The 115,343-nt window shown below is 35.1% G+C and carries 68 protein-coding genes and 2 pseudogenes (1 of these 70 cut by a window edge); 48 read left to right on the top strand and 22 right to left on the bottom strand.

Going from position 1 to position 115,343, the window contains the following annotated elements:
* From GXM16_RS05985 to GXM16_RS05970, 4 genes are all read left to right on the top strand, one after another.
* Positions 1–1,006 carry the 3' portion of a glycogen synthase gene (locus GXM16_RS05985; RefSeq protein WP_163393493.1) on the top strand. The gene continues 422 nt to the left of window position 1, outside the view, so 1,006 of the gene's 1,428 nt are visible here — the last part of the coding sequence; the start codon falls outside the window, past its left edge; its stop codon occupies positions 1,004–1,006.
* Positions 996–2,276, top strand: coding sequence for a glucose-1-phosphate adenylyltransferase (locus GXM16_RS05980; protein ID WP_163393492.1), 1,281 nt, complete (start codon positions 996–998; stop codon positions 2,274–2,276). Before GXM16_RS05985 ends, GXM16_RS05980 begins: the two co-directional genes overlap by 11 nt.
* Before the next feature lie 270 nt (positions 2,277–2,546).
* Positions 2,547–4,451 (top strand): 1,4-alpha-glucan branching protein GlgB, encoded by a 1,905-nt coding sequence (glgB, locus tag GXM16_RS05975; protein ID WP_163393491.1) that lies wholly within the window; start codon positions 2,547–2,549, stop codon positions 4,449–4,451.
* A gap of 196 nt (positions 4,452–4,647) precedes the next feature.
* Positions 4,648–7,047 carry a glycoside hydrolase family 31 protein gene (locus tag GXM16_RS05970; RefSeq protein ID WP_163393490.1) on the top strand — a complete coding sequence of 800 codons (2,400 nt, stop codon included), beginning with the start codon at positions 4,648–4,650 and terminating at the stop codon, positions 7,045–7,047.
* A gap of 572 nt (positions 7,048–7,619) precedes the next feature.
* On the opposite strand, the pseudogene GXM16_RS05965 reads toward GXM16_RS05970, so the two are convergent.
* The 7 genes and pseudogenes from GXM16_RS05965 to GXM16_RS05935 all read right to left on the bottom strand — a co-directional run.
* Positions 7,620–8,303 (bottom strand): annotated as a pseudogene (locus GXM16_RS05965) (IS982 family transposase); the annotation flags it as partial.
* A 3-nt stretch (positions 8,304–8,306) separates the two neighbouring features.
* Positions 8,307–8,681 carry a hypothetical protein gene (locus GXM16_RS05960; protein WP_163393489.1) on the bottom strand — a complete coding sequence of 125 codons (375 nt, stop codon included), beginning with the start codon at positions 8,679–8,681 and terminating at the stop codon, positions 8,307–8,309.
* Positions 8,678–10,129 carry a hypothetical protein gene (locus GXM16_RS05955; protein ID WP_163393488.1) on the bottom strand — a complete coding sequence of 484 codons (1,452 nt, stop codon included), beginning with the start codon at positions 10,127–10,129 and terminating at the stop codon, positions 8,678–8,680. The genes GXM16_RS05960 and GXM16_RS05955 overlap by 4 nt, the downstream gene beginning before the upstream one ends.
* 4 nt (positions 10,130–10,133) lie before the next feature.
* Complete coding sequence (locus tag GXM16_RS05950; protein WP_163393487.1) at positions 10,134–11,942, bottom strand: type VI secretion system Vgr family protein; 1,809 nt, start codon at positions 11,940–11,942, stop codon at positions 10,134–10,136.
* Between the two features lie 195 nt (positions 11,943–12,137).
* The gene (locus GXM16_RS05945) at positions 12,138–13,919 is read right to left on the bottom strand and encodes a prolyl oligopeptidase family serine peptidase (RefSeq protein WP_163393486.1); all 1,782 of its coding nucleotides are present in this window, start codon (positions 13,917–13,919) and stop codon (positions 12,138–12,140) included.
* On the bottom strand, positions 13,919–15,043 hold the full coding sequence (locus tag GXM16_RS05940; protein ID WP_163393485.1) for a glycoside hydrolase family 88/105 protein: 1,125 nt from the start codon (positions 15,041–15,043) through the stop codon (positions 13,919–13,921). The genes GXM16_RS05945 and GXM16_RS05940 overlap by 1 nt, the downstream gene beginning before the upstream one ends.
* A gap of 20 nt (positions 15,044–15,063) precedes the next feature.
* A complete protein-coding gene (locus GXM16_RS05935; protein WP_163393484.1) occupies positions 15,064–17,862 on the bottom strand; it encodes a glycosyl hydrolase in 2,799 nt (932 codons plus the stop codon).
* Positions 17,863–18,276: 414 nt separating this feature from the next.
* On the opposite strand from GXM16_RS05935, the gene GXM16_RS22805 reads away from it, so the two are divergent.
* The 18 genes and pseudogenes from GXM16_RS22805 (at position 18,277) to GXM16_RS05850 (ending at position 49,650) form a co-directional block, all read left to right on the top strand.
* A complete protein-coding gene (locus tag GXM16_RS22805; protein ID WP_229684233.1) occupies positions 18,277–19,335 on the top strand; it encodes a TonB-dependent receptor plug domain-containing protein in 1,059 nt (352 codons plus the stop codon).
* 21 nt (positions 19,336–19,356) lie between these two features.
* Positions 19,357–21,456, top strand: a pseudogene (locus GXM16_RS22800) (SusC/RagA family TonB-linked outer membrane protein); the annotation flags it as partial.
* 1 nt (position 21,457) lies between these two features.
* Positions 21,458–22,999, top strand: coding sequence for a RagB/SusD family nutrient uptake outer membrane protein (locus GXM16_RS05925; protein WP_163393483.1), 1,542 nt, complete (start codon positions 21,458–21,460; stop codon positions 22,997–22,999).
* 431 nt (positions 23,000–23,430) lie between these two features.
* Entirely contained in the window at positions 23,431–26,628 is a 3,198-nt protein-coding gene (locus tag GXM16_RS05920; RefSeq protein WP_163393482.1) for a SusC/RagA family TonB-linked outer membrane protein, read from the top strand.
* A gap of 44 nt (positions 26,629–26,672) precedes the next feature.
* Positions 26,673–28,775 (top strand): RagB/SusD family nutrient uptake outer membrane protein, encoded by a 2,103-nt coding sequence (locus GXM16_RS05915; protein WP_163393481.1) that lies wholly within the window; start codon positions 26,673–26,675, stop codon positions 28,773–28,775.
* Positions 28,776–29,239: 464 nt separating this feature from the next.
* On the top strand, positions 29,240–32,362 hold the full coding sequence (locus GXM16_RS05910; protein WP_163393480.1) for a SusC/RagA family TonB-linked outer membrane protein: 3,123 nt from the start codon (positions 29,240–29,242) through the stop codon (positions 32,360–32,362).
* Positions 32,363–32,385: 23 nt separating this feature from the next.
* Positions 32,386–34,326: a RagB/SusD family nutrient uptake outer membrane protein gene (locus GXM16_RS05905; protein ID WP_163393479.1), complete on the top strand. Its 1,941-nt coding sequence runs from the start codon at positions 32,386–32,388 to the stop codon at positions 34,324–34,326.
* A gap of 306 nt (positions 34,327–34,632) precedes the next feature.
* Complete coding sequence (locus tag GXM16_RS05900; RefSeq protein ID WP_163393478.1) at positions 34,633–36,141, top strand: sialate O-acetylesterase; 1,509 nt, start codon at positions 34,633–34,635, stop codon at positions 36,139–36,141.
* A gap of 310 nt (positions 36,142–36,451) precedes the next feature.
* Complete coding sequence (locus GXM16_RS05895) at positions 36,452–40,081, top strand: rhamnogalacturonan lyase family protein (RefSeq protein ID WP_163393477.1); 3,630 nt, start codon at positions 36,452–36,454, stop codon at positions 40,079–40,081.
* 135 nt (positions 40,082–40,216) lie between these two features.
* Entirely contained in the window at positions 40,217–41,224 is a 1,008-nt protein-coding gene (locus GXM16_RS05890) for a family 43 glycosylhydrolase (protein WP_163393476.1), read from the top strand.
* 45 nt (positions 41,225–41,269) lie between these two features.
* On the top strand, positions 41,270–42,340 hold the full coding sequence (locus GXM16_RS05885) for a glycoside hydrolase family protein (protein ID WP_163393475.1): 1,071 nt from the start codon (positions 41,270–41,272) through the stop codon (positions 42,338–42,340).
* 40 nt (positions 42,341–42,380) lie between these two features.
* Positions 42,381–42,695 (top strand): L-rhamnose mutarotase, encoded by a 315-nt coding sequence (gene rhaM, locus GXM16_RS05880; RefSeq protein ID WP_163393474.1) that lies wholly within the window; start codon positions 42,381–42,383, stop codon positions 42,693–42,695.
* Positions 42,696–42,761: 66 nt separating this feature from the next.
* Positions 42,762–43,844 carry a PKD domain-containing protein gene (locus GXM16_RS05875; RefSeq protein WP_163393473.1) on the top strand — a complete coding sequence of 361 codons (1,083 nt, stop codon included), beginning with the start codon at positions 42,762–42,764 and terminating at the stop codon, positions 43,842–43,844.
* 21 nt (positions 43,845–43,865) lie between these two features.
* The gene (locus tag GXM16_RS05870) at positions 43,866–45,149 is read left to right on the top strand and encodes a DUF4861 domain-containing protein (RefSeq protein WP_163393472.1); all 1,284 of its coding nucleotides are present in this window, start codon (positions 43,866–43,868) and stop codon (positions 45,147–45,149) included.
* A 29-nt stretch (positions 45,150–45,178) separates the two neighbouring features.
* Positions 45,179–46,531, top strand: coding sequence for a glycoside hydrolase family 88/105 protein (locus tag GXM16_RS05865; protein ID WP_163393471.1), 1,353 nt, complete (start codon positions 45,179–45,181; stop codon positions 46,529–46,531).
* 285 nt (positions 46,532–46,816) lie between these two features.
* Positions 46,817–48,163 (top strand): hypothetical protein, encoded by a 1,347-nt coding sequence (locus tag GXM16_RS05860; RefSeq protein WP_163393470.1) that lies wholly within the window; start codon positions 46,817–46,819, stop codon positions 48,161–48,163.
* A 243-nt stretch (positions 48,164–48,406) separates the two neighbouring features.
* The gene (locus GXM16_RS05855) at positions 48,407–48,862 is read left to right on the top strand and encodes a hypothetical protein (protein WP_163393469.1); all 456 of its coding nucleotides are present in this window, start codon (positions 48,407–48,409) and stop codon (positions 48,860–48,862) included.
* Positions 48,859–49,650: a hypothetical protein gene (locus tag GXM16_RS05850; RefSeq protein WP_163393468.1), complete on the top strand. Its 792-nt coding sequence runs from the start codon at positions 48,859–48,861 to the stop codon at positions 49,648–49,650. The genes GXM16_RS05855 and GXM16_RS05850 overlap by 4 nt, the downstream gene beginning before the upstream one ends.
* Positions 49,651–49,811: 161 nt before the next feature.
* Here the strand turns inward: GXM16_RS05850 and GXM16_RS05845 are convergent, their stop codons facing one another.
* Complete coding sequence (locus GXM16_RS05845; protein ID WP_163393467.1) at positions 49,812–52,712, bottom strand: exo-beta-1,4-galactosidase; 2,901 nt, start codon at positions 52,710–52,712, stop codon at positions 49,812–49,814.
* Between the two features lie 204 nt (positions 52,713–52,916).
* Here GXM16_RS05845 and GXM16_RS05840 point away from each other — a divergent pair, with 204 nt between their 5' ends.
* The 5 genes from GXM16_RS05840 to GXM16_RS05820 all read left to right on the top strand — a co-directional run bounded on the left by GXM16_RS05840 (position 52,917) and on the right by GXM16_RS05820 (position 60,093).
* Positions 52,917–54,302 carry a family 43 glycosylhydrolase gene (locus GXM16_RS05840; RefSeq protein ID WP_244307516.1) on the top strand — a complete coding sequence of 462 codons (1,386 nt, stop codon included), beginning with the start codon at positions 52,917–52,919 and terminating at the stop codon, positions 54,300–54,302.
* A 16-nt stretch (positions 54,303–54,318) separates the two neighbouring features.
* A complete protein-coding gene (locus tag GXM16_RS05835; RefSeq protein WP_163393465.1) occupies positions 54,319–55,647 on the top strand; it encodes a rhamnogalacturonidase in 1,329 nt (442 codons plus the stop codon).
* A gap of 99 nt (positions 55,648–55,746) precedes the next feature.
* Positions 55,747–58,194, top strand: a complete 2,448-nt coding sequence (locus GXM16_RS05830; RefSeq protein ID WP_163393464.1) for a glycosyl hydrolase 115 family protein — start codon at positions 55,747–55,749, stop codon at positions 58,192–58,194.
* Between the two features lie 156 nt (positions 58,195–58,350).
* The gene (locus GXM16_RS05825) at positions 58,351–59,718 is read left to right on the top strand and encodes a sulfatase-like hydrolase/transferase (protein WP_229684235.1); all 1,368 of its coding nucleotides are present in this window, start codon (positions 58,351–58,353) and stop codon (positions 59,716–59,718) included.
* Positions 59,719–59,916: 198 nt separating this feature from the next.
* The gene (locus GXM16_RS05820) at positions 59,917–60,093 is read left to right on the top strand and encodes a histone H1 (protein WP_031453507.1); all 177 of its coding nucleotides are present in this window, start codon (positions 59,917–59,919) and stop codon (positions 60,091–60,093) included.
* Positions 60,094–60,176: 83 nt separating this feature from the next.
* On the opposite strand, the gene GXM16_RS05815 is transcribed toward GXM16_RS05820, so the two are convergent.
* The 4 genes from GXM16_RS05815 to GXM16_RS05800 all read right to left on the bottom strand — a co-directional run bounded on the left by GXM16_RS05815 (position 60,177) and on the right by GXM16_RS05800 (position 67,571).
* Complete coding sequence (locus tag GXM16_RS05815; protein WP_163393462.1) at positions 60,177–61,454, bottom strand: family 43 glycosylhydrolase; 1,278 nt, start codon at positions 61,452–61,454, stop codon at positions 60,177–60,179.
* Positions 61,455–61,579: 125 nt separating this feature from the next.
* Positions 61,580–63,085 carry a rhamnogalacturonan acetylesterase gene (locus GXM16_RS05810; RefSeq protein WP_163393461.1) on the bottom strand — a complete coding sequence of 502 codons (1,506 nt, stop codon included), beginning with the start codon at positions 63,083–63,085 and terminating at the stop codon, positions 61,580–61,582.
* A gap of 264 nt (positions 63,086–63,349) precedes the next feature.
* Complete coding sequence (locus GXM16_RS05805) at positions 63,350–66,205, bottom strand: glycoside hydrolase family 2 protein (RefSeq protein WP_188726534.1); 2,856 nt, start codon at positions 66,203–66,205, stop codon at positions 63,350–63,352.
* Between the two features lie 22 nt (positions 66,206–66,227).
* Complete coding sequence (locus tag GXM16_RS05800; RefSeq protein ID WP_163393460.1) at positions 66,228–67,571, bottom strand: rhamnogalacturonan acetylesterase; 1,344 nt, start codon at positions 67,569–67,571, stop codon at positions 66,228–66,230.
* 225 nt (positions 67,572–67,796) lie between these two features.
* Here GXM16_RS05800 and GXM16_RS05795 point away from each other — a divergent pair, with 225 nt between their 5' ends.
* The 3 genes from GXM16_RS05795 to GXM16_RS05785 all read left to right on the top strand — a co-directional run bounded on the left by GXM16_RS05795 (position 67,797) and on the right by GXM16_RS05785 (position 75,861).
* A complete protein-coding gene (locus tag GXM16_RS05795) occupies positions 67,797–71,417 on the top strand; it encodes a DUF4450 domain-containing protein (RefSeq protein ID WP_163393459.1) in 3,621 nt (1,206 codons plus the stop codon).
* Between the two features lie 91 nt (positions 71,418–71,508).
* Positions 71,509–73,704 carry a hypothetical protein gene (locus GXM16_RS05790; protein ID WP_163393458.1) on the top strand — a complete coding sequence of 732 codons (2,196 nt, stop codon included), beginning with the start codon at positions 71,509–71,511 and terminating at the stop codon, positions 73,702–73,704.
* Between the two features lie 306 nt (positions 73,705–74,010).
* Entirely contained in the window at positions 74,011–75,861 is a 1,851-nt protein-coding gene (locus GXM16_RS05785; protein WP_163393457.1) for a rhamnogalacturonan lyase, read from the top strand.
* Between the two features lie 207 nt (positions 75,862–76,068).
* Here GXM16_RS05785 and GXM16_RS05780 read toward each other — a convergent pair whose 3' ends face one another.
* The 8 genes from GXM16_RS05780 to GXM16_RS05745 form a co-directional block, all read right to left on the bottom strand.
* Positions 76,069–77,640, bottom strand: a complete 1,572-nt coding sequence (locus GXM16_RS05780) for an ELWxxDGT repeat protein (RefSeq protein ID WP_163393456.1) — start codon at positions 77,638–77,640, stop codon at positions 76,069–76,071.
* Positions 77,641–77,953: 313 nt separating this feature from the next.
* Positions 77,954–79,105 (bottom strand): cytochrome-c peroxidase, encoded by a 1,152-nt coding sequence (locus tag GXM16_RS05775; protein ID WP_163393455.1) that lies wholly within the window; start codon positions 79,103–79,105, stop codon positions 77,954–77,956.
* 4 nt (positions 79,106–79,109) lie between these two features.
* Positions 79,110–80,588: a hypothetical protein gene (locus GXM16_RS05770; protein WP_163393454.1), complete on the bottom strand. Its 1,479-nt coding sequence runs from the start codon at positions 80,586–80,588 to the stop codon at positions 79,110–79,112.
* Positions 80,575–82,053: a RagB/SusD family nutrient uptake outer membrane protein gene (locus GXM16_RS05765; protein WP_163393453.1), complete on the bottom strand. Its 1,479-nt coding sequence runs from the start codon at positions 82,051–82,053 to the stop codon at positions 80,575–80,577. The genes GXM16_RS05770 and GXM16_RS05765 overlap by 14 nt, the downstream gene beginning before the upstream one ends.
* Before the next feature lie 5 nt (positions 82,054–82,058).
* Complete coding sequence (locus GXM16_RS05760; RefSeq protein WP_163393452.1) at positions 82,059–85,409, bottom strand: SusC/RagA family TonB-linked outer membrane protein; 3,351 nt, start codon at positions 85,407–85,409, stop codon at positions 82,059–82,061.
* 12 nt (positions 85,410–85,421) lie between these two features.
* Entirely contained in the window at positions 85,422–86,525 is a 1,104-nt protein-coding gene (locus GXM16_RS05755; protein ID WP_163393451.1) for a FecR family protein, read from the bottom strand.
* A gap of 66 nt (positions 86,526–86,591) precedes the next feature.
* Positions 86,592–87,191, bottom strand: coding sequence for an RNA polymerase sigma-70 factor (locus GXM16_RS05750; protein ID WP_163393450.1), 600 nt, complete (start codon positions 87,189–87,191; stop codon positions 86,592–86,594).
* Between the two features lie 158 nt (positions 87,192–87,349).
* Positions 87,350–88,390, bottom strand: coding sequence for a GntR family transcriptional regulator (locus GXM16_RS05745; RefSeq protein WP_163393449.1), 1,041 nt, complete (start codon positions 88,388–88,390; stop codon positions 87,350–87,352).
* Between the two features lie 284 nt (positions 88,391–88,674).
* Between GXM16_RS05745 and rhaT the strand changes: the two genes are divergently transcribed.
* From rhaT to galA, 16 genes are all read left to right on the top strand, one after another.
* Entirely contained in the window at positions 88,675–89,745 is a 1,071-nt protein-coding gene (gene rhaT, locus GXM16_RS05740; RefSeq protein ID WP_163393448.1) for an L-rhamnose/proton symporter RhaT, read from the top strand.
* Positions 89,746–89,771: 26 nt separating this feature from the next.
* Complete coding sequence (locus tag GXM16_RS05735; RefSeq protein WP_163393447.1) at positions 89,772–91,913, top strand: bifunctional aldolase/short-chain dehydrogenase; 2,142 nt, start codon at positions 89,772–89,774, stop codon at positions 91,911–91,913.
* 217 nt (positions 91,914–92,130) lie between these two features.
* The gene (locus GXM16_RS05730; protein WP_163393446.1) at positions 92,131–93,405 is read left to right on the top strand and encodes a sugar isomerase; all 1,275 of its coding nucleotides are present in this window, start codon (positions 92,131–92,133) and stop codon (positions 93,403–93,405) included.
* 105 nt (positions 93,406–93,510) lie between these two features.
* Entirely contained in the window at positions 93,511–94,872 is a 1,362-nt protein-coding gene (locus GXM16_RS05725) for an FGGY-family carbohydrate kinase (RefSeq protein WP_163393445.1), read from the top strand.
* A 183-nt stretch (positions 94,873–95,055) separates the two neighbouring features.
* The gene (locus GXM16_RS05720; RefSeq protein ID WP_163393444.1) at positions 95,056–95,802 is read left to right on the top strand and encodes a (Fe-S)-binding protein; all 747 of its coding nucleotides are present in this window, start codon (positions 95,056–95,058) and stop codon (positions 95,800–95,802) included.
* Between the two features lie 37 nt (positions 95,803–95,839).
* A complete protein-coding gene (locus GXM16_RS05715; protein ID WP_163393443.1) occupies positions 95,840–97,210 on the top strand; it encodes a glycoside hydrolase family 28 protein in 1,371 nt (456 codons plus the stop codon).
* A gap of 42 nt (positions 97,211–97,252) precedes the next feature.
* Entirely contained in the window at positions 97,253–98,653 is a 1,401-nt protein-coding gene (locus GXM16_RS05710; protein ID WP_163393442.1) for a lactate utilization protein B, read from the top strand.
* Complete coding sequence (locus GXM16_RS05705) at positions 98,646–99,233, top strand: LutC/YkgG family protein (protein WP_163393441.1); 588 nt, start codon at positions 98,646–98,648, stop codon at positions 99,231–99,233. The genes GXM16_RS05710 and GXM16_RS05705 overlap by 8 nt, the downstream gene beginning before the upstream one ends.
* Before the next feature lie 19 nt (positions 99,234–99,252).
* Positions 99,253–100,071, top strand: coding sequence for an SDR family oxidoreductase (locus tag GXM16_RS05700; protein ID WP_163393440.1), 819 nt, complete (start codon positions 99,253–99,255; stop codon positions 100,069–100,071).
* 30 nt (positions 100,072–100,101) lie between these two features.
* Complete coding sequence (gene uxuA / locus GXM16_RS05695) at positions 100,102–101,256, top strand: mannonate dehydratase (protein ID WP_208797374.1); 1,155 nt, start codon at positions 100,102–100,104, stop codon at positions 101,254–101,256.
* A 353-nt stretch (positions 101,257–101,609) separates the two neighbouring features.
* Positions 101,610–102,590, top strand: a complete 981-nt coding sequence (locus tag GXM16_RS23060) for a contractile injection system protein, VgrG/Pvc8 family (protein WP_308422528.1) — start codon at positions 101,610–101,612, stop codon at positions 102,588–102,590.
* Entirely contained in the window at positions 102,587–103,330 is a 744-nt protein-coding gene (locus GXM16_RS23055; protein WP_308422529.1) for a phage baseplate assembly protein V, read from the top strand. Before GXM16_RS23060 ends, GXM16_RS23055 begins: the two co-directional genes overlap by 4 nt.
* A gap of 201 nt (positions 103,331–103,531) precedes the next feature.
* A complete protein-coding gene (locus GXM16_RS05685) occupies positions 103,532–105,250 on the top strand; it encodes a T6SS phospholipase effector Tle1-like catalytic domain-containing protein (RefSeq protein WP_163393438.1) in 1,719 nt (572 codons plus the stop codon).
* Positions 105,237–106,412 (top strand): DUF2931 family protein, encoded by a 1,176-nt coding sequence (locus GXM16_RS05680; RefSeq protein ID WP_163393437.1) that lies wholly within the window; start codon positions 105,237–105,239, stop codon positions 106,410–106,412. The genes GXM16_RS05685 and GXM16_RS05680 overlap by 14 nt, the downstream gene beginning before the upstream one ends.
* Before the next feature lie 137 nt (positions 106,413–106,549).
* A complete protein-coding gene (locus tag GXM16_RS05675; RefSeq protein ID WP_163393436.1) occupies positions 106,550–108,145 on the top strand; it encodes a family 43 glycosylhydrolase in 1,596 nt (531 codons plus the stop codon).
* Positions 108,146–108,485: 340 nt separating this feature from the next.
* Entirely contained in the window at positions 108,486–111,305 is a 2,820-nt protein-coding gene (gene galA, locus GXM16_RS05670; protein WP_163393435.1) for a beta-galactosidase GalA, read from the top strand.
* A 68-nt stretch (positions 111,306–111,373) separates the two neighbouring features.
* Here the strand turns inward: galA and GXM16_RS05665 are convergent, their stop codons facing one another.
* Positions 111,374–112,354: an SMP-30/gluconolactonase/LRE family protein gene (locus tag GXM16_RS05665; protein ID WP_163393434.1), complete on the bottom strand. Its 981-nt coding sequence runs from the start codon at positions 112,352–112,354 to the stop codon at positions 111,374–111,376.
* Between the two features lie 100 nt (positions 112,355–112,454).
* On the bottom strand, positions 112,455–113,042 hold the full coding sequence (locus GXM16_RS05660) for a Crp/Fnr family transcriptional regulator (protein WP_163393433.1): 588 nt from the start codon (positions 113,040–113,042) through the stop codon (positions 112,455–112,457).
* Between the two features lie 157 nt (positions 113,043–113,199).
* Between GXM16_RS05660 and GXM16_RS05655 the strand changes: the two genes are divergently transcribed.
* Together GXM16_RS05655 and GXM16_RS05650 are read left to right on the top strand one after the other, a co-directional pair.
* Positions 113,200–114,072, top strand: coding sequence for a helix-turn-helix domain-containing protein (locus GXM16_RS05655; RefSeq protein ID WP_163393432.1), 873 nt, complete (start codon positions 113,200–113,202; stop codon positions 114,070–114,072).
* A gap of 232 nt (positions 114,073–114,304) precedes the next feature.
* A complete protein-coding gene (locus tag GXM16_RS05650; protein ID WP_163393431.1) occupies positions 114,305–114,709 on the top strand; it encodes a cupin domain-containing protein in 405 nt (134 codons plus the stop codon).
* Positions 114,710–115,343 lie beyond the last annotated feature (634 nt).

Here is a 115,343-nt window from a genome sequence, read left to right as displayed (position 1 = left end):
GTTTATGCTTCAGTTTAGTTATAAATATGAAGTTTTAAGTAAGGTAAGAACCGTTATCACGATTCATAACGGGCTGTATCAGGGATGGTTTGGTCATGATAAAATGCATTATATACCGGAGTTTGATGTGCGACATGCCGGTTTTCTGGAATGGGGTAATTCTTTGAATTCACTGGCTGTAGCGGTTAAATGTGCTGATGCTGTGACCACAGTTTCTCCGAGTTATCTGGATGAAATTAATGTTTCGGCTAATGGATTAGAATCATTGTTCAATAAAGTGCGGAGCAAATCAAAAGGGATTTTAAACGGAATAGATATTGAAGTATGGAATCCTTTGACAGATAAAATGCTTGAATCCCATTATTCAATTGATAATTTTGACTTTGGAAAACAAAAAAACAAGGAAAGGCTATGTGAAAGATTTGACTTAGATCCTTCAAAACCTTTGTTTAGTTTTATTGGAAGATTATTCGATGAAAAGGGCGGAGATCTTTTGCCTCAGGCTTCGGCAATAGCGTTGTCTGAAAATTTTGAAAATATTAATATCCTGATTTTAGGATCCGGAAACCCTGATATAGAAACACAGTTGTTACAATTACGTAATGACTACAACGGAAACTACAATGTTTTTATCGGATATAATGAAGAACTGGCTCATTTGATTTATGCAGGTTCTGATTTTATATTAATGCCTTCAAGAGTAGAGCCCTGCGGATTAAACCAAATGTATGCACTGCGTTACGGCACAGTTCCGATTGTAAGGAGAACTGGAGGTTTAAGGGATACCGTAATTGATTTTGGAGATAGCGGAAACGGAATCTGCCATGATCAGGCTTCGGTTGGAGATGTCTGTTATTCGATTAATCGTGCTGTAAACCTGTATGAGAATAAAGCGGATTTTAATACAATAAGAATAAAAGGAATGGCCACAGACCATTCCTGGGAAAGAGTTTGCCAAGAATACATCGAAACATATAACCAAATAATTCAGAAAAATGAAAGTTAACAAAAAGGGAGTCGTTGCTATTATTTTAGGAGGTGGTCAGGGATCACGTTTGTATCCACTAACTGAAACAAGGTCAAAACCTGCTGTTCCGATTGGTGGAAAATACAGATTAGTAGATATTCCGATATCCAATTGTATCAATTCGGATATTTTTAAAATATTTGTATTGACCCAATTTAATTCAGCTTCTTTGAATGCACACATTAAAAATACTTTTAATTTCAGCATTTTCAGCCAGTCATTTGTTGATATTTTAGCAGCCGAGCAAACTCCGGACAACCCAACCTGGTTTCAGGGAACTGCTGATGCGGTACGTCAGTGTATGTCGCATTTCTTAAAACATGATTTTGAATATGCTTTAATACTTTCCGGAGATCAGTTGTACCAAATGGATTTTAACGAAATGCTGGAAGCTCACATTAAGGCTGATGCTGCTATTTCTATTGCTACTTTACCTGTAAATGCTAAAGATGCACCTGAATTTGGGATTCTTAAAACCAATCATGAAAGTTTTATTGAAGCTTTTATTGAGAAACCTAATGCTTCGCTTTTGCCGGAATGGGAATCTGAAGTGAGTGAACAAATGCAGGAAAAAGGTAAAAAATACCTGGCTTCAATGGGTATTTATATTTTTAACCGTCAATTACTGGAAGATTTGATGGCAGATCCGGAGACCAAGGATTTCGGAAAAGAAATTATTCCACAGGCTGTTGGAAAGCATAAAATATTAAGCTACCAATACGAAGGATACTGGACAGATATTGGAAACATTGATTCCTTTTTTGAAGCAAATATTGGTCTGACTGCTGATATACCGGAATTTAATTTGTTTGATGATGAGAATAAAATCTTTACCCGCCCGAGGTTACTGCCTCCTTCAAAATTTAGAAATTCGAATATTAACCAATCCTTAATTTCAGAAGGCTGTATTATTAATGCCAATGAAATTAAAAATTCAGTAATTGGTATACGTTCCAGAATTGGCGACGGCACTGTGATTCAGCATTCGTATGTAATGGGGAATGATTTTTACCAGGATATTGATGAAATGAATAAAGATACTGCTAACAACAAAATACATGTTGGAATCGGTGAAAACTGTTATATAAAAAATGCTTTAGTTGATAAAAACGTCCGAATCGGAAATAACGTTCATATTAACGGAGGTAAACATTTAGAAAATTTTACGAACGAATTGTACAGTATCAAAGATGGCATTGTTGTCATTAAAAAAGGAGCAATTCTTCCGGATAATTTCAGGATAGATTAATGTTTAGCTCTAAGTAATTAGTCCCTAGTCCTTAGTTTTTAATAATCAATGATTGGATTGAGGATTAATTCTGTATTATTTTTTTAAATTATTAAAGTATTTTAATAAAGTATGCAATTGAATGTTAAGACTATGTTATGATGATTAAATACTATTATAAATAACTAATTATTAGGTATTAATAACAAAATACCCAAGCGCTACAACAAATTACTAAAACTAATCACAGGTACTAAGGACTAACAACTAAGTACTAATTACTAAAAATATATGTCCAACGTTATTACGCATTCTCTATTTACTGATTTTGATATTGATTTATTCAAGGCGGGAAAACACTTCAAATTATACGAAAAACTGGGGGCACACCTGATTGAAGTTAATGGGGTAAAAGGCGTGTATTTTGCTGTCTGGGCTCCAACTGCCCAATCTGTATCGGTTGTAGGTGATTTTAATTACTGGACTCAGGGAGAACATTTGCTGCAGGTACGTTGGGATTCATCAGGTATTTGGGAAGGCTTTATTCCGAATTTAGATAAAGGAGCACTTTATAAATATAAAATACAGTCTCATATTGACGGAATTGTAACTGAAAAAGCAGACCCTTTTTCTTTATACTGTGAGAAACCACCACATACAGCTTCTGTAGTCTGGGATTTAGATTATAACTGGAAAGATGAAAACTGGATGCAGTCGCGTCACGAACATAATGCACTAGACAAACCTTATTCGGTTTACGAAGTACATTTAGGTTCCTGGAGGCGAGGTAATGACAACAAGTTTTTAACCTATCTCGAACTGGCTGACGATTTGGTTGCTTATGTTAAAGAAACAGGTTTTACACATGTAGAATTTATGCCAGTTATGGAGTACCCTTATGATCCTTCATGGGGTTATCAGCTTGTGGGTTATTTTGCCCCAACATCCCGTTTTGGCAAGCCACAGGATTTTATGGTTTTGGTTGATAAACTGCATCAGGCAGGAATTGGTGTAATTCTGGACTGGGTTCCGTCACATTTTCCGGATGATGCACACGGTTTAGGTTTTTTTGATGGTTCACATCTTTATGAACATCCGGATCGCAGAAAAGGGTATCATCCTGACTGGAAAAGTCTTGTTTTTAATTACGGGCGTAATGAAGTTCGTGCTTTTTTAATCAGTAACGCCGTTTTCTGGCTTCAAAATTATCATGTTGATGGCTTGCGTGTTGATGCTGTAGCTTCAATGCTATACTTAGATTATTCCAGAAACGACGGTGAATGGGAACCGAACATTTATGGAGGAAATGAAAATTTAGAAACCATAAGTTTCCTGAAAGAATTTAATGAAGTTATTTACGCTAATTTCAGCGGGGTTCAAACCATTGCAGAAGAAAGCACTTCATTTCCAATGGTTTCCAGGCCTGCTTTTACCGGAGGATTAGGCTTCGGAATGAAATGGATGATGGGATGGATGCATGACACTTTAAAATATTTTCAGAAAGAAACGGTTTATCGAAAATACCATCAAAACGATTTGACTTTTTCGATGACGTATGCCTTTACCGAAAATTTTATGCTGCCTTTTTCACATGATGAAGTGGTGTATGGTAAACAATCTATTATATATAAAATGCCGGGTGATGAATGGCAGAAATTTGCCAATTTAAGGTTGCTTTATGGGTATATGTTTACACATCCCGGAACCAAATTGTTATTTATGGGTTCTGAATTTGGCCAAACTTCGGAATGGAATTTTGAAAACAGTCTGGACTGGCATTTATTGAAATATGATTATCATTCAGGGGTAAAAGACCTGATTACAGATTTGAACCAGTTGTATAAATCGAGTCCGGCTTTGTATGAAAAACAATTTAGTGGAGAAGGTTTCGAATGGATTAATTATTCAGATCATCAAAATGCTGTTATATCCTATATCCGAAAAGGAAATAATCCTGATGAAGATTTAGTAATTGTCTGCAATCTTACGCAGGTTGTACGGGAAAATTACAGAATCGGAATTACGCGAAAAGGGAATCTGAAAGAAATTTTTAATAGTGATTCTAAACTTTACGGAGGAAGCGGGGTTGCAAATTCAGGATTGTTAAAAATAGAATCTTCTCCTTATGACGGAAGAAATTTTTCGGTTGAATTAATTTTGCCGCCTTTAAGTGTCACGGTTTATTCTTTTGCATAAATGAATGTTTTTGTACGCTGTGATTTTATTATTTTTTAGATTATAAATTACTGAATTAATTTTTTTTGGGCAAATAAATTATTACCCAGTCAGAAAAAACGTTTTCGTTAATAAACCTTTTATTCATAGGCGATTACTAAGTTTTTTTGTAAGTTTGAAATTAAAGACAAGCATCCTAAATTAATTCATTAGCCATATGATTACAAATACCGCACTAGAATACAAAGGCAATTTATTTCCATCAAAAGTCGTTTCGTATGAGCATGAAGGAGATTCGATTTCTTTTTATACAGACAATAACGTAATTTTAAAAGTTACCATTCTCAGAGACAGTTTAATTCGTTTTCGTTTTACCACAAAAGGTTATTTTAGTAATGATTTTTCTTATGCAATTGATAAAAGTCAGCTGCATGGTTATAATTTTCTAACAGTTACCGAAGAAGAAAATTATTTTGAAATCAGGACAAGTAAAGTAAAATGTAAAATTAAAAAGGCGGATCTCCGTTTGTCGATTTATGATTTAAATGACTTTTTGATTCTTGAAGATGAACTTGGTTTTCATTGGGAAGAAAGTTATGAATATGGCGGAAATATTGTCAAAATGAGTAAATCGTCAAAAGACGGAGAATGTTTTTACGGTCTTGGTGACAAAGCCACTCAAATGAATTTAAAAGGCAAAAGAGTAGAGAATTTTGCAACTGACCAATATGCTTATCATAAAGATCAGGAGCCTTTGTATAAAGTGGTTCCATTCTATATTGGTCTTCATAATAAACAATCTTACGGTATTTTCTTTGATAATACATTCCGTACTTTTTTTGACTTCTGTCAGGAAAGAAGAAACGTTACGAGTTTCTGGAGTGAAGGTGGAGAAATGAATTATTATTTCGTTTACGGTCCGCAAATGCAGGATGTGGTTACAACATATACCGACTTGACAGGTAAACCTGAATTACCGCCGCTTTGGGTTTTAGGATATCATCAGTGTAAGTGGAGTTATTATCCGGAGAGCAAAGTAAAAGAAATCACATCAAAATTCAGGGAACTTAAAATTCCTTGTGATGCCATATACCTGGATATCGATTATATGGACGGTTTTCGATGTTTTACATGGAATAAGGATTATTTTCCGGATCCAAAGAAAATGGTTGCTGAATTAGCCGAAGATGGCTTTAAAACGATAGTAATCATTGATCCGGGAATCAAAATAGATAAAAATTACTGGGTTTATAAAGAAGGTCTTGAAAAAGATTATTTCTGTAAAAGAGCAGACGGACCTTATATGAAGGGTAAAGTATGGCCAGGCGAATGTAATTTTCCGGATTACACTAATCCTGTAGTAAGAGAATGGTGGGCAGGATTATTCAAAGAATTAATTTCTGACATTGGTGTAAAAGGAGTGTGGAATGATATGAATGAACCTGCTGTTATGGAGGTCCCAAACAAAACTTTTCCTATGGATGTGCGTCACGTTTATGACGGAAACCCTTGTAGTCATAGAAAAGCTCATAATATCTATGGGACTCAAATGGCAAGGGCGACTTATCATGGTGTGAAACGCTTTGTTTATCCAAAACGCCCATTCGTAATTACAAGATCAGCTTATTCGGGAGCACAGCGTTATACCTCTTCCTGGACTGGTGATAACGTAGCTACATGGGAGCATTTGTGGATTGCTAATATTCAGGTACAGCGTATGAGCATTTCCGGAATGGGCTTTACAGGTTCTGATATTGGAGGATTTGCTGAACAGCCAACAGGCGAATTGTACGCACGTTGGATTCAGTTAGGTGTTTTCCATCCTTTTTGCAGAACACATTCTTCAGGAGATCATGGAAATCAGGAGCCATGGGCTTTTGATGAAGAAGTAATCAATATTACCCGAAAGTTTGTAAGTCTTCGTTATCAGTTATTACCTTACTTATATACTATGTTCTGGCAATATATCGAAGAAGGTATCCCAATGCTGAAACCTTTGGTGTATTACGATCAGGATGATACGCAGACGCATTATAGAAACGATGAATTCATCTTCGGAAATCATATTTTAGTTTGCCCAATTCTGGAACCTAATGCTGTAGGAAGACGTATGTATATCCCAAGAGGTGAGTGGTATAACTATTGGACAAATGAATTTGCAACAGGAGGACGCGAAGTCTGGGTTGATTCTAAATTTGATGAAATTCCGGTTTTCGTAAAAGCAGGATCTGTAATTCCGAAATATCCGGTTCAGCAATATGTTGGAGAGTTAGAGTTTGATGAACTTACATTAGATGTTTACTATAAAAATGGTAAAGAGAAATCAGAAGTTTATGAAGATGCTCAGGATGGTTATGATTACAAAAAAGGGCGTTTCAGCTTTTTATCCTTTAGAACTATCGGAAAAGAAAAAGAAGTAATTATACAATTGCACAAAGAAGGAAAGTATGAAACTCCTTACGGGAAATACAAGATTAACTTTATAGGACTGCCTTTTAAAGTAAGCGAAATTGAAATCGATAATGAAAAAATTGAATTTAATGCTGCTGATTTTGAAGCAAACCATTTCTTAATCGTCGATAAAGAATTTAATGAGCTTCATATTATTGGAGAATAATATTGTTGGGTAATAATTTTTAAAAATTAAGGGTTTAGCTTTTAATTAAAGCTAAACCCTTTTTTAAAGGTATGGCTTGCTATTTATTTAATATTATGCCTTTTTTCTCAAGATTTATGTATAGAGTATCTTTTTTATTTTCTATAAACGAATATTCTATTCTTTCACCATGCTGACTCCATACAGTTACTAATGTGTCAATTGGTTTATCATCGTAAAAGACTATTAAATTATTTATGGATGTTTCGTTTTTTTTCAATCTGAAAAAACCTTCCGAATCTGTTTTAATGCAGTTGTCTATATTTTGTTAGCAAATTTTAATATTGGCTAGAGGCTTTTTATTATTGTCATATATATGCCCTTGATAATATTTAGGTACATTACTGCAGGAGAATATAAAAAAACCGATTATACTTAAAATACTTATTCTCATTGCTTATTTAATTTTAATTTTTGTTAACCAAATTAGTCCGAGTACATCTTTTTCTGAAGCAATTGGAACTTCTGCCTGAATCGCTGAGGGTAGACTGTAATTTTTGCGTTAAATTAATACCTTAACCCGTTGGGTGAAATTAAATTAGTTGATTTTTAATATTGTTTATAGGTCTGTCAAATATGAATTTATTAATGTATTGAATTAAGGTCATAGCCGTTATTTTTGCTAAAATTCTTGTTTTGAAACCAGTAAAAGATTTAGCATAATTTCTTCGAATCAAAAACTGGTCGCATAGTTGTGAAAATAAAGTTTCAATTCTTTGTCTGGATTTTCTAAAAATATATGGCTGTGGCTTATAGTCTTTTTGATTGATTCTTTTTGTAGTTTCTAATTTAATTTTGACTGTTTGAAACAGGTCTAATTGAACACTCTGGGAAAGATAACCTCTATCCCCAAGAATAACACAATCAGACATTTGGTTTTTAATATTATTTGAAAAATGAACATCATGAACTTCTGCTTTTGTAATATCTAAAGAATGAAAAACTCCAGATACAGAACAAACACCATGAAGCTTATAGCCATAAAACCAACTGTTTTGTGAAGCACAAAAACCTTTAGAAGGGGCTGTCTGAAATTCATCTTTACAGATTTTAATTCTGCTGTGACGAGAAAATTTACAGATTTCCAACGGCATACTGTCAACAATAAAATAGTTTTCAAACTCCAAGAACCGTTTGGCTAATTTGGTACTGACTTCTTCAGAAAACAAAAACAGTTTTCTTCTTCTTTTATTGAATTGACTACGTTCAATTAAGTTAGATTACTGTAGTGGAATTAATTTAACATTGTAAAAAATTGTATCGCCTGAAAAGCCATATTTACTATTCTCTTTAATAGTTTTTATTCTATATTTAATATCATGAATTTTTAAATCAAATATTTGACTGGGTGCTTCTACTCCAAATGATAAATCATTATAATCAATTTTTGATAAATAAAATTCTCCATTTTTATTGGTTGCTGTTTCTGAAACATATTTTCCTGATTTTTCATCCCATGTTTCTATACCTACATTTTCTAATGGAAGATTAGTAATAGAATCCCTAACTATACCTTTTACTGGAGGTCTGGCTATTCGTTTTGAACAGCTTAATAAAGTTGCAACTATAAAAAATACTAAAATTATTTTTTTCATGATATTTTAATTTTTGTTAACCATAATATACTTAATACATCTTTTTCTGCTGCAATCCCTCTAATATTATAGTCCATAGGATATGGGTGCATTTTGTCGTCGACATAATAAATCATCAAATCTATTTCTCCCCTTTGTGGATACAAATAATCTCCTAAAGGCGATTGGGTCACAATAGTTGAACTTCCTTTGTGACTCTTTGAGTACGTATGCCCTCCATAAGCCAATAAAATTTCGTGCCCAATTTCATGCCCAGAAGTATGTTTGAAATCACTATCACTTTGTATGTCATTAACAAAATACCATCTCTTAGAATATTTTAAATACCCTACATTATAATATAATATTCTTGATAATTCCCAATTACGTGATCTACCTGGACTTTCATTTGTTAAATATTTTATACTAGGAGATTTGATTGCATTATTTTCAACATTTATAGAATTTACATAAACTTCAAAAAGTTCTCCATTAACACTTATGCTTTTACCAACTGCATGATTTTTATTCCTACTCCAATGATAATTTAATCCTTCAATTGCCAACTTCTCTAAATCTGAGAAACTCTTAGTTCTAGATTTAATAATAGGCTTTCCTGGCATTATTTCGGAAACTGGTATTTTATCCCAATCACAAATTTCACTTTTTGTATGGGGCGGATTAAAATTACGTGTATTGGGCCAGCAACTCAGTCCTTCTGATCCACCATCTTTAAGATTTACTCTTAGGGTAACATCAATTCGTTTTGTCTTTTTATCAATTTTCACATCCGCCCAGTCTACTTCACTGTATTTTGTAGAAAATTCAACTATTAAACTTTTTTGTCTACCCCCTTTGGTTGCAATAATTTTTGCTTTTAGGTTTTTTCCGTTAAATCTGGTACTATCGTAAATATCATTATCATCAAAACCATCCCAATGTATAAGATATTCGCCTTCATTTGTATAATCAGAAGGTTCAGATAATGCATATTGATTGTATATTTTTTGAAAATCCCAGACTTTAGATAAAAGTGGTCCTTGAGTTGGTTTTTTGGCTTCAAAAAGTACTTCAGTTTTTTTTGAAGCTTTTACTATTACTGCTTTTAAAGAGGTCATCTGGTAAATAACAGCATCATTCTCATCCATTATTTGAAAACTTAAAGAATCAATTTTCGATTTACTTAATTTGTATTTGAAACAAAAAAATGGATTTTCAGGATTTTCCTTAAAATCTAAAACTCCAAATGGAACTATTGTATTTTCACTTTTATCTAATTCAAAAGTAATATCAAAGTCTTGGCTTTTTCTCTCGGGAATACCTTTCGGCTCCCCATAAGTTATACCAACATCACTTGTTTCTGTAACAGTTTTACCAGAATTGTATACAATATTGCCTTCGGAATATATATTGTGGTTACCCCCGGTAGTTTTTGTGATAGTCCCTCCTACAAATCTTATTCTGCTCATATATTTAGAAGGATTTAGATTTTTCGGCGCTATTAATCTGCATTTCTTTTTTAGAATGCTTATTTATTCCACCTTCACTACTATTATCAATTCCTTTAACTCCAACTTCTTGTCTTTCTTTAGCCGTATGTGATTCCAGATTCCCTTCAATGTTTTCCATAAAATTACCTGTCACATTCAACATGTTATCACCGCCAACAAAAGTATTTAATATAGCACCTACAGTTAGAGTTTTATCAACTCCGGCACTTTCAGTAATATTCATTCCTGCAGTGGTCGTAATATTTTCAGAAGCATTCATAATAATATTAGAGGCATTCATGGTGATGGTTTTTGGTGCCGTGATATTGATATTTCCATCAATCGTATCAAACTGAATTTCATTACCAATTTTATCGGTTATTATAATACTTTCGTCTTCAGTAAATTTTAAAATATGTCCACTTCTGGTATGAATCGCTTTTACATTGTTTTGTCCATCGGCATAGCCACTGGATTCATTGCCATTGTAGTGCGTTCCTAATACATAAGGATTCTGTGCATTGTCCCCTTCAAAACCTACCAAAACTTCTTCACCAATTTCCGGAATAAAGTAAAAGCCTTTTCCGCTTCCCGAATGTGGCTGAATCATGCGGATCCAGTCGCTATTGGTGCTTCCTCCTGCCCAGTTGAATTCTACTTTTATCCTTCCTAACCCTTGAGGATCGTTGTTGTCTTTTACTTTGGCAGGCTGAGTTTCTGCCTTTGCAAAAACATGTACATCTGTATAATGCGGTGCCGCAACATCTGCAGGAATTGCCTTGAATCGGCAAGAATAATTGCCGTGTAGCTGAGAGATGTGTTCGACTTCGATTACAATGAGTTCGTGTTCAACCGTTTGATTGACGATGCTAAAAACTTGTCCGAGTCCTAATGGAAAATACGAAATACCACCATAGTAAACGCTATTGGCATCGCTCCCTGCGGTCTGCAGTTTTACCATTTCCTGTATTTCATCACTGGTTTGGGCATTGGCCGTGTAAGCTCCAACACTTAAATCGCCCTGGGCAACCGTTCCCTGATTGTGACCTACGATTGCAGAAAAACTGTCTTTGCTTCCCATACTAGTTTTGGCAGCAGAATTCCGAATATTATTTGCGGAATTGTAATCATATCCTGCAAGAGAAATTTTGTGGGCAGCCATATTGGCCTGTATCTTAAAACCATGCAGCGAAGAGCCGTTCACGAGTTTTACCTGACTGGTTTTGGTCTGCCCAAACTGCATTCGCATGCCGTCGAAGTAAAACCATTGTCCATAGCGTTTGGCCAGGCGTTTTAAAAATTCAAAACTGGTTTCATTGTATTGCGCCATGTATTTGAATTCCTGAAGATAAGTCGATTTTATAGCTTCACGCTGGTAAAATTCTCCCGGGCCTTCAGCCAAAATTCCCAGTACAATGTCGTCCATTCCCCTTTCCTGAAAAGTCCTTGATTTTTTCATATCGTCCAGCACTATGGTATGGCTTATTCCTTTTACAAGAAGACCTACAGCACTTCCGTGAAGTTCTACAGAGGAAAGTTCTGTAATGATGCCTTTGCTCATCACTTTGATTCCGGTAAGACTCTTGAAAGTAAAAATCACTTCATCCCCCAGGTAGCTTCTTATAGCTTTTGACTGAACTGACGGGTCTATTACAGCCAGGCCTGTATATTGCCAGACAAATGAAAAATGGTGATGGTCTGCCATCTTTTGCGATAACTCTAAATCATGATAGACAACATTTTGGGTAAAACTTCCAATACTTATATGAACCTGTTCTGAAAAATTTGACATACTATTTATATTAATTATTAAGTAGGATTTTTTTTGTAAAAATAGAATTTAAAATTACTTTCACAAAAATATTTAAATATTATATGTATTTATTTTACTACAAAAAAAACGAAGACATTGTATTTGATTACAATGTCTTCGTTTAATGAGTTATAATGGTTATTTATAGCCCTTTATTATCGGTCTATTTTTAACTTATTCCTTTTTTAAAGCATTAATTTCAGCCGCAGATACTTTAATTACAGTTCCATGCCTTGTTCCCGGAGGAAAACTAACTTGTTCTGAAATATCTTCCCAGCCTTTTGAAGTTTGTTTTACCGCTCCATATTTTTTCTGGGTATATTTATCAAAATAAACAATCCATTCATTATTTATCTGAATCGCTGTAGGTCCTTCTGCCCAATAATTACCTGTTATTGGCTGACTTGCTTTTGTGTATGGACCTTCTAATTTTTTGCTGGTTGCTATTTTTAAATTTTTCTGAACCGGTACTTTCGTTTCATCTTTTAAGTACATGGTATAACCTTCATTTGTTTTTACAATAGTAGCATCAATGACATTAAAACCAGGTTCATAAAGCAATTTGGTTTTAGAAAATTTTTTAAAGTCTTTAGTAGTAGTGTAATAAATCCTGTGATTGTATCCTTTTTCTTCTTCCGATTTAGTTTCCAAAAACTTTCCGTCAATTGTAGAAGCCCAGTAAATCATGTATGTTTTAGATTTTTCATCATACGTAATTTCAGGAGCCCAGGTGTTTCTTGTCTTTTCTTCATATGTCATGACCGGAATAAATTCCTGTTTTGACCAGTGAATCAAATCTTTTGACGATGCATAACCAATTCCTTTATCTGTCCAGCTAACCGTCCAGACCATGTGATACAAACCGTCTCTGCCTTTAATTACGCAGGGATCACGCATAAGTTTATCTTTTCCGACTTCAGGCGTTAAAAATGATGTGTCATTTTTTAAGGTGTTCCATTTGTAGCCGTCTTCGCTGTAAGCCAAATGCAGACCGTCTTCGCCATTTCCTTTAAAATAGGTAAATACATAACCGTCGCCTTTTAATGTATAATCGTTAACAGTCAGCCATTTTTCAAAGGCTTTAGGCCATGATGCATTGGTGCCTTTTATACCGAGACCAAAGCCATGACCTCCGTCTTCATATAAATGCATTTCTGAAGAGACTTTTTCTTTTTTTAAAGCTAAATAATAATTAATACTATTTTCTACAGGTACAGCTTTGTCATCAGTAGCATGAACTAAAAAAGTTTTTGGGGTTGAAGCCGTTATTTGTTTTTCATTCGAATATTTTTCGACGATTTCTCCCTGAGCATTTTTTCCTAATAAATTATCTTTTGATCCCTGATGTGTGACTCCTTCCTGCATGGATATTACAGGGTAAATTAAAACTGAAAAGTTGGGTTTGGCACTTGTTGTATCAGTAGGCGTATATACTTTATTATCATAATGAGTAGATAAAGTAGACGCTAAATGCCCACCAGCTGAAAACCCCATAATACCAATTTTATTAGGATTAAGTTTCCACTTAACTGCATTTCTTCTAAGCAGTCGAATGGCTTCCTGTGCATCCTGGAGGGGAGCAACAGTTTTGTTTTTCATAATCTCATCGCTCGGCAATCTGTATTTTAAAACAAAAGCATGAATGCCTAATGTATTAAACCATTCTGCTACTTTATAGCCTTCTTTGTTGATAGCCAGCATTCCGTAGGCTCCACCCGGACAAATTATAACAGCTGTTCCGTTTGATTTTTTTTCATCTGCAAAAAATGGGGTAAGGGTAGGTAAGGTTACTTTACGAACATCTTCGGCAATACCGTTTTTGGCTACTATTTTTTCAACGTATTCTCTAGATTCAATGGCGTCAGGAACTTTATCCCACAACGGAATTTCCTTTTTTTGAGAGAATACAGAAAGACTTATTCCCAGAGAAATAAAATAGAAAAATGCTTTTTTCATTATTTCATTTTATAAATTTCAGATCCGGCTAGTAAAAAACAACCTAATCCGTAATCTTCGAAATCAGGGATTTTATCGTATGATAATGGCTGTCCGTCTTTTGGCTCTTTTCCTGTTGACTGTAAATAGCCTAAAAATCCGGTATCATGCAAAGCATCTTTTGTGATTGCGTTCCATGCTTTTTCGATTACAGGCAAATACGTTTCCTTTTTTAGAATTCCGTTGTTGATGCCGTATGCTATTCCGTAAACAAATAAGGCAGTTCCCGATGTTTCTTTTTCTCCAAAATTTGTAGGGTCATGTAAACTTACATTCCAGAATCCGTCAGGTCTTTGAATTGGAACTAAAGCTGCTGCCATTGCTTTCAAATCTTTTACATACTGCTCTCTGTGAGGGGCATTTTGAGGAATTATAGTCAATACTTTTGCCAAAGCACCAATCACCCATCCATTACCACGGCTCCAGTAGCAGTCTTCGCCATTTGGCTCTTTATATGGAGGATCAAAATCAGCATCACGCCACCACAAACCATCCTTTGGATTGAAAAGCCCATTATCACCATGCTTGTTTCTGGAATACATATACATTTGATACATTTTTTCGAAATAGCGGTTGTCTTTTTCTAATACTCCCAGCTTAGCAAAAACCGGCATTCCCATTTGAATAGCATCAATCCATGACCAGTCGTCTTGTTGAGGCGTATTCAGCAGCATATTGATGTTGGCTTTAGTATTTTTTAGCTTTTTTGCATCCGGCTCCAGATTGTACAAATCAATATAGGTCTGAGCTGCACAATAATTGTCTGCGTTACGGGTAACATTTCCACCGTTAAATCCCCATTTATGAAATTCTGCCCAGTCATAAGCATATTTATAATAGGCTTCTTTTGGAAAAATTTCATGTAAAGCCATTAATCCTTCATAATAAACACCACGTGTCCAGATATTACTCGGACGTTCTTTGTTGGTTATAATAGTCTTGCCAGTTTCAGGCCATTTTTGCATAAAATAATCATTTGCTAAAATCATTTGTTTTAGTACTAATTTTTTATCAAATGGCTGTTGTGCGTTTGTAGAATTCGCATATAAAAAGCATATAGCGAAGATTAAAAGTAGCTTTTTCATTTTATTCTTTTATTAGGGAATTAATTTTGTTGTTTTAAGGGTGTAATGGTTATCGGACCTAATAATCCGGAAGGCATAAGACTCCATTTTGTTGCGTCAAATTTTTTATAATCTTTGTCTACCATATTGATTTCGTAGAAAATTTTCCATTCTTCGCCTTTTAGTTCTTTATCACGAATTCGGTTGGCAGAAAGATTGGTAACCTGAATTTTTAAAATGTTTTTTCCTTGTTTTAATTTTCCAATATTTAGCTTATAAGGAACTGACCAGGCTGTACCAATAAATTCATCGTTTAACCAGACTTTTGCACTTTCGCGAACATCGCCTAAATTTAAATTCCACGATTCAGTTTTAGCATTCGGATTGTTGAATTCTAAAGTGTAAGTCGCAGATCCTGAAAATGCTTCCGCTTCAGGACCAAGTTTTGTCCAGGACTCTAAATTTGTGACTGAGGCAGTTGGAGGTAATTTTGGTCCGCCTTTATCAAAATTTATTTTCCAGTTTCCTTTTAATGCAATTGCTTCGGCAGTGGATTCGTAGTAATTCCATTTTTTTTGTGTCGCAGTATTTTCTGTTTTTAAGAAAAAGGATTGTCCCGGTTCGATTTTTATTTTAACCAAAGTGTTTTTGGCTGTTTTTTGAACCATTGCATTTCCGAAGTTTCTATTTAACGGATCAAAGATTACGACTTCTTTATTACCAATTTCCAACGGAATAAATCCATCAATTGTTTTTGCGGTATGATTTACCAGATAATAGATTTTTTCTCCGTCAACATTTCTTCTGATAAATTTTAAACCTGTGTTTACTAATGTTTCAGGATATATCTGAGCATTTTCCAGTGTTTGAAAAATATCCGAAACTGGTTTTACAGCTTCTTTATTTTCAGCCAAAACAGACTGAAGTTTTGTTTCCTGATTTTTATAATCATGAAAACCAGGAACAGATTCCGGTAATCCCTGAAATATTACTTTTGCACCGGCTTTTTGCAGTTCAATTAATTTTTGCAAAGTGGCTAAAGGCATTTTTTTGCAGGCCGGAATAATTAATGATTTGAAAATCCCACCTGGAAGACTGATGTTTCCATTTACGACTTTTGCCTCAGCAATAAAATTATCAGAGATAAAATCGACTCCGTAGCCTTTTTTCATTAGGGCTTTTGTGGTGTCATAAAACGGAGTTCCGTGAAGCCACTCGTCTAAAGAATGTATTTTGTATTCAACAAATAAACTACCTTTTTTATATTTATCCCAGTTGTCAAAAATGGGCCAGTAAAGCAGTATTTCATTGTCTGGTTTTCCCTGCTGTAACATGGACTGGCAGTTTGCAATGTAAGAGAACAGGGCAGGAGCGTCTTCCCAAATGCTGTTGGTTGCATTAAAATTTACAGAAGCATAAAATTTCCATCCTGGCCATACTGCTCTGTCTGGTGAATATGTTGAACCATGAAGAAAAATATGATTTACACCGTTTAGCATTAAATCTTCGGCTTCCGGCTTACATTGTGACAAGGCAGTTTTAAAATGTTCTCTTAACCAGGTAAAAGTTTCAGATGAAACCAGATTTTTTCCTGAAATGTGTGCTGCTGACGAAGAGAATTTAAGCATTACAGGATCAGCATCGCCTTCACGTATATCTTCTTTGTCACGTCTGAAACCCGGAATATCAAATGGCATAGAACCAAAAGTTTCACATTCAGGGATATCAGCAGAGGCATATAAATCAATTAAATTACCGGGTGATCCATGTGCCTGAAGTTTTGTTTTAAAATTTTTTGAATGTGCCCATTGTGTCCACGGCTTGTCAAATTTATTCAATAATAAGTCGGCTATGGTTTGTCTGTAATCACTTCTTATTCGGTTTGCAATTTCGTTATCAGTTTCACTTAATATTAGAGGCAATTGTTTTTTAAGATCGTAACCTCTTCGGTTTTGAAATTCTTCAAAGAAATTAGGAGTAAAATCAGTTCCGTATACTTCATAACTATCATTAAAAACAGCTCTGATTTTTCCTTCACGTCCTTTTAAAGCGTCATTAAACGGAACAATATAAGCATTCAGTGCCTCTTCTGAGTAATGGTCTAATGTATAGCCTTTCCCTCCAGGAGCAGATCTTTTTACCTGCTGTCCGGTTTTACCGCTAAAAACAGCATATAAGGTATAATCAGTTTTTTTTGCTTTCCATTTTAATTTGTTTGCTTCCAGTGTTTTAGGTAGGGTTACTAAAGCCCCTTCGATTCCTTTATCATTTACCTTAGAGGTTCTGTTTTTTAGCTGATTTGTCAGGTTGATATAACTTCCGTCATTGCCGTAAGCTACTACATATAAAAGTTCTGCAGGTGTTTTTTCTTTAGTGTTTTCCAGTTTTATAGAGCGATCAATAATTTCGTTCTTTTTGACCTGATATTTTTCTACAATTAATTTTGTGGCTGCATGTGGTAAGGTAACATGAGAACCGCCATAAGGCCATCCTGTTCCCAAGACCATATCAACCTGCATATGAAGACTGTCGGAAACATGAATAGTATAATCTAGCATTTCCATCCATTTTGGGGAGAGATAATCTATAAAATTGTTTTCTTCGCCTTTTACGCCGTATATAGGAGTAATTTCTACACCGCCAACTCCGGCCTTATGAAAATCTACAAGACTCTTTTTTAAGTTTGGTTTATCTACGGCACTTCCCATCCACCACCAACGAGTCCATGGCTGATTGATATTGGTAGATTTTGGCCATGGTGAATTTGTGTCCTGAGAAAATGAATTAATTATAAAGCAAAGAATAAATAAGAAAGAAAGGCAGTTTTTGGTATGTTTCATTATTAAGGATGTATTCAATGGTTGAAATTATTTTCCTAATGCTAATAAATCAGCATTATGTATATGCTAATCGAGTAAAAATATATAGGTTTTATGAAATTGCTATCCTGTAGCATCCTGTTGGTATATTATTCTTAATGATTTAGTATTTTTTTTAGAAGTCTGCTTTTTAATATTATATTTTTTTAGATAAATAGTATAGATTTCTACAAATAATTTAGTTAAAGTTTGATTTTGATATTTTAACTTTTCTGTTGTGTTAGGTTGTTAATCAGTTAGTTGTATATTTCCTGTTAAATAAAATTTAATGGATACCTTTAATATGTTGAAAGCTAGCAGGATACTGCAGGATGGTACGGGCTACTAATCTCTATAAATTTGATAGAACTAATATTAATTAAAAAATATGGTTTTATGGAAAATAAATTTAATCTTCTGTTGATTATAACTGTTTTTGCATTATTGCAAACATCCGGTTATGCACAGAAAAAAGAGATTACCGGTATAGTTACTGATCCGGACAAGCTCTCTCTGCCGGGAGTGAACGTTTTAGTTAAAGGAACGAATCGGGGAACCAGTACTGATTTTGATGGTAGATATAAAATAGCTGCATCATCCGGCGAAACTTTAGTATTCTCTTATGTAGGAGTTATTTCAAAAGAGCAAAAAATTGGCGAATCTAATACATATAATATTTTTTTAGAATCAGAAAGTTCAAATTTAAATGAAGTTGTGGTTATAGGTTACGGTACACAAAAGAAAAAATTAACGACAGGTGCAATATCCGGAATTAAAACAGAGAATTTTACAGAGAGGCCTATTTCAAGAGTTGATCAGGGGCTAATTGGTCAGGTGGCCGGTGTAAGAGTTAAGCAAACGACAGGTTTGCCCGGACAGCCTTTTAGTATTGAAATCCGTGGTGCAGGATCTATTACTGCAGGTAACGAGCCTTTGTATGTAATTGACGGGTTTCCTCTTTCTACAGAAGGATCAAATGCTATTGGGGGATTTTCAAGCGGAAGCCCTTTGGATAATATGAATCCGAATGATATTGCTTCTATTGAGGTGTTAAAAGATGCTGCGGCATCCTCTATTTATGGTTCCAGAGCGGCTAATGGTGTTGTTTTAATTACTACTAAAAAAGGATCAAAAGGCAAAACGAAATTTACTTTTAATACTTATGGCGGTATAAATAAAGAGGTTAACAGAGTTGATATGTTATCATCGGAAGGATGGATTAAAAGAGCTAAAATGATGATTGATTCACAATGGGTAGGTTCTGGTATAGCGGGGGCTTCTGCAAGTCAGACAACTGCTGAACGTATTGCTACTTATAATGCAGCAAATCCATCAGCACCGCTTACAACAAGTAATAACAGATATTTTACATATTTATATGATGACAGGTGGGATATCCCGGGACATCCTGGATTAGATTATATTGACTGGCAGGATAAAGTTTTTCGTACCTGAGAGTTTAGTAATTATCAATTATCTGCCTCAGGAGCGACTGATGTAGTTAATTATTATGTTTCGGCAAATTATCAAAAAAATACAGGATATATTTTAGGCACAGATTATACTTTGTTTTCAGCAAGGGCCAATATTGATTTCAAATTATCTGAGAGCTTTAAAATAGGTATTAACTTTTCTCCTTCTTACTCTGAGAGAAATGACCCGGGTGTTGAAGGAAAAGATAATACCTTATTTAAGGCTTTAACAGCAACTCCTGTTTTTGAAAGCGCTACTAATGCAGCAGGGGAAAAATATACAACCCGATATGCATGGGGAAGCAGCACAACAAATATGCTTAATGCATTAGCAAAAACAGGTAAAAATTCGATGTATAGAAATATTATATCTACATATGCTGATTATAAATTTGCAAATGCCTTCATATGGAAAACTACTATAAACTTTGATAATTCTGACAACACTTTTGAAAGTTATACACCAAATGATGTTCAGGCAAGTATCAGGGGTGCATTTAATACTTACAGAAGGTTGAATATTGTAAATGAAAACACTTTAAATTATAATAAATCAATAGGAGATCATGGTTTTAATGTTCTTTTAGGAGAATCATTCAGTTCTTATAAAATTACGCGGTCAAATCTTTCTTCAGGCGGACTTTATAATAGTTCAACAATAGAAACTCTTCCAACAGGCTCTTTGGGGTTCACTAATGCTGAAAAAAATACGTTATTATCTTTTTTTACTAGATTTCAATATGATTTTAAAGAAAAATATATGCTTTCTGCCAGTGTGAGAAGTGATGGTTCTTCTAAATTTGGAAAAGATAACAGATGGGGAACGTTTTATTCACTTTCATTAGGATGGAGAGTCAAACAGGAGTCTTTTTTAGAAAATGTAGATTGGTTGGCTGATTTAAAATTGAGAGCAAGTACAGGAACTAACGGTAGTAATAACATTGGCAGTTATTCATCATATTCAACTTTAGCATCATTTAATTACTCAGTGGGAGGAGCTAATGGAATTGGGCAAGGAGTGAATTCTATTGGAAATCCATCATTACATTGGGAACAATCTAAAAGTGTTGATTTTGGATTGGATTTGTCGATTTTAAAAAACAGAATTTCTGCCACGTTCGATGTCTATAGAAAAAAGAATACAGATTTATTGCTTAGACTTCCGGTACCTGCAGCATCAGGATTTACAAGTTATCTTACCAATGTTGGAGCAGTGCAAAATCAGGGTTGGGAATTTGAATTGAATACTGTAAACGTAAAGAATACTAATTTTGAATGGAAAACATCGGCAAATCTAAGCCATAACGAAAACAAAGTATTGGCATTAGGACCTGATCAGACTAAAATTGAAATTAACAACGATTTTGCTGCAGGTGTTCCATTTATAAAATTAGAAGTTGGGAAACCAATGTACACAATATTTGGTTTACAACAAAATGGTGTGATAACTCAGGCAGATCTTGATAAAGCCATAGCCGTAACCGCAGCTGATCCTTCTGTTCCTCTACCTACTACAATTGGTGGTAATAAATGGGTTTTAGGTGATCCGAGATATATTGATCAGAATGGTGATGGAAAAATTAATACGGAAGATCGTGTCGATTTAGGAAATCCAACTCCAAAGTACACCTGGGGTATTACCAATAATTTTAAATACAAAAATTTAGATTTAAGTGTATTAGTGCAAGGTCAAAACGGTGGAACTGTTTATGGTTTAACAGGAAGAGCAATTAATCGTACCGGAATGGGTTCTGTAGAAAACGCATTAAATGTTGATCCTGCCATAAGAGGTAACTGGAAAACTTCTTTTGGATATCAGGCAAATTCTGACTGGATGTATAAATCAGATTATGTTAGTATCAGAAGTATATCACTAGGTTATAGTTTGAAAGAAGCTGTTAAAAGCTTAAAAAGAATTGATAACGCAAGATTGTATGTAACGGGTGAAAACTGGTTCTATTGGAATAAGTATCATGGAGGCTTCAATCCTGAAGCTGTAAATACTTCCGGAAGCTCAAATAGTGATTTTGCTGTTCCGGTAGATTATGGAGGGGCACCTCTGGCAAAGTCGATTGTGTTAGGTCTTAACGTTAATTTTAATTAAAATGAAAAAATATATTTATTTATTAGCAGCAAATTTAATTTTGTTAGGAACGGTGTCCTGTACTGAGGAACTTACGCAAATTCCGTTATCACAAGGAACTGAAGAGAATTTTTATGCTACGCAGGGTGATTTTGTTCAGGCAAGAAATGCGGTTTACTCAGTTGCTTTTCATGGCACGAGTTCTTATGGTTATGCCAATAGAGTATTGAATTTAAGTGAAACAAGATCTGATAATTTATTAGCATTAACAACAGCTTCAAGAGATTGGGAAGGAATTAATAGTTTTTATGCTTCTATAAGTTCTAATAGTTATGTAAGAGAGGCTTACGTAACTAATTTTAATGCCATTAATAAAGCCAATCAATTATTGGAAAAAATTGCTGAAAAAGGTGATCAGATTTTTACAAATCCTGCGGATAAGAGCTCAATGACTGCTGAAGCACGTTTTTTAAGGGCTTTTTGTTATTTTGATTTGATCAGATGGTTTGGAAGGGTTCCGTTAATTACTAAAACAATGACAGCACAAGAAGCCGCAAAGATTGGCAGAAGTCAGGTTGTGGATGTATATAATCTGATTATTTCGGATCTGGAATTGGCTATTCCTGATCTTAATCCATCTTATGATGCGGCTAATTTTGGACGGGTTTCTAAATATGGCGCAAAAGCATTATTAGGCCTCGTTTACATGACACGTTCAAGTCCAGCTTATGGAATTGATGGGGCTATGCTTGGTCTTAATGAGTGGGATAAGGCATATCAACAACTAAATGATATTAAAACAAGTGGTTTGTACGTATTTGGTACAGATTACGCCAAAATCTTTAAAGAAGAAGGAATTGCTAATAAAGAAAATGTTCTTACCATTCCTTACACCCAAAGTTTAACCGGTTCTGTTGGAGGAAATTTCATGGTTGAAGTGGGTCACGAACCTTATTTTGCTTCGGTAGGAATAACATCAAATCAAGGCTCACTGGAAGGCAGACCTGTTTCAGCAAGTTTGCTAAATTCTTTTGCTGCAAATGACAGTAGAAAAGCTATTGGTATTGCCACTAATTATACAGTAGCTTCAGGTAATTATAAAGGAAGCTATACATTTCCGGTTTTTAAAAAATACATTGATGCATCCAGATATGGAACTGCCGGTCGGGAAGATTGGGGAGTTGATTTTATGGTAATTCGCTATACAGATGTGCTGATGATGATGGCTGAGTGTACACTTCATGGTGGCGGCGGCGCTCAGGCAGATGTAGATGGAATTGTAAATCAGGTTAGAACCAGGGCAGGTGTTGCTGCAAATGCTGCAAACATAACTTTGGATCAATTATTTGAAGAAAGAAGAAAAGAATTCTTTTCTGAAGGAACAAGATGGTTTGATTTGATAAGATCAGGAAATGCAATAACAATTATGAATGCATGGAAAGCAGCGGAAGATACCGGCAATAAAATTAGAACGATTGACAAGAATTCATTATTGTATCCAATTCCTTTATCAGAAATGTTGGCCGTTCCGGGACTTTATGATCAGAATCCTGACTATGATTAATAAAATAATTTATCCTAATTTATTTGTTTTTATAAAAAAAGAGCCGTTTCAAAGTAAAATTTGAGACGGTTTTTTTTATTGTATATAAATGTTTAAAAAAATCATCCAAGTTCTTGTGTAAGACATTATTTTCAAATGAATAATAATCAGTTATTTTTTAAAAAATTATATTATTAATTATTTTTAATTATAAAAAAAACATATTAAATATAAAACTTTACTTATTATTTGAAAAATGATTTTTATCATTTTGTAAATAATAAATAATATTCTTTAGTGTTGTCAATCAGGAAGTTGATTGTGCTTTGTTAATGAAAGTATAAATGAAAAACATAATATACTGAGGGTTAACAGGATACTACAGGATGCTGTCGAAGGTACTTCTGGATAAATTTGGTTAAACTAATTTAATTAACCCAAAAACAATTTTTATGAAAAACAAATTTAGTCTTTTGCTGATTTTGGCCATGTTTGCTTTACTGCATACATCTGGTTATTCGCAAAACAAAGCGGTTAAAGGAACAATCACTGATGCGTCGGGATTGCCGATACCAGGGGCGAATGTTCTCTTAAAAGGAACAAAGACAGGTACCAGCACTGATTTTGATGGGAAGTACTCAATAAATGCTGCGCCTGGTCAGGTATTGGTTTTTTCTTCTACTGGCTCAAAAACGGTAGAAATAACAGTTGCTCAGAATTCAGAGATCAATGTAAAATTGGTAGAAGAAGCAGCACAGCTTAATGAGATTGTTGTTGTTGGTTATGGAACTCAAAAGAAAGCTGATTTGACAGGATCGATTGCAACTGTAAATGCTCAGCAATTAATGAACCGACCTGTACCTAATGCTGTGGAAGCATTGCAGGGAAAGGTTGCAGGGGTTGATATCAAGACCGCTGAACGTCCTGGGACTGTTGGTGACGTAAGAATTCGCGGTAATCGTTCTCTTGAAGCAGGTAATGATCCTTTGTATGTAGTTGATGGTGTGCCATTAATGTCAAGATCAGCTATTGAAACTTTAAACCCTAGAGATATTGAATCAATGGATATTCTTAAAGATGCTTCTGCTACAGCTATTTATGGATCACGTGGTGCTAACGGAGTAATTATTGTAACCACCAAGCAAGGTAAATCAGGCAGATTCGTTTTGAATTATTCAGGGACTCTTACTACTTCAGAAATCGTTGACAGGGCACCTTCAATGAGTGCTTCTGATTTTATAACTTTCAAACGCTGGGCTGCTTATAATAGTCCTGAACGTACTGGTGCGGGAGGTGTTAAAATTCCATGGGCTCATCCTGATTCCCCTACACAAGCAAATGATCAATTTCTTTTTTCCAGTGGTTTAGATGGTAATACCACATGGAATAATGTATTAAAAGGATGGGAAAGTGGTACTTGGGATGCTTCTAAGGTAACCAATACTAACTGGACCGATATAGTAAGTCAGGGAGCGGTTACTACAGAACACGTTTTAAGTGCAAGCGGAGGTTCAGAAAAAGTAAATACCTATGCTTCTTTAGGATATTTAGATAATCAGGGAACTCAAAAAGGACAGTGGTACAAACGTTACACAGCAAAACTAACGTCAAACATTACTCCGGTTTCATGGTTTAAAATGAATGCTTCCTTTAACGTATCATGGAGCGAGCAGGATTACGGAATGTCAACTTTAGGTGCAAGAAGCGGTACTGCGCCAGACGCTATATATGGTGCCGCAAAAGGGATTTATAATGTTGCAGTACCATATGATGCAAATGGTAATGTAGTGATTAATCCAGGAGGTGAATCAGGTATTTATACTATAATTGATGAATGGGAAAAAAGCACACAGCAGTCACAAACACTACGTGCATTAGGTAATTTCTCCGCTACTTTTGATTTTGGTAAAATATGGAAACCGGTTGAAGGACTTAGTTATAAAATAAATTTTGGACCTGATTTTCGTCATTGGAGAGATGGATCTTATATAGATGGAACATCGTCACTTAAAGTAAATTCGACGGGTACTTCAGGTATAAACTATGCCCGCCTTAGAAATCGTCGCGATTTGTCATGGACTCTTGATAATATGATAAGCTACGATCGTACTTTTGCGGCCAAGCACAAAGTAGGCGCTACTTTACTTCAGAGTGCATCTTCGTGGAACTTTGAAGAATCAGAAATGAGTGGAAATAATATAGAGATACCAAAATCTTTATGGAATGGTATGGGTTTAATAGATATTACAAATCCATTAAATGGTGCACGTATGAGTTCAAATATTACAGAGCGTCAGCTGAGTTCTTATATGGCTCGTTTCAATTATGGTTATGATAACCGTTACCTATTGACAGTATCAGGACGCTGGGATGGAGCTTCAGTATTGGCTGAAGGAAATCAGTGGGAGTTTTTTCCTTCTGCAGCATTAGCCTGGCGTATCAATAATGAGAGTTTCTTAAAGGATGTTAGTTGGATTGAAAATCTTAAATTTCGTTTAGGTTTTGGTAGTACAGGTAATTCTTCAGTTGATCCTTACAGTACATTAGGACCTGTTACTCAATATTATCTTCCTTTTAACGGAATGACAAATCAGGTAGGCTTTAATACTAATGAGCCTTATTACACAGCTCCTGATAATATGGTAGGGCTGGCAAATAAAAATTTGAAATGGGAAAGAACAACGCAATATAATCTTGGTCTTGATTTCAGCTTTTTGAATAACAGAATTAGTGGTACTATTGATGCATATAAGTCGTACACTAGTGATTTACTATTGCCAGCAACACTTCCTACAGTAACCGGTTACCCATTTATAATAGCAAACATAGGTAAAACACAAAATAAAGGAGTAGAACTAACACTTAATCTTATTCCTGTTCAAACTACGGATGGTTTTACATGGGAGACAAGTTTAAACGGTGCATGGCAAAAAGATGAAATAGTAGAGTTATCCAATGGCAGAAATGATATGATAGCTGATGAATGGTTTATTGGTCAGCAAATCAATTCTTTTTACGGGTGGCAAAATCTAGGCTTGTGGCAAGATACCCCCGAAGATCAGGCTGAAATGGCGAAATGGAATGCTAAGCAGTCTAATGTTTTACTACACTTTTCTCCAGGAAATGTTCGTCCGAAAGACCAGAATGGGGATTATATTATGGATGATAAAGATCGTGTAATTTTAGGAAACGAAGATCCTAACTGGACTATGGGGTGGAACAATAACTTTAGCTATAAAGGCTTTGAATTAGGAATAAATCTTTACGGGCGTATGGGTTATACGGCTAATGTTGGAGGTCAGGCAATGACAGCTACTTCTAATCAGATTCAGATTGATTACTGGAGACCGGATAATACTGATGCCGAATTCCAAAAACCGATATTGGGACAGGCTTCTGCAGGTTCAAGAGACGCCTATTCAGGAACACTTGGATATAAAAAAGCTTCATTTGTAAAAATTCGTAATATTTCTTTAGGGTATAATTTGCCTAAAGAACTTACAAGCAAAATTGGATTGGCAAACATGAAGGTTTACGCACAAGCAGTGAATCCGGGAAGTATTTACCAATCTTTAGACTGGTATGACTTTGATACTAACAGGACTTATTTCAATCGCAGTTTTGTAATGGGTATTGATGTTGGATTCTAATTATATTGTCACGAATTGAAGTATAACAATAAAAGTAAAAAAAAATGAATAATATAAAAAATATAGGAATCGGTCTTCTATTAATGGCGGGGCTGGCATTTACTTCGTGTTCAAAAGATTTTCTGGACGAGGATTTGACAAATCGGTACTCAACAGCTTATTTTGATACACCTGAAGGTCTTGAGGCTCTAACAATAGCCCTTTATGGTAATATCAGATGGCATTTTGGTTTTGAATGGTCATATGGAAATACATTATATGGTACTGATGAATTTACGAACGCAAATGACCTGACCAATGAAATGTGGAATACCTATGATAACCGTTTGGGACCACTTGGTGCAACTCAGGCTACCGGAGCTGCTAATGGAAATGCAACTCCACCACAGGCACTTTGGGATCAAATGTATTATGGAATTGCATCTGCAAATACGATTATTGCAAAAGCAGAAAAAGTTATTCCAGATTTGAAAATCAGAAATCGCTGTTTGGCACATGCTTATTTTTTAAGAGGTTATAATTATTACAGACTGACTGCACAATATGGTGGTGTTCTCCTTCAAACTACACCAGTAGAAACTGTTGTTCGTAGTTTTACACGCTCTACAGAAGAGCAATGCTGGGAGCAGGTTATTTCTGATTTTCGTAATGCCTACAACCTTTTTGATGGTGAAACTTTTACTTATGGTAAAGGAATTACCTGGACCAAAGCAACTGCTGCTCACTTCCTTGCAAAAGCGTTATTATTTCGTGCTTCAGAACGTAATGATGCCTGGAACAGTTCTTACAAAGAAAAGGATCTTAAAGATGCGATTGACGCCTGTACTTATGCTATTAGTGCACGTGGAGCTTTAACCCCTAATTATAGTGACCTTTATGCTAACTGGACAGGGATTGATTGCCCAAATGAGCAACTTAATGAGATTTTAATGGCAGCAGGTCATAATGGTGATGAAAAAACTAAGGGGCGATATGGTAATCGTACATATAATTATTTTGCACCTCAATTTTCTAATTTTTCAGGAGGCTGGGTTAGACGTGGTGTTTGGATTGGTTCAATGGACTTTCAGCGTTGCCGTCCTACTGAATATAGTTATGCTGTTTTCAACCATATAAATGATGCACGTATGTGGAAAACTTTTAAGACAGTTTACGGAGCTAATACAGTGGTGAATAACACTGTTGGTGTAAAGTTGGGAGATCCTGCAATTGTAATGATATTAAACAGTAAAAATGATAACACTTATAATGGATACAAATTTGGTTCAACAAGTCAGGCACCAAACTGGAAAGATGATGCCGGACGTTTACCTGAATGGGCTGTAGGAAGCAGACAAACTCCAACAGCGGGATCTTTGACAAGTAAAGTTGGGCAATTTGTGCCAAACTCATTGGTTTTGTATCAAAATGGTAATTATGTAGCTCCTACATTTGGAAGCCAGGCTATTTGTAATTTCTTTGCAGGAATCAATAAAACAGAATGTGGTACGCGTACTGCTGAAAGAGGAGATTCGCACCGTGATGTCATCATGGCACGTCTAGGTGAAACTTACTTGCTGCGTGCTGAATGTTATGTCCGTCAGGGAGACTATGGTAATGCGATGAAAGATATAAATGTTGTAAGAGCAAGAGCACAATGGAAAAACGGTGAAAACAGATCTTTTTACAGTGACGGCTCTCAGGCATTTAAGACAAATTCATTGAATACAGGAACTAATGCTACTAACTATATTAATTCAAATTTAGACATGACTACATATTATTTGTCTAACCCAGGGCTTGCTGTTACAACTGCTGCTTCAAATTTGCAATTAACAACATTTCCTGCTAATTTGCCTGTTGAAGATGAAGAAGTCCTTACCAAAGTAGGAGCGGCCAGTGATTATCAGCGTGCCTTACATTTTATCCTTAATGAACGTACACGCGAATTATTAGGTGAGTTCCAACGTTGGGAAACGCTTTCAAGAACTGGAACATTAATTTCCAGAGCAAAAGCATTTAATCCGCAAGCTGTAGCAGGAATTAAAGTGAACAAACATGAGCTCCGTCCAATTCCTCAAACATTTATTGATGTATTGCAGAATCCAGACGGTTCTAATTTATCTGCTGCTCAAAAAGCTGAATGGCAGAATCCTGGATATAAATAATATTGCCCCGAATCTATAAAATTCTTTTTTAGGCCGCCTCAATACTTGAGGCGGTTTTTTTTGTTTTATTTTGTAAGATATTTGTAAAATTCATTTAAATTGTAATGTTATCGATTACATTTTTTATGATTTTTTTTTCGTTTTTTATAGTTTTTATAAAGAATGATTTAATAATGATATGTGTTATTTATGCATTTGTTTATAATTTCACATAATTTTAACTCATTTTTTTTGTTATAAAAAAAAATAATACATTTGTGTAATCGATTACATAATTGCAATTATTTTCTTAGTAATTTTATTTAATAGTTTATTTATGATTAATTAGTATTTGTAGGAACTAATAAGTTTATTAGATAAAGTTCAAATCTGGCATATAAGGTAAATTGTATAATAAAATATGTATGAAGAGAAATTGTAAGAATGTTGATTAACTAACTAAATAATTAACCAAAATTGACTTTATGAAAAACAAATTTAGCATTCTGTTGGCTATGGCGGTATTTACATTGCTACATGTATCCGGGTATGCGCAGAATACAACGGTAAAAGGAGTTATTAAAGACGCTTCGGGGCTTCCTGTACCGGGCGTGAATGTTCTTATTAAAGGAACCCAAAAAGGGACCAGCTCTGATTTGGATGGTAGCTATACTATTAATGTTAGCTCAGGTACAACACTTGTTTTTAGCTTTATAGGTTTTAAGACAGAAGAGAAGGTTATTACTCAGTCCGGAGTGTACAATATTGAACTGAAGGAGTTAGATAATTCCCTTGAAGAGGTTGTTGTTGTAGGATATGGGGTAAAGAAGAAAAAAGATCTTACGGGTTCAATTGTGAGCGTAAGTTCTGAGGTAATAAATTCCAGGCCAGTCCAAAATGCGGTTCAGGCTATGCAGGGAAAAGCAGCGGGGATCGATATTACATCAAATGAACGTCCTGGTACTGTAGGTAAGGTGACCATACGTGGCGCGCGGTCAATTTCTGCTTCAAACTCTCCTCTCTACGTAGTTGACGGAGTACCAATCAATAATTCTAAACCATTGGCGGGGGCATTGGGTAAATCCGTGAGTGATGTCAGTGATTCAAATGCTGGAGGTATCGACTTTTTAAATCCTACGGATATTGAGTCAATTGATGTATTAAAAGATGCATCCGCAACTGCAATTTATGGTTCGCGTGGAGCAAATGGTGTTATCATTGTAACGACAAAAAAAGGGAAAAATGGTAGATTTTCATTAAATTACAACACTGCAGTTACTACAGAAGAAATTCATGAAAATGCTCCGATGATGTCTGCAGGTGAATATATTGATTTTCGTAGATGGGCAAGATATTATTCAAATCCATCGGCTTTCCCAAAAGGTGATGCACCAACCATTGCTAATGATGAATTGATTTTCTTAAAATCGGCAGATCCTTCTGCCTGGGCAAACATCGCAAAAGGATGGGAAGGTGGTACATGGGATGGTTCCAAAGTGGCAACAACAGACTGGGCAAAGTTTGTCACCCGCACAGGAGTTACCCAACAGCATACCTTAGCTGTAAGCGGAGGAACTGAAAAAATGAAAGCATATGGGTCATTTGGTTATACCGGAAGTACAGGAGTACTAAAAGGGCAAGGGTATAAACGTTACAATGGGGTAGCCAATGTTGATATTACAGCAACAGATTGGTTTTCAATGGGAGCTAATCTAAATACGAGTTATAGCATAAATGAATATGGGCAATCCAACATAGGGAGATCAGCTGTAAGTTCTACTACTGGAATATATAATTCAGCACGTCTTAATCTTCCCTATGCAGTTCCTTATGATAGTAACGGTATCAGAATTGATAATCCTGGAGGAGATAATACTATTAGAACAGTTATTGATGAGGATAAATACTCTCAGGATCAACGTGTAACATTACGAGCTTTTGGTAGTTTATATGCTCAAGTAGATTTAGGAAAACTTATTCCTGTTCTGGGAGGATTAAAATATAGGTTAAATTTTGGTCCAGATATTACTTCCTATCGTAATGGAGTGTTTTTAGATGCAAGATCAGCCGCACGCTCAGGAACAAGTTATGCTTCACTGATAAAGGCACAGACAATATCGTATACGTTAGATAATCTTCTTTACTATAATAAAACAATTGGTAAACACGATTTAGGCCTTACTTTTTTACAAAGTAAAACAGGATATGAATATGAAGATAGTATGATGGCTGCGAATGATGTTAAAAATCCTGAAAATAAATGGAATGCTTTGAATCCAGCAAACGTAACACTTAGTAACTATTCCAGTAATTTAATTGAATCTGGTTTGTTGTCGTACATGGGAAGAGTAACTTATGGTTATGACAATAAATATTTGCTAACGGCATCGGGGCGTTATGATGGAGCATCGCAATTGGCAGATGGTAATAAATGGGATTTCTTTCCGAGTGCTTCATTAGCCTGGAACATGAATCAGGAGAGTTTTTTAAGTGATGTTTCCTGGATAGATCAGTTGAAGCTTAGGGTAGGTTTTGGAGTTACCGGTAACGCTGCTGTTGATCCTTATTCTACACAGCCACCATTAACTGGTGTTGTTTATCCTAATGGTTCTGGTATAGTGAATAATGCAACTTTAGGAAACCCAGCTTTAGGATGGGAAAAAACAAAACAGATTAACTATGGTATTGACTTTTCTTTTGTGAATAGTAGAATATCAGGAACTCTGGAATATTACACCAGTGATACAACAGATTTATTATTAAAAAGAAGTGTGCCTACACCTACAGGGTATAGAGACACATTTGAGAATGTTGGTGAGACAGAAGGTGAAGGTGTAGAGCTTACATTAAATACTATAAATGTGAAAGCAAAGGATTTTGAATGGAGTTCAAATTTGAGCGCTTCTTATCAGCAAAGCAGAATTGTAACTTTAGCGAATGGAAAATTCAATGATATCAATAATAATTTATTTATAGGACAGCCGCAAAATGTAATTTACGGATATGCTTCTAATGGAATATGGAAACCCGAAGATGCAACTGAAATGGCTAAATTTAATGCTAATGGAGCCGGATTTTCATTTGGTAATGCAAGACCTGTAGATCAAAATGGTGATTACAAAATCGATGCTAATAACGACCGAGTTATAATTGGTAGTGCAGATCCTAAATACATTGCGGGTTTAACTAATACATTTAGATATAAAAATGTAGAATTGTCATTCTTTGTTTATGGACGAATGGGATATCTTTATAATACAGGTGGTGAAAATGAAGGCGCGAAAGGCAGTCAGAGATCTATTGATTATTATACTGATAACAATACTAACGCTGAATATCAAAAACCAATTTACTCTGCGGGTACAGGAGATTCTTTTTTTCCAACTTTAGGTTATCGTGACGGAGCGTTCTTAAAAGTTCGTAATATATCTTTAGGATATAATTTTACAAATGAGATGGCTGAAAAAGCCGGAGTTTCAAAGTTGAGACTTTACATTCAGGTTATGAACCCGGGAATGCTTTATACTAAAGTAAAATGGATGGATTTAGATACACAGTCAACTGCTTCTAACAGGGGATTTACTTTAGGTTTAAATGTTGAGCTATAAAATTAAATTTAATAATTATCATTATGAAAAAATATAAAACACTATATATTAATTTATTATTAGTAGCTGCATTAGGTCTTAGTAGTTCTTGCAGCGATGATTTTCTGGACGAAAAGCTGGAGACAGGTTATACTAAAGACTACTACAAAACCGAAGCTGGTATACAGGCTTTAGCAGTTGGAACCTATTATCAGTCATTTGCATTAGAGTTTGCATTAGAAGTACCACTAACAGCTACTCAGTCTGGTACTGATGAGTTTCATGCAGGAGGTGATCCTTCAAATCATATTTGGAATTCATATGCATCAGGATTGAACTCTTTTGTTACAGTTTCTAATGCAAATACTGTTGCAGCCAATACCAATTGGGATAACCTGTATGTTGCAATAGGAAATGCGAATCAATTAATTGAATCGGCTACAGCAATCGTTTCTACAAATGCGGCTATCAAAAAAAGAGCTTTAGGTGAAGGTTATTTTTTAAGAGCTTTCAATTATTTTAAATTAGTTAGTCAGTATGGAGGTGTGCCAATAAAATTAAATTTAAGTACTACTGTGGAAGTTGAGTTTACAAGAGCCACAGCTGAACAGGTATTTACCCAAATTATAGATGATTTTACAAAAGCTTATGATTTGCTTGATAATGCAGGTGGATCTGCTAAAATTACAAAAGATGCCGTTGCGCATTATTTGGCAAAAGCTTATTTGTCACGTGCCAGTGAAATAAATGATACCTGGAATTCAGCAACAAAAACAGCTGATTTACAAAAAGTAGTTACGCTGGCAGATGAAGTTATTGCTCATCACCCTTTAGCACCCAACTATGTAGATTTATGGAATTTTACAGCACCTGATGGAGCAAATGAAAAATTGTCAGAAATAATTTTAGCAGGTCAGTTTAATTCAAGTCAGTTAAATACCGGATCAAATTGGCAGCATTTATATTTTCTTTCGACTTACGATCAATTACCTCAGATGAGACGTAATTTAGCTGGAGGAAGGCCATTTAGCCGTCTTGCACCAACATATTACACTTATGATGTATATGATAAAGTGAATGATTCCCGTTTTTGGAAAAGCTTTCAGACAAAAAGTATCGTTAATAACCAGTCAGGAACTACTTATGTAAATGGTGATTTAGGGATTGTCTATATAATGAATGCTCCATCGGATAATCGTTTTACTAAAACTAAAAATACAGATTTTCTTATCCCAGGAGCTGCAAAAAAAGTTCCTAGTGTTTATGTACAATATGCAGCAGATAATGTAGGGCTTATGGCTGATGTTAGATTTCCTTCTTTGAGTAAATATATGGATGGATCAAGAATTGATTTAACAAGTCAAAGAGGATCAAGGGATATTATTTTAGCACGTTCTGCAGATACATACTTATTAGCTGCTGAAGCAAAAATACGTTTAGCAAAACAAGGTGCTGCCTCATTTACTGATGCTTTGCCATACATAAATGCTGTCAGAAACCGTGGTGCGTATAAGGCTGGTGAAGACCGTTCAGCATATGCAGACGGATCTGCAGCATGGACAGCTGCTGCTCAGGCCGGTATTCCAATCTCATATATTCCTAAAAATTCATATTATGAGTCTAATAATATTGCAGTTACAACGTCATCAACCTCTCTTAATATTACCAGTACAAGTGCCTTGCCGGCAGAAGATATGGCTGTAATTACAAAATTAGGATATGCAAGCGATTACGACCGAATGTTATGTTTAGTACTGAATGAACGTACAAGAGAGCTTTGCGGAGAATTCCACCGTTGGCAGGATTTGAGCAGAACAAAAACTTTGGTTACACGAGCCAAAGCGTATAATATAGAAGCTGCACCAAATGTTCAGGACTATCATACATTACGTCCTATTCCTCAAACATTCCTGGACGGAATATATTCAAACGGTAGACCGTTAACAGCAGCAGAAAAAGATGCAATGCAAAATCCAGGTTATTAATTATAATTTATAATTTTTTATTTTCTAAACTGTCTCATTTTTTGGGACAGTTTTTTAGTTGATAAGCAGGGTACAACAGGATTGTTATCAGTAATACAATGAGTAAATTTGAATATTAAATCTTTCAAAAAATAGTTTGGGAATTTAATGGTAATTGATAAAAAAATTAAGTGGTTTTAATTTTAAAGGGCATAACATAGTTGTGCCCTTTTTTTGTTTCTGATTTTTAATAAACAGGAAAGCACAGGATAGGGATAACATCTTACTCATTTATCTTTAAAAGGTAAAGTTTAAATTCTAATACTTATGATTTACATAAAAAAACAGTTTTTGTTTTTAATTATTTTAATGTTGCAATTTTCCATAAAAGCTCAGGTTAAATTGCCAGCTTTGGTAAGTGATAACATGGTTTTACAGCAAAATGCAAAAGTCAACTTATGGGGATGGGCATCTCCAAACGAAAAAATAAACATTGAGTTGGGCTGGCAAAACAATTCAATAGAAATTATTGCAGATTTGGCAGGAAACTGGAAAGTAGGCGTAGATACTCCCCAAGGAAGCGAAAAAGCATATTCCATAACAATTAATGCTTCAAACAAAATTGTACTCAATAATATCCTTATTGGTGAGGTTTGGATTTGTTCAGGCCAGTCTAATATGTATTTTCCTGTTGGAAAGGAGGAAGGAACATGGAAAACCGGGGTTAAAAATTATGAAGAAGAAATCGTAAAAGCGAATTTTCCTAATATCAGATTATTCACAGTTTTGACAAATGCTTCTCCGAAACCGCTTGATGATGTCACGGGAAGATGGGCTTTATGTTCGCCTGAGTCTATAAAAACGTTTTCTGCAGTTGCTTATTTTTATGGGAGGGATTTACATCAGAAATTAAATGTTCCAATTGGTTTGATTTCAACTTCATGGGGCGGAACAAAAGCAGAGGCCTGGACTTCCCAAAATGTTCTGGAAGGAAATCCGGATTTTTTAACCATTTTGGAAGAAGATGCCAAAAATGAAAAAGTATATCAAGAAAAATTGGAAGCCTATTATTTAAACTTAAAAAATGAACAATTGGCGAATAACGGTTTAAAAACAGAACTTAAGAAACCTAAAAAAGAAGCCAACAAAACGTCGTATGTTCTTTATAATGCGATGTTGCATCCATTAATTAATTACACAATGAAAGGTGTAATCTGGTATCAGGGAGAAAGCAATTCTGGCAAAGCACAGTTATACCAGACCTTATTTCCTGCTATGGTAAAAAACTGGAGAGAAGACTGGAAACAAGGAGATTTCCCTTTTTATTATGTACAGATTACTCCTCATAAAGGACAAACTCCGGAGATTAGGGAAGCACAATTATTGTCGTTAAAACTAATATCCAATAGCGGAATGGCAGTTACAACTGATGTTGGTGATATAAATAACATTCACCCAATAGACAAACAAACAGTAGGGCACAGACTGGCATTAATAGCTTTGGCGAAAACATATAACGAAGATAAATTGGTATATTCAGGACCTATTTATGATCACATGAAAATCAAAAAAAATAAAATTCAGTTGTTTTTCAATTATGCAGAATCAGGTTTCAAAAAGACAAATGAAAATTTGAAAGAATTTGAAATTGCCGGCGATGATAAAACTTATTATCCTGCTGTTGCTAAAATTGATGGAAAGACAATCGTAGTTTCTTCTGACAAAGTAAAAAATCCTAAATCAGTTCGGTTTGCATGGAAAGCAGTGCCTGAACCTAATTTATTTAATGGTGAAAACTTACCGGCATCTCCTTTCCGCACTGATCTTAGTAATTAATTTGAGTCTGCATTATACTTGAAATCATTTGATTCCCGGTTAATTTTCAATAGAGAATAAGCCGGGAATTTATTTTATAAAAAACTGTATGTCAATTGGTAATAAATTAAAATTAAATAAATAATAATTAGGTTTATAACAAAATAATGTGTAAAATTTATTTTATTGATTTTCAGGTAATTGGTTTTATTTTACTGTAGATAATGGTTTGTAAAAATCTAATATACAGAAAATTAGCAGGGTAGGACAGGATACTATTAAATAATTATCCCGATAATTTTAATAACACTAACCTTTTAACCAACCATTTATGAAAAAACAAGTACTTTTTGAATTTAAACCAATCCATTTTAGGAAGCGACTACTTGAAACTATTTTTATTGCACTTTTTAGCTTTTTGAACGTTCATGATTTATTTGCTCAAAATTGGAATATTTTAGGTAATGAATCACAGGTATCTTCTGTTGCGTCTAGTTATACTTCTATTGCTGTTTTGAATGACGTTCCTTATGTAGTTCTCAGGGAAGGAACAGGACCTGTTGTCAAAGTAAAAAAAAGAAATACTGCCACAGGAAACTGGGAACAAGTCGGTAATGATATTGGAGGTAATCTGAACTTTTCCAGAATTATACTGGACAAAACAAACCGATTTTTCGTAACTTATGTAGATGCAGCGAATGGAAATAAATTAGCTGTAAAAATGTATAATGATGTAACTGATTCATGGGAACCATTGAATAATTTGGAAAATAATCTTTACGTTTCAACTGGCTCTGTTACTAATTCTGTTTCCCAATACGGTTCAACTCCAAGATGTTCCTTAGCTTTTGATTCAGATAACAATCCTTATATCGCTTTTGGAGAAGGTGCTTCTTTAACTCCGACTGTCAAAAAATTTGATGGGGCTTCATGGGTTACAATAGGTACAATTCCTTTAAATACTACAACAAATGCAGCACAAATAGCTGTTGGAGTAAGCCTTGCAATAGACGAAGCCGATGTGCCCTGGCTGGTGTTTTGTAGTTTAGCAACTGCTACCAGTTCCACCGGAACTATGGCTTTTTATAAGTTTAGTTCGGGAACATGGAATTATATCACTTCAACTGTTACGGCCAGTATTCGTCATACCAGTATGGTAGTTAATTCTACAGGAAATCCTGTCATTGCTTATTTTAACACAGCGGATAGCAATAGAGCTACTGCTATTGAATATAATAAAACAACCTCAGTATGGAGTGCTGCAACCAGAATAGCTTCCAGAGATTCACCAAGTTTAAGCTTAATAAAAGATATATCGGGTAATCTGTATTGTTCTTTTATTGATAATGTAAGCAGCACTCCTACTTATTCGGCACGTGTATTTAAGCAGGCTGCGGGCGCAACTGCCTGGACAGAGATGAAAGATCCTACAGTAACTAGAGGTATTGATGAACCGGCTGGTAACTTAACAATCGCTGCAGGTAGTTTGTATCCTTATGTCGTTTATACAAAAACAAATACAGGAGGTATTGTAACTCCTATTGTGAGAACTTATGTTCCCGCTCCGCCGCCTGCAGTTTTAACGACAAACGAAGTCACAAATCTTACTTCTACAACGGCCGAATCAGGAGGAAATATTACTTCTGACGGAGGAACGGCAATTACAGAAAGAGGAATAGTTTACAGTACGAGTATCAATCCAACTGTAGCCAATAATAAAATTGCAGCCGGTACTGCCGGAACGGGCAATTTTTCGGTAAGTATTTCCGGACTTTCGCCTGCGACGTTGTATTATGTGAGAGCTTATGCGATTAATGGAGGTACTACTTATGGAGAAAATATTAGGATCAATACATCAGCATTACCTGATGCAGTAGTAAATACTCCAAAACAAGTAGAATTTTTAAACAGAGGTGTTGTTGCTTTGCGAAAATCAGCTAATGAGGTTTTTATTAGCTGGCGATTGTTAGGGAATGATCCTTCTGGTATTGCTTTTAATGTATACAGGGATAATGTAAAAATCAATGCAACTGCTATCACGGCCTCTACAAATTTTATTGATAATATTTCAACTAATAGCAGTTATACCATAAAACCGATTATCAACGGTACGGAAGGAAGCACCACAGTTCCTGTTTCGGTATGGGCTAATAACCAGTTATCGATTCCATTACAAATTCCGCCGGGAGGTACAATTCCGGATGGAACAGCATATACTTATACAGCAAATGATGCCAGTGTTGGGGATGTTGATGGTGACGGCGAATATGAAATCTTCTTAAAATGGGATCCTACTATATTAAATCATAACGGAGGAGGTTTTTCAGGAGATCAGATTTTCGACTGTTATAAAATGAATGGAACTTTGCTTTGGCGCATCAACTTAGGCAAAAATGTAAATGCAGGTCCGCACTTTAATCCGTTTATGGTGTATGACTTTGATGGTGACGGAAAAGCTGAAATCATCTTAAAAACGTCAGATGGTACAATTGATGGTGTGGGAACTGTTATTGGTAACTCAACTATTGATCATCGAAATTCAGGTGGATGGGTACAACAAGGACCGGAATTTTTGACCGTTTTTAATGGTTTGACCGGAGCAGCAATGGCAACGGTTGCATATCAGCCGGCAAGAGCAAATACTGCAGACTGGGGTGATACCTATGGTAACCGTCAGGATCGTTTTGTTTCTGCTGTAGCATATTTAGATGGTGCCCGTCCGAGTCTGATTGTAGGACGCGGATACTATGATAAACTAATGCGTGCTGCTTACGACTGGCGTGACGGACAATTAACGCTTCGATGGATTTTCGACAGTAAAGACGCAAGCGATCCTGCAAATAATGCGCTTTCAAGTCAAGGAAATCATCAAATGACAATTGGTGACGTAGATGGTGATGGAAAAGACGAAATTATCAACGGTTCAAGTGCTATTAATGATGATGGAAAACGCTTATGGACTTATGGTCAGGGCCATGGAGATGCGCTTCACATGTCAGATATGGATCCCGATCGTCCCGGTCAGGAAATTTGGCAGTGTCTGGAATCAGAGAGTCAATACAGTCCTTACGGAATCAGGCTTAATGATGCAAAAACCGGAAAAATGATCTTTGGAGCTGTTACCACAGGAGATGTTGGACGTGCCTTAGCAGCAGATATTGATCCAAACCACAGAGGGTATGAAATGTGGAGTTCTTCCGGAAACTTGTATAACGTTCAGGATGGTCAGATTGGAACGAGCAGACCGACCAACGGAAGTCAGGCTGTAAATGGTGCTGTTTGGTGGGATGGAGATTTAGGCCGTGAATTGCTTGACGGAACTATTATGGATAAATGGAATCCGGTAACGCAGTCATTAAACCGCTTGTTTACCATTTATCAGGCAGCTCCGGTTTCTTCCAATAATGATTCTAAAAAAAATCCGGCACTTACGGGTGATATCTTAGGTGACTGGAGAGAAGAGATTATCCTTCGCCGCTCGGATAATACGGCTTTGATTCTTTTTACAACTAATATTGCTACAGATTACCGAATTCCTACTTTGATGCACGATCCTCAATACCGTACAGCCGTGGCGTGGCAAAATTCAGGTTACAATCAGCCTCCGCATCCAGGTTATTTTCTGGGTTATGATATGGCTCCCGTTCCTGCATCGAATATTGTTATAAAAGATAATTCGAATTTAGGAGTTAAAAAATCAAAAGGTTCAGTAGCAGAAGTTCAGGTTTATCCAAATCCTTCTTCAGGACAATTTAATGTTCGTTTTAGTGGCTTTAAATCATCTAAGGCAACCATTGTAATTTCAGATATTACAGGCCAGGTTATTGTGAAAAAAGATGTTGAACTTACCGGAAATGATCAAAATGCAGCATTTAGTATGCCTAACCGTAATCACGGAGTTTATCTTCTAAAAGTAATTAGTGAAGAAGGAACTAAAACGCTTAAAATTTTAACAGAATAACAATGTAAGTATTTGAAAAAATGAGGTTTGCATTTTTGCAGGCCTCTTTTTTTATGCTTCAAAATTACAGTATAGCACAGGATACTATCCGGAGAATAAATAAATATATTTGGAACAACCACCTTATTGTACTTCATGAAACTTTACCTCAAAAACTTCAAAAAAATAATTTTTTCACACCTCTTATTTTGCCTTTCTGCTTTTGCTCAGGAAGTAAATAATCAAATAGCAGATAAACCTTTATATCGTGATCCTATTTTTGATGGTGCTGCAGATCCAACTATCATCTGGAGCAAAAAAGATAAAAAATGGCTGATGTTTTACACTAATCGCAGAGCCAATATTGACGGAAACGGAGTGAGCTGGGTACATGGAACTCCCATTGGCATTGCAGAATCTTCAGATGGTGCGCATTGGAAATACAAAACCAACTGTAATATCGATTATATCATTAAAGATGTGACCTATTGGGCTCCGGAAGTCATTAAGTATAAAAACAAATACCATATGTACCTGACAATTGTTCCGGGTATTTTTGAAGATTGGAAACATCCCCGCTATATAATCCATTTAACAAGTAAAAATCTAATCGACTGGAAATTTGAGTCGCAATTGAAACTTGCCTCAGAACGTTGTATTGATGCATCTGTTTTTCAACTGCCCGACGGAAACTGGCGTATGTACTACAACAATGAAAACGACGGAAAATCCATTTATTATGCCGATAGTAAAGATTTGTACCATTGGACAGACAGTGGAAAAAAAGTGGTAAAAGACAGGGGAGAAGGCCCGAAAATTTTTAGCTGGAAAGGAAAAAACTGGATGATTACAGATCCGTGGAAAGGCTTGGCTGTTTTCTCTTCGGATGATTTTATAAACTGGAAAAGGCAGGAAAATAACATTCTTCAGATTCCGGGAACGGGAGAAGACGATAAAGTAATCGGAGGACATGCAGATGTAATTGTAAATGGCGATAAAGCTTATATTTTCTACTTTACGCATCCGGGAAGAACTCCTGAAAATAAAGGAATCGACAATTTCGATACCAGAAGAAGTTCGATACAGGTAGCCGAATTAGAATATGATAATGGAGAGATATTCTGTGATCGGGACAAACCAGTACAAATTAATCTAAAACATTAATTGATTACTTTTAAAATGCTTATTTGATTTTTATCTAAATTTAAAATGAACAGAAGAAAATTCATAATTGGAAATTCGCTTGCTCTTATGGGGCTTTGTCTTCCGTTTCCAGTCAGAAGCAATATTTTTCAAATGGATCCAAAACTTTCCGATTTTGAAAAAAGACTTAAACCTATAGGTCGTGCATTGGAATTTGAAGATTACTATGTATGGTGCAACAGTCCAATTGAGGGACCTGATGGTAAAATCCATGTCTTTTTTTCGCGCTGGAAAAAGTCTAAATCAATGAGCGGCTGGATCAATAGTTCTGAAATTGCTCATGCCGTTGCTGATAAACCGGAAGGACCTTATGAGTATGTGAGTACCGTTTTAGCTCCGCGAGGAGAAGGTTTTTGGGATGCTACAACCTGTCATAATCCCAGTATTCATTTTGTTGATGGAAAATATGCGCTGTTTTTTATGGGAAATTCCAATGGTAAAATGAATACCAAACGGATTGGATTAGCTACTTCAGATTCTCTTTATGGTCCATGGAAAAGACCTGATGAACCTTTGCTGCTTCCGGGAAATGAAGGTTCCTGGGATGATCTTTTGACTACAAATCCTTCTTTTTTAAAACATCCAAATGGAGAATACTGGCTGTATTATAAATCATTGGAAACAGAAAATTATGTACATCCAAAATTTCCAGTTAAAGGAAACAGAAAATACGGATTGGCAGTTGCTAAATCTTTAGAAGGTCCTTACAAAAAGTACGAAGGAAATCCGGTTGTTGATTTTTCTAAATTAGGAGATAATAAACAATGTGAAGATGCTTTTGTATGGTATGAAGCCAAAAAGTTCAAAATGCTTGCAAGGGATTTAGGCGTTTTCGGTCAGGATTACGGATTGTATATGGATTCGGATGATGGAGTTCACTGGTCTGATCCTTCAATATCCTATCAACCGTTGAATAAGTACATCAATCAGCCGGAAGCACCAAAACATCTCAATCGATATGGTCGTGCAGAACGGCCTCAGCTATTATTTCAAAACGGAAAAGCGACTTATTTATTTACGGCTTCACAAGGCGGAAAATTTGAAACGGCTTCTTCGTTTATTTTCAAAATAATGTAAATATCTTTAGAAAAAAAATACTCTTTAAAAAATAAAAACTATGATTAGAAATGCTTTTAAAATGAAATTAAAACCGGGCTTCGAAGCTGAATACAAAAAGCGTCATGACGAAATCTGGCCTGAACTGGCAAGTTTGCTTTCAGAAACCGGTATACAGGATTACAGTATTTTTCTGGATGAAGAAACACTAATACTTTTTGCCGTTCAGAAAATAAGTGCTGATTTTGACTTTGATTTATTACCAAACCATCCGATTGTAAAAAAATGGTGGGCATATATGGGCGATATTATGGAAACCAATCCTGATAATTCTCCTGTTGCTATTGGTCTGAAGGAAGTTTTTCATTTAGATTAATTATTTTTGTGATTCGCCATATTTAAGATATTGAAACTGGGAAAGGAAAATTTTTAAAATACACTTATGAAACTTCATACAAAAAATACATTTTTAGGAACGATACTATTTTGCATGTTGTTTCAATGCTGGTCACAAGACACCAGAACTTTTAAGGTTTTTCAGTTTCCGTCTAATAAAATCCCGACTATTGATGGAAAAGCAGATGACTGGAAAATGGTTCCGGAAAATTATACTGTAGGAATGGATCAGTTATGGGAAGACAGCGGAAAGCACTCAAAAGCAAATCCTAAAAACTTAGATGTAAGCGTAAAAGTGGCTTGGGTAAAAGGACTGAATCGCCTGTATTTTTTATACGAAGCTTATGATGATTACTGGGATTTTTCCCTTCCGGGACTGCATAATGATACTTTTGAAGTGATCGTAGATGCCGACCAGTCAGGCGGACCATTTATAGACCGGTTTCATCCCAATCCGGCATTGACTAATACAATGGATGCCTATTTTTCGTATCACGGTGTTCATGCGCAAAACTATCATATTTTCACTCCCGCAGAAGGAAAAGACTGGACATTAGTCTGGGGAAGCCAGCCCTGGATAAAGGAATTACCGTATGCAAATGCTGCTACACATTATAATTTTAAAGCAGGTGAATCGGGAAAACTGACATTAGAGTTTTGGATTACCCCTTTTGATTATGCCGGGAATGATCCTTCAAGAGCAGTTGAATCTATTTTGGAAGAAAATAAAAACATTGGACTTTGCTGGGCAATCATTGATTATGATGATGTGAATAATGAAAAAAATAATGGATTTTGGAATCTATCCAAAGAACATACCATGTATGGAAATGCTTCTTATAGCCTTCCGTTTAAGTTAATGCCTTTGGAAAAACAATTTCAAAAGGAAATCAATGCAAAATGGACCTTCAATGTAATTGATAAAAACAAAAGAACGGTAGCCTTTATCAATCATTCAGAAGGTGAAATTGAATCGTATAAATGGAATTTCGGTGATGGGAATTTTTCATCAGAAAAAAATCCGGTTCATGAATATAAAGAGGCCGGAAAATATATCGTAGTTTTAGACATTTCAGGTCCAAAAGGAAAATCGAGATTATCAAAAATCTGGGATGTTGCCGTAAAATAAGTAGTAAATAAAATCACAATAATGAAAACTAAACTCTGTCTTTCAATCGCTTTATCGACTATGATTTTTATCAGTTGTAAAGCACAAAAATCACAATCGTCTAAAATTGTTTTAACCAATGATTCTGATTTGGAATTATCCCAAAAAGCAGTTTCAATAAAAAGAAGTGCGCTTAAAGTAAAAGGTGCGGAAAAATCTTTTCCAGTCATCTTGAAGAATTCAGATACGATTCCGGCTCAGGTAAATGATCTGGATGGTGACGGAAAATGGGATGAATTGTTTTTTGTAGCTGATTTTTCGGCAAAAGAAAAGAAAACAGTAGAACTGAAATGGTCAGACACAGATCCTAAATATACAGTAAAAACCAGTGCCCGATTCGGAAAGAGAGAAGCTGAGAATTTACCGGTACAGCCGGCAACTGAAGAAGTTTTGTTAGCGAATCAGGTATATAAAAAATTAGGTTTTCAAAAATATCAAACCGACGGTCCAACCTGGGAAAATGATAAAGTAGGTTTCAGGCATTATCTGGACGGAAGAAATTGTAAAGACGTTTTTGGAAAGCGAACTTCCGGAATCACACCTGAAGATGTAGGTATCAACAGTAAAGGAGCAGTAGAAGATAATTACCACCAGATGCACGACTGGGGAAGGGATATTTTCCCTGTTGGAACTTCAGCCGGATTAGGCGGATACGGATTGCTTGTGGGTGATGAAATTAACAGACTTGGTATTCTGATCAACGATACGATAAACAATGTTGAAAAAACAACTTTTAAAATTGTAAGTGAAGGTCCGGTAAATTCGGTTTTAAGTTATAAATTTCAAAACTGGCAGGTTTCGGGTAATAAATATCAGGTACAGGAAACGGCTTCAATCTGGCCGGGAATGTACGGATATAAAAACACAGTTAGTCTGAACGGAATTAAAGGAAACGAAACGCTGGCTATTGCATTTTCGAATATCAACAATCAGAATCCGTTACAGGTTGTTGATGCGGGTGACTACGTTTGTTTTATTCTTCATGATAAATTAACCTATGAACGTCAATGGATACTGGGAACGGCTATAATTGTTCCAAAAGAGATTTACAAAGGCTATATTGAAGCTCCAAAAACAGGTAAATTAACCAATTCCTATTTGATAAAAGTGAGTACAAAAAATAATCAGCCAATTAGTTATTATCCTGTTGCAGGCTGGGAACTAAGTGTAGATTCAAACTTCAAAGACTCAGCTTATTTCGGTAATTATGTAACGACTCTAGCCAAGCAACTTTCGGCCAAAATAAAGGTTGAAATAAGCAAATAATAAATTTTACTAACTAAAAAGATCTGACCATGAACTATAAATCAACCAAAATTATCGCCTTATTTGTTTTTGGTGTCTGCAGTTTTGCAAATGCCCAGACAAATGATGCTACAACACCTTTGCATTTAATGCAGCCTGATTATCCAACACCTTATGTTATTCCGCAAAAAGAAAACATAAAAGCAGTTTTGGACAGGGTCTATAATTTTTTAGATAAAAATTCGGCTTCAAAAATTGTTAATGCTGCTACAAAGGCTGACATTACAGATTATAAAAAAAATAAAGAAGATGTAATTTTTGAACCAGGAGCTTTTAGACTTACGAGTTACGAATGGGGTGTTACCTATGCCGGAATGCTGTTGGCTTCTAAAGCTACAGGTGAAAAATATTTTGCGGATTATTCGAATAAAAGAATACAGTTAATCGCTGATGTTGCCGAAAATATTCAGGAAAAAAACATCAAAGACAAAGACATGCTCAAAACGCTTCATCCCGAAGCATTGGATTTTGCCGGAGCCCTTTGTGCAGCCTTTATTAAGGCAAAAAAAGACGGTTTAAAAGCCAATATTGATCCTTTGGTTAATAATTATATCCACTTTATCAGTAAGGAACAATTTCGATTAAAAGACGGAACTTTGGCCAGAAACAGGCCTCAGGATAATACACTTTGGTTAGACGATATGTTTATGAGTGTACCGGCTTTAGCGCAAATGGGAGCTTACAAAGGTGAAATAAAATATTTTGACGATGCCGTAAAACAGGTTAATCAGTTTTCAAAAAGAATGTTTAACGAGCAAAAAGGAATCTACATGCACGGCTGGGTTGAATCTATGGAAGTGCATCCGCAGTTTCATTGGGCAAGGGCAAATGGCTGGGCAATAATGACTATGGTAGAATTATTGGAAGTTTTACCTAAAAACCATCCAGGATATCCACAAGTGTTAACACAACTACAGAAACACATCGCAGGCTTAGTACAATATCAGCACGGAACAGGTTTCTGGCATCAGTTGCTGGATAAAAATGATTCGTATCTGGAAACTTCTGCAACAGCCATTTATACGTATTCTATTGCCAGAGCTATCAATCGTGGATATGTAGATAAAATGACCTATGGCCCTGCGGTTTTACTTGGTTGGAATGCAGTTGCGTCAAAAGTTAATGACAAAGGTCAGGTTGAAGGAACTTGTGTAGGAACAGGCATGGGCTTTGATCCTGCGTTTTATTATTATCGTCCGATAAATGTTTTTGCCGCTCACGGTTATGGTCCGGTTCTATTGGCTGGAGCCGAAGTGATTTTGTTGTTAAAAGACAATCAGTTTCAGATAAACGACAGTGCTATACAATTGAAAGTTGAGGGTAAAAACAATCTGCATAAATAAGTTATAAGTAAAATGTTATTTGTGAGAAGTCAGAAGTTTTGAATTTTAGTATGATAATGATTTTATAAAAAATATTCTAAAGTCAAAAAACATAAATTTTATTGAGATTTATTAGCCTCCGGCTTTTAGCTGGAGGTTAAAATTGTCATACATTATAGGCTTTAGCCAAATTCTGTTACTTCGAAATAAATAAAGTTAGCGTCTCTGTGTTTTGCGAGATTAATCCAGACCATAAATAAAAGACTTTTTTATTCTATAGCCGTCGATTCCTAAAATGAATATAAGATGAAATTAAAATCCACAATAAATATATTTTTTCTGCTATTTTCCCTAATGACTTTCAGTCAGATTGGTAAACGGTTTCCATCAGAAAAAAAGATAATCAAAGATCCTGTTACAGGCCAGGAACTGATTTTTTTAACCACGAAATCAGCCGGAGATTCAAAAACATATCCGACACATCCGCAATGGACTGCTGATGGAGAATGGCTGATATTCAGAACCAAAAGAGCAAATGGCGAAGCGGTGGCGGTGAATGAAAAATCAGGTGTAATGGTTCAGGTTACAGAAGGTGGTTACACAGGGACTTTGTGTATGGCTCAAAAAAGCATGAAATTATACTTCATGCGAAAAGGTGAAGGCGATAAAATGCAAATTATAGAGGTAAATCTGGAAGCCGTTTTTAAAGACAGTCAGGCTGGAAAAATGAAACCAGTCTCTGCTTACGAAAGAATTTGCGGTGTAACAAATCCTGAGATGGGTGCTTCAGGCGATATGGCGCTGGATGCTGATGAAGAACGGATTTATTTCAGAATTGGAAAAGAGGAAGCGGGAAGACATCTCGATCCGAATGTTAAAATAGAAAAAAGTATCGGTCCGAGGAATATGGGTGCAGGACCGGGCGGAATCAGCAGTATGAATTTAAAAACAGGTGAATTTAAACATGTTGTTTCAGTATCATTTCAGGTTGGTCATATCCAGTCCAATATCTGGAATCCGGGAGAATTGGTTTTTTGTTGGGAAACAGGAGGGAAGTCACCTCAAAGAACCTGGACGGTTATGGCAGACGGAACAGGTCTAAGACCTTTGTATCCCGAATCTGATTTTGAATGGGTCACACATGAAGCGGTAATTTCTAAAGATGAAGTGGCAATAGCTATCATGGGACATCGAAAAATAGATATTCAGAAAGAAGCTCCCGTAGCAATTGCTGAAAATGGCGAAATCAGAAATCCGGTTAATCCCGGACAGGAAAGCAATTGGGGAAACACCGGAACCCGTGAAAAACCAACAGGCCTAGGAATTGTAAATCTTAGAACCAGAGAGATGATTATTGCCGGACAAACCAAAAGCGGCAGCGGATTATGGCATGTACACGGTTCTGCTGATGGACGTTGGGCAGTTGGTGATGACTTTTCCAGAAGTTTATATTTAATTGACCGAAATACAAACGAAATGATGCTGCTGACAACAGGGCATAAAACAACAGCAGCTGACCACGTTCATCCTACTTTTAATCGGGACGGAACGAAAATCCAGATCCAGTCGGCAATGCTTTCTGAGGATAATCGCACAATGAATATCTGCATTATAAACGTTCCAAAAGAGTGGCTGAAAAGGAAAATTAAATAATTAAGAGGTTGTTTTATAGAAGGAATAAAATCCTACTATTATATTTGAATACAACATTTACATAAATAACAGTGACTATAATTTATATTGATTCTAAATAAAAACCGATGAACGGTAAATTATAATGACTTATTTTGTATTTTAATATATATTTCGGCTAAATAGGAGAAGTTAATCTAATTTCTATGCTATTTGCTTTATGTTATTTGTTTGGAACTTATATTAAATCTAAATCAATTTATTATGGAATGCGTTACTGCTAAAGTTCAAATCACTCAAACTTTCAATGAAGTCAGAAATTTTTCTTACAAGAGAAAGAATGAACATGAAATTGTAAATTCTTTTCTAGATAAAATATTAGAACTTCAAGGAAAAATTACTGAGGATACAAATTTTGTTTTTTCGTTAGTTGAACGTTTTGAAAAGCTAAGCTGGATAGATGCTTCTAATCTTGACGAAGAGACTTTAATAGTACTTAATGATATAATATCTATTTCAAGAGACATACATCGTACTATGATAATGCGGTTTGTTTTTCTTAATAAAAATATGAGAGATATGGCATCATTGCATATCAAAGAATTTAAAATGTCAATAGATGATCTTAAGGAATCTATTAATGATTTAGAATACATACATTTCAGAATGCCTTATGATTCAAGATTTCAGGAAATAAACGAACGAATTCAATCACTATGATTGTATTCGCTACTCCCGAATTCAGAAAGGAATACGATAAACTTATTAAAAACAACTCTTATAAAGATTTTACTCAAGATATAATAAATTCTTATTTTGGAAAAGAATTTGATGTTTGTCTATCTGGAACCAGATTAAATGGTAATTCAATAAATCCTTTTATTAAAAAACGCATAAACGGATCAGGAGGCGGACGTCTTTATCTTCTGGCGGTTATTTCAAAGGAATCAATCTATTTTACTTTTTTAAGCCCTAAATCTGGTAGTCACGGAAGTGATAACCTTACGGATGAAAAAATAGCAGAACTTTTGGAAACTGTATATGATTGTATTAAAAAATCAGATTTGTTCACTGTAACTACTTCAGAAAATAATAGAGACCTAATTTTTACACCTTTTGTTGAGGAAGAAAATGTTTCTAAAAAGTTTATCGCAGAAGAAATCCGTTATTATTATGAATACGAACTTGAATGCATTTGGTGTCAGACAGCTGATAATGATCCTTGTATTGAAATCGGGGAATTGTTAAGCAAAGTAGGTACCACTCTTAAGGATGTTTATCCAAAAAAAGATTTTACATTTGATGTTTATTACAAAGAAGAGAATATTTCCAATACATCAACTTTTATTGTCGAAAACAAGATGATTAATGAAGATGCATATTCACAAATAAACATTGATCATTGTATTATGTCCTTACAAAATAATCTCTATAAAATAGAGCATGAATGGGAAGACGAAATTTTTAATAAAAAATACTTCGTGCTTGAATATAAAGAAAGTAATTAACAGTATAATTTAAAATAAACTCCGGCTTAATGAGCCGGAGTTTGCTTTAATAACACCTACTCGAGGTGTTATTAAATTCAAAGGTTTCCACAAACTGCGTAAGTTAAAAAGTTATATTTGTGTTTGTTATTTAATGATTTAAGTATATATATAGTGAATATCTATTTCACTTTATTTTGATTCGAATTAGGCTTTAATTCATCAGGACTGTCTTTAGTAAAAGTTTTAAATTGCTCTTTTGAAGGGTTCATAAAAATGTCGTTCAATACTTCAATACTTAAATTTTCTTTTGGATCAAAAGCATCAGAATTCATGTATTCCTGCAGTGAAATAAACAATTGTTTCGCAGCAGGTTTATTCACAACATCAGGTGCTAAATCAGCGCTGCTCACTATAATTTTTCCTTTTCCAACCTTGGCTTCAAAAACCAATGCTAATCTGCGGTTCATGAACCAGGTATCAATAGGCTGAACTAATGGACGGAAATCTGTCGGAAAATCTTCAAGGTTCATCACTTGTGAACGATTTTGAATTTCCCACCACTGCAAGTCACTATGAAAGCTGGTAGGGAAACTGCCAAAAGCAGGACTTTTATCCTGTATCAGCATTCCGGTAACATGTGGCGGACGCATTTTAAACCAGGAGGTATTCCAGAAAACAGGAAGAAAATGCATTTCTACTTCTTTTCCTTTTACTACTTTGCCGGATGCATTCAAAAATACTTTTCCACCGTTCTGCAAAACTTCTTTTGCTTTATCGTCTAAAGCAGTTGTGTAATATATTGGGGAAGTAATTTCCGAATTGCTTACCGGATAAATCCAAAAGTCCCAATCATTGATAAAAAGGGTATTATTGACTTTTACTTCAAGATTTAATTTAGACGCTTGTTTAATTTTATTTAATTCGAAAGTAAGGTTTCCAACGAAGATTCCGTTTCCGTTTTCGAAAGTTTTAGCATCGAAATTTCCTTCAGCAAGAAGAATTCCTTTTTCATTTTTGATAGTCCAGCTAATCACAGCATTTTCTAAAGAAGTTTTCCCGGAGTGAAAAAGTGCTATTTCGGCCTTTAAAATTTCGGTATTGGTGTAAACAAATTTCGGAACTTTCAACAACGGAACTGTTTCGTTGCAAAAACGTTTATATTCCTGTGCTGACGTATATCCTTTTTCCTGAAAAAAAGCATCTAAAACGCCCACTAAAGCCGTTCCCTGACCCGGAAAATCCTGTAATCCTAACGCCTGAAATCCTGCATATCCGGGAGTTCTCAACATTTTTTCAATTTCGTTTTTATAACACAGCACCTGAAGTTTTCCGGAAGCATTCAAAAAGTCTTTTGCCTGATCAGCCATATGGTGATCTTCAAGATCCTGTTTGAACATCTCGAAATTTTTAGCTCTGTAAACACCTTTGTATTTTGGAATTTCTTCAAAATTCGGGAAAACACAATACTGACCGATTTCATGCGCAACGAACGGCACTTTAAAAGGAGCAATTCCGGTACTGAAATCGGATTCTGTTTCAGGCATTTTATTCCAGTTTAAACCTCGTACACCACCACGCGACTGATATTCCGCATTTGGAACTACAGGCCAGCTTCCGCCAACGGACATTCCTGTATAAACTCTTCTTTCGTCTTTAGCTTTCCAGAAATCTACAAAGGCATTCAGATACTCTACCTGTTTACCTGCCGGCTCATTCCCGGCAGATAGCATCGTAAACGAAGCATAATTACCGTACTCTTTTGCCATTCTTGTAGTTTCATCATACAAAAACTGATCAATAGGCTGACCCAGTCCTATTTTTGGACCGTGGTTTGGCCAGCTCGGTCCTTCGGGCTGTAAATAGATTCCAGCCTTGTCAGCAGCAATAAAAGCGGCTTCAGGAGGACACCACGAATGAAAACGAACATGATTCAGACCATAAGACTTGATGGTTTTAAAAATTTTGTCCCATGCTTCTACAGTGGTTGCAGGATAACCAGTTAATGGAAATTCGCAGTTATGCACCGTTCCTCGGAGAAACACCGGAATATCGTTGATCAAAAACTGATTTCCTTTTATCTTGAATTCACGCATTCCAAACTGAACCTTTTTTTCTGATTTTATCCCTTTAGCATCTAGTTTTACTTCCAGGTGATACAATGCAGGATCAAATTCGTCCCAGGTAAGCATTCCTTTTCCAAAGGGAACCTCTACTTCTATGGTTTTGCTGTTAGAATTATTAACAGTTATTTTGGTGAAAACTTCTTTAGTCTGGTGAGATTTTAAAGTATTATAACTTTTTGCGAATAATGATAATTTTCCATCAAACTCATTTGTCGCACTATTATTTATAGTAACTTTTACACGTGCTTTTCTATTTTTTACATCTGGATAAATCTGAACATTATCAATATAAACCGGCGAAAATGACTCTAATGCTATTTTGCCAATAATTCCATTCCAGTTTCCCTGTGTATGATCCGTAATACTATGGGAGTCTGGACCTACATTTATTTTAGTGGTTCGGTTATCAATCCGAATAGAAATACGTTGTTTACCTGTAAGGAGAAAAGTACTTAAATCATAAACATGAGGAGCTACCAGCGAATTTTGCAGACCGACTTCTTTATCGTTTATCCAGACTCTTGTTTCTATATGTGCTCTTTCTAAGTGAAGAAGAATTCGTTTGCCTTTCCAGTTTGCAGGAACATCGACTTCCTTTTGATACCATGCAGCACCAACATAATGTTTTGCGGGTGTAAGCCAAAACGGGATGTGTATATTTCCAGGTTGACGGTATTTTTCTAATCTCGGAATAAAATAAAAAGAACTATCGTAGATAGAGCCTGTCCATTTTGTTTTGAGCGTGATATCATCTCCTTTCAGAAATTCGGCCATAGAACCTGGAAGTTTTATAACATCTTTGAGATTTCGGTTATACCACTTTTGGGTAATTCCTTCATCGTTTCGGTCAATTTCAAAATGCCAGTTGCCTTCCAGATTGATTTCATCATTTTTAAAACTGCTTAAAGTGAATAAAATAGTCAGTAATAAACAGATATAGCTGTATTTCTTTGTCATAAAAAGAATTTTATAAAAGTAAAAATAGCCTAATGGTCTAAAATTGTTATCCTGCAGCATCCTGTGTTTTTATTTAACAGTTATAACAGATAGTACAGGATACAAAAAAAATAAGAATAGAATAAATTTGATACATTCTGAATTAGAATCGTAAAAATGAATCGAAATAATTATTCTATTTTTAAATATTTAAGAAAAGAGATAATGACCATCGCACTATTGATGGTCATTGCCGTTTCATTTGCCCAACAGCCGGGAAAAATGGATGCAATCTATTCCGGAACTCCATGGTTTGATCAAAACGGAAAAATTGTAAGTGCTCATGGTGCGAATATTATAAAAGAAAAAAATACATTTTATTTGTTTGGAGAAATTCATACCGATACCAGCAATGCTTTTGCCGGTTTTAACTGTTATTCCTCCAAAGATTTGTATAACTGGAAATTTGAAAGCATTGCACTTCCATTGCAAAAATCAGGTAAACTGGGGCCAAATCGAGTTGGCGAAAGGGTGAAAGTGATGAAATGCCCTAAAACCGGAGAATTTATAATGTATATGCACGCTGATACTTTAACATATAAAGATCAGTTTGTTGGGTATGCAGTTTCCAAAAAGATAAAAGGTCCATATCAGTTTAAAGGTCCAGTTTTGTTTCAGGGCAGACCAATTAAAAAATGGGATATGGGAACTTTTCAGGATACGGATGGTTCAGGATATATTTTGGTTCACGGTGGGGAAATTTATAAGCTGAGTGATGATTATAAATCGGTTGTGGAGAAAATAAACGAAAATATTACATCCGGATTTGAGTCGCCTACCATGCTTAAAAAAGACGGTCTTTATTATTTTATCGGTTCACATTTAACGAGTTGGGAGAAAAACGATAATTATTATTACACAGCAAATTCGTTAAAAGGGCCGTGGCAATCCCAGGGATTAATCGCTCCCGAAGGGACATTGACCTGGAATTCACAATCTACTTTTGTTTTGCCAATTGATGGTTCGAAAGGGACAACCTATATGTTTATGGGAGACCGATGGTCATTTCCTAAACAGGCTTCATCGGCTACGTACGTTTGGCAGCCGCTAACAATTTCCAGAAGTTCATTATCGATTCCTGAGTACAAAGATAGCTGGCAGATTGATACCGTTACGGGACTTTCATCTATAGCAAAAAGTAATGAGGAAATTATTATAAATACTGATAAGCAGATTCAGTATAAAGGCAATTGGAAACAAACAGCGTTAGAAAGCAGATCTGATGAAAAAGATGCTTCGTTTACTATTAATTTTACCGGAGAGCAAATTGCTTTATATAGCGTAGTGGGTTCCGAAAATGGCTATGCAAAAGTGGTTTTGACCAATGAAAAAGGCAAGGTAATTGTAACAGCCCTTGTGGATATGTACAGTAAATTTTCAACAACAACACAAGTATTCAGATCTCCGATGCTGAAAAAAGGCAATTATAATTTAACCGTTTCTGTTACAGGAGAAAGACCAAACTGGTCGGATAAAAGAAAATCAAATTACGGAAGCACAGGATATTATATCTCTGTTAGCCAAATTAAGATAAAACCTCATAACATTTAAAAACCAAAAAGATACAATGAAAAGATTATTGACACTTGCAATCTGCATTTTGGGAATTTCCCCGTCTGCATTTTCTCAAAACTATAAAAACGATACATTTCCTGACGGAAGTGAAATAACCCCCTGGTTTAAGGATTATACCAAAATTCAACTGAAGGATTTAGGGAAACAGTACACAATTACAGATTTTGGCGTTGTAAAGGACAGTACCAAAATTCAGACAGTTGCGATTCAAAAAGTAATTGATAAAGCGGCAAAAGGCGGCGGAGGAGTAATTGTGATTCCAAAAGGGGTTTTCCTTAGTGGAGCTTTATTTTTTAAGCCTAAAACAAGTTTATATGTTACCGAAGGAGGAACTCTGAAAGGTTCTGACGATATTTCAAATTATCCGATCATGCCATCCAGAATGGAAGGTCAAAACCTGGATTATTTCCCGGCTTTGGTAAACGCTTATGGTGTAGATAATTTTTCGATTTCAGGAAAAGGAACAATCAACGGAAACGGTTACAAATATTATGAAGCTTTCTGGGCAAGACGCAAAATCAATCCAAAATGCACCAATTTAGAAGTTTCAAGACCGAGACTGGTTTTTGTATGGAACTCTAATAATGTACAATTTCAGGATGTAAAACTAATTAATTCAGGATTTTGGACGAATCATTTTTACAAATGTAATAATGTAAAACTACTTGATGTGTATATTTTTTCTCCACATAAAGAAATCAAAGCGCCTAGTACCGACGCGATTGACGTTGATATCTGTACCAATGTTTTGATAAAAGGCTGTTACATGTCCGTTAATGATGATGCGGTTGCTTTAAAAGGCGGAAAAGGTCCTTATGCAGATCAGGATAAAAACAACGGAGGAAATGCGAATATCATCATTGAAGACTGTACATACGGATTCTGCCATTCTGCTTTGACCAACGGAAGTGAGGCCATTCATAACCGAAATGTTATTATGCGTAATTCTACAATTGAAGGTGCAACCAGAATGCTTTGGTTAAAAATGAGACCGGATACTCCTCAAAGATATGAGTATATCAGGGTTGAAGATATTAAAGGGACAGCAAAAAACTGTCTGGTTGTTTTGGCATGGAAACAATTTTTTGACTTAAAAGGGCGTCCTGATATTCCATTGTCTTATGGAGATCACGTAACTTTAAAAAATATCGATATGAAATCAGATACGTTTTTTAATGTAGAAAAAGATCCAAATGTTCGTTTGTCTAATTTTACTTTTGAAAACCTGAATATCGAAGCTACAAAAACAGCTATTGATAAAAGTATTGTAGACGGAATTACTTTAAAAAATGTGCGTATAAACAAGCAGTTAGTTGAGTAATTTTTTATAATAATTTAAAGATACAGGGAGTTCAAAGTTGTAACATAATTTGTTGTAAACTTTGAACTTTTGTTTTTTAGAGATAAATATAATTTTAAAATGAATAAAAATTTATATGCCGGATTTTTTCTTTCGCTCATTTTTTTAAGCGTGAGTTCTTATAGCCAAAATAAAAATTCAGTTGATTTTTTAATTGCAGATGCAAATCAGTCAGCGTCGATTTTCATTGATAAAAATACCGATCCACTGATTCTTTGGGCTGTAAACGAACTGGCTGACGATGTAAAAGAAATAACTGGTAAAAGACCTGAAATAATTCCGGTTCAGACTATTTCGAAAAAAGGAATTTATATTGGGCAGTCTTCATCAGGTCTTTTTAAGTCGAAATCAAAAGATTTGTCTGATCAATGGGAGAAATTTTGGATTAAAAAAGAGAAAGAAAATCTTCTGGTTGCCGGAAGCGATGTTAGGGGAACAGTTTACGCTATTTTTGAAATTACAGAGCGTCTCGGGGTTTCTCCATGGAAATGGTGGGCAGATGTCAATCCAATAAAAAAGGAAAAACTAGCGTTGCAGCTTCCTCAAAAGGGAATTATTTCATCACCATCAGTGCAGTACAGAGGAATCTTTTTAAATGACGAAGACTGGGGTTTGGAACCCTGGGCTGAAAAAACATTCGAACCTGAAGTCGGAAACATCGGACCCAAAACCTACGAAAAGATTTTCCAGTTGTTATTGCGTTTAAAAGCCAATACGATTTGGCCGGCCATGCATCCGTCTACAAAAGGTTTTTTTACTCTTGCGGGGAATAAAGAAATGGCGCAGAAATACCATATGGTTATCGGTTCATCACACGCTGAGCCCATGCTTCGGAATAATGTTGATGAATGGAAACCTAAAATTCACGGTGACTATAATTATTTTACGAATAAAACCCAGGTCGATAAATATTGGCAGGATCGTTTAGACGAATTAAAATCAGCTAATAATGAAACCATTATGACCTTAGGCATGCGTGGTGTTCACGACAGCAAAATGGAAGGGGCAAAAGATTTGAAAGAATCCATCGATATGGTTGAAAAGATCATTTTGAATCAGCGTGAAATGCTTTCGAATACTTTTAAAAAACCTTTAAAAGAGATTCCACAGGCTTTTGTTCCATACAAAGAAGTATTAGAATTATACGATAACGGACTTAAAGTACCGGATGATATAACTTTAGTTTGGCCGGATGATAATTACGGTTATATTCGTCGTTTAAGTAACGAAGATGAGCAAAAAAGAGCAGGAGGGAGCGGAGTTTATTATCACATCAGCTATTGGGGACGCCCTCACGATTATCTTTGGTTAAGCACCACACAACCGGGTTTAATATGGTACGAAATGACCAAAGCATATGAAAATGGCGCTAAGAAAATGTGGATTGTAAATGTTGGGGATATAAAACCCGCGGAATACGATACAGAGCTTTTTCTGGATTTAGCCTGGGATATCAACAGTATAAAACATGATGGAGTCAATCAATATTTGAGAGATTGGCTAAAAAGGGAGTTTTCTCATCAAATTGGAGAATATTTAAGCCCTGTATTTGAAGAATATTACCGACTGGCATTTCTCAGAAAACCGGAATATATGGGCTGGAGTCAGACAGAACCCACAACGCAAATAAAACTATCAGATTTTACAGAAGAAGAATGCCTGGAAAGAATAAAAGCTTATAATAATTTAATTAATGAAACAGATATATGGCAAACAGCCGTTTCGGTAGATACTGGTCTACTTGTTCCGACTGTAAGAGATGATGCTTATTTTCAATTGATAACTTACCCAATTAAAGCAGCCGCTTATATGAATCATAAATTTCTATACTGGAACCTGGCTTGCAGAACTTCAGATGTAAATGAGAAGAAAAAATATGAATCACTATCGAATGAAGCCTACAATAAAATAAAAGAACTGACTGATTATTATAATGAAAAACTGAGCAACGGTAAATGGAATCATATGATGTCGATGCGCCCGAGAAACCTTCCTGTTTTCGATTCTATTAAAAAAGCCGATTTTTCAAAAGAAGTATCAGTTAAGGAAAACTCAAAAGCAATACAATTCATTAAGGCAAATCAGTTTATTTCTAAAAAAGACCCCAAAGAATACAAATGGAAAACCATTAACGGTTTAGGCTATAGCAATAATGCCATCACTTTATTTCCGTTAAAGCAAAAGTATTTTAAAACCGAAAAACCTTCCGTTTCGTATGAATTCGAAATTGAAAATGCGGGTAATTACGAAATAGAAATTCATTTATTGCCAACACATGCCAACAATTTTGATCATCAAATTGAAGTGCAATTAGATGGAAATAAAGCACAGTTATTTTCAATTAATACAAAAGACCGTGACAAAACCTGGAAAGAAAATGTATTGCGAAACAGTGCTATTGTAAAACTACCTGTTTCAAATGCCAATACAGGAAAACATACGATTACAATTAACGTAAATCAAACCGGAATTGTATTGGATTATATCAAAATAAATACTAAAATCTAAATTCATTGGACAAACGTCAGTTCGAGTGCTTTTTGTGCAGAGAAACGGAACAAAAAATGTATCGAGAACCGTTTTTAATGAAAATCGTCATCAAAAACTAATTATATCAACGGGTCTAAAATCTAAGTTGAATCAAATTTTAAAATGATAAAAAATATGAATACAAAAAAGCAATTGTTTATTGTATTATTGATCAGTTTTTCAATTTCATATAGTCAGAAAAATCAAAAGAGTTCAATAGAAAAACCGAACATCATTTTGATCATTGCTGATGATGCCGGATGGAATGACGTTGGGTATCACGGTTCAGTAATCAAAACGCCAAATATAGATTTTTTGGCTAAAAACGGGGTGGAACTGGATAGGTTTTATGTAAATCCAACCTGTTCTCCTTCGAGGGCAAGTTTGTTTACAGGAAAACCTGCAAGCCGTATGGGAATAGTGGCTCCAATAAGCGATAAAAGCCAGTTGAAACTCCCGGATTCAATTCCGACATTGCCAAAATTGCTCCATAAGAATAATTATCAGACCGCACTTATTGGCAAATGGCATCTGGGTTTACAGCCGAGCAGCGGCCCAAAAGCTTATGGTTTTGATTATTCGTACGGTTTTTTGCATGGGCAGCTGGATCAGTACTCGCACCTTTATAAAAATGGAGATAAAACCTGGCATCGAAATGGTGAATTTATTGAAGAAAAAGGTCATGTAACCGATTTAATTACGGATGAAGCCATCAAATGGATAACTGAAATCAGAGACACAAAGAAGAGTTTCTTTTTAGAAGTAGCGTACAGCGCCCCTCATTTCCCTTTACAGGAAGAACAAAAATGGAAAGATCCTTATATGAATTGTATTAAAGACAGTTCGCGCAGGGATTATGCGGCTGCCATGAGCCATATGGATAACAGTATCGGAATATTGCTTGAGAAGTTAAAACAGCAAAAACTGGATAAAAATACACTCATTATTTTTATGAGCGATAACGGAGCAATGAAAGATTGGGATTCAAAAAATGAATATAACGGCATTCATCCATCCAATACTACTCTTGGAGATAATACGCCTCTCAGGGACTGGAAAACATCGAATTATGAAGGTGCAATAAGAGTACCTTGTATTTTTTACTGGAAAGATCATTTAAATACGTTTAAAAACGAAAACTACATTTCAGTTATAGATTTATTGCCTGGTATTTTGTCTTTGGCTGGAGATAACAATCTGTCAAAAAGTATTGAAGGTAAAAATGTCTGGCCCTCAATTTCAGAAAATAAAGCAATAGCAGATCAGGAAATTTATGTTAGAGGCCATTTGCAGGAGTCGTTAATTAAAAAGCCATGGAAGATAATCAGAACCAGACATGCCAATACTCCGGCAGATTTAGAACTTTATAACATTGAAAAAGATCCTGAGGAAAAGAAAAATTTGATACAGGAAGAGAAATCTGTGGCCGAAAAAATGGGGATTGCTCTGGAAAATCAATTTAAAAAAGATGCTAAAAAGGTGAATTATGATAAAATAAAGTAGGTTTTACAGTTTCCGCCTGAAATATTATTTAAAAATATAAAGTTTTTATCTTTTGTAATCAGTTGGTTTTTAGGAGTGAAAGACATAAAAAAAATAATAGTAACTCAATCACGAAAAACTGTGATAATTTTAACACTAAACTTACGTTATCTATAGAGCAAACTTTTATTTTTGCCACTTAATTTAACATATATAAGCATGAAAGATCTATTAGTAAAAATCAACGCTGAATTAGAAGTATTCAAAACAGAATCTGAATCATTATCTGAAAAAGGTGTTAAAGCAGCAGGAGCAAGAGCACGTAAATCATCTTTAGAGATTGAAAAACTTTTAAAAGAGTTCAGAAAAGTTTCTATCGAAGAATCAAAAAAATAATATTCTTACTGAAAGAAAGAAACCTCGTCAACAGACGAGGTTTTTTTATGAATTAGCATTGCGTGATAATTATTTCTTGTTCTTTACTTTTTAGTCTGATTGTATTTGTCTTTCCAGATTTTCTTCCATTTTTCAAGCCATTCCTGCTGTTTTTCTTTTTTGACAAAAGGCTGGTCTTTTGCAGGATATATCATTCCGTCCGCAGTAAATGAAGCTTTTATAAATCCGATTTTTTCACGAAAGTGGGACTGACTGTCATTACCAAAATAACTGGACCACCAATCACCGTTTTTATCTTTAAAAAATCCTGTTCCACCACCACACGGAATTGATTCATGGCGTTTTACATAAGGCCCGTAAATATTGTCAGATATGGCAATGCAGGTTGAATATCGTCCTTCGTAATCGTCAGCCGCACCCAGATAATATTTTCCGTTTCGTTTAAAGAGTACAGCTCCTTCGTGTCCAAGATCATTCATGCCTCGGCGGCTGCATTTTTCGGCGTGATGAGCAGGATCGTGATCGGGTTCTGTAAAATCTATTTTTTTGAAAGGTGCTGCAAATCCGCTTAAATCATCTTTGAGCAAAGCAATTTCTTTTCCGGCTCCGTATGTGAAATATACTTTCCCGTCAGTGTCTTCAAACAATGTTGGGTCGATTCCGGATACAATAGAGCCTTTTTCTGTAAAAGCACTAACATAAGGACCTTCCGGTTTTCCGGTTGAGCTTTTAAGTATTCCGATACCATCGGGACACATACTAAAACAGATGTAATAATTTTTTTTGATATAATGAATTTCAGGAGCCCAGACTGCTCTGACCGCTTGCCGTGGGTGTTTACGCCATTCTTTTACCCATTCTTCTGCTTCTTTGTCAATATCCCAAACGAGTCCAAGGTATGTCCATTTTCTAAGGTCAGGGGATTTCCAGAGTTCAACACCTTTAGTAAATCCCCAGATATTATCACCTGAAGAGCCTGTCAGGTAATAATTTCCATCGTGACCAAGTGTTACTACTCCATCACGCAAATGTAGTTCTATAGCGGGAAGGATAGGAGGTACGAGACCTTTTTCTACAGCAGTTCCTTTTGCTTTGCCCTGAAATTTAAGGTTGTATTCAGGTCTTGGGTGTGGACCCTCATAATAAACACCATCAGTTCCGCTACGCCATCCGCCAAGTCCGTCGCCTTGTACCGGAACCCCCGGACCGCTTACTGACTGATATTTTAATGCCCAATCTTTTTCTGATTGTGGTGCAACATATTTTTCCTGAGCAAAACCATTTGCCGAAAAAATAATACCTGCTAATGTCAGGAAAACGCCTTTCGAATTTAAAAATGCCTTTTTGTTAGAGAAAATCATATGACAATATTTATATCGTTAGTAAAGTTGATTATACTATAAAACAAAAAAATCATGATTTAGATTCAAGTTCTGATGCAAATCATGATTTCAAAAATGTCAAAATCTGTATTTCATAATGATATTTATTTGGAGGTAATTTCAATGTATTCCCTTAGTCCGCAATCTTTCATTTTTTTGAGACTTTCTGCTACTGTCAGCGCATTAAAAGCCGCACCTTCAGCTCCTGTGTGAGTATGATCTTTAGGGAAAAACTTTTTTACCTTCTCTTTGCCTAAGGCTTCATATTTTTGAGCTACAATTTCGTTCAGGTCAATATAAAAAGCTTTTTCTCTTTCGGCTGCTATTTTCGACCAGTTTCCATAAGTGTCAGTTCTGCGTTCTACTTTGTCATTCGGCCATTCATTTCGTGGCGTCTGGCTTAAAACAATAGGTATTGCACCTTTTTCTTTGCTTTCTCTAATGAATTTTTGCATGTACCAGCCAAAAGTATGCACCGTTTCGGTTAAGCTGTCACGGACTACCTGCTGTGTTTCGTCACCGTTTCCTTTTAATGATCCTCTGAATTTTTCTTTGTCAACAGCTCCGGCATCGTTATGACCAAACTGAATCATCACAAAATCCCCTGGCTTTAACTGATTTTTTACAGCATCCCACAAACCTTCTTTTTCAAATGTTCTCGTACTTCTTCCTCCACGAGCCTTATTGATTACTTCAATTCTGGTAGTGTCACAATATTTCGGAAAAGCAACTCCCCAGCCAACAGCATTTTCATTATTATTGCTTGCCATAGTCGAATCGCCGATTAAGTATACTTTTTTCTTTGCCGGAAGTACAATTTTCGGGTTTTTTAAAATGTAATTTTTTAAAGAGTTTTTACTTGTTTTTAGTTCATTGGTAATTAATGAAGCAGCCAGTACAGCACCTTTTGCAGAGGGATGTGTATGATCTTTTTTGTAGAAATAAGTGCCGGTCACTCTCTGTTCGCCCAGCTTTTCCATTTCTACAGCCATTTTTTCATTCAGATTGATAAAAGTTACTTTTTCTTTTTCAGCAATTTGTTTAGCCCATAAGCCGTATGATTTGTCGTTGCGGGGTACTTTTCCTTCCTTCCAGTCGTTTCGTGGAATAGGCGAACAGATAATAGGAATAGCCCCTTTTGATTTGGCTTCCTGAACTACTTTCTGAATGTACCAGCCGTAGGTATGTACCGTTTCATGCTTTTTGGTAAGCATGTTGTCGATTTCCTGCGTTTCGTTTCCGATTCCTTTGATTGTTCCTCTGGCGCGAAGCGTATCGTTTAAAGGGCCATCATCATTATGTCCAAACTGAATCAGGACATAATCTCCTTTTTTTAGTTTGTTCAAAACAGCCGTCCACAAACCTTTATCCTGAAAAGTCCTGCTGCTGGTTCCTCCTAGAGCATGATTTTCGATTCTGACTTTCGTAGTATCCAAAAACTGCCCAATATAATCTCCCCAGCCCCAAAGTCCGCCGGATCCGTCGCCGCGTCCGTTTTTTACGGTGGAGTCGCCTACGGTGTAAACGGTAGGTTTATTGTTTTGTTTTGGAGTAAAATTGAAAAATAAAACTGTCAGACATAAGACAGAAAGTATTTTGATTGATTTCATATGTGTGAAATGTGTTTTGTGAAATGTAAAATGTATTTTTTGTATTGTTTAATTCCATCTAGTTTGTCATTCTGAGGAACGAAGAATCTTCGCAAGTAACTCTACAAAGATTGACAATCGGAGTGGATAAACTACCGGAGATTGCTTCGCCAGTTCGTTATCACTTGTGTCTTCGTTCCTCAGAATGACAAAACTATGAGAATAGATTATAGACAAAGAGCAAAAACCTGAAACCTGAAACAACCCAAACCTGAAACAAAAAATCTACTTCCTAAAATCAAACCATAAATTCATTTTGATTCCGTCGTCACCGCTTTTAATTCTGATGTTGGTTGCCTGGCTTTCTGGTCCCTGATGTTCCAAAGGTTTGAAATCTCTCATAGCCGGAATTTCATACATAAATGAAATATCTCCTTCCGGAAAGGCTGGCTGCGGATAACTTCCTGCGAAACCATTTTTAGGTAAGTCCGGAGTGAATAATCTCAAAAACAAATTATCAGATTCACTGAAAACTTTGAACGATGAAGCTCCTGCTTTTAAATTTGCACCTAATAAATTGGCATGATATCCTTTGAATTCAGGATAAATCAGGTTTTCAAAACTTTCTCCGGTTATGGTGGTGTTGTAATCTTTCTCCCAGATGCCGAAAGTAGTTCCTTTTAATCTGTTTTTCCAGACATGGTACGGACCTTTTCCAAACCATTTGATTCCGGTTACGTCTTTCTCAGGAAAACTGAAAGTGACACCCCATGAGTTTATTTTATCTTCAAAAAAAGCACCGTCAAAACCTTCTCCTCCAGAGGCATTTTTAAGAGCAATCAATTCCATTTTAAACCTTCCGTCCGGTTCCATAATCCATTTGATGGAAGATAAACCTCCAGTATACGTTACTGTACAAACCGCTTTATCACCTTCCTGTGAAACCTGAATGTCTTTTAATTTGGCTTTCATTCCGATTGGTCTTGGACCATTTGTTAACGGAATTGTATTGGTTCCGTTTTTAACCGAAGTAATTTCTCCGGTTGCAGCATCTAAAACAACTGTAACATCATTTCCTCTTAAGGTAATTTCATTTCCGGTTTTTACACCAGAAGCTTTTGCTTTTGTATTTTGAACCGCTAAAAATTTAGCAGCATAATATTTCGCTTTATGAATTGGCCACGTCCAGGTATAAATTTCTTTATTGAACTGATCGTAAGCCGAAATGGATAAAATATCTCCTTCTGCCAGATTGTTTGGAACAGCAAATTGAATTTTACGTGTTTCACCCGGATCAATGCTCGGAATTTCAATTTTACCTGAACTGATTTCCTTTGAAGTTCCATTAGTATATAAAACATCATTATCAGATTTTAGGACTTTAAATTCCATTTTGCAGGAATTCAGATTACTGAAAAGATAGTCATTTGTAATTAAAAAAGAACCATCAAAATCTGCATTTACCTGTTTTGGCTGAAACTGAATTGGTGACCAGACTTCTTTTACGGTATAGTAGCTTCCTTCTCTTTCACGGTGTGGTCCTAAAATTCCATCAGCTGCTAAAGAACCTTTTGAGTCAAATTTAGCATCTCCTTTCCAGTCTGAACGGAAAACTGCTTCGTCCAGCATCGCCCACATGAATCCTCCTGCAAAAAGCGGACTTTGTTTGTATCTGGTCCAAAAATCTTCAAGAGCAGCTCCGTGTCCATTATCATAGGTTCCGTGCATGAATTCGGTTGGGAAAAATACATTTTCTCCCGCATTAAAACGATGCATTCCCGTTAAATAAGTCGGGTAGTGGTGCGTGTCCCAGCCATTAAAATCAGCCCACGGGTGAATTACGATTCTTTTTTGTGGGTCATTATCTTCAAAAACTTTATCCACGTTGTAATTCCATCCGCCTTCGTTACCATTATCCCAGATTATTACGGACGGGTGATTTACATCACGAACCACCATTTCAGTAACTAATTTAGTTCCGGTTTCCGTATCATAAGAGTTTTGCCAGCCTGCCAGTTCATTCAGAACAAAAAGTCCTAAAGAGTCACAAACTTCCAGAAAGTGCTCATCAGGCGGATAGTGTCCGCGAACGGCATTCATGTTCATGTCTTTCAGTAATTTTCCATCCAGTTCGCTGATGCGTTTGCTGGTGCTTCGTCCGCCTTCAGGCCAGAAAGAATGACGGTTGATTCCTTTCATGACGATTTTAGTACCGTTTACATAGATTCCGTCTTGTTTTTTAAATTCTAAAGTTCTGAAACCAATTCGCTTGTCATACGTATGCACGACGTTTCCGTTTTGTTTTAAAACTAATTCTAAATCATATAAATTAGGACTTTCCGGATTCCACGGTTTAATGTTTTTCCACTGCGCAGCAATTGATTCCTTAGTACTTTTGGCTTTTATCGGAAAAGTAAAGGTTTCGAATTTTTCTCCTTTTAATCCTTTTAGAGTAGCTTCTAAAACAGCATTTTTAGAAACATTTTTAAGGTTTAAATCAACAGTAATTGAACCGTCCATTTTTGGATTTACAGCAATATGCTGGATATGGGTTTTAGGGGAAACTTCTAACCATACCGGACGATAAATTCCGCCAAACAGCCACCAATCCGCCCTTCTTTCGGCTGCATTTACAGATTTATTGGCAGAATGTTTCCAGACATGAACTTCCAACGTATTTTTAGATCCGAATTTTAATAAAGAAGTAATATCATATTTAAATTCATAAAAACCACCCTGATGGATCGCTCCGGCAAGTTTTCCGTTTACTTTTACTTCGGTATCCGTCATGGCTCCGCCAAATACGATCTGAACCACTTTATCTTTATAGTCGGCTGGAACTTCAAATTCAAACTTATACAAACCTTCTTCTTTGCTTGGTTCTTTTTGGTTTAGTTCTTTATACCACCTTCCATAGGTATATTCTCCAAAACCTTCCAATTCCCATTGAGAAGGAACATTTATTTTAGACCATTTTTGGCTATTATTGCCTCCGGTACAAAAGAAATCCCATTGTACAGGATGTTCAAAATCTTTTCCGGAAAGATAAACTTTATCCGTTTGCTGTGCGGCGCTATTTTGATAAGAAAGTAAGGCAATGGCAGCGATTGTAAAGTTCTGAATGGTGTTTTTTAGTAACATAAATAAGTTTTTCTATAATGGTTTAGTTACCATCTGGTTTAGTAATTTCAAATCGGTTACTCAAAGGAAGTGTCCAGTTCGAAATATAATTTGGTTTTTTAGGATTGTAATATGGAACTTCTTTTTGAATTTGCTTTTTTAGCGGAATATCAATTTCACGAATTCCTTTCAAAACACAAAGCGCAATTTCATTTGCTCCAAAACTATTAAAATGAGTGTTATCCTCCAAAGCTTTTACCTGTCCCGGAAAAGTATTGGCGGGATATTGTACAAAAGCCTTTCTGGAAGGTTCATCGCCCCAGGTTTCGTATAATTCGGTTGTTATTTTTGTAATGTCAATAAGCGCTACATTGTTTTTTTCTGCAACAGTTCGCATGGCAGCAGGAAAATCACCATGTGTTTCTTTTAAAGTTCCGTTTTCATTGAAAGCGCGTCTTTGTGTTGGTGTTACCAAAACCGGAATTGCTCCTTTGTCTTTGGCCGACTGAACAAATTCGGCTAAAAGAGTTGAATAAGAACCCCACGCGCCATTCCCTTCTCCTTTAATCTTTTCGTCATTATGTCCAAATTCTACAAACAGATAATCTCCTTTTTTAATGAGTGAAAGAATCTTTTTTAAACGATTTCCACCTTTGAAAGAACTTAGCGCCGAACCTGAAACCGCATAATTGGCAACTACAACGCTATTGTCAAAATAATTGGTTATAAATTGTCCCCAAGAAGCCCATGGTTCCACATCCTGATCGGTAACGGTTGAATCTCCTGCTAAATAAACTACAGTTAAATTGTCTTTTGGAGTAATTTTTATGCTCTGAATTGCTACATCTCCTAAAAACTCCAGTGTAAGTTTATCATCCCAGTTCAGGATATCTTTTTCCCTGTCTTTAAGGGAAACATTTTGAGTATCATCAATTTTTGGAGTTCTGATATTTACATTAAAAATTTTGGTTATCGTTTTGCCTTTTTGTATCGAAAGCTGATTCAGCATTAACCTTCGTGATTCGGCTTTAATGGTAACATTGGTTTGTTTTTCAGAACTTCCCATCACCACTTCAATCTGATAATTTCCTTCGGGAATTTTTACAGAAAAATATGTTGGTTTAACTGTAGAAAATGTATTAGAATTGATTGTTGCATTCGAAGCCGAATTCATATCGAAACCATAGCCTGTTGTAGTATTATAGGTCAGGGCGGTATTTATAGAAATTCCTTTTGTATTTTTCAGTGTATTCCCAAAATAAAACAATTTACTGTCAATGTTTTTCTGAGGTATTATTTTTTCATAAGAACTATTGTTCAGGGCGAGCAGGTTCAACTGCAAGGCAAAACAAAAAATAGCACAAAGAGAAGTTTTAACGTTTATCAAAGTTTTTCTATTTAAATTATTGTATTTTCAAAACTAACGGTTACTTATTTATATAGTATCCTGTACTATGATGTTAAAAAAATGAAAGAATATAAATTATGATATTAAAATAAATCAGGTAGGTACAGGATGCAATACCTTAAAAAAACAAAGAAATTGCAATTAAATTATCAACATTTTTTATGCATTTGATAATGATTAAGTGCCCTCTGATTCTCAAATTTTATGAAAACCAAAAACAATACCATTCACACACTCATTGGCTTATTATTGCTGTGCCCTGCGCTAATTATTGGTCAGGAAACCCAGCGCAAAATACATTATGTTCCCGAGGGAAATAGTTTTGTTTTGAAAAACGGTACCCGAAAATTCAACCGAGCACTTTACGGATCAAACACTGGTTTTAGAGTCGAAACCGGAGACTTACCTGAATTTGCGATGTATATGCCGGGAATGGGAGGTAACTTGAAATTTGGTTTAATAAATGGTAAAGAAAGCAAATGGATTACTGAAGCATCAAAAATCAGTACAAAATATGTATTAGGAACGATGCAATACGAAATTCAGGATCCAATTTTAGGTAACGGAAAACTGATTGTAAAGGTTGTTGCCTTAAAAGAAAAAGAAGGTTTTATTGTAAAGATGTATGGTGAAAATGTATCGAAAAAAGTAAATTTAGTTTGGGCTTACGGCGGAGCAACCGGTAAAAAATTCAGTCGTGACGGAGATATTGGTGCTGATCCTGAGTCTGTGTTTTATCTGCAGCCTGAATATTGTACCAATAACAAATATACTTTAAAAAAGCATTCTTTTCTTTTGGAATATGGTTCTGAAACCAATAAACAAAAAACGGGCAACAATAAAAGTATTATAGGATATTTTCCGGGTTCTGATATAAAGCTGGCGAATCCAAAACAGCAAAAAACACCTTTTGAATTATACAGTTCAAATCCTGAAAATCTGAATCTTATCACAGGAAAAAATGCTATTTCTAAAAATGAATTGTACTGGCTTTTTGCTAGTGAAGATTTAAAGACCGATGTTTCTCAAAAAGTAATATCACAGTTGTATGATAAATCGGTTCAGGAAACACATCTTTTGGCGAATAGAGTAAAAGTTACCACACCGGACCCATACATTAATACGTTAGGTTCAGCTCTTTCGATTGCAGCTGACGGAATCTGGGAAAGTCCCGCTTACCTTCACGGCGCAATCGCATGGCGTATGTACCTGAATGCTTGGAGAGGTGCTTATACAGCAGATCCATTAGGATGGCATGATCGTGCGAAAACGCATTTTACTAGTTATAGCAAATCACAAGTGACAACTCCTGAAAGTGGTCCTATAGTTTTGGATACGGTTCGTAATTTTGCCCGCCAGAAAGAAGTCTTGGGAACCTCTATGTTCAGCAGCGGTTACATCAGCCGTAATCCGAACAAAAATACGGTTGCACATCATTATGATATGAATCTGGTATTTTTCGATCAGATGCTGAGGCATTTTAAATGGACAGGAGATACCTCGTTCATGAAAGAAATGTGGCCCACGATTCAAAGGCATTTAAACTGGGAAAAAAGAAATTTTGACCCGGATAATGACGGACTTTATGATGCTTATGCGACCATCTGGGCAAGTGATGCGTTGCAATACAGCGGCGGCGGCGTGATCCATTCTTCAGCTTATAATTTTTATGCGAACAAAACGGTTGCTGAAGTAGCCAAAAAGATTCAGCAGAATGAAAAGCTGTTTACAAATGAGGCTGATAAAATCCTGAAAGCTTCAAAAGAGCAGCTCTGGATTCCGAAAAAAGGAATTTTTGCTGAATATAAAGATGCTCTCGGAAACAGATTATTGCATGACGTTCCGGGTGTTTGGAGTATTTACCACACTATTGATTCCGAATTATCGAATCCTTTTGAAAGTTATCAGATGCTTTCTTACGTTGATAATCAGATTCCACATATCCCAATTTCGGCTGAAGGACTTGATAAAACCGATCTTTATATGATCAGTACAACAAACTGGCAGCCTTACACCTGGTCGATCAATAATGTGGCTTTGGCGGAACAGTTACATACTTCATTGGCTTTCTGGCAGGGCGGACAATCTGAAAAAGCATTTAAAATGTGGGAAAGTGCTTTAGTAGAAAGTATGTATTTGGGTGCTTCTCCGGGCGGTTTTGAACAGCTGATGTATCAGGATGCCATAAGAGGCGAATTATATCGTGATTTTGCGGATCCAATCGGAATGGCGTCGAGAACTTTGGTCGAAGGGCTTTTCGGAATCCAGCCGGATGCTTTGGCTGAAGTACTGACGATTCAACCGGGATTCCCTTCAAAATGGGATCATGCCGCTTTAGACATTCCGGATATTGTAGTTGATTTTAAAAGAGAAAACAAAACCGATTCGTATCGCATAAAAAATCAGTTTTCAGCAAAAATGAACCTAAAACTGATTGTAAATGCACCTTTTGACGGAATCGAGAATATAACGGTTAATGGAAAATCAGTTAGCTGGAAAAATATTCCGGAAAGTATCGGTAATCCAAAAATTGCAATCGAAGTACCTTATAATACTTCGTATGATATGAAAATTAACTGGAAAGGAGAAGCCTTTGAAGAAATACAATCTATAAAGTCTTTGACAGCAGGAGAGTCTTTCAATATAAAAACAGCTAAGGCAGAAATTGTTTCGATTTATGATCCGCAATCAGTTTTGAGCGAAGTTTCAAAAACTAATAAATCGTATCAGGCAATTGTATACGGCAACAATATCAAAACTTTTTTCATTCAGTTGAAACAGGGGGATGTAACGTGGTGGCAAGCTATTGATTTGGATTTAAAATCTAAAATTGAATCAGAAAGTATTCAGCTAAAAAATAATAATATTGAGATTTCGCTGAAGAATAATTCAGAAAACAAAATTGAAGGAAATATAGTTTTTGATACTTCCGCGAAAGATACTCAGCAAAAGATTTCGCTAGGTGTCAATCAGAAAGAAACGGTTGTTATTCCGTTTCAACAGTTAGTTCCAGGAACCAATAAATTGTCTGTTAATACTGGCTCAAATGTAATTAAAGAAGTAACTTTTACAAACTGGGATATTCCGTTTAATAACTCAAAAAAGCAGGAATCAGTTTTGCTTTCTTCTTTTTTTAATTCGAAAGTCACAGATGTTTTTAACGAAAAGTACTTGTCTCCAAGACCGCAAACGGTAACTTTACAGCTTCCGACAAACGGAATCGGAAATTGGTGTTATCCAAATGTTTCGGTAAAGCTGGATGATTCAGGATTGCGTGAAAAAGCCAAATTGAATGGAGAAATCACTACTCCAGAAGGAGTTACATTTAAAACACCTTCTGATATAAATTCAAAAAACATTATTTTTACTTCACAATGGGATAATTTTCCTAAAAGTGTAATTATTCCTTTAAGCGGAAAAGCATCTCACATTTATTTTATGGTTGCCGGAACAACAAATCCAATGCAAAGCCGTATTGTAAATGGTGAAATCGAAGTAAATTATACAGACGGAACTTCGGAAGTTTTACAGTTGAAAAACCCTGAAAACTGGTGGCCAATCGAGCAGGATTATTTTGTTGATGGATTGGCGTTTACAACAGATGCTCCAAAACCTCCAAGAGTTTATTTGAAATCGGGAGAAGTATCAAGAACTTTTAAGGATTTTACAACTATAAAAGGATATTCCAGTTTTGGAATTGATGGTGGAGCAGGAACTATTTTGGATTTGCCTTTAAACAAAAATAAAACCTTAAAAAGTCTTACCCTTAAAACCATTGCCAATGATGTGGTAATTGGTCTGATGAGTGCTACTTTAATTAGATAATGTGACAATTTGAAAATTAGATAATTTGGTAATAACAATTTCAAAAATCAATTTCAATGTCAATTCAATAATAAAATTTTAAAACTGCAATATGAAAAAATTACTTTCTGTATCCTTTTTGGTGTTCTCTTTTTCTGTTTTTTCACAACAAAAAATAGACAGGAAAGCATTGGTAACAAGGCATAATGTTCAAATTACCGCAATAGATACTTTAGCTTCTCTAACTATTGGGAATGGAACTTTTGCTTTTACGGTTGATGCAACCGGATTGCAGAGTTTCCCTGAAAAATACCAAAACGGAGTTCCGTTGGGAACACAGTCGGAATGGGGCTGGGACAGTTATAAAAATACAGAGAATTATAAGTTTTCTGAAACTTTGAGAGATGTAGATCAGTATGGTCGTAAAATTTCATATTCAACACAAATTAAAGAACCTGCACGAAAAAAAGAAGCGGTTGAATGGTTTCGCCAGAACCCTCATTTATTGCAGTTGGGAAATATAGGTTTTGAAATTACTAAAAAAGATGGCAGTTTGGTAAAACCGGAAGATATTAAAGCCATTAATCAAAAGCTGGATTTATGGACAGGAAAAATTGAGAGCTATTTTGAGGTGGAGGGCATTTCCGTGAAAGTGATAACGGCCTGCGATCAGACTAAAGATGCTGTAGGTTTTAAAGTAGAATCGGATTTAATTCAGCAAGGGCGTCTGAAAATTCGTGTCCGAATCCCTTTTCCAACAGGACTATGGGGTGATATGGGTACGAAATGGGAAGAAAAACAAGATGTTGCTATTTCAAATGTTGCTATTGCGGGGACTGAAATGGGAAAAAAATGGGGAGGAAAGCAGGATTATAAAAGCAATCTGAAAATCAAAAACAAATCAGAAGCTACCATTACACACATAATGGACAGTATTTCGTATGATATTAATCTGAAATGGAAAGGCACTGCATCGATCAAAGAAAAAGCAAAACATTATTTTGTTGTAGAACCTTCAAAAGGCAATAAAATCGAATTGAGTTGTTCGTTCATTCAAACGGATAAAAACAAATCTGTTAATCCTTCTTTTGAAGCAATTGAAAAAAGCAGTATTGCTGGTTGGGAATCCTTTTGGAAAAGCGGAGCGGCAGTTGATTTTTCTGGAAGTACAGATAAACGTGCACATGAATTGGAGCGCCGTGTGATTCTTTCACAATACCTTACCAAATTGCAGTGTACCGGAAAAGTTCCGCCACAGGAAACCGGTTTGACTTATAACAGCTGGTTCGGGAAACCACACTTAGAAATGCATTGGTGGCACGGAGTACATTTTGCGCTTTGGGACAGACCGGAATTACTGGAGAAAAGCCTTCCGTGGTATCAAAGAGTTTTTGAAAAAGCTAAAAATATAGCCAAAAGACAAGGTTTTGAAGGGGCAAGATGGCAAAAAATGACAGATTACGATGGTAATGAAAGTCCGTCTTCTGTGGGGGCATTCCTGATTTGGCAGCAACCGCATTTCATTACTTATGCCGATTTGATTTATCAGGCAAAACCAACAGATGCAACTTTAAATTTATACAGCGAACGTGTTTTTGCAACGGCTGATTTTATGGCTTCATTTGCTCATTACGACAATAAAAACGATCGTTACGTTTTAGGGCCAGGCGTGATTCCGGCACAGGAAAGATTCAAAGCCATCGAAACTTTTAATCCAACGTATGAATTGGCATATTGGAATTGGGCTTTAAAAACTGCTATTAACTGGAAGAAAAAACTAAACCAGAAAGTTCCTGAGAAGTGGGAAACCGTTTTGGCAAAATTATCGCCTTTACCAATTGCTAAAGATGTTTATCTGGCAACAGAAAGCGCAACAGACTCCTACACCAATCCTGAGTTTAAGACAGATCATCCATCGGTTTTAGGAACTTACGGAATGCTTCCGGAGACTTCTCTTCTGGATAAAAAAATCATGAAAAATACTTTCAATTTAGTTTGGGATACCTGGTCTTGGGATAAAACATGGGGATGGGATTTTCCGATGACAGCGATGTCTGCAGCCCGTTTACAAATGCCGGAAAAAGCAATTGATGCGCTTTTTATGAATGTAGTAACCAATACCTATCTGAAAAACGGTCACAATTATCAGTCGCCAAGGTTGACTCTTTATCTTCCTGGTAATGGTGGTTTGTTGACAGCTGTTGCGATGATGTGCGCAGGCTGGGAGGGAAATACAATCGAGAATCCGGGGTTTCCTAAAGACGGTTCTTGGAAAGTTAGAAGTGAAGGATTTAAGAAGATGTTTTAAGTTTTTGAATATATAAACTGCTAAGAATCTGAGGAGCTAAGTTTTACCATAGCAAAGCTTAGTTTGTAAGCTTAGTTATGTCATTTCGACGAAAGGAGAAATCACACACGTAACTCTACAAAGATTGACCATTTCTTTGCGGAATTGCTAGTGTGATTTCTCCTTTCGTCGAAATGACAAACTGTATCGCAAAAAAAAAAATTAAAGATCTGTTTAAATCTTTTTAAATCTGCGTGAAATTCTACTGTTAAACCTTGACTCCTAAAACCAGTCTAAACATCAAACTTTACCAACTAAAACCAAATTATGAAAAATAAAATTTTATTACTGTTATTCTTTTTGTCAGGTTCAATTTTACTTGCCCAAAGACAAATGGAAAGTTTAGACCGTGGTGTAATTGCTATAAAATACAAAAACCAGTTTTTTATCAGCTGGCGTGTTTTAGGGACTGATGCTGATGATCTGGCTTTTAATTTATATCGAAAAAGTGATTCTCAGAAAGCAGTAAAATTAAATGCCAAACCCATAACCGGAGCCACAAATTTTCTTGATACCAAGGCCAATGAGAAAGAAGAAAACACCTGGTTTGTAAAAATGGTTTTAAAAGGAAAAGAAACAGATGCAAAAGGGAGTTTTACAATTCCGGCTTCAAGTCCTGATAAAAATTATTTGTCTATAGCTATAAAACCGGTTGACGGCTATATTCCGAATGATCTTTCGACTGGTGATTTAGATGGTGACGGAAAGTATGATTTAATAGTTCACATGACCGGAAAAGGACATGATAATTCGCATACAGGTATTACAGATCCGCCTATTTTTCAGGCGTATACTTTAGAAGGGAGATTTTTATGGCAGATCAGTTTAGGTAAAAACATTCGGGAAGGAGCGCATTATACACAATTTATGGTCTATGATCTGGATGGTGACGGAATATCTGAACTGGTTTGCAAAACGGCTGATGGAACAACAGACAGTCAGGGTAATGTGGTTGGAGATGTTTCAAAAGACTGGGTGGAAAGAGACCCAAAATCTCCGATTTACGGAAAAATTTTAAAAGGCCCTGAATACCTTTCTGTTTTTGACGGAAGAACCGGAAAGTTAGTTACAACCACAGATTATATTCCCGATAGAGGTGATTTGGCAGGCTGGGGCGGACATGGCGGAAGCGGAGGAAATGACACCAAAGGAAACAGAATTGATCGTTTTACAGCTTGTATTGCATACTTGGACGGAATTCATCCAAGTGTAGTAATGTGCCGCGGCTATTACGGAAGAACTGTCTTGGCGGCTTTCGACTTTAAAAATAAAAAACTGACTTCAAAATGGGTTTTTGACAGTAAAGATGCTGAAAATCCGTATTCAGGAATGGGCAACCACGGACTTACGGTTGCTGACGTTGATAACGATGGCAAAGATGAAATTGTTTATGGATCAATGTGTGTTGATGATAACGGAAAAGGCTTATATACAACAGGTTTCAGACATGGAGATGCTTTACACGTTTCGGATCTGGATCCGGAAGTTCCAGGTTTGGAAGCTTTTGGAATTCATGAAATTGAAAATAAAACGACAGGTCCGGGTGTAGCTGTATTTTCAGCCGCTGACGGAAAAGTTCTGTTTACCGATTCCCTTAATGAAGATGTTGGGCGTGGCGTAGCAGATAATATCGATCCTACCCTAAAAGGAGCGCAATGCTGGTGGTCAGGTTCTCCTTTTTTATATGATATGAAAGGAAACAAAATAGGCGATGCACCAAAATCAATTAACTTCCTTATTTACTGGGATGGCGATACTTCAAGAGAGCTCCTGAATTCTAATTATATTGATAAATATGGTAAAGGAAGATTATTTACTGCAACCGGAGCAGTTTCCAATAATGGAACAAAATCGACTCCGGCACTTTCTGCAGATCTGATTGGCGACTGGAGGGAAGAGCTGATTTTAAGAAGCGAAGACAATACCGAATTACGAATTTACTCAACGACAATTCCAACTGATATAAGGCAGTATACTTTGATGCATGATCCTCAATACAGATTGAGTATTGTCTGGCAAAATGTAGGGTATAACCAGCCTCCTCATACCGGATTTTATTTCGGAAGCGATATGCAGCCAGCTCCGAAACCTAATATTGTTTTGGTTCCTTTGAAGTAACCTTTAATTGAAAAAACGAGTGTCAGGCTGAGCGGAGTCGGAGCCCCTTTCGAACTAAAAAAAGTCTTCACTAAGTTTATTCTAATTAAGATGAATTGATTATTATTATAAAAATGAATAAAAAAGTCCGTTTCAAATTCATGAAACGGACTTTTAGATTTGTGATTTATTGGGGCAAAAACATACCTGTTGATGTAAAAATTACAACTATTTGATAATAATTTTAGTAGATGAAGTCTGACTGTTTTTAGTCAGTTTTAAAATATACAAACCAGTTTTTAAATTCAGTTTAAGTGCATTATCATTGGTTTTACCGGCAGCTTGTTTTTTACCTAATACATCAAAAACTTCGTGTTGAATAGTTTCATTATCTGTATTATTGATAAAGATATTTCCATCAGAAGGATTTGGATATACCGCCACAGCTTCTAACTTATCCTGATCTTTAACAGAAAGGGTAGGAGGTGTGTAAGTGAAAAGTTCCTGACCGTCATTTACGGTTGCTGCAAAGAACAGTTTGTTTCCTATTTTTGTTAAGTTTAAAACGTTTGTTGGTCCTGGAATAGCGACTGTTCCTAAATCAGTACCATCAGTTTGCCATAATTCTCTTAAACCATCAGCATTACTATCAGCAGTAAAATATACTATTCCGTTTAGTTCAATATAATCAATAGTTACGCTTGATGTTGGAGCATTAAAATCTTTCAATTTTGTTAAAAGATTATTTTCGTATTTGTAAAAATCATAATTAGCCCCGTTATCAGAGGCGAAAAAATAAAGCACACCATTTACAGATTGAATCTGATCAGGTGTTGAGCTTCCTGTTCCCTGATTAATGTCAGCAACTTCTGTTGTTCCGTTTGGAGTTCCGTCAGTTTTCCATAGTTCAACCCCGTTTGGACCATTTGCTCTGAAAAAAGTAATATTTCCTGAATTTGCAAAACGAGTAGGACTAGATGCAGTGGCTCCAGAGTTAATATCTTTTACCAATTCAGTACCGTTTTCAGTACCGTCAGTTTTCCATAATTCAAATCCTGTTGTACCATCATTCCCTGGAAAATAGATAGTATTTCCATTTTTGATATAGGTAATATTTATACCATGGGCTGTATCTTTATTGATATCTTTAATATTATTCGATATAGTAGAAAGACCGTCCCATTTGTATAATTCTCTTCCTGTTGTATTAACTACTAATTGGCAATATATAGCGTTACCATTTAGGTTTTCAATCCAGTTAATGCTATTTCCTGTACCTGGCTGATCAATAAGATTAGTTATAGTTGTACCATCTGTTTTCCAGATTTCAGTACCTGTGGTTCCATTATTTGCTGAGAAAACCATAGTTGCAGGGTTAATTACAGTAAGAAAAGAAGGGTTAGAAGCTGAAGTTCCGGTATATAAATCAAATACCATTTGCGTTCCTGCATCTGTACCGTCTGTTTTCCAAAGTTCAATACCATTTACTGTTGAGCCGTTTGTGGCACTGAAATAAATTTGATTATTAAAAGCAGTGAAATTCCCAGCATTTGAATTTGTAGAACTACTTGTGTTAATATCTTTAACCATTACAGTTCCTGTTTCAGTACCATCAGATTTCCATAATTCTACACCATTTGTGCCATTATTTGCCCTAAAATATAATATTCCATTAAAATCGAAGAAATTGGTAGGATTGGAATCGGCAGTTGCCGTTGTTGAATTTATGTTTTTAACCTGAGTGATTTGCCCAAAGGAAAGTGTAGAAATTAATAACAAAAAAAGGTATTTATTTTTCATATTTTACCTGTATTAAATTAATGTATTTATAAAGAGTTGATTTTTTTAATGAAATTATAAAAGGATTAGGCTTCTGTTTTTTTGATCTTAAGTGCAATTAATGCCGGTATTGAGACTACAAAAGGAAATGTGATTACAAAAAAAGCTAAGATATAAGGCTGTTTAAATCTATGCTGGTTTTTTATAATATAGAATATTGTAATTGGCGTTAATATGAGATGTAATAAAATACAAAGTTGATATAGAAATAAGCCTGTTTCAAATTGGTTGATTAATTGATTCATAATAGTTATTGCTTAGGTTTTATTAAAAATTATTTAGGAAGTTCCGGTGTCATGATTCTTCTCGTTGGCGTACTTAAAGTTTCTATAAATGCCAATAGATCGCTCATTTCTTCTTTGCTTAAATTTAATTTCTTAAGCATCGGATCTACTTTTGGGATCAATGAATCGCGAGGAGTTCCCAAATATTTTTTTTGAACAGGAGAGGGGTTACCTAAATTGTAAAGCTCAACAACATCTAGTAAAGTAGGGAAGTGCCCATGATGCATCCATGGTTTGGTATTGACTACTTCACGAAGAGTAGGCGTTCTGAATTTACCAATATCATTCACATCTTTAGTCACATTGTAACGGCCAAAATCTTCATTTTTTGTTCCGAATAAAACCTGCCCGTCATTATGAAATTGGTTGTCGCTGAAATAAGGCGTATTATGACAGTTGATGCATTGTGCTTTGGTTCTGAATAAATGCAGTCCTTTTACCTGCTGATCGGTGTAAGCATCTGATTTTCCACTGACAAAATGATCAAATTTACTTTTCGGACTGTTGATGGATCTTTCGAATGTTGCGATGGCATACTGAATTCGTTCAAGAGTCACTTTTTTGTCTCCAAAAGCAGCCTGAAAAAGTGGGTTATACCCTTTTATTTTTCCAATTTTATTGACCGCAATCGTAAGTTTTTCATTCATTTCTAAAGGATCACTCACAGGAAACTGCGCCTGATCTTCTAAACTCTTCGCACGACCGTCCCAAAATAGGGAAGTTGCGTAAGCCGAATTTAAAATCGTCATTGAATTTCGTTTTCCGGTTTGACGGTCATGGCCAAAAGAACGTGTTAAATTGTCTGTCCATCCAAGTTCAGGATTGTGGCAGGAAGCACAGGCAATTTGCCCGCTCAGTGATAATCTCGGATCAAAAAACAATACTTTTCCCAGACTCTCTTTTTCCTTAGAATACGGATTATAAGCTGGATAAGGAACAGGAGGAAGTACGCCAATATCCTGAAATTTAGATTTGTCGATACTTTCGTGTAATTCTGCTGCAGGCCATTTTGAAGTATCACCGCTGGAATAAATTTTCCGAAGTTCCTGAATATCGGTGTATTCAGGTTCTTCGATACTTTTATATGCTGCTGTTAGGCTTAACAGTAATAAAAGTGGGATTATTATTTTTTTTGCATTCATAATTTTATAAATCAATTGCTTTTCTACAAGGTTCATCTAATGGAGTTACCGTTGGGAAGGTATTTTTATTGTAAATTTTATATTTAGATGTCACAGTTCCTCCAAATAATTCGACATTGGTTAATTTCAATTCAAATGAAATTTCAAATAAATCAGGACTTATTTGTTGGTAGGTACCTTCTCCTTCAATAGCGATGCTATAACTTTTTGCATTTGCTCCTGATGTTCCAATTGTAATATCCTGAGGTATCACAAGTACGATACCATTGGTTTTACTGTTTCCGTTTTCAGGGAAAAATTCAAGGGCTGATTTTATATTAAAACCTGGAGAAATGGCTGCTGTAGTACTGGCATTAGGAAACCATCTTTTTAAATTAAATGAATTTACAGTATTGGTTCCTGCAACTACATTGAAACCTATTTTGAATGCATCATGATAGATATCATCATTAGGATTTGCTGTGCCTTTATCACTATATAATAGAGCATTTTGATTATCTTTTGTCACTACTACCGGAAAAGTCTGTACATTAAATGACTGCCATACACAAGCACCACCTCTTTCAAACCAGTTAACACCATAGGTCAGATTATTTGTATTTGATAAATTATAGAACTTAGAAGCAGGATTAGCTAAAACGTCGCGAGTTGATTTTTCAGGTTTAACAATCGTTAAGCTCGTATTTCCGTTGGCAATATAATTTGGAGTTGTCTTTAATGTGATTTTTGTCTGATAGCGGACATCTTCATTACTTAAATTTTCTAAAAGAGTCAAATGATAATTTATAGAACTTCTGTTGTTGCCATAATCATCATGAGTTAAAGAATAATCGAAGCCATTCAGAAAACTGAATATTTCAAGATTTTCAATTTCTGAAGGGATAAATCCATTAGGAAAATTTACTCTAAAATCTATCTTTTCGCCAACTACACCTTTAATGAAAAATTGATTTTCCGGAAATGTATAGCTTGTAGCCGCATCTCCCAAAGTAATGGTGAAAATATTATGAGGAGCCTGAGTGTTTAAGTTTCCAATATGAACCAAAGGGTCAGAAGCATTTTCTAATTTCAGGGTAATAGTCTGCTTATCCTTCCATCTTTGATCAAAAGAAACAAAAATGGTATCAGTCAGTTTATTTCCTTCAAAAACTAATTGGCTTTCAGGATTCATACTGTAAGTGTTTACGTCACCTGAAGTTACTGAACTAAAATTAACAGTTACAGGTGACTTTAAAGTACTAGAAGTTAAAGTAACAGGTACTTTTAAGGTTTTGACTGATTTGTTTTCAAATGTATTTACCGGAAGCAAAGCTGTATTTACTTTAGGGTATTCTAAAGGTACTCCCGCAGAAGTGGTTAAAAAATTGAAACGAACAAACGGATCAACACTTCTGGAATCTAATTTGTAATCATCCTTTGAGCAGGAATGAAACAGTACTGTAACAATACTTAATAGAGCTATAATTTTACTAATACGATTCATTTTGTTTCAGATTTGTGTTAATGTTGGTATTATTGCGTGGGATAGGCAATACAAATTTGAGTGATGGATAATCTATACTGCAATTGAGAGACAGGCAGCCATCATTTCTCGAAATATTTTTATGGTTTCTGGTTGTATCAAAAAATAAATGTCCTTCAAAACAAAGTTCTTTTCGCCTTTCTAAAAATATAGCATCTTCTAAAATTTCTGAATCGGTTAGAAGACTGGTATTTGCTCTTTCTCTTATAGTATTTATATCAGTTTTGGCCTGAACGATATTATCCAGTTTTAAAGCCGCTTCTGCACGAATCAAATACTGTTCACTCAATCTAAAAGCAATATATCCGGGATTTCCCTGAAATTTTTTGGTGAAATAGTAATTTCTGTCGACCAATTGTAAATTAATCAGGGTTTGTAATGGCTGAACCAAAAACAACTGTTTTCGCATATCTGATGTTTCGTACAGGTTTATCAAATCTTCCGAAGCAACATAATTGTTATAAACAGTTGGGGATGTATATCCAAAATAAGCAAACAAAGAGCTGCTGGCTGCACCTTCAAGATTTCTTGAGATTGAAAATTCGAGTAAAATCTCAGAAACAGGCAGATCCGGTTTTTCCCATTCAGCAATAAGATTGGCAGAGTTCATTAATGTTATTCCTGAATTTTTAATAATATCATCTGCTGTTTCATAAGCATTTCTCCAATCATTTTTAGATAAATAAACCCTGGATAACAAAGCTTTTGTATTTGTCTTATTGAAATACGAATAAGCAGGTCCGTTTAAAAGTACATTATTCGAATAAAGATCTAATGCTGTTTTTATATCATTTATGATATAGTTGTAAGTGTTAGCAGCAGTTTCTCTTGATGGATATTGCAGCCCGTTTTTTATTGATCTCTTATTGTAAACAATTCCTAAATGTGAGGCATCATTTGTGTAACTGTAATTTTGGCTGTACAATTGATTGATTAAAAAATGCATGTAAGCCCTTGCTGTCAAAGCTTCAGCTTTAATCTGATTTTTTTCGGATTCTGTTGCGTCTGTTAAAGCATCTGTAAATTCTAAAATCAAATTGGCTTCATTTATGGCTTCGTAGGCACCATTATAAAAAGCTAAGAGATTAGAATTATCAGCAGAATCATCAAAAGAATAGAAGTTTGTTATAGCAGTAGGAATACGGAATTCCCCTTTTATGGTACCCGTTGAAGAAGGAGTGATTTTTAAATTGCCTCCCTGAATATCAGAATAAACTATAAAAGCCGGGCCATTTACTACATCCCTGATGTCACCATAGACACCATTCAAAGCTTGTAGAACCCCTTTTTTTGTTGATAGTTGTTCATCAATAGAAGTCTGTGTCCCTGGTTCCTGTTCTAAAAAATCACTGCAGCTTTGCAATAAACAGAATATACCAAGAAGTATCAGAAGCTTGCATTGTTTTGTATTTTTTAAATAGTTCATCTTCTTTAAAATTTAGTATTAATTCCCAACGAAATAGTTCTCGCCTGAGGATAAGTGTAATTAAGTTCCCTGATGCCATTCATTCCTGACGGGCTTTTTTCTTTGTACCAATAAAGCAGATTAGATACATCTCCGAAAATGGTTAAATTATCAAGAAAAGTATTTTTTACAGGTACGTTGTAACTTAGGTTGATATTATTAATTTTAATATAAGTGGCATCATAGACATATTTACTCATGTTAGGTATTATTGGGTTATCGTCCGGTGAAGGCTGCGAAACTATATCTCCTTGTTTTCTCCAATAATCATAAGCGTTTACTGTCATGTTACGGTTTGATGTCGTTCTGTATTTTGCAATAATATCATCAGAAACAAATTTGTCGCCTCCCCATTGAAAAGCACCATTTATAGATAATGTAATATTGTCGTTTAATGAAAACCTGTTACTGAAACCTCCAAAAGCTTTTGGCTGGGTATCACCAATTGGTTCCCAATCTGCTATAGTAAATAAACTCATATAAGTCCTGGAATCATAAACCTGACCATTTTTTCGGATAAGATCCCTCCCGGTTGCCGGATCGATACCAATCCAGTTTACGCCCCAAATAGTGGTGGTGCTGTATCCGACTTTCTGGGCAAGTGCTTTATTTGATTCAGAGAATTCACTTCCCAGACCAATTAACTCAGTTACTTTATTCTCAACTGTAGAAATATTAAAAGATGTTGTCCATTTAAATTTTCCTTTTTGAAACCATTTAATTCTTGTAGTGAATTCAAGACCTTTGTTGTACATGCTAGCAGCGTTCAATTCTAAAGTTCCATAACCATTTTCTGAAGGAATGTCTCTGGAAACAATTAAGTCAGACAAATTATCATAATAATATTCCAGCGATAATTCAAGAGTGTTAAAAACATTAAAATCAATACCAGCATTAAATTTTACGTTTTTCTCCCAGCTTAGATTGCCGTTTGGAGCATCAGCCACAATTGCGTCTATTTCGCCATTATATCCATTTTGAGAAATATTGTATAATCCTTTTGAACGATAGGATCCAATTCTGGAATTTCCAGTTGAGCCATAGCTTGCCTTAAATTTTAATAAATCAATCCAGGAATTTGATAGTAAAAAATCCTCGTTACTTGTTATCCAGGAAACACCTGCTCCGCTATTTAAGGCAACATTGGTATCATTACCAAAAACAGAACTTTGATCACGTCTCAGATTTCCTAAAAAATAGTATTTCTTTTTATAATTATAATTGATTTGAGCGAATGACGATACTCTTGAACCGTAACTAATCTCGTTTCTATAAGTTTGGTTTCCTCTTGTTTCGTCAATAGCCGTTAATGGATCATCATCTTGTATAGCATCTGCAACAGCATTGACAATATTAGGATTCACAAAGCCGGTGGCAGACGAATAATGAAATTTTCCGTTTTCTTCTGCAAGTTCAAAACCCAGAACACCATCTATTGTATGATTTTTATTAATTTGTTTGTCAAATAACATTTGTCCCTGCCAGTTCCATTTAGTAGAGTTTCGCTGATTAATAGCTCTTCTTCCCCAATTAAAATGTGTAATTCCGTCCAGAATAAAAGTTCCGCTGCTTCGTCCACTTTCATTTTCTCCTGAAAAATAGCGATCCTGATTTTTATCTTTATAATCGATACCGAAAAGAGTTGAGAACTTAAAAGCTTTATTCAATTGATATCCTAAATTGATACTTCCTAAAAGACCGTAAGTATCGGTTTGGTTTCTATTTTGCGCAATAGCGGCTAAAGGATTACCGCCGTTTACTCCTGTTACTCCGGTAACAGTGTAAGATCCATCCTCGTTAAACGGTGCTAATGTGGGTATATAGGCGTGTGTATAATAAATATTAGGTGCATTTTTTTTAATGTAACTAGGATTTAAGGATAAGTTCAGATCCCATTTAGATACCTTATAGCCCAAATTTATGCCTGCATTAAATTGTTTAGTCTTATTTCCTAATTGCGGTTCATCAATATTTAAATATCCAAGATTAGTTCGATAAGAAAACTTTGAATTAGCTCCTGAAACATTAAAATTATATTTATTATAAATTCCGGAATTATTCAATAAGTCAAACCAATCTGTATTAACACCATTGTAAGGCACAAGCGAAGGTGATGAAGAAGTGTTTTTTACATATTCGTTTCTAACTTCGTTATATTGTTCTCCATTTAAATATTTTATCTGATTGATAGCAGAAGAAACTCCCAACTGATTTGAAAAGCCAAATTTAGCTTTTCCGGTTTTTCCTTTTTTTGTTGTAATCAAAATTACACCGTTAGCACCATCTGCACCATATATACCCACAGCTGCTGCATCTTTTAGAACAGTAAATGACTCTATATTGTCAGGAGATATTTGAGCCAAAGGGTTTGACAAAGCCTCAGAAAATGAAGTTTGCCCATTAAAAAATGAACTATCAATATAAGTTTCTTCAGCCATAATTACACCATCGACAATAATAAGTGGCTGTGTTGAAGTTCCTGTAATATTACCATTTACAGCTTTTATAGTTCCCTGCCCTCGGATATTAATTTTTACCGGACCACCAACCCCGGAAGTATTTTCAATTAAAACTCCCGCAATCTGTCCTTCGAGCATTTTATCGATACTCTCAGATGCCTGCTGAACCGGAATATCTTTTGCTGTTATCGTCGAAATACTTCCTACGATTTCTTCTTTTAATTTTTTTGTTCCGTAAGATGATGTAATAATAACCGGATTTAGCTCATCTACAGCTTCTTCCATGTAAAAAGTAAAATTGTTTTTACTTCCGACTTTCTGCTCCTGAGTTACCATTCCGAGAAGTACAACCTGAAGTACAATATTTTCAATATCTTTTTCTTTCAATTGATAAATGAATCTTCCGTCAACATCGCTGATGGCGCCTCTGCCAGTTCCTTTTACCATTACTGTAGCTCCCGGAAGAGGCGTTTTATCTTTTACATTCAGTACAATTCCCTTAATTGTTCTTTCGGTTTTTTCTGTACTATCAGTTGAAGCAGGAGCAGAACTCGTTAATAAAACCTGTTTTTTCTGAATATAAAACGAAATATTTTTTCCTTTAAATAATTTTGTCAAAACGCTTTCTAAAGAGGCATTTTTTACATTTATACTGGCTTTCTGATCTGTATCAATTTTTTTTGCATTGTAGATAATCCTAAAATCTGTTTGTTCTTCAATTGATTTGATAATCAAACTGATAGGCTCATTGTTGACTTGCAGTGTAATTGATTGATTTTGTGCAAACCCCTGAAAACCAAATAAAAGAAGGGCTAAGAAAAACATAGTTTTTCTTGAAAAAAATATTGTAAATATCATGTTTTTAGTGGTTTATGGAATATTGGTAATGGTAATTTTATTTTGTTCGATAGTATAATCAAACGGTGTGTCACGTTTTAGAAGATCCAGAATGTTTTCAATACTCGAATCACTGATTTTAATGGTTCCGGTAAAATTCTGTTTGCCCAAGTCTGAGTTTTTATTAATAATCTCAACATCGTAGGCACGCTGAATTATTTTAATGATGGTAGAAAACGGAGTGTCATTAAATGCAAGTTCACCCTTTGTCCAGGCAGAGTAAAAAGCAGGATCAACTAATTTTGTTGTAATTTTCTTTGAGTTGTTTTGCCAGGTAGCCATCTGATTTGGTTTCAGTAAAACAGCATTCGATGTGTTTTCAGTTTCATACATCTGAATACTTCCTTCAACTAAAACACTATTCACAGACGGATTCTCAGGATAAGCACTTACATTAAATTTCGTACCCAGAACTTCAATAGCAGCCTGATTCACATTGACTATAAAAGGATGTTCTTTGTCTTTGGCAACTTCAAAAAAAGCTTCTCCGGTTAGATAAACTGTTCTTTTTCCGTTAACACCAAACTGTTCAGGATAACGTAAAGTGGTTCCTGAATTCAGACTTACAACAGTTCCATCTGAAAGTATTAATTTAAATGTTTTACCATAAGGAACTTTTAATGAATTGTATACAATATCATTGTCTTTAGCTTTTCCAAAGTATACAATTTGCCCAGGAAGTTTTCGGGCAATCAGTTCACCTTTATCATTTACTAAATTGATGTGATTGTTTTTTGTGATGTATTCTGTCTTGCCGTTGCCTAATTCAAGAACAATCTCTTTTGAAGATTTTGTCTTTTGGTTAAAATTAAAAGCAATTCTTCCTAAACCAAGCAGTACTAAAAATGCTGCAGCATATTGTAAATATTTAGCGGCTTTATTTTTTGGTTTAATTTTAATTACCGGAACAGAATCTTCTGAAATATTTTCAGAAAGGGCAGTAAGAGCCCAGGTTTTCTTTATTGTGATAAACTGCTTTTTATTTTCTTCAGAAGCATCAATCCATTCAAAAAGAGTCTGAATTTCCTGTTCTGAGGCTTCATTAGATAAGTACTTATAAATTATTTCTGATGTCATAATTGAGTTTTAAACTTCTCGTTATGATAAGTACACTTCAGAAATAAAAAACCCTATGTTTAATTTTTAATTATTACAAATAAGAATAAAAATAAGGAATAAATAATCAGACAATTTTGTTTTTAAAATCTTCAAAGCCTTTGTCATATGGGCTTCAACAGCTTTTAAGGTTACCTGCATTTCTTCTGCAATTTCTGTGTTCTTTTTATTCTCAAAACGTTTTTTAATAAAAACTTCACGGGTTTTGGGAGGTAAATCGTTTATAGATTCATTGATTATGCGTTCTAATTCGGTTAGTTCTAACGTATCAAACTGAATCGAATTTAACACTTCAATATCCAGTTCTCTTTCTTTATGATTCAATAAATCGTTTTTGAATTTGTCTTTTACCTTATTATGACGAATAAGGTTCAGAGATTTCGACTTGGCGTAGGTGTATAAAAAAGACTGTATTCCGTTTATAGAATCAATATTTTCTCTGTTTTGCCATAAATTAATAAAAGCCTCCTGAGCCAGGTTTTCAGCTTCATCCTTATCATAAATAAACTGAATACTGAATGAGGTGATTCTACGAAAGTATTTGTCGTAGAAATAAGTAAACGCAGCTTCTTCTCCCTTTTTAAAGGACTCAAATTTAGCGGATTCAAAGCAGGTATTAATATTCATCTATAAATAGAATCTGGTATAAGGATTTATTACAATTAATTTGTTATCCTAAGTGGTATTAGTCCAGAAACGGGAGCAAAGATAAAATATTATTTATATTAATTCTAAATAAAAAAAGTAAGATTTAAAAAATTAACATTTAAAGCCTAATTGTAATATCATATAGAATGTCTGTCAATAAAATTAAACGGTACCTTAATTTCACCTTTTTCCTTATTTAATATCATTCGGGCAGCAATTTCGCCCATTTTGTTAAAATCGGTAGACACTACTGTTATACCCAACAAATCTTTTAGAGGAGTATCATTATAAGATATAACGCCAATATCCTGTCCTAAAACGTATTCCTCATCCCTGATTTGTTTGACTAAATTCACAAGATCAGATTCTTCAATAGTGATGAATAAATCACCTTTCTTAAGGATCATATCGTCATAGACTTCGCTTAAAATTTCAAAATTAATTTCATATTCTACACAAAATTTTCTAAAACCATGTAAAATCCTTCTTGGATATGGATAAACCGCTTTTTCAGGATAAACTAAAATCAGTCTTTTGTATTTATTTATTTTAGAAAGTCCTTCTTTTAAGGCATTGTAGATATCATTTTCAAAATCCTGATAAATTTTAATAACCTCGCTTCCTAAACCAATCTTTATATTATCCATAATTACCAGTTTATCCTGAGGGATTTGCTGGATTGCTTTGGCGACTTCATCAGTAAAACTCAAATGTTTTAATTCATCTGTTTTAAAGTGTGTTGTAATTACATAATAATCATAAGCACCTTCAAATTTATCCAGTAAGTTCAAAAATAAAGTTTCATCACAATGGTAAATATGTAAATCTACATGCGCATTTGCTCCTAAAGTATTAATAAAAGAGCTGTATGTTTTCATTTTATAAGCACTCAGCTTATTAAATAAAAACAAAATATTAACTTTTGATTCTAATTTTGTTCGGGTAATATAGTATCCTTTTCCTCTTATTGAAGAAATAATTTTGCGTTCTTTTAAAATATTATAAGCTTTTTCAACAGTATCCCTTGACATATAAAACTCCTCACTGAAGTTATTTATTGACGGAATCTTTTGATTTATTTTCAGGTTACCATTAGCAATATTTTGCAGTATCGAATCTACAATTTGCTTGTACTTAGGTACTCTTGAATCTTCATCTATTTTAATTAACTTAATCATGGTTGGCATAGTAAAGTTTCTCTTTTATGTCAGAGTTGGAATTATAAATTGCATAATCTGTAATAATTTTCTTCAAAAAGTAATAAAAAATATTAATTACGCATGCGTTCGCTAAAATATGAATTTTAAATTTAAAAAAGCACGAAACACCCAATCTTATCGCAATAATTTATGATTTAAAATAAATATAATTAAGGAAAGGACAGTACAGGATAGTTTTCTTTTTTACATTCTATTATTTTACCAAACCAAAATAACTATCACGAAACCACAAAAAAAATTAAATGGAATCATTATTAGGAATTATTTTTCACTCCATCGGAGGATTTTCTTCAGGCAGTTTTTATATGCCTTTTAAAAAAGTTAAAGATTGGGCCTGGGAAAGCTACTGGCTTGTAGGTGGTTTTTTCTCATGGTTAATTGTTCCGCCAATTGCTGCTTATTTAACGATTCCGAATTTTACTGAAATAATTGCTGCTGCAGCTCCATCTGTTAAAGTATTGGCTTACACAATGGGATTGATCTGGGGTATTGGAGGATTAACATACGGATTGGGTGTTCGCTATTTGGGAATGTCATTAGGGAATTCAATTACTTTAGGATTTTGTTCTGCTTTTGGAGCGTTGATTCCGCCAATCTATTATAATTTCAATGCAGTAGAAGGAAAAGAGTCGATTAGTGATATGTTTGCGAACACGGGCGGACAAATGGTTTTGTTTGGTGTCCTTGTATGTATTGTAGGTATTGCTATTCTGGGTAAAGCCGGAATATTAAAAGAAAAAGATTTTCAAACAGGTCACGAAGACAAAGACAAAGATTTTAGTCTGGTAAAAGGTTTAATCATTGCTATTGTATCAGGTATTTTAAGTTCGTTTTTTAACTTCGGAATTGAAGCTGCAAAACCAATGGCAGATGTTGCCAATGAATCATGGAAAGCATTGCATCCAGGTCAGGGAGAATTTCTTTTTCAAAATAATGTAAGCTACATTGTTATACTTTGGGGAGGATTAACAACTAACTTTATATGGTGTATCTATCTTAATTTCAAAAACAAAACTTTTGGTAATTATACAGATTCTAAAACACCAATTTCAAAAAATGTACTTTTTTCTGCTATTGCAGGTACTATGTGGTTCCTTCAGTTTTTCTTTTACGGAATGGGTGAAAGTAAATTAGGAAACGGAGCAAGTTCATGGATTTTACATATGTCAACCATTATTCTTACTGCAAACTTTTGGGGCTTTTACCTGAAAGAGTGGAAAGGTGTTACTAAAAAAACTTTTAATACTTTTCTGTTAGGAATTGTACTCATGTTTTTATCCATTGTTTTGGTCGGAATCGGAAATTCATTATAAATAATTAATAAACTATCAATATAAAAATGTCAAATATAAACACAAACAGTATGACTTTTCAGCATGTAAGCTATCTTTGGGATGATGCTAAAGCTGCAGCCTTGGCAGGAGATGAAGTAGCTCTTTTTATCTATCGTTCTAATTTATTAGGAGCAGATTTAAGACTTACTAATTATGGAGGAGGAAACACTTCAGTAAAAATTACAGATAAAGACCCATTGACAGGCGCAAGCTCAGAGGTAATGTGGATTAAAGGTTCTGGTGGAGATATCGGAACGTTGACAAAATCAGGTTGTGCTGCTTTATATTTAGACAGGTTACGCAATCTTGAAAATGTATACAGAGGTATTGAATTTGAAGATGAGATGGTTGAGTTGTTCAATCACTGTATTTTTGATTTAGCTTCAAAAGCACCTTCTATTGATACGCCATTACACGGTTTCTTACCTTTTAAACATATTGATCACCTTCACCCAGATGCTGCTATTGCTATTGCTGCAGCAAAAGACGGAGCAAAAATCACAGAAGAATTATTCGACGGCGAAATCGGTTGGGTAGGATGGCAGCGTCCTGGTTTTGACTTAGGGCTTCAGTTAAGAAGCTGTCTGGAGGAAGCTGAGAAAAAAGGGAAAAAATTACGTGGTATCATGTTAGGTTCTCACGGTTTATTTACCTGGGGAGATACTGCTTACGAAAGTTATATCAATACACTTGAGGTAATCGAAAAGTGTGCTGAGTACTTAGAAAGCAACTACGGAAAAAAACGTCCGGTTTTTGGAGGTAAAAAAATTGACAGCCTTCCGGAAGCTGACCGTAAATTAAAAGCAGCTAAAGTTGCTCCAATCTTAAGAGGTTTCTGTTCTTCAGAGCGTCAGATGATTGGTCATTATACTGATGATGCAAGAGTTTTGGAATTCATCAACTCTAATGATTTGTCAAAATTAGCTCCATTAGGAACTTCTTGCCCGGATCACTTTTTACGTACGAAAATCAGTCCTTTGGTTTTAGAATTAGATCCAAATGAAGATTTATCAGACGTTGACGCAATCAAAGCAAAATTAACTCCTTCTTTTGAAGCTTACAGAGCAATGTACAAAGACTATTACAATGCTTGTAAAAAATCTAATTCACCTGCAATGCGTGATCCAAACCCGGTTGTAATTTTATATCCTGGAGTAGGTATGTTTACATTTGCCAAAGATAAAACAATGGCACGTTTGGCATCTGAATACTATATCAATGCAGTAAATGTAATGAAAGGTGCAGAAGCAGTTTCAGAATATACTTCATTGCCACATCAGGAAGCTTTTGATATCGAATACTGGTTATTGGAAGAAGCAAAATTACAGCGTATGCCAAAACCAAAAGCACTTTCAGGAAGAGTAGCATTAGTTACTGGTTCTGCTGGTGGAATTGGTAAAGCTATCGCGAAAAGATTTGCAGAAGAAGGCGCATGTGTAGTAATTAACGACATCAACGAAGAGCGTTTAGAAGGTGCAAAAGCAGAATTCATCAAATCATTTGGTAAAGATGCTGTTTCAAGTACTTTATTAAATGTTACGGATGCAGTAAGTACAGAAAAAGCTTTAGATGCTGCTTGTCTTGCATTTGGTGGTGCTGATATTATTATCAACAACGCTGGTATCAGTATTTCAAAATCAATCGCTGAACATACTCTTGAAGAGTGGGACAGATTATACGATATTTTGGTTAAAGGACAATTTATTGTTTCTAAAGCCGGAATCGAAGTAATGCGCAAACAAGGTTTTGGTGGAGACATCGTAAACATTGTTTCTAAAAATGCAGTTGTAGCCGGTCCAAACAATCCTGGTTACGGTTCTGCAAAAGCAGCTCAGGCACATTTAACACGTTTGATGGCTGCTGAATTAGGTGCTGATAAAATTCGTGTAAACACAGTAAATCCTGATGCTGTAATCTCAGATTCTAATATCTGGTCTGGCGGATGGGCTGAAGGCCGTGCAAAAGCTTACGGAATTACCGTTGAAGAATTGCCTGCTTATTATGCGAAACGTACCTTATTAAATGAAATTATATTGCCTGATGATATTGCAAACGCATGTTTCGCATTCGTGGGAGGTCTGTTGAACAAATCAACAGGAAATGCCCTGAATGTAGACGGCGGAGTAACAATGGGCTTTTACCGATAAGTTGTTTAGTTTTTTTTAAGTTTATTTAACAAAGTGGTTTTTGTTTTCTAACGTTCGATTTCGGTCGGACGTTAGATTTTTTATGACAATTCTATTTTATAAATAATTTTCCTAAACACACAGAAAATAAAAAAAAACAAGAAAAAAGTAACATAAAACAAGGGTTCACTTTGCAGAAATAGCCTTATATTGTAGACCCTAATAAAAAGAAATAAGTATGATAATCCAATCAAACACTATCGCATCTCACAATGATGGTTTACTTAAAAAACATCAGAATAAATTAGTTTATACAGCTTCAGAAATTGCAGAAACAGAATCAATTATTCAAAAATTAATCGATTTTCAAATTGCAATTCCATCTTGGGCTTTAGGAACAGGAGGAACAAGATTCGGACGTTTCCCGGGTGGTGGAGAGCCTCGTTCTATCGAAGAAAAAATTGAAGATGTAGGTTTGCTTCACGCTTTAAACAATGCTTCAGGAGCTATTTCTTTACACATTCCATGGGATATCCCAACTGATCATGTAGCTATTAAAAATTTAGCAGCACAGCATAATTTAAAATTTGATGCTGTTAACTCAAACACTTTTCAGGATCAGGCAAATGCAGAGCAGACTTATAAATTTGGTTCATTGCAAAATGTAAATAAAGCTGTTCGTAAACAAGCTGTTGCTCACAATATCGAAGTTATTCAGCAAGGAATAGCTTTAGGTTCTGAGTCTTTAACAGTTTGGCTGGCTGATGGTTCTTCTTTCCCAGGACAATTAAATTTCAGAAAAGCATACCAAAATACATTAGAAAGTTTAGAAGAAATCTATGAAGCATTGCCTTCAAACTGGAAATTATTCTTAGAATACAAATGTGCAGAACCAAACTTCTATTCAACTACGGTAGCTGATTGGGGACAATCTTATTCTTATGTAAAAAAATTAGGAGACAAAGCACAAACATTGGTTGATTTAGGTCACCATTTGCCAAATGCCAATATCGAGCAAATCGTTTCTTTGTTATTGATGGAAAATAAATTGGGAGGTTTCCACTTTAATGATTCAAAATACGGAGATGATGATTTAACTGCAGGTGCTTTAAAACCATACCAATTATTCTTGATTTTCAATGAATTGGTTGAAGGTATGGATGCCCGTGGAATGAATCACGCTAAAGATTTAGGCTGGATGATTGATGCTTCTCACAATATCAAAGATCCTTTGGAAGATTTATTACAGTCTGTTGAAGCGATTATGATTGCTTACGCACAGGCACTTTCTGTTGACAGAAAAGCATTAGAAATTGCTCAGGAAGAAAATGATGTGGTAAAAGCACAGGAAATTCTTCAAAACGCTTTCCGTACAGATGTTCGTGCATTGGTTGCAGAGGCTCGTTTGCGTTCAGGTGCAGCATTAAACCCAGTTGAATTATACCGCAGTCTTGACGTTAGAGGAAATCTAATTGGAGAAAGAGGATTAAAAACTATGGCCACAGGATTGTAATTATAAGTTATGAATTATGAGTTGTAAGCTAAAAAGATTTTGCTAAACTCATAATTCTGTAATTCAAAATTTATAATTTATAATTCACAATTTACAATTAAAGAAATGAACGTAGTTGCAATTTTTGATATTGGTAAAACCAACAAAAAGGTATTTTTATTTGATGAAAATTATAAAATCGTTTGGGAAAAATCAGTAAATCTGGACGAAACCGTTGATGAAGACGGTTTTCCCTGCGAAGATATTGATGTATTAAAAAACTGGATTCTCGAACGATTATCAGAAATAAAAGAACTGAATAACTATGTTCTGAAAGCTATAAATTTCAGCACTTACGGAGCTAGTTTTGTTTATATTGATAAAGACGGCAACTCTTTGACGCCTTTATACAATTATTTGAAAGATTATCCGGAAGAGCTGAAAAGTGGTTTTTACAAAAAATATAAAGGAGAAGAAGTTTTTGCAGTAAAAACAGCTTCTCCTGTTTTAGGAAGCCTGAATTCCGGAATGCAGATTTACAGATTAAAAGAAGAAAATCCGGAATTATTTGAGAAAGTTAAATATTGCCTGCATTTGCCTCAATATTTAAGTTTTCTTTTAACCGGTGAAGCCTATACAGACATTACCAGCATTGGGTGTCATACGAATCTTTGGAACTTCAAAAAAATGAAGTATCATAAATGGCTGAAAAATGAAGGTATAAAAGAAAAACTGGCTCCAATTCATCCCGGAAGAGATGTGATCAAAAAAGAAAATGACCTGGCTGTAGGGATTGGTCTGCATGACAGTTCATCTGCCATTATTCCGTATACGATCAATTTTACAGAGCCTTTCGTTTTATTGTCAACAGGAACATGGAGTATATCCCTGAATCCTTTTAACAACAAAGCTTTAACGTTTGAAGAACTTAAAAACGACTGTTTGTGTTACATGCAATACACCGAAAAACCGGTAAAAGCAGCGCGTTTATTTTCAGGAAACGAGCATGAAGTTCAGGCAAAAAGACTGGCAGAACATTTTAACGTTCCATTTGATACTTTTAAAGAAGTATATTTTGATAAAAAAATTGTATCTAATTTAAGAGCAGTAAATTTTCAAATTGTTTATCCGAAAAAGTACGATTTTGATATTCTGAATGAATGTCCGTTTCAAAAAAGAGATCTTTCGGTATTTAAAACTTACGAAATCGCGTACCATCAATTGATGCTGGATCTCGTTGAACAACAGGTTTTTTCAACTAATTTAGTGATTCATAACAGCCCTGTAAAGAAAATCTTTGTGGACGGTGGTTTTAGTAAAAATTCAATTTTCATGAATTTACTTGCTGAAGCTTTCCCGGATGTAGAAGTTTATGCGGCTTCAATGGCGCAAGCAAGTGCTTTAGGTGCAGCATTGGCAATTCACCAAAACTGGAATCCTAAGCCTATCCAGAATGATTTAATTGATTTGAAATTTTATAAGCATTAAATTAAGTCAAAGATTAAAAGATTTATTTCACGCAGATTTTACAGATTTAAGCAGATTTAATTTTAGATAATTTATTATAAAAATAATCTGCTCACATCTGCTTAAATCCTTTTAAAATCTGCGTGAAAAATATTTAACACATAAAAAATAAATTGTGTTTAAAAATAAATAATTATCCAGAATATGAAAATTGGACTTTTTATACCGTGCTACGTCGACCAATTTTACCCCAAAGTAGGTATCGCAACCTATGAACTGTTATTAAAATTAGGCTGCGATGTTCATTTTCCAATGAAACAAACCTGCTGTGGACAGCCTATGGCAAACAGCGGTTATGAATATTTAACCAAAGGCTGTGATGCTAACTTTATTGCTAATTTTTCAGAATTTGATTATATCGTTTGCCCGTCAGGAAGTTGTGTTTTACATGTAAAAGATCATTTGCATGATGACAAACAGGAAGAACTGGCTGCAGCAATGCGCAAAAAAGTTTTTGAATTAACAGAATTCATTACTGATATTCTAAAAGTAGAATCTATAGAAGGAAACTTTCCACACAGAGTAGGAATGCACCAAAGCTGCCACGGACAACGCGGACTTAAGCTTTCGCAGATGACCGAATTAAACGCACCATTTTTCTCTAAACCGGGACAATTATTAAGCAAAATAAATGGTCTGGATTTGGTTTCCTTAAGCAGAAAGGATGAATGCTGTGGTTTTGGAGGTACTTTTTGTGTAACTGAAGAAGCGGTTTCAGTAAAAATGGGTCAGGACAGAATCAAAGATCATGAAAAACATGATGTAGATTATATTACCGGAGGAGATATGTCATGCTTAATGCATTTGGAAGGAATTCTTAAAAGACAAAAGAGCAATATAAAAACGATTCATATCGCGGAAATATTGAACTCTTCAACAATTAAAATTTAACCAATTATTAAATTTTAAGTTTAAAGACCATTTTAAAATGAAAAAATTAACACTCTGTTTTGCATTAGTACTCTCGCTGATTTTTTTATCGTTTAAAAAAGATCCGTCTTTAGTAACTTTAAAAGAAGTAATGGTGAAAGCACCTTTTGAGATGCCGGCTATAGAAATCCCGGATTTCAGCAAATGCAAAAAATATTCGATAGTTGATTTTGGAGCTGTACAGGGTGATAAAAATAAAACTTCAGAAGCAATAAACAAAGCGATTACTAAGGCTAATAAAGCCGGAGGAGGAATCGTTGTAATTCCGGAAGGTGAATGGCTGACAAAGAAATTTCATTTTAAAAGCAATGTAAACCTTCATTTAGACAAAGGAGCCGTTTTACTTTTTTCTGAAGATCCCAATGACTATTTACCTGCTGTTAACTCAACATGGGAAGGTTACGAATGCTTCAATTATTCGCCATTAATTTATGCTTATAAATGTAAAAACATTGCCATTACAGGTGAAGGCGAACTAAAAGCTAAAATGGATACCTGGAAACAATGGTTTGCACGTCCGAAATCACATATGGAAAGCCTGAAAAAACTGTATAATCTGGCATCGTATAACAAACCGATGAAAGAAAGACAAATGGCAAATGATACGGCTCGTTTTCGTCCGCAGTTCATTCAGTTTAACCGTTGTGAAAATATTTTGATGGATGGCGTTTCGATTACAAACAGTCCTTTTTGGACCATTCATCCTTTTTTATCGAAAGATGTAGTTCTTAGAAATCTGAAAGTATATGCACACGGACATAATAATGACGGTGTAGATCCTGAAATGAGTCAGAATGTACTAATTGAAAATTGTGTTTTTGATCAGGGAGACGATGCCATTGCCATAAAATCTGGTTGCGGGAAAAATGCCTGGTTATTAAATACGCCTTCAAAAAACATTGTTATTCGTAATTGTACTGTGAAAAATGGACATCAGCTGGTAGCAATTGGAAGTGAGCTTTCAGGCGGAATAGAAAATGTATTTATTGATAACTGTACTGTTGTCGATGGTGCAAAATTAAATCATCTGTTATTCATCAAAACAAATGAACGCAGAGGCGGATTTGTGAACAATATTTACATGAGCAATATTGTTTCAGGTAAAATTGATGCAGGGATTTTAGGAATAGATACAGATGTATTATACCAATGGAGAACTTTGGTACCTACAATTGAAAGGAGGCTTACTCCAATAAAGAACGTATATCTGGATAATGTAAAAGCAACGGATGTGAAGTTTATTTCGAAAATTTCAGGTCAGAAGGAACTTCCTGTAGAGAATATTTTTCTAAAAAATGTAAATGCAGATACGGTTAAGGAAAATCAGAACATTCATGAAAATGTCGTGAATTTTGTAAATAATAATTGATTCTAAATTTATCCATTGGATTTAATTTAAAGTAGTAAAGAAATGTCTTCAGAAAAAATAATATCACATAGCGAAGCTTCAACACGTTTCAACAAAGACGTTGAACGCGTAAACTGGCATGATGAGACGCTCTGGTTTGTTCGTGAAAAACGTGATAAAGCTGCTAATCTGATACCGGATTGGGAATTGCTGAGAGAAACAGCGTCACAAATTAAACATAATGTACTCTCGAATATTCATGATTATTTAGTTGAATTCGAAGCAAACGCTCAAAAGAACGGAATAACAGTACATTGGGCTGCCGATGCAAAAGAGCATAACGAGATTGTACATTCGATAATGGCAAAACATGATGTAAAGCAAATGGTTAAATCCAAATCAATGCTTACAGAAGAATGTCATTTGAATGATTATTTAGCTGAAAAAGGCATTGAAGTTATCGATTCTGATTTAGGAGAATATATCGTACAGCTTCGTAAAGAACCGCCAAGTCATATTGTTTTACCTGCAATTCACTTAAAAAAAGAAGATGTAAGTGAAACTTTTCACGAGCATCTGGGTACCGAAAAAGGAAATTTTAATCCGCAATATTTAACAGAATCAGCTCGTCAGAGTTTAAGGAATACATTTTTAACCAGAAAAGTTGCTTTAACTGGAGTCAATTTTGCAGTAGCTGAAACAGGAGAATTTGTAGTGTGTACCAATGAAGGAAATGCTGATATGGGTGCGCATCTTGCAGATGTTCATATTGCCTGTATGGGATTCGAGAAACTGATTCCGCAGCGTAAACATTTAGGTGTTTTTCTTAGATTATTGGCAAGGAGTGCTACAGGACAACCAATTACTACTTTTTCAAGCCACTTTAAAAAGCCGAGAGACGGGCAGGAAATGCATATTGTAATTGTTGACAATGGCAGAAGTACGCAATTAGGAAGAGAAGATTTCAGGAATTCATTAAAATGTATCCGTTGTGGCGCCTGTATGAATACTTGTCCGGTTTACAGACGAAGCGGTGGTCATAGTTATCACAATGCAGTAGCCGGACCTATTGGTTCTATTCTGGCTCCGAATCTGGATATGAGCAAAAATGCCGATCTGCCTTTTGCCAGTACACTTTGTGGTTCCTGTACCAACGTTTGTCCTGTGAAAATTGATATTCACGACCAATTATATAAATGGCGTCAGGTCTTGGTGAAGGAAGGGCATACACCTGCTGCAAAAACTATCGCTATGAAAACTATGGCAACCGTTTTGGCAAATCCTACTGTGTTTAATATTGCCGGAAAATCAGGAAGATTTGTAATGAAAAATATTCCGGGAATGGTGAATAACAAAATGAACAAATGGTACGATCAGCGTGAAATGCCTGAAGTACCTGAAGAATCATTCAGGGAATGGTACAAGAAAAATTCACGTGAATCTAAAGCAAAGGATAATGAGTAGTAAAGCTGAAATTTTAAAAAAAATAAAACAGAACCAACCGGAAATCAGTACAGATTTACCTGATTTGGATCTTTTAAACTCAGAAAATCCGAATGTTTTGGAAACGTATAAAACCGTTTTAAAAAACATTGGAGGAGAGAGCGTTGAAGTAGCTAATTATATTGAGATTTTAGATTTTATTAGAAAGAATTATGCACTTGACAGGAGAATCATTACGACTATCCCTGAACTTTCTGAAGTAGCATCATTGAATTGGAAAAACGATGATCCGCATAGCCTTCAGGATGTGGAATTAGCTATAATAAAGGGACATTTTGGTGTTGCTGAAAATAGTGCAATCTGGGTAACTGATGATATACTGGGTCAGCGAGTAGCTCCTTTTATAGCACAATACCTGGCTATAATTATTAATAAAAGTGATATTTTAGCAACAATGCAGCTGGCTTATAAAAAAATTGGTAATCAGGAGTACGGTTTCGGGACTTTTATTGCAGGACCTTCAAAAACAGCAGATATTGAACAATCTTTAGTGTTGGGCGCACACGGCGCAAGAGGATTAATTGTATTTTTGCTGGATTAAAAACTAAAATATAGAAAAATTGAAAACAGATTTTACATTAGAAGGAAAAGTAATAATCGTTACCGGGGCAACCGGAATATTAGGTGAAGCCTTTATTAACGGTATAGCAGCTGCAGGTGGAATTGTTGGTGTTTTAGGGAGAAATGAAAAAGTAGCCAACGAAAGAGCTGAATTAATAGTTAAAAATGGTGGAGAGGCAATCGCTTTAATTGCAGATGTAACTATCGAAAGGGATCTTATAAAAGCGCGTGATTTGGTTCTTTCAAAATACGGAAAAATTGACGGTCTGGTAAATGCAGCCGGTGGAAATATGCCGGAGGCTGTAATTCAGTCAGATCAGGATATTTTTAAATTAAATATGGATGCACTGCAAAAAGTGATGAACCTGAATTTATTTGGAACACTTTTGCCTACACAGATTTTTGGAGAAGTAATCAAAAATAATGAGAGTGTTGGAAGTATTGTAAATATTTCATCTGTCGCAACAGAACAAGCCATAACAAAAGTTTTAGGTTATAGTCTGGCAAAATCAGCCATTGGTTCTTATACAAAATGGTTTTCTGTTGAACTTGCCAAAAGATATGGCGATAAAATCAGAATGAATTCTATCGTTCCGGGATTTTTCTTAACTGAGCAAAACCGTACGTTATTAACTAATCCTGATGGAAGTTTAACTGAGAGAGGAAATTTAATCATTGCAAATACACCTTACAAACGTTTTGGAAATCCGGATGAATTGATAGGAGCTTTAGTTTGGCTGCTAAGTGATGCATCTAAATTTGCGACAGGTTCAAAAGTGACTATAGATGGTGGATTTACGATTTTCAGCGGGGTATAATTTTAAAAGAAAAGAAAGATTATGAATAGAATGATACAAACCTGGAGATGGTTCGGACCAAATGATCCCGTAAGTTTACAGCATATCAAACAAACCGGTGCTACCGGAATTGTAACAGCTTTACACCATGTTCCTCATGGAGATGTATGGACTGTTGAAGAAATCAACAAAAGAAAAGCAGAAGTTGAAGCTTACGGGCTGACATGGGATGTGGTAGAAAGTATCACAGTCCATGAAGATATTAAAACCAAAACCGGAGATTATCAGCTTTATATCGAAAAGTATAAAGAAAGTATTCGTAATGTCGCAGCCTGCGGAATCAAAATTATTACTTATAATTTCATGCCGGTTAACGATTGGACAAGAACACAGCTGGATTACGTAATGCCGGACGGTTCTGAAGCATTATACTTTAACTGGGTTGATCTGGCAATTTTTGATATTTATATCTTAAAAAGAGAAAATGCAGAAAGCAGTTTTCCTGAAAACATTGCAGCTAAAGCTAAAGAACGTTTCCATTCCTTAAACGAGCAAGATTTACAAGCACTTTCTGATGTAGTAATGTTTGGAATTCCGGGAGAGAAAAAAATGACGGTTGCTGATATGCAGGCTAAATTAAAGCCGTATAAAAATATTGACAGAGCAGCTTTAAGAGAAAATTTAAGCTACTTCCTGAATGAAATTTGTCCGGTTGCAGATGAATGCGGAGTTAAACTGGCGATTCATCCGGATGATCCTCCTTTTGATATTTTAGGATTACCGCGTATCGTAAACTCAATGGAAGATTATGATTTTATTCTTTCAAAAGCACCTTATAAATCAAACGGAATCTGTTTCTGTACTGGTTCTCTTGGAGCATCAGAAAAGAACGATTTACCTGAAATAGTAAAAGTTTTAGGCGACAAAATACATTTTATTCACTTGCGAAATGTACGCAGGGACGAAGAAGGTAATTTCTTTGAAGCAGATCATTTAGATGGAAATGTGGATATGTATGCAGTAGTAAAAGAACTGTTATTAATTCAAAAAGACAATAATCTTTCTATTCCGTTCAGACCAGATCACGGACACCAAATGTTAGATGATTTAGGAAAAGTAAACAATCCGGGGTATTCAGCTATTGGAAGATTAAGAGGTTTAGCCGAATTAAGAGGTCTGGAAGAAGGAATTATTCGTTCGTTATAAATTTACTGATATAGAATAGTTTTTAGATTATTTAAAAATAAATCTATTATTAAAGTTGTCATGGTTTAAACTTTGACAACTTTTTTTATACGGTTATGTGAGCGTTATTAGTGTATAAGTTTTAAATCAGCAATAATTATCTGTTGAAATATTTTTATTTTTGTAGTAAAATATTTATAAATTTCATTCTAATTTTGTTGTTAAAATAAATTTAAGTTATATTTTTGAAAATAAATTCTTACTTATTTTTGAAAATAAATAATTTATGGCAAATTTTTCTGAACAGGTTCATGTTACTATTGGCAGTTTTACTCAAAATATTGTTTTATCATAATTTAGAGTTATCCCAAAAAATGGCTGATCACCATTATTTTTCATTTGTCTGGCAATATTCTGGCAAAGCCATAATAAATCCAGCGGACCAGGCAAAAGCGTTGAGGGACTATTTGGGAGACGAAGTTATCTTTAGCTTTAAAAGCCTCACTGGAATCAAACTGATGAGCAAAGGTATTATTACTGAACTTTCCTCAGTAGAACTTCATGGCAGTGCGGTAGGTCTGCACGTGAAAGGCATAAGTCATACTATAGTGCTGGATGATATGAAAAAGTCAAGAACTTTTCTGCAGCGTGGTATGGATGATATCGTGTTGAGTATTCTGACCGAAGGACCGGGAGAATTTTATCAGAGAGAAGCTATAAAATCTACTTACACACAGGAATTCAAATATTTGACTCAGTATAATGAAACCAATTTTGAATTTCTAAAACGATTGGACAAACGTTATGGACAGTGGTTTTATTTTGATGGAATGCGAATGCAGTTCGGACAAAAAAAAGCCACTTCAATAAAGCTTATCAACGGTTCTTCATTGCATAGTTTTGGGATACAGGCCAATATGTCTGCACATAAAGTTTCGTTGGGGGGGTATAACTACAATGGTGCATCCAATATTCGTAACGCGGCTGCATGCACTTCTTCAGGCAGTAAAGACAGTATAGCAGCTATTGTACGTCATAATCAGGGAACTGTTGTTCAGGAAGAACTGAGTGTAGGAGCTTATACCACAAATGCCCAAACCAATGATGAAATACAGGAAATGGTGAAACTGCAAACCTCAGGCAGTGATGCCAATAGCGTATATTACAGCGGAATTTCTTATTTTCCGTTAGGACTTGGACAGGTTTTCAGCATTATAAACCAAACTGTAGAACACGAACTGATTGTGACAGAAGTAACACATATTTCTCAAGTCCATGGAACTATTCCTGTAATTTCAAGGCCATTCCGGCAGATGTTGCCGCCCCTCATTATACAGACGTACATGTATTTGTGAAAGCCGAAACACAGCCAGCGAAAGTAAAAGACAACAACGACCCGGAAGGTTTAGGACGCGTAAAAGTACAGTTCAACTGGGCAGGCGGAAACAATTCAAGCGAGTGGCTTCGAATGATTCAGCCCCACTCAGGATCAGGAAAAGGATTTTACTTTATTCCGGAAATTGGCGAAGAAGTTTTAGTAGGCTTTGAAGGGGATAACGCACAGAATCCATATGTTTTGGGAACGCATTACAATGGCGATGAATCCAGCGGTTATGCAGAGGGTCAGAATAATGTAAAAGCGATTCACACCCGTTCGGGAACAAAAATAGTTTTAAACGATGCCGAAGGAAGTATTTTAATAGAAGACCCAAGCGGAAATACTTATTTGATGGATGGGAAGGGTAATATTAAGGTTAATGCTCCAAACCGAATTTCTTTTAATTGTACTGATATGGATATTAATGTTTCTAATAATTTATCAACTTCTGTCGGGGTTAATAAAACGGATAGTGTTGGAGTCGCTGCCACAGAAACTATCGGAGGTATAAAAACAGAAATTGTTACAGGAAATAAAAATAGTACCATAGCAGGAAACTTTATAGAAAGAGTAGAAGGTAATTTAGAATCACATACCGTTAAGGAACTCATATTTAATGGCGATAAGGATGTTCTCATATCTTCGGTAGAAGAATTTACAAAGCATTCGCAAAAGCAGATCATTCACAATAGTTCAGAACCTAGTAATTTTTATTAATATGAAGGAAAGAAATGTAGGCGGTAAATCACAAATCACTTCCGATGGAAAAATTACCTTTTATTCTAACGGAAACATTACTACCAATGGAAAAAAAATAAAACAGTTGGCGATCAGGACGGAGTTAAATTAGATGTAAACCCAGAAAAATTAGAAACAAATTACGTCGAAAATAACGAGCCTGTAAATGTTTATATAGGGATGTTTTTTGACGGAACGGGGAATAACCGATACAACTCCGAAAAAACATATTACTCTCAAATCAATTCCAGTGATAAGTTTTATAAAGCTGATACTATTCCTTCCAGTTTTAAATTTGTAAAAACTGTCAAAGATAAAAATAATGAAGAAGTTAATGTAAAAGTAAAAGTGGCTGATAGGGACAGCTACTGGAATCCATATTCTAATGTTGCAAAACTTTTTGATTTGTATAAAGAGGTTACCAAAGAAGCTAAAAGTAATACATTAGGAAAACATTATATCTTAAAACAATATGTAGAAGGTATAGGGACAAAAAAGGATGAAGAAGATGATGTTTTAGGTTCTGCTTTAGGTCGTTCTAGCTGGGGAATACTTGGTCGTGTAGAACAAGGTATAGGAGATGTAGTCAAAGAACAGTTTAGTGCAATTCCGAAAACCAAAAAAATTAATAAAATAGTTTTCGATGTTTTTGGTTTTAGCCGGGGCGCAGCAGCAGCAAGGCATTTTTGTAATGAAGTGAAGAAAAAAGAAGTCTATGAAAACGAAATGGTCAATGATCCTTATGACAAATATCCAATGCCTTCAGGAAAAATAATTTTAAGAAGCCATGCAGGCGGTTTGCTGGGGCAGAAACTGAAAAATGCAGGATATAAACCGGCAGGAAAAACATTCGATATAGAGATTAGGTTTTTAGGTGTATTTGATACAGTTGTAGGAGATATGGTCATCAGGGACAATTTAGGTTACAAATTGTCGGTCATTCCAGGAATCGGAATCGTGACTAGTGTAGGCCAGGCTATGTTACAAACAATAAAAACAAGTCTGGCAGGTTTGGGCATAAAAAAAGTATTTCATATTGTGGCTCAAAACGAGTGGAGAGAAAATTTTGCGCTCACTCCTACAGATGTGGGGTATACTCTATATATGCTTGGTGCTCATTCTGATATTGGGGGCGGTTATGCAAGTCTTGATAAATACAAAGCAGTGGTTGATTATTTTGATGTTCCTGTTAATGATACTGCTGTCTTAGCAGAAAAACAAAAAGTTAAGGAATTTTATACAAACCGCTATTTTTCTAAAGATAAAGAAGAAATTAATATCGTTAATACTTATGATCATTATCAGGAAGTAACAGCAGAGCCGCTACTTTATGATGGGTTCCCTGTAATAGAAAGCAATGAGGTACAAAGATCCGGCGATTACGTATCCCCAAAAGAATGGATGTACGATCCGACCAAAAAACACATGCTTAGTGAAAGAAAAATATCAGACCATTATATGATAACTGATGAAAGGGTAATTTCAAATAAATACAGTTTGGTACCTATGTATGTGATGCTTCAGAAAGCAATTGATAATGGCGTTCCGTTTTATGAGGATTATAAACAAGCAGAAAAAGATGGTAAAACGATACCTAAAACTTTTGAACATGAAATTCCAGAAAATGATACAATATTGAAAGATTATTTAATAAAGATGTTAGAAATAGCAAAAAAACAAGCTAATGAAACTTATAATCTCCCTTTAGAAATGTACAGCCATATATGTAATAAATATGTACATTTATCAGGACACTATGGAGGTCTGGATGCTCTTTACTCTAAAACCGGAGACCATTATATATTAGGTAATTACGGTTTTATAAATCACCCAGTTAAGTATTCAAAAGATGAAAACGGAAATATCACTTACATAAGAAAACTATATGCGAATCGTTAAAGTTATTTTAACTTTTTTTGTTTTATTAATAAGCTGCCAGTCGCCAAAAGACAAAGCAAAGGACGAAGAAAAGTTTAGTTGGAATGCAGGAATTTCTGCACCTAAATATTATCCCGCAGCACCTTCTGTTGAATTTTCATACCAAGGCAAAGGAGTTGCGGGCGCCTCAACAGGAGCAGGAGATGGTTGGGGTACAATAAGTGGGGGTTTTACAGGAGGAGATGTTTTTAAACCAGTTCCGGATAGTGTTTTTGTAAGTTGGAAATGTGGTGTTGATCATTTTCTCTACAAAGGAGGATTTAAATTACCCAGAAAAAAAATTTTGGCATTGTTCAATAAAGGAACCAAGGATCCCTATACAGGCCAACATGAAGAATATTCTACTATTGTAGCAGGTACTGCGCCAGGAGGGAATGTTACAATCTGGATGAAATCTGGATCTAAAATCACAGAAATTGCTAAGTTTAAAGCTGAAAATAAAGGGATTTATAACGAAGGAAGCAAAGAGCAACAGAAAATTATGGATGAAATTTATAAATCAAGAGAATTTATTAATTCAGAGACAAATGTATTTCGATATTTTCATGGTGTCCCCTATAAAATTTGGGAAACAGGTGAAAAGGAGTATAACTATGATATTGGATTTAGTTCAGAAGATTATTTAATAAAGCCTGAAATAACAACTTTTTATGCTAAAGATGGATCTTGGTATCAAGCAGGAGGTACATCAAATTTTGAAAATATTGATTGGAATATTTTCAAATATAAAGAAAATAACAATATAATAAAAAAACAAAAATTGCCTATTCAAATTCTTGCAGAGTGGGAAAAAGATTCGGTTTATTATTCTACAAATATTGTTTTTCCTCAAGAATTTGAAAAAATATTTGTAAAATCTTATGTTTTAAATGATACAAAACAGTATTTTGATAGAATTGTAATAGGAGTAAAAAGAGGTGGGAGTTATGGAATGATTTGGATTGAAGGAAAAGGAAAAAGAAAAAGTATAATGAATTTCAAAGTTTTTAAAGCTAAAATGAATGAAATGGGAACTTATATTGGAGGAGGGTATTCCATTCCAAAAGGTTTTGTATTTCCAAAATGGAAGAAAGGTAAAGAACCATTAAGTAAGCCAGATGTTGATTATTGGCAAGAGCAATAAAGAAAAACTCTACGAACAATATGGATGAACTTAAATTTTGATTTTTTATACAGGATAGTTTTATAACATGTTTTAATTACATTTAAACAGTAAAAAAAATATTGTTTAAATGCATTTTGAATTTAACGAAAACGAACATGAAAATTAAAAAAAATCACGTTGCTTTAATGTTGATATTTATTTTTTGCATCAGCATCATTCATACTGTTTGTGCACAGAAAAACAATATAAAAAATGATGTTTTTTGGAATACCAAAGACGGAAAACCATTAAATAGCCAGGGTGGAGGTGTTTTTAAATTTTCAAAGCCGGTTGATGGAGTGCAGAAATATTACTGGTATGGCGTAAATTATGAAGAAGCGGATATTTACAGAAATGCTCCTTATGTCACCTTACCGAATGCTACATTTAAATCGGTTACCTGTTATAGTTCTACAGATTTAGTTAACTGGACGTTTGAAGGAGATGTTGTAACCAAAGACGATGTGAATAAGTCAGGCAGAACCTGGGTAGGGCGTTTAGGAGTTGCTTATGTGAAAGAAATGAATAAGTATGCTATGTTTGTTCAGCATGGTAATGAGGTATTGATTATGCTTTCAGATTCTCCAACAGGGCAATTTAGCTGGCATCAGAAAATCAATATGGAAAAAATGATCGGAACCAGTAATACAGGTGATCAGACCGTATTTACTGATGAAGATACCGGAAAATCGTACCTGATTTATTCTTACGGAAAAGGAAGAAACAAAATATATGTTTCTGAAATTGGAATTAAAGAAGGTAAAGTAAACCTTTTAGACTGTACGCAGATTTTCAAGGGAGAAAGCCGTGAAGGAAACTGTATGTTCAAGTATCAAAATAAATATTATATGTTCGCTTCCAATATTTATGGCTGGGACGGTTCATTTGCTTATTATCTGATTGCCGATGACATCAGAGGACCTTATCTGCCGGCTAATGATATGCTGATTATGAAAGGCGCTGATGAAGATTTCGCACACGTATCTCAAACCGGTTTTTTCTTTTCTGTTAAAGGAAGCAAGCAGGAAACTATAATGTATTGTGGAGACAGATGGGCTAATTTTGCAGGCAACGGTTTAGGATATAACCAATGGTGTCCTCTTTCGTTTGATGGAAAAACACCTTATTTTAATTCATTTAGCTCATGGAATATTAATGCTAAAACAGGTGAATGGAACGTAGCCAAAGATAATAATTATGTGAAAAACGGCAGTTTCGAAGCTGATCGCAGACATATTCCGAGTCCTGTAAAACCGGTACAACTTGAATTAACAGGTTGGACAAACGAAGTTATCGAAGGAAATAAAATAAGTTTAGACACTCTTACTTCACCTGTAATCAATTATTTCAATACTGAAAATGACAGAAAGATTGTCATAGGAGAAAAAAGCTTAAACATTACAGATAAGATTAATTTTAAACGAAAAACATATCAAACGATAACTTCCTCTCCTTATGTGAAATTAGAAGACGGCTTATACACGCTTACTGCTAAAATAAAAAACACTAAAGGTTTTAAAAACTTAGAAATGTATGCTTTAAGCGATGGTAAAAAACTTCAATACGATTTAAAAGATGAAAATGTATCGTGGAAAACAATATCGATTAAAAATATTCCGGTTAAGAAAGGAAAAGTTGAAATTGGTTTTCTTACGGAAGGCACATCAAAGGCTTCTTGCCAGATAGACGATGTTTCGTTGGTTAGAAAATAATCTTTTGTATTTATTTATAATAGATTTTAATCCGTTGAAAAATTCGAAATGAACTATACCGATAAAAATTCTTTTGAAAACAATTGCCATAGCCCGGATAGAAGTGAAAATCCTTTTGCTTTTTTCTTTAAAAAGTAAAAGATTACTTCACTTAAATTTTATTCTAATCGGAGTTCAGTGAACTACGTTTGCAACGGATAGCGGGATTAGCTTCTTATAAATCATCAGTTTTAAATCGCTAAAATTTACTAAACTTTGATAAAATACTATTAATTCAATTCGTTCAGAAAAGGTACTTTTATAAACTTTACTTAACGAATTGAATTAACCAGTATTATTTATGAAATCTATTTCTTTTAATCCACTTTCCTTCTGCTTTGTTTTTTTTATATCTTTTTGTATTTCAGCACAAAAGCAGGCTGAAAGAGATTTGACTTTAATTGATAAAGACTGGCGTTTTTCATTCGGTCATTTATATGATACTCAGAAAGATTTTAATCATGCAACAGGTTATTTTTCGTATTTAACCAAAACCGGATTTGGTGATGGACCTGCAGCTCAAAATTTTGATGATCGTGCCTGGCGGAAAGTAGATCTTCCACATGATTGGGCTGTTGAACAGTCTTTTAGTGAAAAGGGTAGTTTCAGCCACGGATTTAAAACTGCCGGAAAAGGTTTTCCTGAAAAAAGCATTGGCTGGTACCGAAAAAAAATCAATATTACGGAAAGTGATAAAGGACAGATTATCTCTTTAAAATTCGATGGTGTTTTTAGAAATTCTAAAGTATTTTTTAACGGCTTTTATTTAGGAACCGAAGAAAGCGGCTATAACGGATTTGAATACGATGTTACTGCTTATGTCAATTATGGTGGAGAAAACACAATTGTAGTTCGTGTCGATGCTTCAATGGAAGAAGGCTGGTTTTATGAAGGAGCGGGCATTTACAGACATGTATATCTGCAAAAAGCCAATCCGATTCATGTTGTTACAAACGGAACCTATGTTACTTCAGAAATCCAAAATGATAGTGCAGAAGTTACCGCTCAGGTTAAAATAGAAAATAAAGGCAATTATAAAGAAGGAATTGAAATTACTCAAAGTATTTTAGATGCTGAAGGAAAACAAATTGCAACCACTTCTGAAAAAACGGCAGCTCCTGATTTTTATAAAACAGCAAATTATACTTCAAAATTTAAAGTGAAAAATCCCTTATTATGGGATCTTGAAAAACCTAATTTATATCGATTAATAACTGAAATAAAACAGGAAGGGAAATCAATTGACCGTTATGAAACCACTTTCGGAATCAGAACCATAAATTTTGATGCAGAGAAAGGTTTTTTTCTTAACGGAAAACCAGTTAAACTAAAAGGAACCAATAATCATCAGGATCATGCCGGAATAGGAACTGCCTTACCGGATGAACTGCAATATTACCGAATCAAAAAGCTAAAAGAGATGGGTTCCAACGCTTATCGTTGTTCACATCATCCGCCAACTCCGGAATTGCTTGATGCCTGTGATAAACTCGGAATGCTGGTAATTGATGAAACCCGTTTGATGGGAATTAACGATTACCATCTGAATGATTTGAAACGAATGATTGAACGCGATCGTAATCATCCGAGTATCTTTTGCTGGTCGGTTGGAAATGAAGAATGGAATATTGAAGGCGGTATTGTTGGCGAACGTATTACGAATGTGATGCAGGGTTTTGCAAAAACTATTGATCCTACAAGGCCAGTAACAGTGGGGATAAGCAGTGGTTTTAAAAGCGGAATATCGTCTGTGGTCGAAATTATGGGTTATAATTACCTGGGGAATGGAGATATTGATGCGCACCGGAATCAATTCAAACAACAACCGGGAATGGGGACAGAAGAAGGTTCTACATTTGCTACACGCGGTATTTATTTTGATGACGAAGCTAAACATTATAAAAGTGCTTATGATAAAAAACCACGTCCGTCTTTTTACAGTATCGAAGAAGGCTGGAAATTTTATGCTGAAAGATCTTATTTAGCCGGAATGTTCATCTGGACAGGTTTTGATTACCGTGGCGAACCAACGCCTTACGGATGGCCATCGGTTACATCCTATTTTGGAATGATGGATGTTTGCGGTTTCCCGAAAGACAATGTGTTTTATCTGAAATCATGGTGGGGAAATACTCCCGTTTTACATATCATGCCACACTGGAACTGGGGTGGAATGGAAGACAAAGAAATAGATGTATGGGTACATTCAAATTGTGATGAAGTCGAGCTTTTCCTCAACAAAAAAAGCCTTGGTAAAAAGAAAATGGAATTGAACAGCCATTTAGAATGGAAAGTAAAATATGCTTCGGGAACATTAGAAGCAATTGGATATAAAAATGGTAAAAAAGTAGTTTCTGAAACTAAAAAAACAACTGGAATAGCTGAAAATATTAAACTTACCGTTGATAAAGAAAATATTTCGAATGCGAATGTTTCAGTAGTAACAGTTGAAACCACAGATAAAAAAGGGTTACATGTGCCAACCGCAAATCCAGAAATAACATTTTCTATCAAAGGAGGAAAGATTCTGGGTGTAGGAAATGGTAATCCTACATCTTTGGAAAAAGATCAATTTATAGATAATGTAGAACTTGTTGCCATTACAAATTTTGAAGAAAAGAAATTAGCATCAGCAAATGCATCACAGCTATCTTCTGATAATGATAACAGCTGGAAAGAAGCTTTTAAAGACCGTGATTATAAAAATCAGGCTCCGGCGTATGTTTATCGTGGTAAATTTGAATTAAGTAACAATCTGAAAACAAATGCAGTTAATTTCTTTTATAAAAAAATAGGTATTGACGCTGTTGTTTTTGTAAACGGAAATAAAATCGCTCCAAGTACGGAAGACAATCAAAAGTATGTTTTGAATAGCAATGTTTTAAATCAGGGAACAAACACCATTCAGATTATTGCGCCGCCTTTGCAAAAAGTAAAAGACTGGGACGTAATGAATACAGACCCCGGAATAATTCAGGTAATAACACCGGCAGAAAGCTGGAAACGAAAACTATTTAACGGATTTGCTCAGATTATCATTCAAAAAGATGAAAATGCTGCTGAAGTAGTTTTATCGGCTACAGCCAATGGTTTAAATACAGGAACTTTGATTAAAAAATAGTTTCAAGTTTCAGGTTTCAGGTTAGTTAGCGGTAAAATTTGTGAACCTGAAACCTGAAACTAAAAAACTTAATTTATCCTTTGGATAGTATAAGTCGATTGACTTTTATCTCCCGACAGGAATTTACCAAGTTTAGAATTAATAACATAAACATTTCCATCTGATGCTAAAGCAGCAGTGGTTGGAAATTCCTCTTTTCCAATATTGGTTTCGCTTATTTTTGAAGCGCTGGCCCAGTTATTTTTACTTGATAAAGTATAGGTTTTTCCTAATCCTAAGCCATTTTCAACCACAACTAAATTGTTGTTTTTATCCAGTTCAATACCATCAGGAGCACTAAATATTGTTCCTTCAACCTCGGTAATACTTACAGGGTTTGAAAGTGATATTTTTAATAATTTAGAAGTATCCGTTTTAACAGCTAACAAATAACCTTTTGGATGAAAAACAATTCCGTTTAGACCAAATTCATTTGGTTTAGGCTGAAACAATGGACTCGTTGCAAATACGGAGGCCGTATAGTTTAGGTCAATTTTATAAATATTCGCCGAAAATGAATCGGTAATATAAATGTTTCCGTTAGCATCGACTGCAATATCATTTGGACAAGATCCTGCATTTGGTGTAAAATTTTTCAAATCAATTTCTTTGATTAATTCACCGGAAGTAAGATTGAAAATGCTTACCGTAGCTATAGATCCTGCACTTTCTGTGGTACTTTTTTGTGAAATCCCTAAATCAGCATTTGCGACTATTAGTCGGTTTCGAATTTCATCAGTATAAACTCCGGTTGGCAAAACGAGTTTACTGCTTGTGGCAAAAACAGACAATTCTCCTTTTGTATTCATGGCATAAACGGCGCCTTTTTGTAATGAGCTAAACAGGAATCTTTCATTTTTGGTATCGTAATCAATTCCTTCAGGATAAAGACCAGTATCAGTAACGGTGTATTTGTTTTGAAGATTGACAGAAGTTTCTGCTGACCTTTTTTCGCTGTCACAAGCCATAAAAAAAATGGAGAGTGCTGAAATTAAAATTGTGTTTTTCATTTTTATTAATTTAAATTATTTGTCGGTATTGACTATGCAAAGCTGGGACAGAATAAGAAAAATAAAAATGAACTGGTTTAGGAAATAAGGTTGAACCAGTTTAACTTTTTGAGGTTTTACCGTTGCGGATTTTGCTTAAATACTCGGTGCTGAAACCCAAATAAGAAGCTAAGGCATATTGAGGAACGCGTTGAGCAATTGCGGAATATTTGCTCATAAATTCATCATAACGTTCTTCAGCAGTTTTGGTTAAATTCGATAAAAGTCTTTTTTGATGAAAAGCCAGGGAACGCTGTGTTATTATACGTTCAAATTTTTCGAGTTTAGGAATTTCTTTTAAAAATTGCTGTTCGTCTTCATATTCAATCTGAATGAGAACAGAATCTTCCAAAGCTTCAACAAATAAAGTGGCAGGTTCCTGATAAATTAAACTGCTGTAATCTGAAATCCACCAGTCTTCAATAGCAAATGACAAAGTGTGTTCCTTACCATTATTGTCAACCAGATAGCCTCTGAACGCCCCTTTTACAACATAACTTTTATGTTTACATACAAAACCGGGCTGTACAATAAATTGTCTTTTTTTGACTTTAGTAATCTTCAAAAAAGAGGTCAGATGATTTTTTTCATCATCAGTCAAATCAACATATCTTGAGATATAATTTATAACGGGCAGTAAATCCTTCATACTAGCAAAGATAAAGTGTAAATTTAAATTCCAGTGAAAAACAACAATTTTAGAGCCGAAAAATTGAATTGATTTTCAAAAATTGTGATTGAGTTTGATTTTTGAAATTGAAATTGACTCTTGAATTTGTTTTGTTTGATTTTCATAACTTTGCAAAATGAAAGAAAATATTACACCAGAGTTAGTCGACTTTAATAATTCTGATTTAAAGCTGAAAGGTTTTAAAGTATATCCAATTGGGACTGACTGTACTGTTATACCTACTTACAACCGCAGGGATTTTTATAAAATCAGTATCAGTACGGGCAAGAGTCTTATTCAGTATGCAGATAGGGGTATTGAAACTGATGGAACTTCTTTGTTTTTTGGTAATCCTTATATTCCGTATTCATGGGAATTACTTTCTGAATCTTTTCACGGATTTGCATGTGTTTTTACCGAAGAATTTTTAAGGATGAATGATCGTTCAGAAAGCCTTCATGAGTGCCCTTTATTTAAAATTGGCGGAACACCGATATTTTATTTAAGTGCTGAACAAAAGGTATTTATAAATTCGCTGTTTGAAAAGATGATCGAAGAACAGAAAACAGATTACATTTTTAAAGATGATTTAATTCGAAATTATATCAATCTGGTTATTCATGAATCTATGAAGATGCAGCCTTCAGAAAACTTCTTCAAACATAAAAATGCATCTTCAAGAATTACTTCCTTATTTTTAGAATTGCTGGAAAGACAATTTCCTATTGAGGCAAAAAACCAGCCTTTATTGCTTAAAACACCTCAGGATTATGCACAGAACCTTGCTGTACATGTAAATCATTTAAATCGTTCAGTGAAAGAAATCACAGGAAAATCAACCACAGCCCATATTACAGAAAGAATTATTGGAGAGGCAAAAGCATTGTTGCAGCATACGGACTGGAGTATTGCTGATATTGGTTACTCACTTGGATTTGAATATCCGAGTTATTTTAATAATTACTTTAAAAGACTTACCGGGACAATTCCCAAATCCTTGAGAATGTAAAATTGTTTCAAATTCATAATTTTTTGTTTGAATATTGTTATTTTCTGAAAGCATAGTTGGGCTAATTTTGCTTTGAAATTACCGTATTGGTTATTTGTCATTTTTGCAGACTAAATAATACTTCATAAAGCGATTTCTGGCTTTCTTAAATTTAGTTGTTTGATTATGATATAGTTGATTGATGTAAGGTAGTTTTAGATAAAATTAAATCTCAAAAAAATAACTAAATTTTATGTCAACAAATTATTCAGCTGTTATCGAAGAAGGAAAAGTGCCTGGTACATATATGACTGGCGACGTTTCGTATAAGAAACAGAGCAGTACAATTCATCCTGAAAATACTGTTATTAAGGAAGTTACTTTTGAACCTTGTGCAAGAAGCAACTGGCATAGTAATGCAAGTCTGCACATGCTTATTGCAAAAGACGGAATTGGTTATTATCAGGAAAGAGGAAGCGCAGTCCGCATGCTTAGTAAAGATGAAGTGGTTACTATTCTGCCTGGAGTCGAACATTGGTATGGAGCTACACCATTTGGAAAGTTTTCATATATTACTATTATTACAGAAATCGATAAGGGACACGGAACCTGGTTAGAAAAAGTAACAGATGGCGAATATTTTCTTTTGAATCACTGAGGTGTTTAAGAACTATTTTTGGGTTTCGCAAAAATTGAAATCCAGATTAAAAAAAATATTTGGTATAGTATGTTTAAGTACTAAGTAAAAAGCTGTATTCATGTATTTGTGAATGCAGCTTTTTATCATTATGCAATTAACCATGTTAAATATATTTTTTAGCCTAAACAAGAAAATAATAATATTGCCTCAAAATAAGTAAGAATTTTAATATTTATTTTGTTGTTCAAACAAAAATGTTATCTTTGGTTGAAAGTTAAGGTGTTGTTATATAATGTTTTATGAGTGTCTTGATTGTTAATTGTATTTCGTTCATTTCAGATTGATTATTTTAATTTACCTTAAGAAAACAAGAGAGATGTATTAAAAATAAATTAGTCATTATGATTGATATTCTACTTTCACTTTTCTTTTTCGTAGCTATTTTTATTGGCTTTGCCACTTCCATTATGGTTCTTTTTTCAAAAAATAATTATTCAAAAAGTTTTTTTTTGGGATTATTTTTGTTTAGTCTGACTGTTGCCAGCATATATAATTTTTATCTGTCGGTAAATGTTTTTAAAAATTTGCCCAGTTTATTTACTATTACAAAGTCTTTTATTTTTTTGGCAGCCCCTTCCGCTTTTCTATATAC

The sequence above is a fragment of the Flavobacterium limi genome (genome assembly GCF_010645075.1).
Lineage (GTDB): Bacteria > Bacteroidota > Bacteroidia > Flavobacteriales > Flavobacteriaceae > Flavobacterium > Flavobacterium limi.
The sequence above is the reverse complement of the archived record's forward strand: the minus strand, read 5'-3'. Positions and strand labels throughout refer to the sequence as shown.

Excerpts from the sequence above, each read along its gene's own strand:
- GXM16_RS05895 (WP_163393477.1), top strand. The coding sequence starts at position 36,452 with ATGAAAAAACAAGTACTTTTTGAATTTAAACCAATCCATTTTAGGAAG.
- GXM16_RS05915 (WP_163393481.1), top strand. The coding sequence starts at position 26,673 with ATGAATAATATAAAAAATATAGGAATCGGTCTTCTATTAATGGCGGGG.
- GXM16_RS05655 (WP_163393432.1), top strand. The coding sequence starts at position 113,200 with ATGAAAGAAAATATTACACCAGAGTTAGTCGACTTTAATAATTCTGAT.
- GXM16_RS05925 (WP_163393483.1), top strand. The coding sequence starts at position 21,458 with ATGAAAAAATATATTTATTTATTAGCAGCAAATTTAATTTTGTTAGGA.
- GXM16_RS05970 (WP_163393490.1), top strand. The coding sequence starts at position 4,648 with ATGATTACAAATACCGCACTAGAATACAAAGGCAATTTATTTCCATCA.
- GXM16_RS05885 (WP_163393475.1), top strand. The coding sequence starts at position 41,270 with ATGAACAGAAGAAAATTCATAATTGGAAATTCGCTTGCTCTTATGGGG.
- GXM16_RS05810 (WP_163393461.1), bottom strand. The coding sequence starts at position 63,085 with ATGAAATCAATCAAAATACTTTCTGTCTTATGTCTGACAGTTTTATTT.
- glgB (WP_163393491.1), top strand. The coding sequence starts at position 2,547 with ATGTCCAACGTTATTACGCATTCTCTATTTACTGATTTTGATATTGAT.
- GXM16_RS05860 (WP_163393470.1), top strand. The coding sequence starts at position 46,817 with ATGAAATTAAAATCCACAATAAATATATTTTTTCTGCTATTTTCCCTA.
- GXM16_RS05875 (WP_163393473.1), top strand. The coding sequence starts at position 42,762 with ATGAAACTTCATACAAAAAATACATTTTTAGGAACGATACTATTTTGC.
- GXM16_RS05820 (WP_031453507.1), top strand. The coding sequence starts at position 59,917 with ATGAAAGATCTATTAGTAAAAATCAACGCTGAATTAGAAGTATTCAAA.
- GXM16_RS05720 (WP_163393444.1), top strand. The coding sequence starts at position 95,056 with ATGAAAATTGGACTTTTTATACCGTGCTACGTCGACCAATTTTACCCC.
- GXM16_RS05945 (WP_163393486.1), bottom strand. The coding sequence starts at position 13,919 with ATGAAAAAAGCATTTTTCTATTTTATTTCTCTGGGAATAAGTCTTTCT.
- GXM16_RS05725 (WP_163393445.1), top strand. The coding sequence starts at position 93,511 with ATGAACGTAGTTGCAATTTTTGATATTGGTAAAACCAACAAAAAGGTA.
- GXM16_RS05815 (WP_163393462.1), bottom strand. The coding sequence starts at position 61,454 with ATGATTTTCTCTAACAAAAAGGCATTTTTAAATTCGAAAGGCGTTTTC.
- GXM16_RS05950 (WP_163393487.1), bottom strand. The coding sequence starts at position 11,942 with ATGTCAAATTTTTCAGAACAGGTTCATATAAGTATTGGAAGTTTTACC.
- GXM16_RS05805 (WP_188726534.1), bottom strand. The coding sequence starts at position 66,205 with ATGTTACTAAAAAACACCATTCAGAACTTTACAATCGCTGCCATTGCC.
- GXM16_RS05755 (WP_163393451.1), bottom strand. The coding sequence starts at position 86,525 with ATGACATCAGAAATAATTTATAAGTACTTATCTAATGAAGCCTCAGAA.
- GXM16_RS05960 (WP_163393489.1), bottom strand. The coding sequence starts at position 8,681 with ATGAAAAAAATAATTTTAGTATTTTTTATAGTTGCAACTTTATTAAGC.
- GXM16_RS05940 (WP_163393485.1), bottom strand. The coding sequence starts at position 15,043 with ATGAAAAAGCTACTTTTAATCTTCGCTATATGCTTTTTATATGCGAAT.
- GXM16_RS05850 (WP_163393468.1), top strand. The coding sequence starts at position 48,859 with ATGATTGTATTCGCTACTCCCGAATTCAGAAAGGAATACGATAAACTT.
- GXM16_RS05890 (WP_163393476.1), top strand. The coding sequence starts at position 40,217 with ATGAAACTTTACCTCAAAAACTTCAAAAAAATAATTTTTTCACACCTC.
- GXM16_RS05730 (WP_163393446.1), top strand. The coding sequence starts at position 92,131 with ATGATAATCCAATCAAACACTATCGCATCTCACAATGATGGTTTACTT.
- GXM16_RS05785 (WP_163393457.1), top strand. The coding sequence starts at position 74,011 with ATGAAAAATAAAATTTTATTACTGTTATTCTTTTTGTCAGGTTCAATT.
- GXM16_RS05770 (WP_163393454.1), bottom strand. The coding sequence starts at position 80,588 with ATGAATCGTATTAGTAAAATTATAGCTCTATTAAGTATTGTTACAGTA.
- GXM16_RS05665 (WP_163393434.1), bottom strand. The coding sequence starts at position 112,354 with ATGAAAAACACAATTTTAATTTCAGCACTCTCCATTTTTTTTATGGCT.
- GXM16_RS05795 (WP_163393459.1), top strand. The coding sequence starts at position 67,797 with ATGAAAACCAAAAACAATACCATTCACACACTCATTGGCTTATTATTG.
- GXM16_RS05760 (WP_163393452.1), bottom strand. The coding sequence starts at position 85,409 with ATGATATTTACAATATTTTTTTCAAGAAAAACTATGTTTTTCTTAGCC.
- GXM16_RS23060 (WP_308422528.1), top strand. The coding sequence starts at position 101,610 with ATGGCTGATCACCATTATTTTTCATTTGTCTGGCAATATTCTGGCAAA.
- GXM16_RS05830 (WP_163393464.1), top strand. The coding sequence starts at position 55,747 with ATGAATAAAAATTTATATGCCGGATTTTTTCTTTCGCTCATTTTTTTA.
- GXM16_RS05845 (WP_163393467.1), bottom strand. The coding sequence starts at position 52,712 with ATGACAAAGAAATACAGCTATATCTGTTTATTACTGACTATTTTATTC.
- GXM16_RS05905 (WP_163393479.1), top strand. The coding sequence starts at position 32,386 with ATGAAAAAATATAAAACACTATATATTAATTTATTATTAGTAGCTGCA.
- GXM16_RS05675 (WP_163393436.1), top strand. The coding sequence starts at position 106,550 with ATGAAAATTAAAAAAAATCACGTTGCTTTAATGTTGATATTTATTTTT.
- GXM16_RS05660 (WP_163393433.1), bottom strand. The coding sequence starts at position 113,042 with ATGAAGGATTTACTGCCCGTTATAAATTATATCTCAAGATATGTTGAT.
- rhaM (WP_163393474.1), top strand. The coding sequence starts at position 42,381 with ATGATTAGAAATGCTTTTAAAATGAAATTAAAACCGGGCTTCGAAGCT.
- GXM16_RS05835 (WP_163393465.1), top strand. The coding sequence starts at position 54,319 with ATGAAAAGATTATTGACACTTGCAATCTGCATTTTGGGAATTTCCCCG.
- GXM16_RS05825 (WP_229684235.1), top strand. The coding sequence starts at position 58,351 with ATGAATACAAAAAAGCAATTGTTTATTGTATTATTGATCAGTTTTTCA.
- GXM16_RS05790 (WP_163393458.1), top strand. The coding sequence starts at position 71,509 with ATGAAAAAATTACTTTCTGTATCCTTTTTGGTGTTCTCTTTTTCTGTT.
- uxuA (WP_208797374.1), top strand. The coding sequence starts at position 100,102 with ATGATACAAACCTGGAGATGGTTCGGACCAAATGATCCCGTAAGTTTA.
- GXM16_RS05765 (WP_163393453.1), bottom strand. The coding sequence starts at position 82,053 with ATGAACTATTTAAAAAATACAAAACAATGCAAGCTTCTGATACTTCTT.
- GXM16_RS05780 (WP_163393456.1), bottom strand. The coding sequence starts at position 77,640 with ATGAAAAATAAATACCTTTTTTTGTTATTAATTTCTACACTTTCCTTT.
- GXM16_RS05750 (WP_163393450.1), bottom strand. The coding sequence starts at position 87,191 with ATGAATATTAATACCTGCTTTGAATCCGCTAAATTTGAGTCCTTTAAA.
- rhaT (WP_163393448.1), top strand. The coding sequence starts at position 88,675 with ATGGAATCATTATTAGGAATTATTTTTCACTCCATCGGAGGATTTTCT.
- galA (WP_163393435.1), top strand. The coding sequence starts at position 108,486 with ATGAAATCTATTTCTTTTAATCCACTTTCCTTCTGCTTTGTTTTTTTT.
- GXM16_RS05745 (WP_163393449.1), bottom strand. The coding sequence starts at position 88,390 with ATGATTAAGTTAATTAAAATAGATGAAGATTCAAGAGTACCTAAGTAC.
- GXM16_RS05920 (WP_163393482.1), top strand. The coding sequence starts at position 23,431 with ATGAAAAACAAATTTAGTCTTTTGCTGATTTTGGCCATGTTTGCTTTA.
- GXM16_RS05735 (WP_163393447.1), top strand. The coding sequence starts at position 89,772 with ATGTCAAATATAAACACAAACAGTATGACTTTTCAGCATGTAAGCTAT.
- GXM16_RS05865 (WP_163393471.1), top strand. The coding sequence starts at position 45,179 with ATGAACTATAAATCAACCAAAATTATCGCCTTATTTGTTTTTGGTGTC.
- GXM16_RS05980 (WP_163393492.1), top strand. The coding sequence starts at position 996 with ATGAAAGTTAACAAAAAGGGAGTCGTTGCTATTATTTTAGGAGGTGGT.
- GXM16_RS05680 (WP_163393437.1), top strand. The coding sequence starts at position 105,237 with ATGCGAATCGTTAAAGTTATTTTAACTTTTTTTGTTTTATTAATAAGC.
- GXM16_RS05705 (WP_163393441.1), top strand. The coding sequence starts at position 98,646 with ATGAGTAGTAAAGCTGAAATTTTAAAAAAAATAAAACAGAACCAACCG.
- GXM16_RS05855 (WP_163393469.1), top strand. The coding sequence starts at position 48,407 with ATGGAATGCGTTACTGCTAAAGTTCAAATCACTCAAACTTTCAATGAA.
- GXM16_RS05685 (WP_163393438.1), top strand. The coding sequence starts at position 103,532 with ATGTTTTTTGACGGAACGGGGAATAACCGATACAACTCCGAAAAAACA.
- GXM16_RS05715 (WP_163393443.1), top strand. The coding sequence starts at position 95,840 with ATGAAAAAATTAACACTCTGTTTTGCATTAGTACTCTCGCTGATTTTT.
- GXM16_RS05650 (WP_163393431.1), top strand. The coding sequence starts at position 114,305 with ATGTCAACAAATTATTCAGCTGTTATCGAAGAAGGAAAAGTGCCTGGT.
- GXM16_RS22805 (WP_229684233.1), top strand. The coding sequence starts at position 18,277 with ATGGAAAATAAATTTAATCTTCTGTTGATTATAACTGTTTTTGCATTA.
- GXM16_RS05935 (WP_163393484.1), bottom strand. The coding sequence starts at position 17,862 with ATGAAACATACCAAAAACTGCCTTTCTTTCTTATTTATTCTTTGCTTT.
- GXM16_RS05955 (WP_163393488.1), bottom strand. The coding sequence starts at position 10,129 with ATGAGCAGAATAAGATTTGTAGGAGGGACTATCACAAAAACTACCGGG.
- GXM16_RS05840 (WP_244307516.1), top strand. The coding sequence starts at position 52,917 with ATGACCATCGCACTATTGATGGTCATTGCCGTTTCATTTGCCCAACAG.
- GXM16_RS05775 (WP_163393455.1), bottom strand. The coding sequence starts at position 79,105 with ATGAATGCAAAAAAAATAATAATCCCACTTTTATTACTGTTAAGCCTA.
- GXM16_RS05910 (WP_163393480.1), top strand. The coding sequence starts at position 29,240 with ATGAAAAACAAATTTAGCATTCTGTTGGCTATGGCGGTATTTACATTG.
- GXM16_RS05900 (WP_163393478.1), top strand. The coding sequence starts at position 34,633 with ATGATTTACATAAAAAAACAGTTTTTGTTTTTAATTATTTTAATGTTG.
- GXM16_RS05710 (WP_163393442.1), top strand. The coding sequence starts at position 97,253 with ATGTCTTCAGAAAAAATAATATCACATAGCGAAGCTTCAACACGTTTC.
- GXM16_RS05870 (WP_163393472.1), top strand. The coding sequence starts at position 43,866 with ATGAAAACTAAACTCTGTCTTTCAATCGCTTTATCGACTATGATTTTT.